The organism is Paenibacillus sp. Y412MC10 (assembly GCF_000024685.1).
Classification (GTDB): Bacteria; Bacillota; Bacilli; order Paenibacillales; family Paenibacillaceae; genus Paenibacillus_AQ; species Paenibacillus_AQ lautus_A.
Genome location: NC_013406.1, coordinates 4,146,860 through 4,262,202, shown reverse-complemented (window position 1 = coordinate 4,262,202; position 115,343 = coordinate 4,146,860). Strand labels below are relative to the sequence as shown.

The 115,343-nt window shown below is 51.8% G+C and carries 98 protein-coding genes, 1 pseudogene and 3 riboswitches (2 of these 102 running past the window's edge); of the genes and pseudogenes, 75 read left to right on the top strand and 24 right to left on the bottom strand.

Annotated elements, in window-relative coordinates:
- A protein-coding gene (locus GYMC10_RS18285; RefSeq protein WP_015735904.1) for a glycoside hydrolase family 88 protein crosses the window boundary here: on the bottom strand, window positions 1–574 show its 5' portion. 620 nt of this gene lie to the left of the window's left edge; only the first 574 of its 1,194 coding nucleotides appear in the window; its start codon is at window positions 572–574; its stop codon lies off the left edge, out of view.
- Between the two features lie 271 nt (window positions 575–845).
- Between GYMC10_RS18285 and GYMC10_RS18280 the strand changes: the two genes are divergently transcribed.
- The 9 genes from GYMC10_RS18280 (at window position 846) to GYMC10_RS18240 (ending at window position 12,998) form a co-directional block, all read left to right on the top strand.
- On the top strand, window positions 846–1,028 hold the full coding sequence (locus GYMC10_RS18280; RefSeq protein WP_015735903.1) for a tautomerase family protein: 183 nt from the start codon (window positions 846–848) through the stop codon (window positions 1,026–1,028).
- Between the two features lie 6 nt (window positions 1,029–1,034).
- Complete coding sequence (locus tag GYMC10_RS18275) at window positions 1,035–1,997, top strand: ABC transporter permease (protein ID WP_015735902.1); 963 nt, start codon at window positions 1,035–1,037, stop codon at window positions 1,995–1,997.
- 18 nt (window positions 1,998–2,015) lie between these two features.
- Window positions 2,016–2,888: a carbohydrate ABC transporter permease gene (locus GYMC10_RS18270; protein WP_015735901.1), complete on the top strand. Its 873-nt coding sequence runs from the start codon at window positions 2,016–2,018 to the stop codon at window positions 2,886–2,888.
- A 125-nt stretch (window positions 2,889–3,013) separates the two neighbouring features.
- Window positions 3,014–4,591: an extracellular solute-binding protein gene (locus GYMC10_RS18265; RefSeq protein ID WP_015735900.1), complete on the top strand. Its 1,578-nt coding sequence runs from the start codon at window positions 3,014–3,016 to the stop codon at window positions 4,589–4,591.
- A gap of 110 nt (window positions 4,592–4,701) precedes the next feature.
- The gene (locus tag GYMC10_RS18260; protein WP_015735899.1) at window positions 4,702–5,751 is read left to right on the top strand and encodes a response regulator; all 1,050 of its coding nucleotides are present in this window, start codon (window positions 4,702–4,704) and stop codon (window positions 5,749–5,751) included.
- Window positions 5,748–7,619, top strand: coding sequence for a sensor histidine kinase (locus GYMC10_RS18255; protein ID WP_015735898.1), 1,872 nt, complete (start codon window positions 5,748–5,750; stop codon window positions 7,617–7,619). Before GYMC10_RS18260 ends, GYMC10_RS18255 begins: the two co-directional genes overlap by 4 nt.
- A gap of 15 nt (window positions 7,620–7,634) precedes the next feature.
- Complete coding sequence (locus tag GYMC10_RS18250) at window positions 7,635–8,402, top strand: SDR family NAD(P)-dependent oxidoreductase (RefSeq protein WP_015735897.1); 768 nt, start codon at window positions 7,635–7,637, stop codon at window positions 8,400–8,402.
- Window positions 8,403–8,410: 8 nt separating this feature from the next.
- Window positions 8,411–10,645 (top strand): heparinase II/III family protein, encoded by a 2,235-nt coding sequence (locus GYMC10_RS18245; RefSeq protein ID WP_015735896.1) that lies wholly within the window; start codon window positions 8,411–8,413, stop codon window positions 10,643–10,645.
- Window positions 10,629–12,998 (top strand): DUF4962 domain-containing protein, encoded by a 2,370-nt coding sequence (locus GYMC10_RS18240; protein ID WP_015735895.1) that lies wholly within the window; start codon window positions 10,629–10,631, stop codon window positions 12,996–12,998. Before GYMC10_RS18245 ends, GYMC10_RS18240 begins: the two co-directional genes overlap by 17 nt.
- 161 nt (window positions 12,999–13,159) lie before the next feature.
- Here GYMC10_RS18240 and GYMC10_RS18235 read toward each other — a convergent pair whose 3' ends face one another.
- Window positions 13,160–14,047, bottom strand: a complete 888-nt coding sequence (locus GYMC10_RS18235) for a helix-turn-helix transcriptional regulator (RefSeq protein WP_015735894.1) — start codon at window positions 14,045–14,047, stop codon at window positions 13,160–13,162.
- A 190-nt stretch (window positions 14,048–14,237) separates the two neighbouring features.
- Here GYMC10_RS18235 and GYMC10_RS18230 point away from each other — a divergent pair, with 190 nt between their 5' ends.
- From GYMC10_RS18230 to GYMC10_RS18165, 14 genes are all read left to right on the top strand, one after another.
- Complete coding sequence (locus GYMC10_RS18230; protein ID WP_015735893.1) at window positions 14,238–15,287, top strand: Gfo/Idh/MocA family protein; 1,050 nt, start codon at window positions 14,238–14,240, stop codon at window positions 15,285–15,287.
- A gap of 263 nt (window positions 15,288–15,550) precedes the next feature.
- Window positions 15,551–17,794, top strand: a complete 2,244-nt coding sequence (locus GYMC10_RS18225; protein WP_015735892.1) for a helix-turn-helix domain-containing protein — start codon at window positions 15,551–15,553, stop codon at window positions 17,792–17,794.
- A 440-nt stretch (window positions 17,795–18,234) separates the two neighbouring features.
- Window positions 18,235–19,860: an extracellular solute-binding protein gene (locus GYMC10_RS18220; RefSeq protein ID WP_015735891.1), complete on the top strand. Its 1,626-nt coding sequence runs from the start codon at window positions 18,235–18,237 to the stop codon at window positions 19,858–19,860.
- Window positions 19,861–19,944: 84 nt separating this feature from the next.
- Window positions 19,945–20,847, top strand: a complete 903-nt coding sequence (locus GYMC10_RS18215; RefSeq protein ID WP_036660881.1) for an ABC transporter permease — start codon at window positions 19,945–19,947, stop codon at window positions 20,845–20,847.
- A gap of 26 nt (window positions 20,848–20,873) precedes the next feature.
- Window positions 20,874–21,749: a carbohydrate ABC transporter permease gene (locus GYMC10_RS18210; protein ID WP_015735889.1), complete on the top strand. Its 876-nt coding sequence runs from the start codon at window positions 20,874–20,876 to the stop codon at window positions 21,747–21,749.
- 25 nt (window positions 21,750–21,774) lie between these two features.
- The gene (locus tag GYMC10_RS18205) at window positions 21,775–23,550 is read left to right on the top strand and encodes a hypothetical protein (RefSeq protein WP_015735888.1); all 1,776 of its coding nucleotides are present in this window, start codon (window positions 21,775–21,777) and stop codon (window positions 23,548–23,550) included.
- Window positions 23,547–25,769 carry a glycoside hydrolase family 105 protein gene (locus tag GYMC10_RS18200; protein ID WP_015735887.1) on the top strand — a complete coding sequence of 741 codons (2,223 nt, stop codon included), beginning with the start codon at window positions 23,547–23,549 and terminating at the stop codon, window positions 25,767–25,769. The genes GYMC10_RS18205 and GYMC10_RS18200 overlap by 4 nt, the downstream gene beginning before the upstream one ends.
- A gap of 127 nt (window positions 25,770–25,896) precedes the next feature.
- Window positions 25,897–27,762 (top strand): 3D-(3,5/4)-trihydroxycyclohexane-1,2-dione acylhydrolase (decyclizing), encoded by a 1,866-nt coding sequence (gene iolD, locus GYMC10_RS18195; RefSeq protein WP_015735886.1) that lies wholly within the window; start codon window positions 25,897–25,899, stop codon window positions 27,760–27,762.
- Between the two features lie 232 nt (window positions 27,763–27,994).
- Entirely contained in the window at window positions 27,995–28,909 is a 915-nt protein-coding gene (gene iolE / locus GYMC10_RS18190; RefSeq protein WP_015735885.1) for a myo-inosose-2 dehydratase, read from the top strand.
- Window positions 28,910–29,162: 253 nt separating this feature from the next.
- A complete protein-coding gene (gene iolC / locus GYMC10_RS18185) occupies window positions 29,163–30,176 on the top strand; it encodes a 5-dehydro-2-deoxygluconokinase (RefSeq protein ID WP_015735884.1) in 1,014 nt (337 codons plus the stop codon).
- A gap of 52 nt (window positions 30,177–30,228) precedes the next feature.
- The gene (locus GYMC10_RS18180; protein ID WP_015735883.1) at window positions 30,229–31,674 is read left to right on the top strand and encodes a CoA-acylating methylmalonate-semialdehyde dehydrogenase; all 1,446 of its coding nucleotides are present in this window, start codon (window positions 30,229–30,231) and stop codon (window positions 31,672–31,674) included.
- Between the two features lie 24 nt (window positions 31,675–31,698).
- A complete protein-coding gene (gene iolG, locus GYMC10_RS18175) occupies window positions 31,699–32,727 on the top strand; it encodes an inositol 2-dehydrogenase (protein WP_015735882.1) in 1,029 nt (342 codons plus the stop codon).
- A gap of 54 nt (window positions 32,728–32,781) precedes the next feature.
- Window positions 32,782–33,582 (top strand): 5-deoxy-glucuronate isomerase, encoded by an 801-nt coding sequence (gene iolB, locus GYMC10_RS18170; protein ID WP_015735881.1) that lies wholly within the window; start codon window positions 32,782–32,784, stop codon window positions 33,580–33,582.
- Window positions 33,583–33,718: 136 nt separating this feature from the next.
- Window positions 33,719–34,729 carry a LacI family DNA-binding transcriptional regulator gene (locus GYMC10_RS18165; protein ID WP_015735880.1) on the top strand — a complete coding sequence of 337 codons (1,011 nt, stop codon included), beginning with the start codon at window positions 33,719–33,721 and terminating at the stop codon, window positions 34,727–34,729.
- 230 nt (window positions 34,730–34,959) lie between these two features.
- On the opposite strand, the gene GYMC10_RS18160 is transcribed toward GYMC10_RS18165, so the two are convergent.
- Entirely contained in the window at window positions 34,960–35,940 is a 981-nt protein-coding gene (locus GYMC10_RS18160) for an NADH:flavin oxidoreductase (RefSeq protein ID WP_015735879.1), read from the bottom strand.
- 169 nt (window positions 35,941–36,109) lie between these two features.
- Between GYMC10_RS18160 and GYMC10_RS18155 the strand changes: the two genes are divergently transcribed.
- Window positions 36,110–36,526 (top strand): Lrp/AsnC family transcriptional regulator, encoded by a 417-nt coding sequence (locus GYMC10_RS18155; protein ID WP_015735878.1) that lies wholly within the window; start codon window positions 36,110–36,112, stop codon window positions 36,524–36,526.
- Between the two features lie 190 nt (window positions 36,527–36,716).
- On the opposite strand, the gene GYMC10_RS18150 is transcribed toward GYMC10_RS18155, so the two are convergent.
- On the bottom strand, window positions 36,717–37,325 hold the full coding sequence (locus GYMC10_RS18150; protein ID WP_015735877.1) for a TetR/AcrR family transcriptional regulator: 609 nt from the start codon (window positions 37,323–37,325) through the stop codon (window positions 36,717–36,719).
- 224 nt (window positions 37,326–37,549) lie between these two features.
- Between GYMC10_RS18150 and GYMC10_RS18145 the strand changes: the two genes are divergently transcribed.
- The 4 genes from GYMC10_RS18145 to GYMC10_RS18130 all read left to right on the top strand — a co-directional run bounded on the left by GYMC10_RS18145 (window position 37,550) and on the right by GYMC10_RS18130 (window position 41,842).
- Window positions 37,550–38,308 carry an SDR family oxidoreductase gene (locus GYMC10_RS18145; protein ID WP_015735876.1) on the top strand — a complete coding sequence of 253 codons (759 nt, stop codon included), beginning with the start codon at window positions 37,550–37,552 and terminating at the stop codon, window positions 38,306–38,308.
- A 189-nt stretch (window positions 38,309–38,497) separates the two neighbouring features.
- Window positions 38,498–40,501: a Na+/H+ antiporter gene (locus tag GYMC10_RS18140; protein WP_015735875.1), complete on the top strand. Its 2,004-nt coding sequence runs from the start codon at window positions 38,498–38,500 to the stop codon at window positions 40,499–40,501.
- A 127-nt stretch (window positions 40,502–40,628) separates the two neighbouring features.
- Window positions 40,629–41,078: an RrF2 family transcriptional regulator gene (locus tag GYMC10_RS18135; RefSeq protein ID WP_015735874.1), complete on the top strand. Its 450-nt coding sequence runs from the start codon at window positions 40,629–40,631 to the stop codon at window positions 41,076–41,078.
- Between the two features lie 122 nt (window positions 41,079–41,200).
- Complete coding sequence (locus GYMC10_RS18130) at window positions 41,201–41,842, top strand: nitroreductase family protein (protein ID WP_015735873.1); 642 nt, start codon at window positions 41,201–41,203, stop codon at window positions 41,840–41,842.
- 108 nt (window positions 41,843–41,950) lie between these two features.
- Here GYMC10_RS18130 and GYMC10_RS18125 read toward each other — a convergent pair whose 3' ends face one another.
- Window positions 41,951–42,589 (bottom strand): TetR/AcrR family transcriptional regulator, encoded by a 639-nt coding sequence (locus tag GYMC10_RS18125; RefSeq protein WP_015735872.1) that lies wholly within the window; start codon window positions 42,587–42,589, stop codon window positions 41,951–41,953.
- A gap of 170 nt (window positions 42,590–42,759) precedes the next feature.
- On the opposite strand from GYMC10_RS18125, the gene GYMC10_RS18120 reads away from it, so the two are divergent.
- From GYMC10_RS18120 to GYMC10_RS18095, 6 genes are all read left to right on the top strand, one after another.
- Complete coding sequence (locus GYMC10_RS18120) at window positions 42,760–44,997, top strand: MMPL family transporter (RefSeq protein WP_015735871.1); 2,238 nt, start codon at window positions 42,760–42,762, stop codon at window positions 44,995–44,997.
- Between the two features lie 137 nt (window positions 44,998–45,134).
- Complete coding sequence (locus GYMC10_RS18115; RefSeq protein ID WP_015735870.1) at window positions 45,135–45,617, top strand: tetratricopeptide repeat protein; 483 nt, start codon at window positions 45,135–45,137, stop codon at window positions 45,615–45,617.
- 213 nt (window positions 45,618–45,830) lie between these two features.
- On the top strand, window positions 45,831–46,079 hold the full coding sequence (locus GYMC10_RS18110; protein ID WP_015735869.1) for a hypothetical protein: 249 nt from the start codon (window positions 45,831–45,833) through the stop codon (window positions 46,077–46,079).
- 231 nt (window positions 46,080–46,310) lie between these two features.
- On the top strand, window positions 46,311–48,098 hold the full coding sequence (locus GYMC10_RS18105; protein WP_015735868.1) for an ABC transporter ATP-binding protein: 1,788 nt from the start codon (window positions 46,311–46,313) through the stop codon (window positions 48,096–48,098).
- On the top strand, window positions 48,095–49,951 hold the full coding sequence (locus GYMC10_RS18100; protein WP_015735867.1) for an ABC transporter ATP-binding protein: 1,857 nt from the start codon (window positions 48,095–48,097) through the stop codon (window positions 49,949–49,951). The genes GYMC10_RS18105 and GYMC10_RS18100 overlap by 4 nt, the downstream gene beginning before the upstream one ends.
- Before the next feature lie 76 nt (window positions 49,952–50,027).
- A complete protein-coding gene (locus tag GYMC10_RS18095; protein WP_015735866.1) occupies window positions 50,028–50,507 on the top strand; it encodes a GNAT family N-acetyltransferase in 480 nt (159 codons plus the stop codon).
- 144 nt (window positions 50,508–50,651) lie between these two features.
- On the opposite strand, the gene GYMC10_RS18090 is transcribed toward GYMC10_RS18095, so the two are convergent.
- Window positions 50,652–51,497, bottom strand: a complete 846-nt coding sequence (locus GYMC10_RS18090) for a hypothetical protein (RefSeq protein WP_015735865.1) — start codon at window positions 51,495–51,497, stop codon at window positions 50,652–50,654.
- 245 nt (window positions 51,498–51,742) lie between these two features.
- Between GYMC10_RS18090 and GYMC10_RS18085 the strand changes: the two genes are divergently transcribed.
- On the top strand, window positions 51,743–52,570 hold the full coding sequence (locus tag GYMC10_RS18085) for a sensor histidine kinase (RefSeq protein ID WP_015735864.1): 828 nt from the start codon (window positions 51,743–51,745) through the stop codon (window positions 52,568–52,570).
- Window positions 52,567–53,226: a response regulator gene (locus GYMC10_RS18080; RefSeq protein ID WP_009593355.1), complete on the top strand. Its 660-nt coding sequence runs from the start codon at window positions 52,567–52,569 to the stop codon at window positions 53,224–53,226. The genes GYMC10_RS18085 and GYMC10_RS18080 overlap by 4 nt, the downstream gene beginning before the upstream one ends.
- Before the next feature lie 75 nt (window positions 53,227–53,301).
- Here the strand turns inward: GYMC10_RS18080 and GYMC10_RS18075 are convergent, their stop codons facing one another.
- The 3 genes from GYMC10_RS18075 to GYMC10_RS18065 form a co-directional block, all read right to left on the bottom strand.
- The gene (locus GYMC10_RS18075) at window positions 53,302–53,649 is read right to left on the bottom strand and encodes a hypothetical protein (RefSeq protein ID WP_015735863.1); all 348 of its coding nucleotides are present in this window, start codon (window positions 53,647–53,649) and stop codon (window positions 53,302–53,304) included.
- A 258-nt stretch (window positions 53,650–53,907) separates the two neighbouring features.
- Entirely contained in the window at window positions 53,908–55,614 is a 1,707-nt protein-coding gene (locus GYMC10_RS18070) for an ABC transporter ATP-binding protein (RefSeq protein ID WP_015735862.1), read from the bottom strand.
- A gap of 62 nt (window positions 55,615–55,676) precedes the next feature.
- On the bottom strand, window positions 55,677–56,033 hold the full coding sequence (locus tag GYMC10_RS18065; protein ID WP_015735861.1) for a hypothetical protein: 357 nt from the start codon (window positions 56,031–56,033) through the stop codon (window positions 55,677–55,679).
- A gap of 221 nt (window positions 56,034–56,254) precedes the next feature.
- On the opposite strand from GYMC10_RS18065, the gene GYMC10_RS18060 reads away from it, so the two are divergent.
- Window positions 56,255–56,734, top strand: a complete 480-nt coding sequence (locus tag GYMC10_RS18060) for a nucleoside deaminase (RefSeq protein ID WP_015735860.1) — start codon at window positions 56,255–56,257, stop codon at window positions 56,732–56,734.
- A gap of 44 nt (window positions 56,735–56,778) precedes the next feature.
- Here the strand turns inward: GYMC10_RS18060 and GYMC10_RS18055 are convergent, their stop codons facing one another.
- Window positions 56,779–57,561, bottom strand: a complete 783-nt coding sequence (locus tag GYMC10_RS18055; RefSeq protein WP_015735859.1) for an arylamine N-acetyltransferase family protein — start codon at window positions 57,559–57,561, stop codon at window positions 56,779–56,781.
- A gap of 125 nt (window positions 57,562–57,686) precedes the next feature.
- On the opposite strand from GYMC10_RS18055, the gene GYMC10_RS18050 reads away from it, so the two are divergent.
- Complete coding sequence (locus GYMC10_RS18050) at window positions 57,687–59,333, top strand: DUF4901 domain-containing protein (RefSeq protein WP_015735858.1); 1,647 nt, start codon at window positions 57,687–57,689, stop codon at window positions 59,331–59,333.
- 369 nt (window positions 59,334–59,702) lie between these two features.
- Here GYMC10_RS18050 and gcvPB read toward each other — a convergent pair whose 3' ends face one another.
- Genes gcvPB through gcvT form a run of 3 tightly spaced genes read right to left on the bottom strand, consistent with a single transcriptional unit; the run spans window position 59,703 to window position 63,615 of the window.
- Window positions 59,703–61,160, bottom strand: coding sequence for an aminomethyl-transferring glycine dehydrogenase subunit GcvPB (gene gcvPB, locus GYMC10_RS18045; protein WP_015735857.1), 1,458 nt, complete (start codon window positions 61,158–61,160; stop codon window positions 59,703–59,705).
- Window positions 61,157–62,506 carry an aminomethyl-transferring glycine dehydrogenase subunit GcvPA gene (gene gcvPA / locus GYMC10_RS18040; RefSeq protein ID WP_015735856.1) on the bottom strand — a complete coding sequence of 450 codons (1,350 nt, stop codon included), beginning with the start codon at window positions 62,504–62,506 and terminating at the stop codon, window positions 61,157–61,159. The genes gcvPB and gcvPA overlap by 4 nt, the downstream gene beginning before the upstream one ends.
- On the bottom strand, window positions 62,503–63,615 hold the full coding sequence (gene gcvT, locus GYMC10_RS18035) for a glycine cleavage system aminomethyltransferase GcvT (protein WP_015735855.1): 1,113 nt from the start codon (window positions 63,613–63,615) through the stop codon (window positions 62,503–62,505). The genes gcvPA and gcvT overlap by 4 nt, the downstream gene beginning before the upstream one ends.
- A gap of 217 nt (window positions 63,616–63,832) precedes the next feature.
- A riboswitch (glycine riboswitch) is annotated at window positions 63,833–63,933 on the bottom strand.
- A 186-nt stretch (window positions 63,934–64,119) separates the two neighbouring features.
- Window positions 64,120–64,240: riboswitch (glycine riboswitch) on the top strand.
- 171 nt (window positions 64,241–64,411) lie between these two features.
- Here gcvT and gcvH point away from each other — a divergent pair.
- Window positions 64,412–64,801 carry a glycine cleavage system protein GcvH gene (gene gcvH, locus GYMC10_RS18030; RefSeq protein WP_015735854.1) on the top strand — a complete coding sequence of 130 codons (390 nt, stop codon included), beginning with the start codon at window positions 64,412–64,414 and terminating at the stop codon, window positions 64,799–64,801.
- A 114-nt stretch (window positions 64,802–64,915) separates the two neighbouring features.
- Here gcvH and GYMC10_RS18025 read toward each other — a convergent pair whose 3' ends face one another.
- Window positions 64,916–65,833: a DMT family transporter gene (locus GYMC10_RS18025; RefSeq protein WP_015735853.1), complete on the bottom strand. Its 918-nt coding sequence runs from the start codon at window positions 65,831–65,833 to the stop codon at window positions 64,916–64,918.
- Window positions 65,834–65,934: 101 nt separating this feature from the next.
- On the opposite strand from GYMC10_RS18025, the gene GYMC10_RS18020 reads away from it, so the two are divergent.
- The 6 genes from GYMC10_RS18020 to GYMC10_RS17995 all read left to right on the top strand — a co-directional run bounded on the left by GYMC10_RS18020 (window position 65,935) and on the right by GYMC10_RS17995 (window position 75,469).
- Window positions 65,935–67,383 carry a PLP-dependent aminotransferase family protein gene (locus GYMC10_RS18020; protein WP_015735852.1) on the top strand — a complete coding sequence of 483 codons (1,449 nt, stop codon included), beginning with the start codon at window positions 65,935–65,937 and terminating at the stop codon, window positions 67,381–67,383.
- Window positions 67,384–67,554: 171 nt separating this feature from the next.
- The gene (locus GYMC10_RS18015; RefSeq protein ID WP_015735851.1) at window positions 67,555–68,742 is read left to right on the top strand and encodes an NAD(P)/FAD-dependent oxidoreductase; all 1,188 of its coding nucleotides are present in this window, start codon (window positions 67,555–67,557) and stop codon (window positions 68,740–68,742) included.
- A gap of 38 nt (window positions 68,743–68,780) precedes the next feature.
- Complete coding sequence (locus GYMC10_RS18010) at window positions 68,781–69,641, top strand: RNA polymerase sigma-70 factor (protein WP_015735850.1); 861 nt, start codon at window positions 68,781–68,783, stop codon at window positions 69,639–69,641.
- 250 nt (window positions 69,642–69,891) lie between these two features.
- Window positions 69,892–71,961 (top strand): catalase, encoded by a 2,070-nt coding sequence (locus tag GYMC10_RS18005; protein ID WP_015735849.1) that lies wholly within the window; start codon window positions 69,892–69,894, stop codon window positions 71,959–71,961.
- A gap of 253 nt (window positions 71,962–72,214) precedes the next feature.
- Window positions 72,215–73,501, top strand: coding sequence for a histidine--tRNA ligase (locus GYMC10_RS18000; RefSeq protein WP_015735848.1), 1,287 nt, complete (start codon window positions 72,215–72,217; stop codon window positions 73,499–73,501).
- A gap of 180 nt (window positions 73,502–73,681) precedes the next feature.
- The gene (locus GYMC10_RS17995; protein WP_015735847.1) at window positions 73,682–75,469 is read left to right on the top strand and encodes an SgrR family transcriptional regulator; all 1,788 of its coding nucleotides are present in this window, start codon (window positions 73,682–73,684) and stop codon (window positions 75,467–75,469) included.
- Between the two features lie 69 nt (window positions 75,470–75,538).
- On the opposite strand, the gene GYMC10_RS17990 is transcribed toward GYMC10_RS17995, so the two are convergent.
- Both GYMC10_RS17990 and GYMC10_RS17985 read right to left on the bottom strand, forming a co-directional pair.
- Window positions 75,539–75,727, bottom strand: a complete 189-nt coding sequence (locus GYMC10_RS17990; protein WP_015735846.1) for a hypothetical protein — start codon at window positions 75,725–75,727, stop codon at window positions 75,539–75,541.
- A 156-nt stretch (window positions 75,728–75,883) separates the two neighbouring features.
- Window positions 75,884–76,807, bottom strand: a complete 924-nt coding sequence (locus GYMC10_RS17985; protein ID WP_015735845.1) for a cation diffusion facilitator family transporter — start codon at window positions 76,805–76,807, stop codon at window positions 75,884–75,886.
- Window positions 76,808–77,059: 252 nt separating this feature from the next.
- Here GYMC10_RS17985 and GYMC10_RS17980 point away from each other — a divergent pair, with 252 nt between their 5' ends.
- Window positions 77,060–78,163 (top strand): threonine aldolase family protein, encoded by a 1,104-nt coding sequence (locus tag GYMC10_RS17980; protein ID WP_015735844.1) that lies wholly within the window; start codon window positions 77,060–77,062, stop codon window positions 78,161–78,163.
- A 42-nt stretch (window positions 78,164–78,205) separates the two neighbouring features.
- Here GYMC10_RS17980 and GYMC10_RS17975 read toward each other — a convergent pair whose 3' ends face one another.
- A complete protein-coding gene (locus GYMC10_RS17975; RefSeq protein ID WP_015735843.1) occupies window positions 78,206–78,619 on the bottom strand; it encodes a hypothetical protein in 414 nt (137 codons plus the stop codon).
- A gap of 248 nt (window positions 78,620–78,867) precedes the next feature.
- Window positions 78,868–80,148 (bottom strand): hypothetical protein, encoded by a 1,281-nt coding sequence (locus tag GYMC10_RS17970; protein ID WP_015735842.1) that lies wholly within the window; start codon window positions 80,146–80,148, stop codon window positions 78,868–78,870.
- 448 nt (window positions 80,149–80,596) lie between these two features.
- Here GYMC10_RS17970 and GYMC10_RS17965 point away from each other — a divergent pair, with 448 nt between their 5' ends.
- The 11 genes from GYMC10_RS17965 to GYMC10_RS31940 all read left to right on the top strand — a co-directional run bounded on the left by GYMC10_RS17965 (window position 80,597) and on the right by GYMC10_RS31940 (window position 90,049).
- The gene (locus tag GYMC10_RS17965) at window positions 80,597–81,337 is read left to right on the top strand and encodes a TetR/AcrR family transcriptional regulator (protein ID WP_015735841.1); all 741 of its coding nucleotides are present in this window, start codon (window positions 80,597–80,599) and stop codon (window positions 81,335–81,337) included.
- A gap of 26 nt (window positions 81,338–81,363) precedes the next feature.
- Window positions 81,364–82,110 (top strand): type I methionyl aminopeptidase, encoded by a 747-nt coding sequence (gene map / locus GYMC10_RS17960; RefSeq protein WP_015735840.1) that lies wholly within the window; start codon window positions 81,364–81,366, stop codon window positions 82,108–82,110.
- 343 nt (window positions 82,111–82,453) lie between these two features.
- Window positions 82,454–82,729, top strand: coding sequence for a CD3324 family protein (locus tag GYMC10_RS17955; protein ID WP_015735839.1), 276 nt, complete (start codon window positions 82,454–82,456; stop codon window positions 82,727–82,729).
- A 161-nt stretch (window positions 82,730–82,890) separates the two neighbouring features.
- Window positions 82,891–83,622: a class I SAM-dependent methyltransferase gene (locus GYMC10_RS17950; protein ID WP_015735838.1), complete on the top strand. Its 732-nt coding sequence runs from the start codon at window positions 82,891–82,893 to the stop codon at window positions 83,620–83,622.
- A gap of 189 nt (window positions 83,623–83,811) precedes the next feature.
- Window positions 83,812–84,324, top strand: a complete 513-nt coding sequence (locus GYMC10_RS17945; protein ID WP_015735837.1) for a GNAT family N-acetyltransferase — start codon at window positions 83,812–83,814, stop codon at window positions 84,322–84,324.
- Between the two features lie 51 nt (window positions 84,325–84,375).
- Window positions 84,376–84,816, top strand: a complete 441-nt coding sequence (locus GYMC10_RS17940) for a hypothetical protein (protein WP_015735836.1) — start codon at window positions 84,376–84,378, stop codon at window positions 84,814–84,816.
- Window positions 84,817–84,900: 84 nt separating this feature from the next.
- Window positions 84,901–85,275 (top strand): VOC family protein, encoded by a 375-nt coding sequence (locus GYMC10_RS17935; protein WP_015735835.1) that lies wholly within the window; start codon window positions 84,901–84,903, stop codon window positions 85,273–85,275.
- Between the two features lie 30 nt (window positions 85,276–85,305).
- Window positions 85,306–85,932: a histidine phosphatase family protein gene (locus GYMC10_RS17930; protein WP_015735834.1), complete on the top strand. Its 627-nt coding sequence runs from the start codon at window positions 85,306–85,308 to the stop codon at window positions 85,930–85,932.
- Window positions 85,933–86,220: 288 nt separating this feature from the next.
- Complete coding sequence (locus tag GYMC10_RS17925; protein ID WP_015735833.1) at window positions 86,221–88,464, top strand: stalk domain-containing protein; 2,244 nt, start codon at window positions 86,221–86,223, stop codon at window positions 88,462–88,464.
- Between the two features lie 356 nt (window positions 88,465–88,820).
- Entirely contained in the window at window positions 88,821–89,474 is a 654-nt protein-coding gene (catA, locus tag GYMC10_RS17920) for a type A chloramphenicol O-acetyltransferase (RefSeq protein WP_015735832.1), read from the top strand.
- Between the two features lie 245 nt (window positions 89,475–89,719).
- Window positions 89,720–90,049: a four-helix bundle copper-binding protein gene (locus GYMC10_RS31940; RefSeq protein ID WP_015735831.1), complete on the top strand. Its 330-nt coding sequence runs from the start codon at window positions 89,720–89,722 to the stop codon at window positions 90,047–90,049.
- A gap of 1,274 nt (window positions 90,050–91,323) precedes the next feature.
- Here the strand turns inward: GYMC10_RS31940 and GYMC10_RS17915 are convergent.
- Window positions 91,324–92,529 carry an MFS transporter gene (locus GYMC10_RS17915; RefSeq protein ID WP_015735829.1) on the bottom strand — a complete coding sequence of 402 codons (1,206 nt, stop codon included), beginning with the start codon at window positions 92,527–92,529 and terminating at the stop codon, window positions 91,324–91,326.
- 150 nt (window positions 92,530–92,679) lie between these two features.
- Between GYMC10_RS17915 and GYMC10_RS17910 the strand changes: the two genes are divergently transcribed.
- The 5 genes from GYMC10_RS17910 (at window position 92,680) to GYMC10_RS17890 (ending at window position 97,127) form a co-directional block, all read left to right on the top strand.
- On the top strand, window positions 92,680–93,900 hold the full coding sequence (locus GYMC10_RS17910; protein ID WP_261979307.1) for an aminotransferase class I/II-fold pyridoxal phosphate-dependent enzyme: 1,221 nt from the start codon (window positions 92,680–92,682) through the stop codon (window positions 93,898–93,900).
- Complete coding sequence (locus GYMC10_RS17905; protein WP_015735827.1) at window positions 93,901–94,344, top strand: hypothetical protein; 444 nt, start codon at window positions 93,901–93,903, stop codon at window positions 94,342–94,344. It begins immediately after the preceding gene.
- Window positions 94,345–94,424: 80 nt separating this feature from the next.
- Window positions 94,425–95,228 carry a DUF6597 domain-containing transcriptional factor gene (locus tag GYMC10_RS17900; protein WP_015735826.1) on the top strand — a complete coding sequence of 268 codons (804 nt, stop codon included), beginning with the start codon at window positions 94,425–94,427 and terminating at the stop codon, window positions 95,226–95,228.
- Between the two features lie 113 nt (window positions 95,229–95,341).
- Entirely contained in the window at window positions 95,342–95,767 is a 426-nt protein-coding gene (locus GYMC10_RS17895; RefSeq protein ID WP_015735825.1) for a VOC family protein, read from the top strand.
- A 32-nt stretch (window positions 95,768–95,799) separates the two neighbouring features.
- Window positions 95,800–95,899: riboswitch (purine riboswitch) on the top strand.
- 64 nt (window positions 95,900–95,963) lie between these two features.
- Window positions 95,964–97,127 carry an MFS transporter gene (locus GYMC10_RS17890; RefSeq protein ID WP_015735824.1) on the top strand — a complete coding sequence of 388 codons (1,164 nt, stop codon included), beginning with the start codon at window positions 95,964–95,966 and terminating at the stop codon, window positions 97,125–97,127.
- A gap of 142 nt (window positions 97,128–97,269) precedes the next feature.
- Here the strand turns inward: GYMC10_RS17890 and GYMC10_RS17885 are convergent, their stop codons facing one another.
- Together GYMC10_RS17885 and GYMC10_RS17880 are read right to left on the bottom strand one after the other, a co-directional pair.
- On the bottom strand, window positions 97,270–98,274 hold the full coding sequence (locus GYMC10_RS17885) for a substrate-binding domain-containing protein (RefSeq protein WP_015735823.1): 1,005 nt from the start codon (window positions 98,272–98,274) through the stop codon (window positions 97,270–97,272).
- A 138-nt stretch (window positions 98,275–98,412) separates the two neighbouring features.
- Window positions 98,413–99,612, bottom strand: coding sequence for an AGE family epimerase/isomerase (locus GYMC10_RS17880; RefSeq protein WP_015735822.1), 1,200 nt, complete (start codon window positions 99,610–99,612; stop codon window positions 98,413–98,415).
- Window positions 99,613–99,886: 274 nt separating this feature from the next.
- Between GYMC10_RS17880 and GYMC10_RS17875 the strand changes: the two are divergent.
- From GYMC10_RS17875 to GYMC10_RS17850, 6 genes and pseudogenes are all read left to right on the top strand, one after another.
- Window positions 99,887–100,866 (top strand): annotated as a pseudogene (locus GYMC10_RS17875) (glycoside hydrolase family 5 protein).
- Between the two features lie 504 nt (window positions 100,867–101,370).
- Window positions 101,371–101,913: a MarR family winged helix-turn-helix transcriptional regulator gene (locus GYMC10_RS17870; RefSeq protein WP_015735821.1), complete on the top strand. Its 543-nt coding sequence runs from the start codon at window positions 101,371–101,373 to the stop codon at window positions 101,911–101,913.
- A gap of 27 nt (window positions 101,914–101,940) precedes the next feature.
- Window positions 101,941–103,395 carry an aryl-sulfate sulfotransferase gene (locus GYMC10_RS17865; protein ID WP_015735820.1) on the top strand — a complete coding sequence of 485 codons (1,455 nt, stop codon included), beginning with the start codon at window positions 101,941–101,943 and terminating at the stop codon, window positions 103,393–103,395.
- On the top strand, window positions 103,388–104,398 hold the full coding sequence (locus GYMC10_RS17860) for an ABC transporter substrate-binding protein (RefSeq protein ID WP_015735819.1): 1,011 nt from the start codon (window positions 103,388–103,390) through the stop codon (window positions 104,396–104,398). Before GYMC10_RS17865 ends, GYMC10_RS17860 begins: the two co-directional genes overlap by 8 nt.
- Window positions 104,399–104,411: 13 nt before the next feature.
- On the top strand, window positions 104,412–105,194 hold the full coding sequence (locus tag GYMC10_RS17855; RefSeq protein ID WP_015735818.1) for an ABC transporter ATP-binding protein: 783 nt from the start codon (window positions 104,412–104,414) through the stop codon (window positions 105,192–105,194).
- Window positions 105,195–105,209: 15 nt separating this feature from the next.
- Window positions 105,210–105,986, top strand: a complete 777-nt coding sequence (locus GYMC10_RS17850) for an ABC transporter permease (protein WP_015735817.1) — start codon at window positions 105,210–105,212, stop codon at window positions 105,984–105,986.
- Between the two features lie 78 nt (window positions 105,987–106,064).
- Here GYMC10_RS17850 and GYMC10_RS17845 read toward each other — a convergent pair whose 3' ends face one another.
- Entirely contained in the window at window positions 106,065–106,622 is a 558-nt protein-coding gene (locus GYMC10_RS17845; RefSeq protein WP_041622013.1) for a helix-turn-helix domain-containing protein, read from the bottom strand.
- A gap of 128 nt (window positions 106,623–106,750) precedes the next feature.
- On the opposite strand from GYMC10_RS17845, the gene GYMC10_RS17840 reads away from it, so the two are divergent.
- On the top strand, window positions 106,751–107,344 hold the full coding sequence (locus GYMC10_RS17840; RefSeq protein WP_015735815.1) for a LysE family transporter: 594 nt from the start codon (window positions 106,751–106,753) through the stop codon (window positions 107,342–107,344).
- A gap of 82 nt (window positions 107,345–107,426) precedes the next feature.
- Here GYMC10_RS17840 and GYMC10_RS17835 read toward each other — a convergent pair whose 3' ends face one another.
- Both GYMC10_RS17835 and GYMC10_RS17830 read right to left on the bottom strand, forming a co-directional pair.
- On the bottom strand, window positions 107,427–108,359 hold the full coding sequence (locus GYMC10_RS17835; protein WP_015735814.1) for an L-lactate dehydrogenase: 933 nt from the start codon (window positions 108,357–108,359) through the stop codon (window positions 107,427–107,429).
- A 257-nt stretch (window positions 108,360–108,616) separates the two neighbouring features.
- Window positions 108,617–109,225 carry a thioredoxin family protein gene (locus GYMC10_RS17830; protein WP_015735813.1) on the bottom strand — a complete coding sequence of 203 codons (609 nt, stop codon included), beginning with the start codon at window positions 109,223–109,225 and terminating at the stop codon, window positions 108,617–108,619.
- 173 nt (window positions 109,226–109,398) lie between these two features.
- On the opposite strand from GYMC10_RS17830, the gene GYMC10_RS17825 reads away from it, so the two are divergent.
- The 6 genes from GYMC10_RS17825 to GYMC10_RS17800 form a co-directional block, all read left to right on the top strand.
- Complete coding sequence (locus tag GYMC10_RS17825; protein ID WP_015735812.1) at window positions 109,399–110,823, top strand: PLP-dependent aminotransferase family protein; 1,425 nt, start codon at window positions 109,399–109,401, stop codon at window positions 110,821–110,823.
- A 108-nt stretch (window positions 110,824–110,931) separates the two neighbouring features.
- Window positions 110,932–111,807, top strand: a complete 876-nt coding sequence (locus GYMC10_RS17820) for an arylamine N-acetyltransferase family protein (RefSeq protein WP_015735811.1) — start codon at window positions 110,932–110,934, stop codon at window positions 111,805–111,807.
- 174 nt (window positions 111,808–111,981) lie between these two features.
- Window positions 111,982–112,311, top strand: coding sequence for a chaperone CsaA (gene csaA, locus GYMC10_RS17815; RefSeq protein ID WP_015735810.1), 330 nt, complete (start codon window positions 111,982–111,984; stop codon window positions 112,309–112,311).
- Between the two features lie 126 nt (window positions 112,312–112,437).
- The gene (locus GYMC10_RS31635) at window positions 112,438–113,811 is read left to right on the top strand and encodes a PD40 domain-containing protein (RefSeq protein WP_015735809.1); all 1,374 of its coding nucleotides are present in this window, start codon (window positions 112,438–112,440) and stop codon (window positions 113,809–113,811) included.
- A gap of 112 nt (window positions 113,812–113,923) precedes the next feature.
- Entirely contained in the window at window positions 113,924–114,841 is a 918-nt protein-coding gene (hprK, locus tag GYMC10_RS17805) for an HPr(Ser) kinase/phosphatase (protein WP_015735808.1), read from the top strand.
- Window positions 114,842–114,902: 61 nt separating this feature from the next.
- Window positions 114,903–115,343, top strand: the 5' portion of a protein-coding gene (locus GYMC10_RS17800; protein ID WP_015735807.1) for a M48 family metallopeptidase. The gene runs 213 nt beyond the window's last position; 441 of the gene's 654 nt are visible here — the first part of the coding sequence; its start codon is at window positions 114,903–114,905; its stop codon lies off the right edge, out of view.

The window sequence follows — 115,343 nt, the reverse complement described above, 5'->3', positions numbered from 1 at the left end:
CCGTATTGGCCTGCTCTCTGGCGATATGAGCGAATCTCGGATCGCCGCTCTCCTCGGAAGCCCAGAACAAGAGGGAGAGATTCATGGTGGAATCGATGATGGACCAGCCTTCGTTTCCGTGGTTCCACGAGGTAGGCTTCACCTGATTCCAAGCGCGAATGAATCTGCCGACGGGGTTATACCTTCCTGCGAGCAGGGTAGCCGCCAACAATCCTCTCCGCCTGGCATCCGGATCGCCGGTCAGTTTATATTTGATGACGGCCGTCGGCAGAAATTGAAAACCTACATCGTGATGAAAGTTACTGTCTCCGATCAGCGCCTCTTCAAGCCGAATATCCCATTCCCAAGCCCATTCCTTATACTGCGGCTGCTTGGTCATATCATACATCATCCATAGCATCCCCGGCCAAAAACCGGAGGTCCACCAATCGATCCGGGTGGAATCATAGATCCCGTTCTTTGTGGCATGGGGAACTTTGCCTTGGAGCTGACCCGTCATACGCGTTACTTTCTTTTCGAGTTTTCCCCATAACGACGCATAGGTCGTTACCTCTTCCTTCACTTGTCCGTTCATCGCTAACCTCCCATAACTGATGGCATCGAGCGGCCCGTGTTTGCATCTGCTTGGCATCTGCTTTGAACCATTGTTCCACAGAACGCTTCGAATTTCTAGACCAGCCGTTTAAAAACTGTTGAAATCACAAGCCGAACTTAAAAAAACACAAGCCGCCGATCCACCTAAAAAAAACACAAAGGAACCGATCTTCCTCCATTGCTGCCCGGTCATGAAAACCTATAGGATAAGGATATTCATCACATCCATTTCCTAAGGAGGCGATCAGCCGATGCCGCAAATTACGATTAAAATGTACGAAGGACGCACGGATGAGCAGAAGAACGAAATCGTTGACGTTTTTACAAAGGAGCTGTCGCGGATCATTGACCGGGAGCCTAAATTTATCAGCATCCGGTTTGACGAAATTCCGATAGATGACAACGCACCGGCCCATTTGAGAAACAAGAGGTGATGACAGATGGCCGAGCCAAACAAAGCAGCGGTAAGCCCGATTCTGGAGGGAAAGCTTGATAAACGGAGAAAGCTGCTCGGATTCATGTGGAAATATAGGGCGCTGTACTTCATATCGCTGCCGGGACTGCTGTTCTTCGCATTGTTCAAATATGTTCCGTTAATGGGCTCCGTGATCGCATTCCAGAACTACAATTTGTTTGCGGGCGTAACGGGAAGTCCCTGGGTGGGCCTTGAGCACTTTGGGCGAATGTTCCAGCACTATGATTTTCTGAAAATTCTGCGCAATACGCTTCTGCTGGGTACTTATGACATTCTGTTTGCTTTTACGGCCCCCATCGTCCTGGCTTTATTGCTGAATGAGGTTCGCCAGGTCGTTTACAAGAAAATTGTCCAGACGATATTCTATGCGCCGCATTTTCTGTCATGGGTTATTGTAAGCGGTATCTTTGTGGGCATCCTGTCTCCATCATCGGGGATCGTGAACGTGGTGCTCGGGTGGTTCGGCATCGAACCGATCTATTTCCTAGGCGAAGATTCCTACATTCGAACGGTATTGGTGGGCTCCGGATTATGGAGAGATGTCGGCTGGGGAACCATCATCTATCTGGCGGCGCTCGCAGGCATCAATCCGGATCTCTACGAAGCCTCCGAAATCGACGGAGCGGGGAGATGGCGCCAAACCCTAAGCATTACCCTGCCGGCGCTGCTTCCCGTGATCACGATCCTGTTCCTGCTCAAGATCGGGGATTTCATGGATTACGGGTTTGAACGCGTATTCGTGTTTCAGAACCCGCTTAACATCCAGTCCAGCGAAATTTTGGACACATATATTTACAAAGCCGGCTTGCAGCAGCTTCAGTACAGTTATGCCACCGCCATCGGGGTGTTCAAGTCCGTTGTCGGCTTGTTCCTGATCGCCATTGCAAACACCATCAGCAAGAAAGCGACCGGCGAGTCGCTGTATTAGAGGGGAGTGACCACCAACGTGAAATATGACAGTGCAGGCAGAAAAATGTTTCTTGTATTCAACTATATCATCCTTACCTTTCTTGCACTCACCATGCTGCTCCCTTTTCTCAATGTCATTGCCCAGTCGTTCAGCAGCCCGGGCGCTATCGATCGCGGAGAAGTGATGTTCTGGCCGGTGGAATTCACCTTTGCATACTACAAGCATGTATTCAATGATGTTTCCATCTGGAGGGCATTCGGGATCAGCGTCTATATTACGATATTCGGAACCTTCATCAATCTGGCAGCAACCGCTTCGCTGGCGTACCCGCTCTCCAGGCCCGAATACGTCGGCAGAAAAACCATCATGATTATCATCCTGTTGACCATGATTTTTACGGCACCACTCATCCCGCAATTCATTCTGATGCGTGAGCTGAATCTCGTCAACACGCTGTGGTCCTTGATGCTGCCATCGGCGATCAGCGCATTCAACCTGTTTGTGCTTCGCACGTTCTTCACCCAAATTCCGGGCGAACTGATCGATTCGTCCCGAATCGACGGATGCAGCGAGGTCCGTACTTTATGGAGCATCGTGCTTCCGTTATCCAAGCCGGCGCTGGCGACGGTAGGGATTTTCTATTCCGTAACGAATTGGAACAAATATATGGATGCCCTTTACTATATCAATGACCGCAGCAAGTATCCGCTCCAGGTAAAATTGAGGGAACTTCTGGTGAACGAGGGCCTGACCGATACGGGCAACATGGCGTTCGAAGCAAGCTCCCAGTCCGTGCAGGGCATTCAGATGGCGGTTATTCTGGTAGCCACGCTGCCCATCATTCTCTTGTATCCGTTTCTGCAGCGCTTCTTCATTCACGGGATGATGATCGGGTCGATCAAAGAATAGCCCTAAAAAAACGACAAACCGAGCCAAAGACATTCCTTGTTCCCGCCCAGACGGCTCTCTATACTGATAATAAGTTTGAAAGCGCTATTATAAGCGACTATATTAGCTTGAAAAGAGGGGTATTCATGAGAAAAAGCTGGACACGTGCGCTTACGTCAGGTCTTGTACTGGCCATGCTCGTCGGCTGTGCGGGCAATAATGGCGGAGGCGGAGGAGCCAACGCCGGGGGCGACGGCCAAGGCGGGAATGAAGCGGGAGCCACGAAATTTTCCATTTCGATGCGGACGCTTAACGTTTCCTACGTTGAGAAGAATCCGGATATCAACAAGGATAAGTACGTGCTGGAGCTAGAGAAAATGACGAATACGGACCTCGATATCCGCCTCATTCCGCATAACGAATATCAGGATAAAATGGTGCAGATGTTCGCAACGAACGACATACCGGATGTGGTGCAGGGCACTGGCGGAATCAGCGGTCCCGAGCTGGCGGGTGCCGTGGAGAACGGAGTCTTTCTTCCGCTCAACGACCTGCTGCAGGAGCACGGACAGGACCTGCTCAAGTTTATCCCCGAGGAAGCCTGGAAGCGGATGACGGATTCCAAGACGGGCAATATCTATGGGATTCCCGAAATCTTGTCCAATCCGTCCAGACGGGCCACATGGATTCGGACCGACCTGCTGGAAAAGGTAGGCAAGGAGATCCCGACAACGGTGGAAGAGACGATGGAGGTTCTGCGCGCGTTCAAGGAAGCCGGGGTGGAGCAGCCTTATGCGGGACGTCAGAATTTCAAATATGCCGATACCTTCTTCGGAGCCTATGACGTGCTGGGTTACCTGAACCAATTCAAGGTGTTCCCGGACGGGCAAGTAAAGCCCACCTTTTTTGACGAAGAAAATATGAAGCAGGCCATTCAGATCTATAAGACGATGCATGAGGAAGGATTGATCAGCAAGGAATTCGCGACCATTGAAAGCGCGGATTTCAAATCCATCGTCACGAGCGGCAAAGCCGGCATGTGGTCTATGAATGCCAACGAGCTTCCGATCTGGGGAACCCAGCTGAAGGAGAATGTGCCGGACGCGAAAGTGGCGCTGATTCCTTCGCCTGTAGGACCTGACGGTAAAGGGGGATATGCCCATTATAATCCGGTCACGCGTTCCTTCTTCATCAACGCGAAGGCGAAGGACAAAGCGGAGGATATCGTGAAGTTCTTCAACTGGATGGTCAGTGAGGACGCGGAATTGTTCTTCAGCTTCGGCATCGAGGGCGAGGATTATCAGGTAACCGACGGAAAGCCGGTCTTCGAGGTGCCGACGGACGCGGCAGGCGCGGATAAGATGCGTTATTTGAACTACTGGCTGTGGCTGGTGCAGGACACAACGTACAACAAACGCGTGTCCGAATTGTCCGATTCCGGCAAAGAGCTGATTGATGCTTTTGATAACATGTTATCGACTGAGGGCCGCCGCGGAATAGAATTCGACCCGAGACTGGAGGCGATGGTGAAATATCCGGAGCTGAATCCGAAATCGGATGAACTGCCTCCGCTGATTCTGGAGCACGTGCTCCGCATGGTATACGGAAGGGAGCCGATCGATAACTACGGCAAGGTGCTCGAGGAGTATCTGTCGAAGGGCGGTAAAGAGATTATTGAGGAAGCCACAAAACGATACAACGAAAAAGAAAACGCTTTCGAATAGGCGGGGCATGTTTTAGTATAGTGTTGAAGAATGACTCCTCTGCTTGTCCAAGCAGAGGAGTATCTTGCTAAAGCTAAACTACTCTCGCTGTTTTGAAAGGGGAATAGGTGATGTACCGCATTCTGGTCGTTGATGATGAACCTATGATAAGGATGGGCTTGGCGAAACTGATCACGCAGACGGATCCGGCCATGATTCAAGCGGAAACGGCCGGAAACGGCATGGAAGCATTGGAAGCGATCCAGACGGCACGACCGGACTTCATATTTACGGATATCAAGATGCCCAAGATGGACGGCCTGGAGTTAAGCAAGCAGTTATATGAAACATACGGCGATATCACGGTCGTTGTCATCTCCGGTTACGGCGATTTCGAATACGCCCAGAAATGCATGTCGTATGGGGTTAAGGAATATCTGCTCAAGCCCGTGACCAAATCGGTGGTACATAACACCATGAACAAATTGATGGCGGATCGAATATCCATGCAGGAGAAGCAGCGGTTCTATTTTCCGCTTTCCAAGCTGGAGGATTGGCTGGAGCAGCTCGAGCTGGCCGTATGGCATTTGCAAATGAACGATATCCAGATGAAGCTGCAGGAAATCGAGGATTATTGCAATGAGCGCCGGTTCGAATCGATCCAGCTTCAGGAGCTGCTGGATGAGCTGTACGCGAAATTGATCAAGCAGTTAAACGGCAGGGACGTATATTCGTTCGAACGCATGACGGGAATATCGGGGCCTGCGCCCGGAGGGAACCATCATTATTTCGAGAGATTTCGTCTGGCCGTGAATCAGACGGTGAAACTCATACGCGAGAAGAGAAAAGGAAATGCGAAGGAGCCTGTAGAGGAAGCGAAAGCCTATATCGAGCGTAACTTGTCCCGCGATCTCTCGCTGGATGAGGTGGCCGACATGCTTGGACTCAACCCGTCGTATTTCAGCCAGCTGTTCAAGCAGATGACGGACGAGACCTTTGTCCATTACCGGATCAAGAAACGAATGGAGAAGGCGAAGAAGCTCCTTGCCATTCCGCATTATAAAATAACGGACATTTCGTTCGAAGTGGGGTATGCGGATCATCCCCATTTTACCAAAACCTTTAAGAAGGTCACCGGTTACACCCCTTCCGAATACCGGGAGATGCTGGGGATCGAATGATGCGGAAGAGCCTGTCCCGTCAAATCTTCCTGTACTTCTTCATCGTCGTGATGTTCTCGCTTACCACGGTCGGCGTCTTCTTCTACATGAAATCATCCGAAGCGATTGACGAGCAGGTCGAGAAGTATATGACCACCGTCATCACGAACGCCGCAAGGCAAACGGATAATCAGCTGAAAATGTTCGAGCGGATCAGCAATACGATTTTGCTGCAGGATTCGGTGAAACGATTTTTGGATATGGACCCCAGCGACAGTTACGAGCATTACCGGTTCACCCATCTCATCCGAAAGGATGTCTTTCAGAAGATTTTCATTCAATACCCCACGCAGACCCATATGATGTATATTCTGGGGTTCCATGGCCGTTCGATTTTCGATCAGAACCAGAATTTCTCCGCCATGTCGATCGATCCGTCGGACCGACTTCGTGAATTGACGGAGAAGACGCCGGGGAACGGGGAGATCGTCATCTTGAAGACCAGCCTGCTGGAACAGGATCGCGACAACGTCATTACGGTTGCCCGCAAAATCCGTGGAATGAATTCCTACGACGTTAAAGGCGTGCTTGCAGTAGAATTCAATGAAGATCAGCTGTCGGGTTTATGGAATGGCGTCGACCTGGGGGAACAGGGTTTCTTTTTCATCCTGGATCGTGAAGGCGAGGTCGTTTATGCCCCAGAGCACGTGGATATGGAGGGAATCACGACCACGGACCTGCCGAAGCGCATTATCGCCAAGGGCGATCATCGCTTCATTGAACCGGTATTAGGCGAGAAAGCGATGATCATCTCGCGCCAGTCCGAATATTCGGGCTGGAGCCTCGTCATTATGATGCCGCTGGATGAGCTCCGGGCGCCGATTTCGGGCATCCGCTCCACCACCATTATCGTAGGCTTTGTCACCTTGTTCATTGCGCTCGTTCTGGCATACAGATTCGGGAAATCGATCGTGAATCCGATCCGCAATTTGAAGAACGGGATGAGGCAGACGGAGAAGGGGAACTGGACGCACATCACCGACGTGAAACCGCGCGAGGATGAAATCGGGGGATTGATCCACAGCTACAATCTCATGGTCAGCCGGTTGTCCGACATGATCGAGCAGGTATACGACACGGAGCTCCACAACCAAAAGACGCAGCTGGAGCTGCAGGACATCCAGCTGGAGCGCCAGCGTGCCGAGTTTCAGGCGCTTCAATTGCAGATCAATCCGCATTTTTTGTACAACACGCTGGAAACGATCAACTGTTACGCGATCGTTCAGGATTCGGACGAAATTTCGGACATGGTGGAGGCCATGGCTTTCATGCTTCGATATTCCATTCAGACCAATCTGGAGGAAATCACGATTGCCAACGAGCTGAACCATGTGCGGCATTACATGATGATCTTGAAGCATCGGATCGGGCGCGATTTTGAGATCGAGGTGGCAACGCCGCCCGAGCTCCTGTTGGAGAAGATGGTCAGGCTCTCCCTGCAGCCGATTGTGGAGAATATATTCCAGCATGCCTTTCCGGAAGGAATCGAGGCGTGGCATTACATTCGGATTGATACGAGAGTCGACGGAGACAATTTGCTGGTCATTGTCGAGGACAACGGGGCAGGCATTGCGGACCATAAGCTTCATAAACTGCGCAAAAGGCTCGAGGAAAACCGCCTGGTCGATGATGAAGAGGGGAAACGCGCCAGGCGCAGAGGCGGCATCGGCATCGTGAACGTCCATCGCCGAATTCAGATGGTTTACGGCGAAGCGTACGGGATAACGGTTCATAGTTCGCCGAGTCAAGGCACAAGCATCGTCATGACGATGCCGCGAATGGAAAGAAAATGTGAGCAAGAAAACAGGCTGAAACAGCTGCAAACCTAATCAGGAGGGATCAACATGCAAATAAATCTATCGGGTAACGTCGCTTTAGTCACAGGATCTAGCGGAGGAATCGGTCGGGCGGTTGCCATCATGCTGGCGAGAAGCGGAGCCAAGGTAGCGCTGAATTATCTGAACAGCAAGGAGGCTGCCGAAGAGGCCGTTGCCGAGATCCGGGATTTTGGCGGCGAAGCCCATGCTTTTCGCGCAGACGTTGCGCAAGCAGAACAGGCGGAGGCGCTTGTGGCGGAAGTGGAAAAGGCGTTTGGCGGACCGGTAACGATTCTGGTTAACAATGCGGGGCATTTGGTCCAACGGCTGGCAAATGCGGAAATGACCGAGGAGCTCTACGCCAAGATCATGGACGTCAATATGAAAAGCACGGTATTCGTGAGCAAAGCGGTCATTTCGGGGATGAAAGCGGCCGGTCAAGGCCGCATCGTGAACATGACCTCCGTTGCGGCGCACAACGGCGGCGGACCGGGTGCTAGCATTTATGCAGCAAGCAAGGCTGCCGTCCTGAGCTTTACCAAAGGCTTGGCGAAGGAGCTTGCTTCAAGCGGAATCAATGTGAATGCCGTATCCCCCGGCTTTATCGGGCAAACGGCGTTTCACGCGACCTTTACCCCGGATGATGCGCGCAAAGCTACCATTCAGGGCATTCCGCTTGGACGAGAAGGCACGCCGGACGATGTCGCCGGCTCCGTGTTGTTTCTCGTCTCGGGGCTGTCTTCTTATATAACAGGTGAGACGATCGAAATCAACGGCGGCATGTTCATGCGATGAGGGATTGGATGAAGGTGAAGGCGAAGCTGAACTCGTATGCGTGGGGCGTGCAAACGATCGATATCCTGAAGGCCGAGCTGGACCAAGTAATTGACCGGAAGCTGGATGTTCCCCTCGAGCCCGGCGGCTGGTGGCACCAATTCGTTTGTCCCGAACATCACACGGAGCTGTTGTTTGATCCTCTGGAAGCCGACGGCGGCACCTTTCGCTGTCCGTATGGCTGCGAATGGAAAGGAGAACCGTATCGGGGAGCATGGCTGGTATTCAAGCATCAGGCCATGGCCCGATATGCTCTGCAATCCGCCGCCGTCTATGCGGGCACGGGGGAGAAGGTTTACGCCGATCTTGGAAAAAGGCTGATCGTTCGATATGCGGAGCAATTTCCGCTGTATCCTGTCCACCCGGATGCGCAGCCATGGATGCTGAAAGGGAGAGCATTCCATCAGGCTTTAACCGAAGCCATCTGGGCAACGACGCTTCTTCGTGGATATCTGCTTCTGCGGGATGAGGGCGTATGGTTTGATGAGGCGGATCTTCGGAAGATTGACCGGTTCCTGCACATGCTGGAGAGCAGCATGACGGAATATCATCATATTTTGTCCCGGGAACGCGGAAATCCTGAGAACAACTATACCGCTTGGCTGATCGCCGCTTTGTTCTGTATCTATGCGGTGCAAGGCGAAACGAAGAAGCTGAAGCAGCTGGTTGAGCAGGAAGGCGGGCTGCGCCATCATCTCACCATTGCCGTCAAGCCCGATCAGCTTGAATTTGAAGGCAGCATTTACTATCACGTATTCGTGCTCCGTGCTTACCTGATTGCTGCGGAAATGGGGAGCAGGGTTGGTGAAGAGCTTTTTTCCCTGAGAGGGGAGCAAGGCCAATGCATGCAGGGAATGTTATCGGTCCTGGTTCGATTATCAGACCCAAACGGCTTCTTGCCTTCACTTCACGATGGTCCTTATCGCAGGGCCCCATTCGCGCGAGAAATTGCGGAAGTTGCGGAGATCGGCTTATCCGTATTTGGGGATAAGAGCTATCGACGATTGCTTGGCCATGCATATCGGGAACTGAATGGAGAAGCCGGCAGAATCGGCATGCTGGAGGCACTGCTGTACGGCACGGGATCATGGGATGGCCGAAACGGTATGGCGGCTCCCGGCATAAGGAACTCGCCTATGTTGAAATCGGGCGAGATATGGGAAACGGGGGATATTATCGAAGTACAGGTCACCCGTGAGGTCCCAAGACCGGGAGACGCTATGCAAGCAGATCGTGATCTGACAGCTCATGAAGCGGGGGGGATCGCAGGCGGTAACTTAAATCATGCCGACGGCGAATCGCGTAATTCCGTTTTTCTTCCTCACAGCGGGTTCGCCCTGTTAAGGACGAACGATCCCCAAGGCCTTCAAGCGCTGATTGATTTTGGCCCCCATGGCGGTTCGCATGGTCACTTTGATAAATTGAATCTGATGATTCATGCCGGGGATCAGCCTCTTTCGCCAGATCGTGGAACTGTACCTTATGGATCGGTTCTGAAAAAGGAATGGTACCCCCATACTGCCTGCCACAACACCGTCTCCGTAGGCGGCCGCTCGCAGAATCCGGCCGAAGGCAAATGCATGCGGTATGAATCCGCTCCAAACCGTTCCTATATTTGGGTTCGGGCCGATGAAGCCTACGATCATGGCATTCTGGACCGGCATTTGATCATGGCGGAAGATTGGCTGCTGGATTGGTTCGAAGTGGAATTGGATGAACCGGCCGCCGTGGATTGGTGGTTTCATTACGTCGGCATAGGGCTGCTTCGCCAAGCTTCGGATGAGGTTCAGTACAGCGGGTCGGCGGAACCGGGAAACGAGGACGGACGCGCATACGTAAAAGAGCGCTCCTCTAATGTATGGTCCAGAGACGGTATGCAGGTTGACCTTCATATCGCTAACGAGTCAGGAGCGCTTGCGGTAGCATCCTTTGCCACCTTTGAAGGAACGGTATGCTCACGAGTGGAATCACCTGGGCTAGCTGACGATCCCAGCCGTCCCATGGAAGGAATCCGGCTTCACCGATTGGATTCGAAAGCCCGCTTCATCGTCGTTTATCGTGCCGGAAATGAGCCGATATCCTTGCGATGGACGCATGCTGCGGACGGGGATTGGCTCCATCTGTCGGATGGGAGGACGACAAGAAGCTTTACAATGACCAACAACGGGTTGAAGGAGAGGGTGCTCGATGAAAACCTTGTTTGAACCGAAAAGCGGATTATTGTCCGTGCCGTATCAACCGAACGAAGGGAGTAAGCTTCTCGAGAATCCTCCCCGTTTCACCTGGATGCCGGGACAGCTTGAGGACGACCGTTATATGCTGCAGATCTCGACTTCACCCTCGTATGAAACGGGGGCCACGACGACGATATCGCCGATTCCCTATAACTTATACACTCCGGATCGACCGCTGGAGCCGGGTACTTATTATTGGCGCTATGCCTTGCTGACCGGTGAGCAAGTGGAGGATACCGCGGACTTGGAGCATAACCGTTCTTCTTGGAGTCAATCCCGAATGTTTCATGTCCCGGAGGGGCTGCCCGAGACTCCCCTGCCTGGCAGAGCGGAAAGGTACGAACGCACACATACCGGTCATCCGCGGTTATGGTTGGACGAAAAGGGGATTGAGGCGTTCCGGGAAGGTCTCCGCAAGGATGAAGATTACTGCGGCTGGCAGGCCTTTTACGAGAGATCGGTCCTTCCATGGGTGAATAAGCCGCTAATCCCGGAACCGGAGCGTTATCCGGGCAACAAGCGCGTCGCGAAGCTGTGGCGACAAATGTACATGGATTGCCAGGAAACGCTCTATGCCATCCGGCATTTAAGCGTGGCAGGAGTTATATTGCAGGATGATGCTTTGATAGCCAAAGCGAAAACGTGGCTGCTCCACGCGGCCCGTTGGGATACGGAGGGAACAACGTCCCGCGATTACAACGATGAAGCCGCTTTCCGCATGGTCGGGGCGCTTGCCTGGGGGTACGACTGGCTTCACGATTACCTCGGCGCTGAGGAGATTGATCTCGTCAGGGGCGCCTTGCTGCGCCGTACCGAGCAGGTGGCCTTCCATGTGATGGAGCGCTCGAAGATCCATCATGTCCCTTACGACAGCCATGCGGTTCGTTCGTTATCCTCGGCTCTGGTCCCAGCCTGCATCGCCTTGCTTCATGAAGAAGCGAGCGCGCGGACATGGCTGGATTACACGCTGGAATACTACGCCTGCCTCTACTCCCCATGGGGCGGAGAGGACGGGGGCTGGGCAGAAGGGCCGCTCTATTGGACAACCGGCATGGCATTCGTGATCGATGCGCTCAATCTCATCCGCAATTACGTAGCGATCGATTTTTATAAACGTCCGTTTTTCGGGCGCACCGGCGATTTTCCGCTATATTGCAGCAGTCCGGATACGATTCGGGCCAGCTTCGGCGACCAGTCCTACCTTGGAGAACCTGTCAGCCTGAAGACGGCCTTCAATATTCGCCAGTTTGCAGGCATTACGGGAAACGGGCTGTATCAATGGTATTTCGAACAAGTGGCCAAATCCGATACGGATGCCGACTCCAAATTTTATAATTACGGCTGGTGGGATTTCCGGTTTGACGATATGCTGTATCGGCATGACTTTCCTCAGGTGGAAGCCGTTCCTCCATCGGATACCGTTCCCTTTGCCTTATCGGACGCTTCGGAACCCAATGAAGGGGCCATTCAATCCGTCAAATGGTTCCGCGATATTGACTGGGTGGCGATGCATCACCGGATGGATGATCCGGATGAACACATCATGCTGCTTGCGAAGAGCAGCCGATACGGCTCGATGAGCCACAGTCACGGTGACCAGAACGGCTTCCTGCTGCACGCATACGGCGAGCCGCTGGCTATCGAGAGCGGGTACTATATCGCCTTCGGCAGCACGATGCATATGAACTGGCGTAGGCAGACACATTCGACGAACAATATTCTTATCGATGGCCATGGTCAGTATGCGGGAAAAGACAAGGTTCTCTGCATCGAGGCCAGCGGCAGGGTGGAGCAAGTCGATGCTGCAGCAGGCTTCGGGTACGCCCGCATGAATGCAACACAGGCCTATCGGGCGAATGTCCCCTACCTGGAGCGATATGTGCGCGAAATCTATTTCTTCGACGAATCTTATGTTGTGATCGTGGATACGGTGGACCTTGCCAAGCCAGCCAGTATCGAGTGGCTGTTCCATACCTTGAACCGGATGAAGCTGTCGGGGCAGACCTTCCGAGTGATGGGCAGCAAAGCGGAGATGGAGGGGCGATTCGTGTACTGCTCCTCAGGCGATCTATCGCTGAATCAGCATAATCAATTCACCGGCGTCGATCCCGAAGAGATCGAAGGGCTGGATAACCAGTGGCATCTGCATGCGGAGACGAAGTCAGCTTCAAGCCATCGCATCGCGACTCTCCTGGTGCCGATGAAAGTGGATGAGAGTAAATACGTCTCGTATTTTCTGGACGATCAGGACCATGGGGTTCATATCTATTTCACGAACGAGGACGGGAACACCAGGAAAGTGGAGGTGCCCAAGGCGTATTAAGTGGGGCTTCGCCGATACGATAACGAATGCCAAAAGACTCAACATACAGCAGCCTTTGCTGGAGTTGAGTCTTTTAATATTTAGGAAGCATGGTGCCAATTTATCATCGTACAGGGAGCAGCTTGAAATAACAGCTAAGCAATCAGGATCAACTCGCAGCTTTATATCATTCTTGCCTGGGAAGGCGTCATGCCCTTGTACTGTTTATACAGCTTGGTAAAATAATTCGGGTTGCTGCAGCCGACGATGCCGGCAATTTCCGTGATGGTCAACGTCCGTTCGCGAAGCAGCCGTTCCGCTTCATTCATCCGGGTCAGGTTGACGTAATCCACGAAGGTGCGGCCCGTTAAACGCTTGAACATTTTGCAAAAATGAAACGGATTCAAACCGACTTCCGCAGCGGCGGCCTCCACCGGCAATTTCTCGCCGATGTTGTTCTCGATATGCTGTATCAGCTTTTTATAACGCTCCCGATTCGCAAAATAAGGCTCGTGCGTTTTCTCCGCGAGCTGTACAGGCATGAATGTGCGCGCCAGCAGAACGAACAGGGTGTACAGCTTCGACTTGGCAATAAGCTCATAAGCCGGTCGGCGGACGGCAAGCTCTTCAATGACTTCATCCAGCAGCGGATAGCAATCTGCGCCAGCCGGGTCACTCTCCGCAGGCTTGACGGGAAAACGCAGCCGGCCTTCCATATATGGAGCGACATAACGCGAGTGAACAGGATCATGAAGAGAATCGTTAAACAGGGATGCATTCACCACGACGCAATCAAACCGCACATCGCCATCCTCGAGGGCATAACCCACATGCAGACTGCCGCCCGGGATGATGATGAACTCTCCAGCCTTAACGTCATATGGGGTGGTATCAATATGGAAGACGGCGCGCCCTTGGCGCATGCATAGGATCTCAAAATGCTCATGCCAGTGGAGATAGAGGATGCAATCCTTCGTTTTGGCACCGGGACAGAGGTTATGAAATACCTGTACGGGATACGCCTTATCGCCAAGCCTGGTATTCTCATGAAGCTCTCTAGGATAGGACATACGAATTCACCTCGAACCGCAAGATAAGAGTGGTATTGCACAAGGTTGTATAGAGATATTGTTGTGTATCGCCATTATAATGAAGTTGCTTCATCTACATTAAGCCAATATCGGAATGATTACAACCACTAGGCAATGAATTGAAAGCGGTTAATCAAACGATGACGTATTCAGGGGGAGTAATGGAAATATGACCACGGCGTTTAAAGTTGTTATCGCGGGATGCGGGAGCATGGCGAATACTTGGGCGGATTATGCAAAAGGGCGGGAGGACGTTGAAATCGTGGGTCTCGTGGACATTCAGGAGACTTTCGCGAAGGCATTTGCCGATCGGCACGGTCTTTCCTGTCCGACGTATGACAATATTAACGATGCACTTGCTTCAAGCGGTGCGAATATCGTATTCGATGTGACCATTCCCGCCAGCCACTATGGGATTAGCACGGCTGCGCTGAAGCACGGGTGTCATGTATTCAGCGAAAAACCGTTAGCAGAATCGATGACGGAATGTCTGGATATCGTGAAGCTGGCAGAGTCTGCAGGCAGAACCCATGCCGTCATGCAAAACCGCCGATTTGATCCGCGAATACGGGCATTTAAAGCTTTGATCGATAGCGGAGCGATCGGAAAGCCTGGATTCATAGGGGCGGATTTCTTTCTTGGCGCGCATTTCGGCGGATTTCGGGACCTGATGGACAGTCCCCTGCTGCTTGATATGGCCATTCACACCTTCGATCAGGCCCGCATGATCAGCGGAGCCGATCCGGTATCCGTATATTGTCAGGAGTTCAACCCGCCCGGTTCCTGGTACGCCGGCAATGCGATGGCGATATGCATCTATGAAATGTCGGACGGCTCCGTGTTCAATTACCGCGGGTCCTGGTGTGCCGAAGGCGCTCAAACCTCCTGGGAAGCCGCCTGGCGCGTCACGGGAGAGAGGGGAACGGCAATCTGGGACGGACATGACGAGATCTATGCGGAGGTCGTGGCGGAAGGGGATCAATCGGGAAGCTTCATTCGGAAGTATGAGCGGATCGAAGGCACGCTGCCTGCCATGGCGAAGACCGGACATCATGGCTGCCTGGAAAATATGTTTCACGCACTGGAAGCCGGCATCAAGCCGGAAACGGACTGCAGCGACAACGTATACAGCATGGCGATGGTGCTGGCTGCATTGGAAAGCGCCAAGACCGGACGGAAAATCATGATCTCGGAGTTCATGAACGGAATGGGCGTTTAATCTTGGCTGAGGAGTACTCGAAACGTATCCTGCCTCTGAGTTCGAATAGCTTTGCAGTTACGGGCGGGTCGTGAACATAAGCATAGAAGAAGTCGCGATCATCGCGGCTTTTTTTATTGTAACAATGGATGTCCTCGTTTTAATGCTTTATAAGCGTCCTACTTTCGAAGACAGCCCTCTTTCAGGGAGGGACACGGACATGCTACAATATAGCACAAGCATAAGTAAAACGCTTAACCTGGAAGAGAAAGGAATGACTCTTTTTGCAGCAAAACTGGTACCGCAAGCTGCTTCTCTCCTATTTTCCCATATTCCTCATCACGATTACGATCCTGGTGTTTCTTTCATTCATCATGTTTAATGAGGCCTCGCGCGAAGAGGCAGCCAAGGCGAACGGAATTTCCACGCGTTTTATTATGGAAGATCTGGATCGTTCCATCAACGCGATCGAGATGAACGTGCTGAACGAAGTGGAGACGAGTGCCCTATACTCAAGCTATCTGTTCAGCAACCCGTCATCCGACCAAAATTTGATGTACTCGCTTGTCAAACGTCTCCGCGGGTTACAATCGGGCAGCGACCTGATCGAATCGGTCTATTTATACCGTCATTCGGATCAGTCGGTGTTGACCACCAGCGGCCAAAGCCCGCTCTCGACTTTTCCGGACCGTTCTTATATCGAGTTTGCCGTGAAAGAGCACGACTACCGGGGGTGGTCCGCCGTTCGATCCATGACGGGACTCGGGGAGAACGAACCAAAGCAGGTCATCTCCATGTATAAAAATTTGCCGCTTCCCTTCGGAAGCCAAGGGCTGCTCGTCATTAACGTAAGCATGTACCGGGTGGAGCAGATGATCAATCCGATGATAAATGACAGCGTTTCCTTTTTGAATATTTTGGACTCCAGCGGAGATCTCATATTTGAAGCATCCCAAATCGGAGAGGATAAGCGGGCCAAAGAAGGCAAGGTGCTGACGACGCTGCAATCGGATCAGCTGGGATGGACTTTTGAAAGCGGTCTCCGGGTCGGGCAGCTCTATGCCTGGGTGTCGGTCGTGTCCTACATCTGGATCGTGATCGGCTTCGTAACCGTGGTGCTTGCCGTTATTTATATCGTCTATGTTACCAGGCGGAATTATCAGCCGATCAAAGCCATGATGAACCGCATCGAGTCCATTCAGCTCAACATGCCCCAGGCCGCCAAGGATGAGCTTTCCATGATCGATAGTGCGCTTGAAAGCCTGATCAGCCGGTCCATGGACTATGACAAAAAGCGGCACGAGAATCTCCAGCTTCAGCGCAGCCAGCTGTTCATGGATCTGATCAGCGGGCAGAAGCCGGAAGAGGAACTGTTATCCCGGATGGCAGAGCTGACGCCGATGAAGCTGTTGGAACAGCCCGCGGGTTACGTCATCCTGCTCGGTGAAATCAATGATTACAGCGGTTTTCAGGATGTTCATACCGTCCGCGACCAGAACGTGCTGAAGTTTGCCTTGATGAACGTGTTTCAGGAGCTTGCACGCAATGCCGGCTTCAACAGCTGGATTGAATGGATCGCCGGCAGCCGCGTAGGCATTCTGATCGCGCTTACGGAGGTGAAGGAGGAGACGCGTGCTTCCCTGATCCGCGCAGCTGAGGAATGTCGGAGCTGGGTCGAGGAAAAGCTTCGTTTGTCGGTGAGGTTCGGGCTGGGCAGCACGGTTGCCGGGCTGCATGAAATAGGCGCTTCGCACCAATCAGCCTCCGAGGCGCTCGGCCACAGGCTGGCGATGGGCGATCATGCCGTGCTGGTCGGCGACGAGCTGCCCCGGGGAGATTTAAGCCGCCTGCTTCCTTACCTGAATGAAATTTCGGAGCTGGTCAAGGACTTTCGATTAAATAATGAAGGCTGGAGAACCCGTCTGAAGGACATGTTTGTTTCATTCAAGGCAGAGCGTCTGAAGGACGATACGATCCGTTCTCTGGTCAACAGCATGCTTCAGCTGCTGGCCCGGGAGGTCGGTGTGTTATCCGACGAGCTGAGGAACCAGCTGTCGGAGGGCAGGGAGCATGTACTGGCCGGAGCCGCAACCTTAGAGGAGCTGCAGAGCAGGATCACCGATCAGTTGACGGAAATTTACCGCACCTATGTTGCGCTTAGCGAAACCAAGAGCTACCGTGCCATGATCAGCGAGATGAAGCACTATATAGAAGAGCATTTTGACGATCCGAATTTGTCCCTGAAACATCTGAGCGACCGTTTTCAGATTTCCGGAAAATATGCAAGCTATCTGTTTAAGATGGAATACGATATGAAATTCGTGGATTTCCTCGTACAGCTGCGCATGAAGCGGGCGGAGGAGCTTCTGGCGCAGACCGACCTCTCGATACAGGAAATTGCGGAGAAGATCGGATACGCCAACTCCATTACCTTCGGGCGGGTGTTCAAACGGACGTCGGGTGTGACGCCGGGCGACTACCGCAAGCTGCAAATGAAGCCTGCGCCGGGGACGGAGCTCGGATCCTAGAAAGCGCTTCGATAACGAAAACGGTTTATGATTATAGTTTATCCAGAAACGGGTGCAGAAGTTTCCGGCCGGAAGCAGCACCCGTTTCGTATTTTCTAGAGAATGTCGGTATGCGTACCGAATGCAACGGGTTATGTTAAAGGATTCTGCAAACGGAAGAAACACCGGATATATCAAGCATTAAAGTCATGATTAGAAAACGGTTTAGATAACGAAAATTGTCATTTCTCTACGTTGAAACCTTGTAACGAAGCTGGTTCTCACGTTTGGAATTTGGTTTATTGTCATCCGTTTGCCCTTGAGGCATACTGAGAACACCCGAGAGGTTAAGCGCTTACATTACGTGGACCGAAGCAATTCGGATGAATCCGCAGCTTTCTATCATGAATAAGATCGGCGCAAATCGGCAGGGACATAATCCAAATAGAAAAGGGGATGTAATGATGGCAGCAAGCAAGAAAACATGGGGCAAGCTCGCAAAGCTCACGCTCGTCATGCTGTTGGTCGGAACAGTTGTATTATCCGGGTGTTCCTCAGGCTCTGGCAGCAGCAACAATGCTTCGGGCGGGGATTCCGGCTCCAATGACGGCAAGCAGATTACGCTGAAGGTCGAAATTTTTGACCGAGGCAATACACCGAAGCCTTATACCATCACCGACAGTTATCTTACCCGATATATCCAGGACAACTTTGGAAACCCTAACAACATTAAGATGGAATTTGTACCGGTCCCCCGTTCCGAGGAGATCAAGAAGCTGAACGTTCTCATGGCCAGCGGCGGCAATGTGCCGGATATCGTATTTACGTATGACACGCCGACCTTCAACCGCTACGCAGAGCAGGGTGGATTGACGGAACTGACGGATTTGATCAACGAGCACGGTCCGAATCTGAAGGAATTCCTCGATGAGGACGCGATGAGTTACGGCCAGTACATGGGCAAGCAGTTCGCCGTTCCCGGCAAACGGGCCTTCCTTGGCAAGTATTCTTCCTTTATCCGCGCCGATTGGCTGGAAAAGCTCGGCATGGATGCGCCTCAAACGACCGATGAGCTGTACGCGGTCTTGAAAGCTTTTAAAGAAAAGGATCCGGGCGAAACCGGCGGGAAGGTCATTCCCTTCGGCATGACGATCGAACCGGCTCAGTACGATCCGCTGATCTGGTCCTTTATTCAGCCGACTACGGAAGAACAGAAGTACACGCTGCTGCAAAAGCTTGGAGCCAACGACTATCCGACGCTGCTTCCGGGCTTTAAGGATGCGCTGCAATTTTTCAACAAGCTTTACAACGAAGGGCTGATCAGCCGCGACTTCAGCTTGGACGAAGACAAGAAGCAGTTGACCCAGGACGTGACCAACGGTCTTACAGGCTTCCTGACGGAGGATTATCCGAACATGTACTACGCGGACGGCACCTATGACACGCTGCTCAAAAACCAGCCGGACGCCAAGCTTATGCCGATTGATCCATTTACCAACTCCGAAGGCAAGCATGCGAAGCCGGAATACGCTCCAAACGGCATGTACATCATGATTCCGAAAACAAGCCAACATGCTGTAGAAGCGATCAAATACTTGAATTGGATGGCTGACCCGGATAATCTGCTGGCGCTGCAAAACGGCGTGGAAGGCGAGAACTACATAATGGTGGACGGCATTCCCGTCATGAAGACCGACGCTCCTCAAGAGGTGATTGACCGGCTTTACAACAGCGGCGACATTGCCATTATCGCCAACGGTAATTTTGTAGGCGACGAAACGCAGAACCGGGAGAAACTGACAACCAACTTCCCGGAAAAGTTCCAGGATCTGCATCGCAAGGCCGTGGAAATCTCGGCAACGGATACGTTTAAGCCGGTCAATTTCGACCGTCCGATCGAGGCTGAGGCGAAATACGGCACGAACCTGCAGGCCAAATACGAAGAGATGATCGTGAAGACGGCCATGGCGAAACCGGAAGATTTCGAGAAAACATTTGAAGCGACCATGAAGGATTACATGGTCAGCGGCGGCCAGGCGATTCTTGATGAGCGGACCAAAGTTTATCAGGAAATGCAACCCAAGTAAACCAGCGGGAAAAAGGAAAGGACGGCTTCTTCAAGAGGCCGTTCCTTCGCTCCCGGCGTCATGAGCAAGGAGAGGATGATACAGATGAGAGGAACCGTTTACCTGCGCCGGTACTGGCAATTATACGCACTGCTTGTTCTGCCTTTGGTCTATTTCATTATTTTCAAATACGGCCCGATGTGGGGCGTACAGATCGCCTTTAAGGACTTCAACTTCTTCCAAGGAATCACCGGAAGTGAATGGATTGGACTGGATGCCTTCCGCGAAGTTTTCCAGACCCAGGATTTTTATAAAACCCTCCGCAATACGCTGATGCTCAACCTGCTGGACCTTGTGGTATCATTTCCGGCGCCCTTGATTCTCGCCATCATGCTTCATGAACTTAGAATCCAGTGGTTTAAACGTTTGTCCCAAACGATATTGTATATTCCCCATTTCATTTCATGGGTTATCATAGGCGGCATCGTATACCAGGTGTTCGGCACGCAATCCGGCATGATCAACAACATGCTGATGGCGCTCGGTTTTGAATCGGTACCTTTTCTAACCGAAAAAAACACGTGGCTCATTACGTACCTCGCGACGGGGGTGTGGCAGAGCGCCGGCTGGGGAACCATCCTCTATCTGGCTGCCTTGACCGGCATCAACAAGGAACTGTTTGAAGCGGCAGAAGTGGACGGAGCGGGCAGGTTCAAGCGCATCTGGCATATCACGTTGCCGGGCCTGAAAACGACGATTGTGACGCTCCTCATCATCAACCTCGGCAATATGATCTCGATCGGCTTTGACCGTCCGTTTGTCATCGGCAATAAAGCGGTCATGGATTATTCCGACGTACTGAGTACCTATGTGTACCGGACGGGTCTGGAATCCGGGCAGTATACCCTGGCTACTGTGGTCGGCCTGTTCCAGGCTGTCGTCGGGCTGGTCTTTATCCTCGGCGCCAACTATGCATCCAAAAAACTGACGGACGAGTCCATCATTTAACGTTTTTGCAGAAAGGAGATTCACTCATGAGCGAGCGTGTGTCGAACCGTGTATTTGATTCCGTAAACATGATCCTGCTGGCGGTTTTCGTACTTCTCTGTCTGGCCCCTTTTTTCCATATTATCGCGATTTCCTTCAGCTCCAACCGGGCGGTCACGTCCGGCGAGGTGACGTTGTTTCCGGTGGAGTTCAGCCTTCAGGCTTATCAATCCGTATTCTCGGATTCCAGCATGATCCGTTCTCTCGGCTTTACGATTATGCTGACGCTGCTGACGACGGTGCTGTGCATGGCCATGACGATGATTGCCGCTTACCCGTTGACAAAAAAGAAGCTGAAGGGCCGCAAAGTGTTTATGTTTATCATCATCGTGACCATGTTCTTCAGCGGGGGCATTATCCCGGAGTACATTCTTGTGAAGGACCTGAACCTGCTGAATACGATCTGGGCGCTTGTCCTTCCGGGGCTGATCAGTCCGTTTTATCTGATTATCCTGATCTCCTTCTTCAACGGAATTCCGGAAAGTCTGGAGGAAGCGGCCGAGATCGACGGTACGAGCCAAATCGGAACGATGCTTCGAATCATTCTGCCGCTGTCTTTGCCGGTCATAGCGACGCTGAGCCTGTTCTACGCGGTCGGGCGCTGGAACGGATTCCAGGACACGCTGCTCTATATTACGAAGGAAGAGCTGTATCCGCTGCAGCTGAAGCTGTATCAGCTGGTACAGAACAATATGATCACGGATTTGACCCGCAACGAGGGACCGGCAGCCGGTGTCAGAGCAACCACGGAAAGCCTGAAAGCGGCAAGCGTCGTATTTGCCACGGTGCCGATTCTTGTTGTGTACCCATGGCTGCAGCGTTACTTCGTCAGCGGCGTGATGCTGGGTGCCGTGAAGGGCTAAGGATGATGGATATTAGGGGGATCGTATGATGGTGAACAGGGTTTTTGAAGTCAATGACAGCTGGGTGCGGGAGGGGATGGACCGCCAGATCTTAGAGGAAACGCATCGCTGGCACGGCGGGGTCCGCACCATGGAGAACGGTTTGCCATCGCCCAACCATAACACAGGGACGCCGACCGCCATGGCGATATGGGCAGCAGCACTCTGCAATCCGGCATCCGCATATTACCGCGATAAGGAGCTGGCACATAGGTTTGCGCTTTCGGCCCGTTATATGCTTGCGGCTCAGCACGGCGACGGTACGATTTCGCCCGGCTGGACGAATTTCCATTCCCCGCCGGATACCGCCTTCGTGGTGGTTGGATATGCGCAAGCCGCACAGCTGATTCTGGCTGACGGTTGGGCAGAGCTGAAGGGAGCGGCTGCGGATATGCTGCTGTTTCTGGAACGCACCTTGCCTGCGCTGATTACCGGAGGCTGCCATACGCCGAACCACCGGTGGGTGATTTGCGCGGCACTAGGCTTCTTGAATGAGCTTTTTGATTCGCCGGATGCTTTGAACAGGACGAAGGAGTGGCTCGCCGAAGGCATGGACGCCACCTTGGACGGAGAATGGACCGAGCGCAGCAACGGGATCTACAACGTCGTCAGCGACGTCATGCTGATTCACGCGGCCAGGCTGCTGAAGCGTCCGGAGCTGCTGGTACCGGTACGGGCCAATCTGAAGATGATGACTTATTTGGTCCACCCGGACGGGGAAATCGTCACGGAATATTCCGGACGGCAGGATTATGGTCACAGTTTTGATATGTCGGGGTACTTCCTGCCGTCTCTGATGATGGCTTCCCTGGACCGCAATCCGGTATTTCAAGGGATGGCGGAACAGTCGCTGTCTCTGCTGAAACATCCCGGCGGAGCACCGACCAACGCAGCCGTTCGGCTGCTCTTGGATCCGGGGCTCATGCACGAGGGTGCAGAGACAACGCCCATGCCGGAGCATTACCGCGTCGTACTGAACGGCGAATTTCCAAGAGAGCGCTACTTGTCCGGATTTGCCGGTGCCGGCCATCACGGCGTTATCCGATACAGCCGGATGCACACGGATTTTGGCGCTCCGGTTGCGCGAATCCGTGAGGGCCGCACCAGCGTGACCGTGAGCACGGAGATGTCTTCCTTCTTTTCTCTGCGTCATGGAGCGGCTCGCCTTCTCGGCGTGCAGTTCGCTTCCTATTTCGACCCCGGCTTTGTCAAGATGAGCCGGCTGACGACGCTGGAGCAGGGATACCGGTTATCCGGCGAACAGGAAAAAGGCTATAACGGGCCGGTGCCGGAAGCAGCTCTGCCTCAAAGCGCAAAGGAAGGCGTCAGCCCTTGGTATCTGCTGCCGCATCAATCTCGTCCGCAGACGCATGTCCAGCGGCACAAGGTGGAGGTGGAAGTGGTGGAAGCGAGCGACGGCTGGAAGCTGGTCATTTCCTCGACAGAGCCGGAGGAGGTCGTGTCGCAAATCTCGCTGATTTTTCCGGCGGCCGGCAGCCTAAGCGGCGGAGCGCTTGCTCCAGCAGAAGGGGATGTCCAATTCTGGATGGAAGGGAATATTCGTTACGAGATGGACGGCGATTGGTTGGAAATCAGCGGGGGCGGATTGCAGCACACGGCGACTGGCATTCGGGAAGCAGCTTATCCGCCCGGCTTCCGAACGCTGCTCCTGAATGTGGTGACCCCCTTCGTGAAGGAGATTCATATCAAGCTTTCGCCAGCGGCAGGGCTTGATCGAACGGAAAGGGGAGAATCGTCATGACGAGCTATATCGAAGCCCGGGAAAGCATCCGGTATTGGATGGGCGACGATGATGCCATGATACTGAAGACGATCGCAGGACGCTATATGGGGGCAAATCCGGAAACTCCGTTCGCGCTGCGGCCGTTCGCCGAAACGGGCATTCTACAGACCGAGGAAGGATATTATGACTTCAACTTCGGCGACCGGTTCCGGGAAGCGAAGCAAGGGGAGGCCGCCTACGCCCTTGGTCTGGTGTGGTGCGACGATGAACGTTCGCTGGATGCCGCGATCATGCCGTTTAGCCCGATGCGCTTCTATCTGAACGAGCGGCTGATGTACCGTTCGGGTGCCGAGGACGAGATGAAGCCGGATGCAAACATCGTCATTCCGCTGGTGCTGAGCCCGGGCTGGAATTCATTGTTGATCGAGGTCCGGAGGACCGAAGCCGGATTCGGCTGCCGCTTCGGAGCGGTGGAGGGCAAGGTCCGCATTCTGCAGGTGCTGTCTCCTTTTGCAGAGCGGGAGGACACCGCCGGTTGGGCATATGCCGGACCGCTGGCTGCCGGCACGCTCGGCGAAAGCGGCGTCTTTCCGAACGCTCACGGGACCGAAGAAGAGACCGGCATGGATTGGCTTCCGCGCACAGCCTGGAGTGAGGGGGAAGCGGATAAACCGAACTTCGAGAGGATATTCGGCCTGCCGGAGGCACCGGCTGTCGGGTATGCATGGAGCCGGCTTAAGGTGCCTGCCGGCGTTGACCATGTTGAGTTCAAGGGCAGCGCCCTGGGCAGGACGGAGATCTGGATCGGCGATGATTCCGTCATGGACATTGAGGGGGGCGTCTTCGGTTGCAAGCTTCCCGCTTCGGCCTGCCGAGGGGATCTGTTGGTACGAAGCCACGGCGGGCCGTCGGGATGGGGGGTTGAGCTTCATGCCTATACTTCGCAGGGAGAGCTGGAGTTTGTGCTTCCCGTCCCGGTACAAGGCGCGCCGTCTCCGTGGATGTATGCCGGGCCGCTGGCCGCAGTGGAGGAGCAAACGCCGGAAGAGGTGTGCTCGGTCAAGAGACTGTTTCCGCGTGCGGACGGCCGCGGTTTGACCGGCTGGTCCCTGGATGCGCCGGGTTACCGGGTCAGGCCATTCTATGAGAACGCCATGCTGAGCAACAAATGGACCTCCGGGTCCGCCACCAATTTCGGGCGCTGGGACTATCCGCTCGGTGTCACGATGTATGGACTTCTTCAAGCATCGCGAGCGCTGGGGCGGCCCGATATCGCGGAATATGCCCGGGCGCATATCGACATCTGTACCCAATGGTACGAATACGCCGTCTGGGACCGGGATACCTACGGTTTTCCGTCCGTGAACCATCAGCTGGTGCTGATCAAGATGCTGGATAACTGTGGTTCGTTCGGCTCGGCGATGCTGGAAGACAATAAGGTAAGCGGCAATCCGGAAGTTGTAAAAGTCGCGGAGGACATTGCGGATTTTATGATGAACCGCCTGGAACGCCGGGAGGACGGCGCTTTCTATCGTCTGTGCGTTTCGGAGTATTCCGCAGATTCGATGTGGGCGGATGATCTGTACATGAGCACACCGTTCTTGTCACGCTACGCCGGGATGACAGGCGATTCCTCCTATCTGGACGAAGCGGCCAGGCAGTTTTTGAGGTACCGGGAGTATCTGTTCATGCCGGAGGAAGGCGTGATGAGCCACGTATTCGATTTCAAATACGGGAAAGCGACCCGAATTCCTTGGGGGCGTGGAAACGGATGGAGCCTGTTCTCCTTATCGGAACTGCTGGAACGTTTGCCGGAGGATCATAAGGACCGGCCTGCGCTGCTTGAGTTTTTCCGTAAATTGTGCGCCGGAATTGCTTCTTATCAGGGGGAGTCGGGACTCTGGAAGCAGGTTATTACCGATTCGGAAGCTTACGAGGAAGCTTCCTGCTCGGCCATGTTCGCCTATGCCTTTGCCAGAGGCGTCCGGTTCGGTTGGCTGGAGGAACCGGCACCTTTTACCGATGCAGCCATTCGAGCATGGCAGGGGTTGACCGAGAAGGCCATCGACCGTCACGGCAGCGTGCACGGCGTGTGCAGCGGATCCCGTTATTCATTCACCGGGGATTATTATAAGCATGATCTGCTCACGGTGGTCAATGACAACCACGGGATCGGGATCATGATGCTGGCGTGCGCGGAGATCATGAAATTGAAAGGCATGCTGAACGGCAAGTAAGGCATACACTTTCATTAAAGCGCTTAACCGTTAACTGGTTAGGCGTTTCGGTACGATGAGTTAAGCGCTTAATTCGTAAATAGCTTTCTTCACAGGATATATTGACGATGAAAAGGAGATGAACCGGTTGACAACGACTCGATTAACGATGGCACAGGCGCTGCTGAAGTTTTTGGATGCACAGTATGTTTCCGTCGATGGGGTGGAGACGAAGTTTGTGCGCGGGGTAATGGGAATCTTCGGACACGGCAACGTGACCGGCCTTGGCGAGGCTTTGGAACGAAGCGCCGGGGATCTGGTTTATATGCAGGGCAAAAACGAACAGGGCATGGTGCACGCAGCGACGGCGTACGCCAAGCAAAAGAACCGGCGGCAAATCTGGGCCTGCACTTCCTCCATCGGACCCGGCGCGCTGAATATGGTCACCGCAGCGGCAACGGCAACCGTGAACCGTATTCCGGTTCTGCTGCTGCCTGGGGACAACTTTGCCTGCCGCCAGCCTGATCCGGTACTTCAGCAGATCGAAGCCTCGTCGGACTACACCGTATCGGCCGCCGATGCATTCAAGCCGGTGAGCCGGTACTGGGACCGGATCTCCCGGCCGGAGCAGCTGATCGCGGCGGCCCGGCAGGCGATCCGCGTCTTGACGGATCCGGCGGAGACGGGAGCGGTCACGCTGGCGCTGCCGCAGGACGTGCAGGCTGAGGCTTACGATTACCCCGATTCGCTGTTCGAGAAAACCGTGCACGCCATCGACCGCCGACCGCCTGCGGCACAAGGACTGATGCGGGCGGCGGCGCAGATTGCAGCAAGCAAGCGGCCGCTCATCATCGCCGGAGGCGGCGTGCACTACAGCGAGGCTGCCGGGGATTTGGCTGCCTTTGCGGAAGCCTTCGGCATCCCGGTCGCTGAAACGCAGGCCGGTAAAAGCGCGCTTCCCTGGAATCACCCCCTGAACCTGGGGGCGATGGGCGTAACCGGCTCGCTGGCGGCGAACCGCGCAGCGGCAAAGGCCGATCTGATTATCGGCATCGGCACCCGCTATTCGGACTTTACGACGTCCTCCAAATGGGCGTTTCAACGGGAGGACGTATCGTTCCTGAACCTGAACGTCAACAGCGCGGACGGAGCCAAGCTCGGCGGCGAAGCGCTGATCGCCGATGCGAAGGAAGGGCTGCAGGCACTGAAGGAGATCCTGTCTCAAAAAGGCTATCAAGCCGGGTACGAAAAAGGCGAGCTTGCTGAGCTGAAAGCCGAGTGGGACAGCGAGGTAGACCGTCTGTACGCTGCGGAGCATCCCGACGGCTTGTCGCAGACGAGGGCGCTCGGCGTCATCAACGAGGTCATCTCCCCGTCATCGGTCATCGTCTGTGCGGCTGGCAGTCTTCCGGGAGATCTGCACCGGTTATGGAGACCGGCCGAACCGAAAACGTACCACATGGAATATGGTTTCTCCTGCATGGGATATGAGGTAAGCGGCGCCTTGGGCGTGGCCCTGGCGGAACCGGACCGCGAGGTCTATGCGCTGGTGGGGGACGGCAGTTATTTGATGATGCACTCGGAGCTGGTCACCAGCTTGCAGGAAGGCCGCAAGATAACGATACTGCTGTTCGACAACCACGGCTTCCAATGCATTCACAATTTGCAGCGGAGCAACGGCAGCGACGGCTTCGGCAACGAGTTCCGCCGCCGCGAGGAAGGCACGGGACGACTCACCGGCGATTATCTTCCGATTGATTTTGCCGCCCACGCACGCGCGCTAGGGGCTAAAGCCTACAAGGGCCGCACGCCGGCAGAACTGCATGCAGCGCTGCTTCAGGCACGGAAAGAAACGGTGACAACGCTGATCGAAATTCCGGTCGTTCCGGGAACGAACACCGACGGTTATGAGTCCTGGTGGCGCGTGGAGGTGCCGGAGGTATCTTCCTCTAACAAGGTAACCGATGCGCAGCGCCAGATGGCGGCTCGAAGCAAGGAAGCCAGGCCCTACTAAGCGGCTACGCTGAAAGGCCTTTAACTTTATAGCCTAAGGATGTGGTTGATGACCGTCATCCAACGCGAAACATCTGCGCCGGAGAAAGCAAGCGCGGTGCGGACAAGAAAGGCTGTCAAGGTAGCCCGATAGACGGAAGGCCATGAAGGTGTTCGGGGCAAGAAAGCCGTCGGCTAAGGGCACTTGAGCAAGGAAGCATGCCCCTACCTCACAAAGCAAAGGAGTGCTGAAAATGAGCAACAGGCTTTTTAAGCTTGGGATCCATCCCATCAACTGGGTCGGCGAGGATGTAAAAGAGCATGGAGACGACACGGCGTTTGAGACGATTGTGGACGATATTGCGGCTTTGGGGCTGAAAGGCACGGAGATGGGGCGTAAATTCCCGAAGGATCCTGCGGTTCTGAAGCGGGAGCTGGATGCCCGCGGTATCCAGCTGGTTTCCCAGTGGAAATCGGTGCTGTTCTCCGATCCCGATTACCGGAAGCAGGAGCTGGAGGACTACCGCCGGCATGCGGAGTTTCTGGCGGGGTTCGGCAGCAAAGTCATCAGCACGGCGGAGGTAGGCGGCTCGCTGCATTTCGATCCCCGCCGGACGCCGAATGAGAGCATCGTGCTCCGGTTGGATGACGCCGGATGGGAAAGCCTGGCGGAAGGGCTGAACCAGGCAGGGGAGATTGCGGCGAGTTACGGCATGAAGCTGGCTTATCATCATCATGGCGGTACGGTTGTGGAGCAGCCTTACGAGGTCGACCGGCTGATGGCCATGACCGACGCTTCGCTGGTGTCTCTCCTGTACGATACCGGTCATGCCTATTACGGGGGAAACGACCCGCTGGAGCTGCTCCGCAAGCATTATGACCGGATCGCCTATATCCACCTGAAGGATATCCGGCCTGATGTGCTGGAACTGGCGAGACTGGACAACTGCGATTTCGTAAGCTGCATCCGCAGGGGCGTGTTTACGGTTCCCGGCGATGGATGCATCGATTTCGCGCCGATAATCGGAGAGCTCGTTGAACGCGGCTATGACGGCTGGGCGATGCTGGAGGGTGAGCAGGATCCGGTGCTGCATCCGGCCAAGAAGTACGCTCAACGGGCGATTGAATACTTGGACAGCTTGGACGAACTGAAGAAGATACAGGGTTGAAGTCCACCTCTCGAGGGTCGAGCTTGGCTCAAGGCGACATGACTCCCGTTTGGGGAGGAATCGTAACTTACTCATCCCTCCCCAGTAACGAACTCAAATGTGCGCGGCTTGAGCGGGGAGTATTTACCGTTTGGAAGTTTTTAACTGAAAGTATTACGAGCTGTAAGCGATACGGTCCATAGAAGAGCGGAGCCATGGAGTCAGAATCATATGGTTGCTCGGCCAGGGCCGATCCGAACGAGGAGGTTTATCCATGAGTGAAATCACGTTCAATAACGAAAAACCGATGGATTTCGTGGCCGTGGGCAGACTGTGCATCGACCTGAACGCCAATGAGATTAACCGGCCGATGGAAGAGACGAGCACGTTTACCAAATATGTGGGCGGATCCCCCGCCAATATCTGTATCGGGATGGCCCGCCTGGGCTTGAATACAGGCTTCATCGGCAAGGTGGCGGACGATCAGATGGGGCGTTTTATTACCAAATATCTGGAGGATAACGGGATTGCGACGAACGGCGTCTCCACCGACCACACGGGGGCCGTAACGGGTCTGGCTTTTACCGAGATCAAGAGCCCGAGTGACTGCAGCATTCTGATGTATCGGGACAACGCCGCGGACTTGCTGCTGGAGACGGGGGAAGTGAGCGAGGAGCTGATCGCATCCGCCAAAATGGTACTCATCTCCGGGACCGCGCTCGCGGCCAGCCCCTCCCGGGAAGCCGTGTTTCTGGCTCTGGACTATGCCAAGCGCCACGGCGCCTTGATCGCGTTCGACCTCGATTACCGTCCGTACACATGGAAATCCCCGCAGGAGACGGCAACCTATTACAATTTAGCTGCGGAAAAATGCGACATTGTCCTCGGCACGCGCGAAGAGTTCGATATGATGGAGCAGTTCGGCGGGAACCCGGAACGAAGCGACCGCGTCACGGCTGCCAAGTGGTTTGATTACAGGGCCAAAATCGTCATTATCAAGCACGGCAAGGAGGGGTCCATCGCTTATACCCCCGGCGGTGCCAGCCATACGGCCCAAAGCTTTCCGGCGAAGGTCATCAAGACGTTCGGAGCGGGGGATTCGTATGCCGCCGGCCTCCTGTACGGCCTGATGCAGGGCTGGGCCATCGAACGCTGCATGGAGTTCGGAAGTGCTGCAGCGAGCATCGTCATCTCCAGCCACAGCTGCTCCGATGCGATGCCGACAAGCGCCGCCGTTCTCGATTATATCGAGCGCTGCAAGCGAGGCGAAATTACCGCCAATTCTTGAAGGAGCATTCATTATTTTATTCTGACTGATTCATCGAAAGGAGCCAACGCGTATGACGCAAATCCTGAACAATTATATCGGCGGAGAATTCGTGCCATCCCGATCGGAACGCAGCGATCCGGTCTACAACCCGGCGACGGAAGAAATCCTTGCTTACGTTCCGCTTTCCACCAAGGAGGATGTGGACCAGGCGGTGCAGGCCGCCGCCAAAGCCGGACGCGACTGGGCCAAGACCGCCGTGCCGCGACGCGCGCGGATTCTGTTCAAGTATCAGCAGCTGCTCGTGGAGCACTGGGAGGAGCTGGCACGCCTGATTACGGCGGAGAACGGCAAAAGCTATGCCGAAGCCTACGGCGAAGTCCAGCGCGGCATCGAATGCGTCGAGTTTGCCGCAGGCGCGCCGACGCTGATGATGGGCAAACAGCTTCCGGACATCGCCACCCATTTGGAATCCGGCATGTACCGGTATCCGGTCGGCGTTGTGGCCGGCATCACGCCGTTCAATTTTCCGATGATGGTGCCATGCTGGATGTTTCCGCTCGCCATCGCTTGCGGCAACGCGTTCGTGCTGAAGCCTTCGGAACGTACGCCGCTCCTGGCTCAGCGCCTGGCAGAGCTGTTCTCGGAAGCGGGCCTGCCGGACGGCGTCCTGAACCTCGTTCACGGCGCCCATGATGTAGTCAACGCTTTGCTGGAGCATCCCGGCATCGCCGCCGTGTCCTTCGTCGGCTCCCAACCGGTGGCGGAGCATGTGTACAAAACCGCTTCTTCCCATGGCAAGCGCGTGCAGGCCTTGGCCGGAGCAAAAAACCACAGCATCGTGATGCCGACAGCCGATTTGGACGCCGCCGTCACCCAGATCGTAAGCGCTGCCTTTGGCTCTGCAGGTGAGCGCTGCATGGCCTGCTCCGTGGTGGTGGCCGTAGGGGACGTAGCCGAACCGCTGATCGCGAAGCTGAAGCAGGCGGCCGATGAAATCTCCATCGGCAACGGAGCGGACGAAGGCGTCTTCCTGGGGCCGGTGATCCGACAAGCCCACAAGGAGCGCACGCTCTTTTATATCGAAGCGGGCGAGCGGGAAGGAGCGAAGCTGATTCGTGACGGCCGCGCGGACGAGGCTGTGAACGGGGCCGGATATTTTGTCGGACCGACGATTTTTGATGAAGTGACAAGCGAGATGAAGATTTGGAAGGACGAAATTTTCGCTCCGGTACTGTCCATCATGCGGGCGGAAACGCTGGATGCGGCCATCGACATATCGAACCGCTCCGATTTCGCCAACGGGGCTTGTTTGTTCACGCAGGACGGCAGCGATGTGCGCCAGTTCCGCGAACATATCGATGCCGGCATGCTGGGCGTAAACCTCGGCGTTCCTGCGCCGATGGCTTTCTTTCCGTTCTCCGGCTGGAAAAACTCCTTCTATGGAGACCTGCATGCCAACGGCACGGACGGCGTGGAATTCTATACCCGCAAAAAAATGGTGACGGCGCGCTGGTAGCCAAGAAGCAGAGGAGACGTTCATATGAAAACCATTCACATCGGAATCATCGGTGCCGGACGAATCGGCAAAATCCATGCGGATAACCTGCTGCGCATCCCCGGCGCGAAAATTTCAGCCATCAGCGACCTGTTCGCCGGCGATGAGCTGCGTGCCTGGGCGGCGTCGCGGGCCATCCCCGTCGTCACAAACAACAGCATCGAAATCTTGGAACGCCCGGATATCGATGCCGTGTTGATCTGCTCCTCGACGGAAACGCATGTCCCGCTCATTAAGCAGGCCGCCGCAAACGGCAAGCATATTTTCTGCGAGAAGCCGGTCAGTCTTAGCGTGGACCAGACCCGCGAAGCGCTGGCGGCCGTGAAAGCTGCAGGCGTTAGCCTGCAGATCGGCTTCAACCGCAGGTTCGACCACAACTTCAGACGCGTTCGGGAGATTGTATCTGAGGGTAGAATCGGGGAGCCGCATCTGATCAAAATCACCTCGCGCGATCCGAACCCCCCGCATCCGGATTATATTAAAGGTTCCGGCGGCCTGTTTATAGATATGGCGATCCATGATTTTGACATCGCCCGTTACCTATCGGGCAGCGAGGTGGTCGAGGTGTTCGCCCAAGGCGCGGTGCTGGTGGACCCCGCCATCGGCGAGCAAGGCGACATTGACACAGCCGTGACGACGCTTCGGTTTGAAAGCGGCGCGCTCGGCGTCATCGACAACAGCCGCAAAGCCGTCTACGGGTATGATCAGCGGGTGGAGGTATTCGGCTCCGGCGGCAGCGTGACCGCCGACAACGATTATCCAAGCACCACGGTGGTCAGCGGCCCGGAAGGCGTCACCCGTGACAAGCCGTTGTATTTCTTTCTGGAACGGTACACGGAAGCGTACATGAACGAGGCGAAGCAGTTTATCGAAAGCCTTCAGAACGGCACGCCAGTGCCGGTTAGCGGTCACGACGGACTGCAGGCGGAGCTGATTGCGCTGGCGGCTAAACGCTCGCTGGAACAGGGCCGTCCGGTGAAGCTGGCCGAGCTGACCGCCGGTATACTTCAGTAGGCTAATGCCGTCATGATTTGCAGATCTGATCCACGATAAAGGAGGAGAAACACCATGCCGAATTTAATAGTACCCGCAACGACTCCGGACCGGGACGGATGCGTGCTGTCGATTACGCCGCAGACGGCAGGATGGGAGTATGTAGGCTTCCAGGTTTTCCGTTTGAGTGAAGGCCAGACGCTGAGCCGAACCACGGGAGATCAGGAGGCGGCCCTTGTCCTGCTGTCCGGGCGGGCCGACGTGAAGGCCGGGGGAGAAAGCTGGGACAACATTGGCAAACGCATGAGCGTGTTCGAAAAGACGCCCCCCTACACCGTTTATGTGCCTTCGCAACAGCAGTATGAGGTCAAGGCTCTTACTGAAATAGAGCTGGCGGTGTGCCTTGCCCCGGGGCAAGGGAATCATCGGGCACGTCTGATTGAGCCGCAGGATGTAGGCGTCGAGAACCGGGGCAGCGGCAGCATGTCGCGTCTGGTGCACAATATTTTGCCGGAGCAAATGCCGGCCGACAGTTTGCTGGTGGTCGAGGTGTTTACGGACGAAGGCAACTGGTCCAGTTATCCGCCCCACAAGCATGACCGCGACGAGCTGCCGGAGGAGTCGCTGCTGGAGGAAACCTACTATTTCCGGATTGAGCCGGTGCAAGGGTTTGCCGTGCAGCGGGTCTACACGGATGACCGGTCGCTGAACGAAACGATGGCGGTCAAAGACGGCGAGGCCGTGATGGTGCCTGAAGGCTACCATCCGGTTTCCGCCCCTCCGGGTTATGACGTGTATTACCTGAACGTCATGGCAGGTCCGAAGCGAATATGGAAGTTCCGCAACGACCCGGATCATGACTGGCTGATGAGATAAAGTCAGATAAGATCCAGGCAAGGGTTCTTGATTGAATGTCTGCTGGCGGCATTAACGAGAAATCGGCCTTGCGCTAAAAGAGAGGAAGGCGCATAATAAATTGAAATTCCAAAATTAAACAAATGGAGCACAAGGGATGATAAGAGCGACTATTTATGACGTTGCGCGCGAAGCCGGCGTCTCTATTGCCACCGTTTCTCATGTCATCAACGGCAAGGGCAAGATCAGCCGCGAACGGCGTGAGGAAATTCTGGATATCATGAAGCGCCTGAACTATCGGCCGAACGCGATTGCTTCCGCCCTCGCCGGCAAAAGAACATTTACTCTTGGATTGCTCGTTCCCGATATCTCCAACCCGTTTTTTGCCGAGATGGCTCGCTCCGTCGAGGATCAAGGACATCAGCTCGGTTACAGCGTGATCATCTGCAGCACGGACAACCAAGAAGAGAAAGTAAAGCGCTACGTTAATCTGTTGAGGCAGAAGCAAGTGGATGGCGTGATTATCGGGACGGGTATATCCCATGGCGAGCTGCTTAAGCCGCTTCAAGAGCATTCGCTGGCGATAGTGCTTATTGCCCGGGATAATCCTGCGCTTGATGCCAGCAGCGTCCGGGTACATGACCTGGAGGGAGGACGGCTGGCTGCGGAGCATCTGCTACAATTGGGTCATCGCAGACTCGCAGTGCTTGCTGAGAATGAATGGGTGACAAGCAGCAGCGAGCGGGTAAGGGGATTTGTTGAAGCTGCCGCTTCACACGGTTTGGAGCTGTCCCCCGGCTGTATTGCAGCCTGTGACCATAAGATCGAGGCTGGTTACCGGCGAGCTAAAGCCATGCTGGAGCTAGCGGTAAGACCCACGGCACTGTTCTGCTGCAACGACCTGCTGGCGGTCGGTGCCCTTCGGGCGGCCCGCGAACTCGGACTGCGCGTACCGGAGGAATGTTCGGTCGTCAGCTTTGACGATACGATTCTGGCCAGCGTAACCGATCCGCCGCTGACCGTTATTGCCCAGCCGATCGAGCAGATGGGCCGCATGGCGGTTGATCTTGTCGTAAGGGGGCTGTCCGGCAAGGGTGATCCTGCCCGTCGAATCGTGCTCCCCCCGGAGCTGATCGTCCGCCAATCGACGACCCTGCCGCCGGCTTAAGATGTTTCGATCCTGACGGTACTCTAAACCTCCTGTCCATTTGCTACAGCAATGGGGGCGTTTGATCACGGTTTATTGAGAAGGATCGGCAAATTGGTTCAGATGCAAAATTGATCGGCTTCAAGAATAGGCCGTCTCCGAGGGGAGTTCCAAGCTCCCTGCGGAGACGGCCTTTGGCTTTTCTATTGAATTGCGCAAGTTAACGACTATATTGCTTGAGTTCGCAGTCATTAAGCTAAGGTCAGCATTTTTTTACCGAAATTTGCATCTTCCAGCAATGGGCGGCCGATGGCTACCATATCTGCCATCCCATCTGCTAGAATGAAATTGGCGAACGCCTGGGTGCGTATATTGCCGACCGCGATTACTGGAATGTTTACATATTGTTTGATCACCGCCGCATAAGGTGTTTGGTAGCCTTCCGGCGTGGCTAAAGGTGCAGCAGGAACGAGACCGCCCGAAGATACATGCACGGCATCCAGTTCGGACTGAAGGTACGTCAAGGCGAGCGCAACCTCTGCCGGCGTCAGGCCGCCATCGGCAAAGTCGGATGCAGAAACCCGCAATTGTACCGGATAGTCGTTTCCTACTTCGGTACGGATGGCCGCCAGAACTTCCTGGATGAAGCGGACTCTGTTTTCAAGGCTCCCACCATATGCGTCCGTTCGCCGATTCGATAGCGGAGAGAGGAATTGGTGGAGGAGATGACCGTGGGCGGCATGAAGCTCGATTCCATCAAAGCCGGCCTGGAGGCTTCGGCGGGCAGCCATCCGGAACTGGTCGATGACCGCGTTAATGTCCGCTTGGGACATCGTTTCGGGAAGTCCATATTGATCATCGTAGGCAATCGCACTAGGAGCCAGACTTTTTTCGGTGACGGTAGGCCATGCTTTTCTGCCGGCGTGGGTCAATTGGATGAAGATCGGTGTTCCTTTCGCATGGACCGCATCGACAATTTTGCGTAGGGAAGCTGCATGCAGTTCGGTATATATTCCAATATCGTCCGGGAACAATCGGCCGTTTGCCGACACGACGGTAGATTCGATAATGATCATACTGACATGTTCCGCCCGTTCACTGTAAAATTTCACATGATAATCAGTTGCATGAGAATCCGGCGTTCCTTGATTTTGCTGCATAGGAGCCATGATCATTCGGTTCTTCAATTGTAAGGTTCCGATTCGTATGGTATCGTGCAGGCTGATCGTCATTGTATTTACCTCCTAGAATGTGGCTTGTTAACCTAGTTCCATTGTATAAATCAGAGCCGTATAGTTACAGATGATAATCAAGGAATTCCTACCGTAATACTTTGAAATCATAGCTGTTTCGTACATTCGACTTGGAAATTGAAGTTGGGAATGCAGGGAGTGTGTAATCATGGATCAAATTGATCTTCAAATCTTGGAGCTGTTAAAGCATAATGCAAGAATCTCCTTCTCCGAATTGGGGAGGAAGGTCAACATGACGCAGCCTGCGGTATCCGAGCGTGTGAAGCGTTTGGAAGAGAAAGGCGTAATTACAGAGTATCGTACGGTTCTTTCAGCTGAAAAAATGGGGAAGGGCGTAACGGCCTTCATCCTGATCCAGGCCAGTCATTGCGGCCGTCTGACGACATTCGCCAAACAATCGCAGGAGGTCGTCGAGATATACCAAGTCAGCGGCCAATACAATTTTCTGATGAAAATCGAAACAGGTTCGATGAAGTCTCTCGAAACCTTTATCTATCAGTGCAGCGAGTATGGGCATACAACGACGATGACGGTCCTATCCATGCCTTTAGACCAACAAGAATAAGAATCCGGTTGTAAGAAAAGCGGGTTCATGATCGATTAACCGCGAGGAACCTGTGAAGGAAAGGCGAAAGCTCCGTATTTTAAATGGCGTTCTATGGCAGATCGACGTTGAAAAACCATGAATCCTTTCACTTGCTTAAGAAAGGGCTCATGGTTTTTCTACTTACTTATCAAGCTTATCCTCGCCGATTTCATGTAGGGTCCGTCCGCTTGATCTGCGTCCTAACACTGCGTGGCCTCCAGTTGATCATGAGAATCAGCTGATCCCTCATATAGGGGACGGAATAGTGGAAATTGTTCTCGATCCAGTGGAATACCAGGCCGATTAAGGCGTTCATATTATAAATGATGAGAAGTTCATGGTTGAGCTCTTCGCCCGGATAGTCCAAATCCTCCAAGGCGATTTGCTTTAAGGCGGTGAACATTTTATCCCGGACCAGCGGCAGCACATCGCTTTTGAACAGGGACGTGTACACGCCGGCATTTTGATGGATATGGTCGAATATTTTGACCGCGTTGGCGGGCAGCTCATCGATATGAAAAACGTCGACATCCCCGTATGGAGCTCTAAATGAAGCGATCAGCTCCTCCATGAGCGGAGTCAGGATATCATCCAGCAGAGCCTCTTTGTTGTCATAGTGGGTATAGAAGGTACCTCGATTATAGTTGGCCGATTCGACGATTTCCGTGATGGAAATGCTGGAGAAGCTTTTTTGGGAGAGCAGCGACAGCAGCGATTGCTTTAAAGCCTCTTTGCTGCGGACGATGCGCCGGTCGCTCCTTTTTCTGTTCGTTTGCATAGGCAAGAGTCCTTTCGGTGAAAATATAACGAATTTAATTATTTCAAATATAAACAGATCCCCGCATTTTGTTCGTTAACGCACACTTTTGCGTTTTTTAATGATTGTGACCTATATCATACTTTGATTATACTAGATTTGACATATGTCTGGTATTGAACAGCTGTTGATATATTGTGCCTGATATTAAATTTGATCAATGACGAATAATGGGGGTATGAAGCATGAGATTATCTGGTAAAGTTGCGATTGTAACCGGGGCTGCTTCTGGAATGGGAAAAGCGACGGCAGAATTGTTTGCTGCCGAAGGCGCAAAAGTCGTGGTGTCCGATCTTCGGCTTGAGGCGGCGCAAGGCGTCGTGGACGGAATCGCAGCGAATGGCGGCACGGCCTTGGCTGTGGCCGCGAATGTTGCCAAGGAAGAAGAAGTGCAGCAGTTGGTTGACGCAACTGTTAACGAATACGGAACGCTTGATATCTTGATCAACAATGCCGGCATCATGGACAATTTCGTACCGGCTGCGGACGTGACGGACGAGCTGTGGGACCGCGTATTCGCCATCAACGCAACGGGGCCGATGAGAACCATTCGTAAAGCATTGCCGATCTTCTTGGAGAAGAAAAGCGGAGTCATTGTGAACATTGCTTCTGCCGGAGGACTGATGGGGTCCAGGGCAGGCGCTTCGTATACGGCGGCCAAACATGCCGTGGTCGGCTTGACCAAAAATGTCGGCTTCCAGTATGCGACGCAGGGCATCCGCTGTAACGCGGTTGCTCCGGGCGGCGTCAGCACCAATATCGGCACCACCATCAACGCGCCGAATTCGTTCGGCATGGAACGAGCCATGGCCGGCATGAACCTGAACCCGCGAGCGGGCGAACCGGAAGAGATCGCGAAGGTGGTATTGTTCCTCGCTTCGGATGAAGCCAGCTTTGTCAACGGCACCGTCGTTACAGCCGATGCCGGCTGGACTGCTTATTAATACGAAACGGCAGGCTTAATAGGCTTCCTAAAGGACACTCTTTAGGGGGCCTTTTTATGATCCAGGCAAAAGGCTGAAACTTTACCGCTTCATTAATAAACCATCGGTATTCTACATAACCTAAACCCGTCTATTGAAAGGCAGTGAATGTTACATAGATGAATCCCCTCAGAAAGGAGCGAATGCAGGGTGGAAATATTTTTAATGGTCCTTATTTTTCTGGTTTTGATCGGGATATCCAATATGATCCATCGTTTTCTGCCGTTCATTCCGGTCCCGCTGATCCAGATCGCCCTCGGAATCGGGGTGGCCTATGTCCAAGGTTTTCATCATGTGCCGCTGAATCCCGAATTGTTCATGGTTCTGTTCATTGCGCCGCTCTTGTTCAATGATGGAAAGCTGACCCCGCGCGACGAGTTATGGAAGCTGAGATCATACATCCTGCTGCTGGCGCTGGGTCTCGTATTTGCTACGGTCTTCATCGCGGGGCCTTTCATTCATTGGCTCATTCCGGCAATCCCGTTATCGGCGGCCTTCGCCCTGGCAGCGATACTGTCGCCTACGGACGCGGTAGCGGTAGGTTCCTTGTCGGGAAGAGTGAAGCTGCCGGGTAAAATCATGCATTTGCTTGAAGGCGAAGCGCTGATGAATGATGCATCCGGTTTGGTTGCATTCAACTTTGCGATTGCAGCAACAGTGACGGGTTATTTCTCCCTGACGAAGGCTATCGGAAGTTTTTTGGTTATCGCGGTCGGAGGAATCGTCATCGGTGCATTGCTGGGTTTTCTTGTGATCTGGTTCAGAATGCTGCTGCGCCGGCTCGGTATGGAGGACGTCACTCTTCATATGCTGATCATCATCCTGACGCCGTTCATCATTTACCTCATAGCCGAGGAGTTTCATGTATCCGGGATTCTGGCCGTCGTTGCCGCGGGCGTCACCCACGCAGTAGAGAGGGACCGCATGCGCTCGGCGTCCATCAAGCTCAGAGTGGTATCGGACAGCACCTGGTCCGTCATTCTCTTTACGCTAAACGGATTAGTGTTCATTCTGCTGGGGCATGAAATTCCGGGCGTCGTGAATCAAATATGGAGCGACCCTGCCTATAATAACGGACAAGTCGTCGGTTACATATTACTGATAACGGCTGTGCTGATATTGCTGCGATTCGCATGGGTATGGGTATCAACGAACCGTCAGTTCAAATCTTCCCTGCTGACGGCCCTCTCGGGCGTTAGGGGAGCATTGACGCTGGCAGCGGCCTTCTCCATTCCGCTGACTCTGGCGGACAACCGTCCTTTTCCGGAGCGAAGCTTGATGCTGTTTATCTGTGCGGGCGTCATTCTCTTAACTCTGGTGATCGCGAGTGTCCTGCTCCCGCTGTTAACCCGGGAGAAACATGCCGATTCGGCGACGATGATCGATCATGGAAAAGAAGCACGGATTCAAATGCTGCAGGCGGGTCTTCGCACCGTACGGGAAGAAATGACCGACGAGAACAAGGAAGAGGCGGTCCAGCTCATCTATGCGTATACCAAGCGGCTTCAGCAATCTCATATCACGGATAAGAGCGACATGAAGCAGTTCTGGGAAGCCACGATCGCAGTTAGAAAAATCGGCCTGGCGGCGGAGCGAAGCGTTGCCGAAGCATGGCTTAAGGAACATAAAGCCTCAACGCGAGCAGCCGAGCTGTTCCTATCCTCGCTTGACAGAGTCGAGATGCTGCTTGCCAGCCGATACAAAATCAAGCTGTTGATGAGAACATTATGGCAGAATTTGAAGCGATTGCTGACAAACAACGAGCCCAAAGAAGTGCCGATGTCTCCGGATCATCCGGATTGGAACCAGTATAAGGCGTTGAAGCTCGAGGCCATTCGTGCGGCAATCGGCGAGATTCAAGCGGTGAAGCCGGCGGAGAAGAAGGAAATCTTGCAAGCGGTGATCGCGGATTATCGTGCAATGGAGCATTTTCTCCAGAACGATCGCGTTTGGAGCCGAAGAAAACAGAAGCTGAGCAGTGAACGCATGGAACTGGAGCTTAAAGCGATTCAATCCGAGCGTAACGAGATTCAGAGCATGTTCGAGCAAGGCGATATCGACCGGACGCAGGCAAGCCAGCTTAGAATGGACGTGAATTACCGGGAGGCGAATTTGTTTGAGTCGCAAGCGCTGGTCGAGGACGAGGGCCATTAAGCAGTGGCCCTTATGTTCTTGAAGGAGTGTCAGGTTTACGTTACAATAATGAAAAGCTGGATGGAACATCTGCTACTGCAGGTGAGTATCCATTCAAGGCTTTTTATTCTTAAAAGGGGGTAGGAACATGAGCGTAAACAAAGAAGCGGCCTCCAAAAAATCGACAATGGCCTGCCCATCCACCTATAAAACCTTCAGTATTGCCGTGCAAGCGCTTGTGACCCTTGAGCGTCACTCCGGGAAGTGTTCTAGCGGCGATATCGCATCGTATCTCCACTCGGAGTCGACGTTGATTCGGCGCGTGCTGAAAACACTTGCCCAAGCCGATCTGATTGAATCGCGTGAAGGAAGGGATGGAGGATACCGTCTGCGGAAGAACGCCCGCGATATTTCGCTGGCTGAAGTATACTCGATTCTTCAGGTTCACAGCTCGATTAGCGACAGCATGCTGGACGCCGCAGCAGGGCATTGTTTTGCCGAGGAAATCAAGGAGTCCTTTGCCGGCATCTTGTCCGAGATTGAGGAGAGTACCTTGAAAATACTGGAGTCGCGCACGATTGCGGACATCGCTCAATGAACCCTTCTAAATTGGGTTGACAAAGAATTTAGGTGTGCTTTATACTGTGCATTAAACAACACAGTTAAGCCGCGATATAAACTGTGCAGAATATTGCACAATATAAATTTGGAGGGATAACCATGTCTACAACAACGACAACAAAACCCGATTTTCAAACGGTGATTCAGGAACGCCACTCGGTTCGTCAATACGACCCATCGGTGAAGATTCCAAGAGAAGAGATGGAAGCGATCTTGAAGGATGCTACACTGGCGCCTTCTTCAAGCAACCTGCAGCCATGGCGTTTTCTTGTGATCGATGATGCGGACCTCTTGAAGAAGCTGCATCCGATTGCCAACAATCAGGAGCATGTTCTTCAAGCCTCAGCCGTCATTGCCGTACTGGGCGATCTGAAATGGTATGAGAAGGGCGAGAAGATTTATTCCATGTCTGAAGAAGCCGGTTATATGACCGAAGAGGTGAAGCAGCGCTTCATTCATACGGCCGAAAATATGTATGCGAACCTGGATCCGTCCATAAAGGAAAGCATCGTGGACGTGGATGCCGGACTGATCTCCATGCAACTGATGCTGAGCGCTCGCGCCAGAGGATACGATACCGTTCCGATGGGCGGATATAACAAGGTTCGGTTTGTGGAGGAGTTCCATATTCCTTCCCATTACCGCAGCGTGATGCTGATCGCCATCGGGAAAGCAGCCGCTCCAGGCCGGCCGACGGTAAGATTGCCGCTGGAAGACGTTGCGTTCTGGAATGAAATCTAAACAGGCACCAAAAAGAACGGAGGTCATCAACGGACCTCCGTTCTTTTTGGTTGTAATCGTTGAAACTCTTCTCGCCAAGAAATTTGCCCGGTCATACTGAGCTTGGAATTACACATCGATATTTTCATTGGCAGGCCTTACAGCTCCATGCAGGAATAAATCAACGATGTCCACTGCCATATCACGGGCGCTGGCATAACCGCTTCGGGTATCTTCACGATTGCCCAGCATCAGCATGGCCGAGAAAGCCTGTGCCATCAGCAAGGCGTTCCCTTCCCGAAGTTCGCCGGATTGCATGGCTTGATGAATCTGTTCGGCAAGGACTTCATGAATCCGCTGTTCCGCCTCACGGATAGCGGCCATTTGCTCCTTAGACAAGAAAGGCTCCGCTTCCCGCATCATGGTCTCCATTTCCGCATGAGGCTTGGCAATCTTCGCTTCGGCTACCCGGATCAATCCAGACTCTAGGGTATCGGCTTCCTGCAAAAAGCGATGTGTAGAAGCATAAGCTTTATCTAGAATCGTGGTTACCGCTATTTTAAACAGCTCGGGTTTACTTGTGAAATGATAATAGATGGAAGCCTTGGTCACTTGGCAAACCTTCGCGATCTGCTGCAACGATACGGACTCGTAGCCATTCTCCATGAACATCTTGGAGGCGGTCCAGAGGATCGTTTCCTGGATGGGAATCTGATCGGCAGCTGCTTTGGGACGTCCGGGATTTCGGGGGTTACGTATTTTTGTCATGATGACCTCCTGTGTATAGTGTAAGACATGAGGGGCGCATTTTCAAAATAAATATTGAAAATTAACCTACCGGTATATATAATTAATTTGCAAAGTTGAAATATCAAGGTTTACGAAGGAAGAATCATGATGAAGTATAAAGACTACGTAGGAATGGAGAGGATCTGCATATGCACGGATCAGGACCGAATTACGGAAAATGGGTGGCGGGAAAGCGAAGCAAATGGGTCACGCTCTGTGTATGGATACTCATCGCGCTGGCGTTGAATTTGCTATGGCCGGCTGTTGGAGATAAAGAGGATAACAATGCCGCCAATCTGAAGGAGGATGTTCCGTCCGTCGTAGCGGAAGCGATGGCCGACAAGGAATTTCCGAGCAATGGCGGCGTGCCGGCTCTCGTCGTATGGCATAAAGAAAACGGATTAAACGAAGAGGATCTGACCAAGCTGCAGGAATTGACGGCAAGCCTTGAGTCCGATCCGCTCCCGTATCAGACGTTCGTTGTTCCTTTCCATCAGCTGCCTCCGCAAGCCTTAAGCGCCCAGTTATCAGTAGATCGGAGTACGCTGGTTATGCCTGTATTTTTTGAAGAAGATCAGGAGACGGACCAGCTTAAGGAAGGAACGGCCGAGCTGGAGAAGCGGTCGGAACAATTGCTGGGCAGCAATCCGTTTCAGGCTGCCGTCCAGAGCGGAGATGGAATCAGCGCTCGCGTAACGGGACCGGTGGGAATATCTATTGATGCAACCGGATTGTTTGAGGATGCCGACGTATCGCTCATGATTGCAACCGTGCTTCTTGTTCTGATATTGCTGCTGTTGATTTACCGTTCGCCGATTCTGGCCCTCATTCCTTTGGTTGCGGTCGGCTTTGCGTATTTGGTAACAAGCCCGATTCTCGGGTTCATGGCGGATCAAGGCTGGATCACGGTGGATTCCCAGTCCATCGCCATTATGACCGTGCTGCTCTTTGGAGCCGGAACGGATTATTGCTTGTTCCTGATCTCGAGATTCCGCCAGCTGTTATGGCACGAGCCCGATAAACGCAAGGCCTTGTTTCAGGCGATTACCAGCTCATCAGGCGCTATTGCGATGAGCGGCTTCACGGTTGTATTGTCTCTGTTCGCGCTGCTGCTGGCTCAGTACGGGGCATATCAACGTTTTGCCGTGCCTTTCAGTTTGTCGATTCTCATCATGTTTATAGCCAGTCTGACATTGGTGCCCGCATTGTTGGCTATTTTCGGCAGAGGTTCGTTCTATCCTTTCATTCCGAGAACCCCGGAGATGCAAGCGGAACGCGCCCGGAAAAAAGGAAAGCCGGTTCCTGCCCCTCACAAGGAGAAGGAGAGCCGGATCGGCCGCTTGGTGACAACGAAGCCTTGGACCGTCGTTTTGGCAGCATTGGTATTACTGGGTGGACTCGCAACGTTCTCGTCCCAAATCAAGTTCACTTACGATCTCTTATCCTCTTTCCCTGAGGATGTACCTTCGCGTGAAGGATTCGCCGTCATCGGCGAGCAGTTCTCGGAAGGAGAGCTTGCGCCGGTTCGCGTGATGGTGGACAGCGGGGGGCAAGCTTTGGATCTCGAGGAGCGGCTGAAAATGCTGGATTACGTGGATCGCGTATCCGATCCGCAGAATGGGGCCGAGAATAACGATATCATCGGTTATGAAATCGAGCTGTCCATGAATCCTTACTCCATGGAAGCAATGCAGCACATTCCGGATCTTCGGGAGATCGCGGAGGCTTCACTGGAGAAGGCAGGTGTCGGCAATCCGGCCGAAGCCGTGTGGATCTCCGGTCAAACCGCTACCCAGTACGACACCGAGATCGCTGGCGAGCATGATGCCAAATTGATCATCCCCGTCGTTATCGGTTTGATTACGCTGCTCTTATTGGTGTATTTGAGATCCGTTGTAGCTACCGTTTATCTGATTGCAACCGTCATTTTGTCTTACTTCTCGGCCCTCGGGCTTGGCTGGATCATCATTCATTACGGCCTGGGAGCCGAAGCCATTCAGGGAGCGATTCCGTTGTATTCGTTCGTGTTCCTGGTTGCGTTAGGCGAGGATTACAACATCTTCATGATCTCGAGCATATGGCAAAAGCGGAAGCAAATGCCGCTGAAGCAAGCGATCAAAGAAGGCGTTGGAGAGACCAGCTCGGTGATCACCTCAGCCGGATTGATCCTGGCAGGAACCTTTGCCGTACTTGCCACGCTTCCGATTCAAGTGTTGGTACAGTTTGGGATCATCACGGCCATCGGGGTTATGCTGGATACGTTCATCGTGAGACCTTTCCTGGTACCCGCGATCACGACGCTGTTGGGCAAGTGGGCGTTCTGGCCGGGCAAAGCCCATATGGCGGCTGAGGAAAAGCCAGCTTTGAACCTTGAGAACAAAGCATAAACATTAGCAGCTTGTGACACCCGCCTCATCTTTAGGTTATTTAAAAGATGAGGCGGGTGTTGCATTTTGACCAGTGCGGATGGCGTCTGGTAAGATAAGGTAGAAAACGCGGATAAAACTCCAGAGGGATGTGCCCCATGACAACGATACAACAAGCCATTGAACTTCGCGCCGAAGGCAAACCGGAGGAAGCGAAAACAATTCTCCTTGAGCTGCTGCCCCAATCCCCGGATGATCCGGATATCCATTATCAGCTGGCCTGGGTGCATGATATGATGGGCCTTGAGAGCGAAGCGGTTCCTTATTACGAGAAGGCGATCTCTTTAGGGCTGAAGGATCCCGAACGGTGCGGCGCCTTGCTTGGACTTGGAAGCACATATCGTACATTGGGGATGTACGGCAAATCCAAGGATATATTCGAGCAGGGACTGCGGGAATACCCCGGGGCGCGGGAGTTCAGGGTGTTCTACGCGATGACCTTGTACAATTTGCGACAGTATGACAAGGCGATGGAACTGCTGCTTAGAGAAATAAGCGAAACCAGTAATGACGAGGGGACCAGGAGCTATCAGCGAGCCATTGCTTTTTATTCTGATAAGCTTGATCAGGTTTGGAAATAAACGTTATCGGCATCACTTTATTATTCTTGTTAGACGAACGATTCGTTCGAGTCTATGAAAAAACAATGTTATGCATCCAGCTTAAAGACGGACTATCTTGAAATTGATCCTATCGTCACTTGCTTAACTGGATTTTAGATTGCTTTCATCTCTCACTAAGGTTCGGAGTTTATACTAAGTATGTCACTACAAGTGATGGAAGGAGCAACGCAAATGAACAAGAAAAACAAAATGAGTATGTGGTCGATCGGATTGGGAAGTGCTTTTTTGATGATGATGTTAGCCAACCATGATAACGTTCATGATGGTCAAGCCCGAACCGGTATCGCTTCGAATGGAGTCAGATCCAACGTAGCCATTCAAACTGTCGACAAGAACGCAGCCGTAACAACCATGCCTGAGAAGCAGGAAATAACCCCTGAAATGATCAATCAATTCTTGAAAATAGTTGCAGAGACATAAGAAATCTTGATACCTATACGTAATCTGTTAGAAGACCAGCTCCCATGCCGAGGGGCTGGTCTTCTTGGCGTGATCCAGAAGCTAGGGCTCAGGTTTTTCTTGGTGCTGGTGCGTCCCATAACGATTCCTAGTAATTTATTTTAAAAACGGGAACCCACGTTCTTGTCATATCTTACCATGGAGCTTATTATTATCAATAGGGTTAACCGAAGCGGAGGGATTATAAACGAAATGCAAAGCGATCACACGTTAAACAGCAAGCGAAGGACCACGGGGATTGGGATGTATCGGGAGATGCTCGTCAGGTACGTATTCCCGCATAAGAAGCTTCTGGCAGCCCTGACGGTGCTGCTGTTATTTTCCATTGGACTCCAATTGATCAATCCGCAGATCATCCGGTATTTCATCGATACGGCTCAAGGAGAGGGAAGCCTGACCTCCCTTTATTATGCGGCAGGATTTTTTATTCTCTTTTCATTGCTTCAACAAGGCGTTTCCATAGCGGCTGCTTATTATAGCGAGAACCTGGGCTGGACGACCACCAACAAGCTTCGTGCCGAGTTGGCGGAGCACTGCCTGTCGCTGGATATGAGCTTTCACAAAACCCAAACCTCCGGATCTCTAATTGAACGGGTGGATGGCGATGTGAATGCGCTCGCCAATTTCTTCTCCAGTTTCATTATCCATCTGTTCGGCAATCTGATCCTCATGATCGGGATCCTTGCTTTGCTGTATCGGGAGAACTTCTGGATCGGCCTTGTCATGACGGTGTTTGTGGTCGGCAGCATTTACGTCATTCAACATATCCGGCGATTTGCGATACCGGTCTGGAAGCGGTGGCGCGAGCTGAATGCGGATTTCTACGGATTCATCGGCGAACACCTCGAAGGAACCGAAGATACGCGTGCCAACGGGGCGGCCGGATATGTCATGAATCGATTTTATGAGATGGCCAGGCGGATGCTGCCGGTTCGCGTTCGTGCGTTCATCGGATTTTTCTTGATGTGGAGCACCACGATATTGGTGTTTGCGCTTGGCAATGCAGCGGCTTTTATCGTGTGCGCCATACTGTGGAAGAACGGACAGGGCGGCTTGACGATCGGCTCCATCTATCTCGTGTTTTATTATACGGAGCTGCTGGCCAAGCCTATTGAAAAGATTCGTACCCAATTGGAGGATTTGCAAAAAGCGGATGCCAGCTTGATGCGGGTCCGCGATCTTCTTGCAACCGAGCCCCGGATCAAAGACGGCCCTGGCGCGCCGCTTCCGACAGGCCCATTGTCGGTGGAATTCCGGAACCTTAACTTCGCTTACGAAGAGGGCGGGCAGGCTACGCTTGAAAATCTGCAGCTGCGCCTTGAGCCGGGCCAGACTCTTGGGCTGCTCGGCCGTACAGGCAGCGGCAAAACGACGATCGCCCGCCTGCTGCTACGCTTCTATGATCCACAGGAGGGAAGCATCGAGCTGGCGGGAACCGATATTCGGGACTGCAAGCTCCATGAACTAAGGCGGAAGGTCGCCATGGTCACGCAGAATATTGAGATTCTTGAGGGAACCGTCCGTGATAATCTGACCTTGTTTGACGAAGGCATAGCCGATACCCGCATTATATCCGTGTTAGAAGAGCTTGGACTAGGGGATTGGTATGGCTCGCTTCCCGAAGGGCTGGATACCAATCTGGCTTCTGGAGGCGGAAGCCTGTCTGCGGGCGAGGCCCAGCTGCTGGCGTTTGCACGCGTATTTTTGACGGATCCGGGTCTTGTCATTCTTGATGAGGCTTCCTCCCGGCTTGATCCGTTAACGGAATACCGGATCGAAGCAGCCATTTCGCGTCTGCTGCAGGAGAAGACCTGCATTATAATTGCCCATCGTCTGGCTACGGTTCAGCGCGCCGACCGGATTCTCATACTGGAGAACGGAAGAATGCTCGAAAGCGGCCGCAGGGAAGAGCTGGCCTTAGATCCGCAATCGCGGTTCAGCCGCATGCTTGCCGTTGGAATGGAGGAGGTGCTGGCATGAAAACTAGGCATTTTTTCTGGCGGTTGATTATGTACCGCCCGGGGCTGTACCTCATCAACCTGTTCGCGTGGTCCCTTATCCATATGGCACCGCTGGTTCCCGGACTGTTAACCAAGGCCTTCTTCGACCATTTGGAAGGCACTTATTCTTTTCCTTACGGCGTTTGGGCGATTGCGGTGCTGTTTATCGGCGCTGCCTTGGCACGGATTGCGCTGATCTTCGGCGGCTTTATGACAGACGTGCATTTCCGCTTCCGCATCAGCACCTTGCTCCGCCGCAATATGCTGTCGCATGTCATGAAGGAGCCCGGCGCGCGAGCAATCCCTTGCTCGCCCGGAGAAGCCATCAGCAATTTCCGGGATGACGTGGATCAGGCTGAAGAAGCGACGAGCTGGTCAGTAGATACATTAGGGCTTGTCGGTTTCGTCATTGTCGCCAGCTGGATTCTCATATCCATCGATCTGCAGCTAACGATTCTCGTGTTCGTTCCTTTGATTCTGGTGGTGACCGCAGCCCAGATCGCAACCGCGCGCATCCAGAAATACAGGGCGGCAAGCCGGGAATCGACCGCCAAGGTAACCGGGGCGATTAGCGAAATGTTTGCCAACGTGCAGGCCATCCAGGTCGCAGGGGCGGAGAAACGCGTGGTGGGGCGGTTCGTAAGTCTGAGCGAGAAACGGCGCCAATCCATGGTGAAGGATAAACTTCTGACGGAAACCTTGTCCTCCGTATTCACGAACTCCGTTAACCTCGGTACCGGGCTGATCCTCGTGCTCGCAAGCCTGAAGATGCGAAACGGCGATTTTACCGTCGGGGATTTGTCCCTCTTTGTATATTATTTAACATTTGTTACCCAGCTTATATCGAACGTCGGCAATTTCATGACGTATTACAAGCAGATGGGCGTCAGCTTTCAGCGCATCAAATCCATGCTGCAAGGAGCACCGGCTTCTCTGCTTACCGCAGCCCATTACATTGGTATCGGCAAGGTTAAGAGCAAGCGAACCCATGAAGAGAAATCCGGTCATCATGCCGCAGGATATGGGCAAGCGCATGGGGCATCCAATCACGCTGCCGGCGCTCCGATCGAAGACGGGATGGAAACGGCATATATCGAGGCACCTCCGCTCTCGCTGCTGGAAGCGCAAGGGTTGTCGTACCAGTATCCCGAAACCGGACGGGGCATTTCGAATATCAATCTGAGACTCGCGCGCGGTACCTTTACGGTCGTAACCGGGATGATAGGCAGCGGAAAAACGACGCTGGTTCGCACATTGCTGGGCTTGCTGCCAGCCGAAAAGGGTGAAATCCGATGGAACGGCGAAAGGGTAACGGAGCCGGCTGATTTCTTCATACCGCCGCAAAGTGCTTATACTGCACAGATCCCAAGGCTGTACAGCGACAAACTGCGAAACAACATTCTGTTGGGTATATCCGAGCAGCCGGGCAGTCTGGAACGCGCGCTTCATGCGGCCGTAATGGAAGAAGATATCAAACATCTGCAAAATGGGCTGGAGACGATGGTGGGTCCGCGCGGAGTCAAGCTGTCCGGCGGTCAAGCACAGCGGACAGCCGCGGCAAGAATGTTGGTACGGGATGCGGAACTCTACGTATTCGACGATTTATCCAGCGCATTGGATGTTGAGACGGAGCGCAAGTTATGGGAGAGGCTGTTCAGCGAGCGCGGAGGTGCGACTTGTCTTGTGGTATCGCATCGGAAAGCCGCGCTTAACCATGCTGACCATATCATCGTGTTGAACGGCGGTGAGATTGAGGCCGAGGGCACGGCGGAGCAACTGCTGGCTTCCAGCGAAAGCTTCCGACAGCTATGGTACGGCGAAGAAACAGGATAATGGGGCGGGAACAAATGTTCAACCCGAAGAAGACTTGATTAAATCAACGCCACCTTAGACAGAGGAGTGAGGGCCTATGCCAATCGCAGAACAAATTCAGCTTGTTGTCCGCACGGCAGAACATCTGCCCGTCTTGAAAGAATTCGAGCTACCGGAGGACCAAGTCCAATTCACCTCTCATCCGAAAGAAGTTATAAACCTAGGGGAAGGTCAGTTCCCCATCGTCATTTTAGCTGATGGTCATCCTGTAGGTTTCTTTATCCTGCACGCTACGGAGCGCGTCAAGGAGTATACAAGTCATTCTCATGCGATGCTGCTGACCGCTTTATCCATTGATCATCGACAGCAGCGTAAAGGTTACGCCAAACGAGGAATGCTTGCGCTGCCAGCATTTATTGGGAGAGAATTTCCTTCCTGCAATGAGGTGGTGTTGGTCGTGAATCATAAGAATGTTCCGGCTCAGCAGCTGTATGCAAGTGTTGGTTTCAAAGATACAGGCAGAAGAAGAATGGGGCCGATCGGAGAGCAATGGGTGATGAATCTAACCATTATCTGATATAGCAGCACCTTTTTTTGCTGAAAAAGTGAAAAACATGCTGCAATCTTCGATCAACATTCGAACAGGTGCTTATGTTCATTCTACGATCGGATCATCATAATGAAGCAATGCCGCAAAGATCCTATGTCTTTGCGGCATTGCTTATTTAACCTGATTTATGCTTCGCCAGGTCGCTTCCAATTGCGAAGCGATATATTCGAGAATCGGTTTGCTGTAGAAATATCCGCTGTGCGACAACGGATTCCAGCTTGTCAGCCAGTTACCCACGTTAACGGATATGTCTTGGCGTACCGTGCGGTCATACTCTTCGTTAATGCTTTTGAGGGGGTAAGCAAGGATATCGTCCTTATCATAGAAATTGACCCATTCACCCAGTAGATGTTCATAATAGAGCTTCAGCTGAGCTGAAGGAACCACGATCGGCTTGTCAAAGTCACGATAACGCATGCTCCACAGCGGCAAAGTGGTTCCGAGCGTATAGAACAAGGTCAGAAGTTCTCCGCGCTCCAGCGGTGCTTCGGGATTAACGACCAGACGATGCCCGCGGGAGGAAAATTGCAGATCGTAGAAAAAATTGCTGGCGATCACGGACCCCAAGCTATGGGAGATCACGCATAACGGAGCATGGGGGCCGGCTGACAGGGCAAGGCGGTGCAGTGCCTCGCTGATCGTCCGATGAATGGCCTCGTAGTTCTGATCTTCGGATTCCACGGGCTGATAAGCCACGGCATCCGCCAGATTGTTGATTACGTACTGCCGGAGGTGCTGATAACGTAAACGGTAAGGTTTAATGCTGCTGCCGATTAATTCATCCTCACGTGCCGCAAAAACATCGGCCCAATGCACGGCCTCCATGGCCAACTGCTCATGCGGGATGCCCGAGGTCCGGGAAAAGGTGTCTCTCAAGTTTTTCATGAATTTATCCGCATAACTTTTCTTTTGTGTTCCCAATCCGTGTACAATGATCACTGCAATTTTTTGCGTCATCCAACTGCAGCCCCCTTCATCGGAAATGGAATGAATGGATATCTTTTACTCTTTATAAGCGATTAGCACTTGAATTGTAAATAGGTTATTACAGCACGAGAGAATCCGGCGATTATTCGTAGCTCTATTGAGTCATTCCGCTCATGAACGATTTTGGTTACAATGAAGGGATAACCAATGGTAACATGGTAGGAAGAAAGGCGGGTTCATTACATTACTTTTTATATTGAAATAGGAGGCAGGGTATGTCTTATAAACAAATGAAATGGTTGATACTCATCATTCCAACCTTGACGATTGGCATATGGGAATATGTTCGCCATGAGTTCCTGCTGCCTTATATATCGATGGATCTTGGCAATCTGCTGGCACCTGTCATCGTTTTTTTGGTTTCCATACTGTTTCTTACCCAGTTATTTTCGTTGATTGAACGGAATCAAGAGGAGTTGAACCGATCGAGGGCATTGCAAGCAGCCATGCATGAACGGGAGAAGATCGGCCGGGAGCTCCATGACGGAATCGCCCAATCCTTGTTCCTGCTGAACGCACAGATCGACCGAATCGAGAAGTCAGGCCGTACGGGAGACATTCCGTATCAGGAAATCAAGGAAAGCGTTCATCGTACCAACACCTACGTAAGAGAGGCTATTGCGAATCTCCGCTACCCGGCAGATCCGCAAGCCATTCCGTGGATGCACAGCATGAGCAGCCTGATCGAGGAAATCAAGCAGGAGACGGACCTGCATTTCGACATCAAGTGGGGAATTCCGGACGCCATGCTGTCAGCCAAAGAAAAGGTGGAGCTGCTGGCTTCGATCAGGGAATCCTTATTGAATATCCATAAGCACGCCGAGGCAAAACACGTCAAGATTACCGCGAATACAACGGATTCGGGCTGGCATTGCACTGTCACCGACGATGGAAAAGGCTTTGATCTGGACAAGCCGCTCGGCAGCAACCGATATGGAATCAAAATCATGAAGGATCGGGCCGAGGCCATGGGCTGGAAGTTCCAGATGGAAAGGCAGCACGACCAGACGATTATCAACATCCGGAAGGAGAGCACGGCATGAACAATCAACCTTTTCGCGTGTTAATCATCGATGACAGCGATCTGGCAAGAGAAGGAATTCGCACCATTTTGAGCAGCGATCCGACCTTTGAGGTCGTGGCCGAAGGGCAAAGCGGTGAGGATGCGCTGGAACTGACCGAAATATGGATGCCCGATATCATCCTGATGGATATTCAGATGCCCGGCATGGGCGGCTTGGAAGCGACCAAGCGGGTGAAGGACAAATTCCCTTACGTTAAGATCGTTATGGTCACGGTATCCGACGACATCGCCCATTTGTTCGATGCCCTGAAGCGTGGAGCCCAGGGGTATTTGTTAAAGAACTTGAATCCCGAATCATGGCACGAGTACCTGAAAGCCATTGCGGTGGACGAAGCACCGGTGAGCAGGGAACTCGCGTTCCGCATCCTGAAAGAATTTTCGCAATACGACAAGCCGGACCCGAGCAAAAGTCCCTTAACGGCGCGGGAAAAGGAAATTCTGGGACTCGTCGCCGAGGGATTGTCCAACCGCGATATTTCGAGCGACCTTTGCATTTCCGAAAATACGGTCAAGAACCATTTGAAGAACATTCTGCAAAAGCTGCATTTGGAAAATCGGGTACAGTTGACCCGCTATGCCTTCGAACAAGGCTGGATGGGGAAGAGACAGCGATAACCATGGTACCGATGTCCGAAGGATGTTGGCGAAGAATGAATTTAGGCAAAACAGGCATCCGTGCGCCAGAGGCGCTCATTTCTGCTTCACCAGAAATATCCCGAGCGCAATAATGCCGATTCCCGCCCAGTTTTTCCAGGTGGGAACCTCCTTCAGGAACAAGTAAGCCACGCCCAACGATATCAGGATCTCCAGACATTTGGAGAAGATCAACGTGTACCCCAGCTGATCGGTGGCTTTGTAACCAAAGCGGATCCCGTACCCGATGCACATATTGGCAATGACAAAGAGCGGAAGCATCCATAACTGAAACTGCAGGGTAGGCCAGAACAGATGCTGGATATGCTTGGTTTGGTACGAGAAGACCAAATTGATGATTGACAGTCCGCCGAAGAGCAAACCGACACTGTAGATATAAAACATATAGCCCTCCTGTAACGATGGTCTTTGTAGTACGCCATTAATGTTTCCCTGCGACAACTTTCTTATCCATGGACAATTTGCAAGGATCCTCTCAACACTTTTCTGATTGCTCAAAATCAGCAGGATGCTTCTTATAGGTGCGCGGCAAAAAAAAGGATGACTCCCTTTCGCTGGGAGTCATCCTTTACAGTATTAATGCGGGATGTTCATTTCTTGCAGGCGAATCTTCATCCACAACCAAACCATTCATCGGCTTCATTAGTGAACTTGGTGAAGCCTGCTGTACGCACCGCCGGAGTGAATCAATTCCTGATGCGTGCCTTGCTCGGCAATGCCTTCCGAATTGACGACGATAATTCGGTCCGCGCTCTGAATGGTGGTCAGTCGGTGAGCGATCACTAGCGTTGTTCTGCCGACGGACAGCTCAGCCAGGGACTTTTGGATTTGCGCTTCCGTCTCCGTGTCCAGTGCCGAGGTGGCTTCATCCAGAATCAAGATCGGCGGATTCTTCAGGAACATTCTCGCAATGGACAGACGCTGCTTCTGGCCGCCGGACAGCTTAACCCCGCGTTCCCCGATGACCGTCTCCATGCCGTCCGGCAGGCTTCGGATCAGTTCATCCAGCGAAGCGCGCCGTGCGGCTTCCCAGATTTGATGGTCGGTTGCATTCAAGTCGCCGTAGGCGATATTGTCCCGGATCGTGCCGGAGAACAGGAACACATCCTGCTGCACGATACCGATATGCTTGCGCAGGTTTTGCAATTTGATGTTCCGGATGTCGATCCCGTCCACCGTGATCGAGCCCTGATCCACGTCATAGAAACGGGGGAGTAGGCTGCAGATCGTGGTCTTTCCGGCACCGGACGGCCCGACGAATGCAACCGTTTCTCCGGCACGTATCGTCAGGTGAATGTTATTCAGTATCGTTCGGGAAGGCTCGTACCCGAAGGTTACGCCTTCGAAGCGGATATCTCCCCGTACCGATGAAAGGGATACGGCATCAGGCACATCGGCGATCTCCGGCTCGGTATCCATGATTTCCAGGTAGCGTTTAAAGCCGGCAATGCCTTTGGGATAACTCTCAATGACCGCGTTGATCTTCTCGATCGGACGGAAGAAAATGTTGGAGAGCAGCAGGAAAGCCATGAATTCGCCCATCTCGATTTTGCCTTGAATGAAGAACCAAGCGCCGCAGATCATCACGAATACCGTGATCAAACGCATCAGCATATAGCTGACGGACGTGCTTTTTGCCATCGTTTTATAAGCCAGCAGCTTGGTGGCGCGGAACTGCTTGTTCTCTTCCTGAAACAGCTTATTCTCATGCTCTTCGTTCGCAAACGATTGAACCACGCGGATGCCGCCGACATTGTCTTCGATGCGGGCATTGAAATTGCCCACGTTTCGGAACAATTGACGATAAGTCGTGGTCATTCTGCCGCCGAACTTAATGATCAGCCATGCCATCAGCGGCACGATGATAAAGGTCAGCAGCGCAAGCTCCAGGTTGATGTAGGCCATCAAGGAGAAGGAACCGAGCAGCGTCATGACGGCGATGAACACGTCTTCCGGGCCATGGTGGGCCACTTCGCCGACGTCGTTAAGATCGTTCGTAATACGGCCCATCAGGTGGCCGGTTTTGTTGTTATCAAAGAAGCGGAAGGACAACTTCTGAATGTGGGAGAACATTTTCTCCCGCATGTCCGTCTCGATGTTGATGCCGAGCATATGTCCCCAGTACGTCACGATATACTGAAGCGCGGTATTCAGCGCATAGATGGACAGGAGGACGATGCAGGCAATCAGGATAAGCGGCCAATCCTGGCTGGGCAGCAGCTCGTCGATGAATTTGCTGACGGCAAGCGGGAAAGCAAGCTCCAGCAGTCCCGCAATGACGGCGCACGTAAAATCCAGTACAAACAGTCCCTTATAGGGCCGATAGTATGAAAAAAACTTTCTAATCAAAAATCATCACGCTCCAAGTCCTACCTCTGTCATGGTTATTGGTTTATCAATGGCCTGGGCCATTATTGTTGGCCGTCCTGAGACTGCCTCGTATCATACAATTCAAAAGCCTGAATGTACTCCTGAATGATCTGGTCCACCGCTTTCAGCTCTCCGCTGACCACGTCCCGAATGGCTTGCAGGTCCGGATCATGGACCTGTTTCTTCAGGGTCTCCCGTTTCACAACCAGGTTGTCCAGAAAAGAGAGCGCACGTCCCCGGCGGAACGTTTGCGCCATCTTCCCGCCTTCCCTGCGGCCATGCCCTTCCTCGCGCCGTCTTCCGTGCCGTCCGCCGTGCCGGTGACTGTCCCGGTCGCTGTCCCGGTCGCGATGCTCCGACCGACTCTGGCCCGGCGTATTTGGTTCCTCTTGTCGCATGTAACCAACCTCCTTCAACATCAATTGTATACGTTTGTATACCATTACTCGTGATTGTATACGTTTGTATACAGTTCGTCAATCCATTTTAGCGAAAAGATTGGAAAATGAAGGAGATCGTAAGAAGATATGCTATGATGAGAGTTAGCCGCCCGGTTGATCAGGATGGTTTGATTACGCACACCGGGATCGGGATGAACATGGGAAGGGAGCTGTACATAATGAGCGATCATAATCATGAGTACTGGATGCATCAGGCGATTGCAGAAGCCCATCGAAACGTTCAACATGTGGAAGGAGGTCCGTTTGGGGCGATTGTGGTTAAGGATGGTCAAGTGATCGGCAGGGGCCGTAATTTGGTTACTGCGCTGAACGACCCTACCGCTCATGCCGAGGTGCAAGCCATACGGGAAGCCTGCCTGCATTTAGAGGATTTTCAATTGAAAGGTTGCACGATCTATACCAGCTGCGAACCCTGTCCGATGTGCCTGGGGGCTATCTACTGGTCAAGGCCCGATGCCGTTTATTATGCAAGCACGAAGCAGGATGCGGCCGAGATCGGGTTTGATGATCATTTCATATACGATGAAATCGCCATGCCGATGGATCAGCGTTCCATCCCCATGAAGCAGGTTCGGACAGCGGATTATTTGCTGCCATTCCAAGCGTGGAGCTCTGCGGAGCGAAAAATTGAATATTAATCGTAAAAACCGGGCTCCCTGCTAGGGGGAAGCCCGGTTTATTGTTATTTATCGATAGGGATACCGAAATAAGTAAGAAGCGCTTCGGCATATTCCTGTGGATTTCCCGGTTTAAAGGTGTGGACGCCGCCGGACTTGTAGATTCTGAACTCGTCGTCATCCACGGTGTTTCTGCCTTCAGCGGTACGTATGGATACCCGGGCCGTTTTATTAAACGGCGAATCGGGGGCATGCTCGCACCAGAAGGAGGTGGTGATGAAATCTTTCGGTAAGTTAGGTTCTTCCGTAAAAGAGAAGACCGGATCCCAGGCATCTTTTTTCCACTCCTCGAGCATCCAGCCATAAGCCTCGGTCTGAACCAGCCGGTAGGTTTCGTTCCCCTGGGTTTGTTCCAGGCCATCTACCAGCTCCAAGGGGTGGCGAGGTCCGGCGCCTCCCACTCCGACGTCGGCAATATATCGCTGGTCTTCGATATCCACCTGCAGGATATGGTGCCGCCGCTTAGCAGGCGTATCGTTCTCATCCCGCCAGAAGCGACCGAAGTAATGAGTGACCTTAAAGCCCAGTTCCTGCAGCAGCCAGCCAAACAACGCATTGAGCTCGAAGCAGTAGCCGCCGCGATGGCGGGTGACGATTTTATCGTAGAGATGGGGAATATCCAGGGACAGCGGAATTCGGTCAAGGATATCGAGATTTTCATAGGGGACGGTATGCACATGCTGCTCCTGCAGTCTGGCGAGCATATAAGCGCTGTTCACAATCGGGCCCGTATATCCTATACGATGAAGATACTGGTTAACATCCAGGCCATGTGTTGGGTTACTCATTCGATCACCGCATCTTTCGTAAATTGTCAGCTTGGTAGAAGTAAGCCGTATATAATTATATACTTTATATCATAAAATAGAGCTTTCTAATAGAGACGGAGAAGGAGAAGGAGGCGAAGCGGGATATGACCATGGATATCCAGGCGCTCCGGTCAGCTGCAGGAACGATCACCCTCATTCCTGAGCATTATGAACTAGTTATGGAGGATAACACCCCTAAGGGGTTCGATGAAAAAGAGAGAACGTTTATTTGGGAGGACCCTCATTCCGAGAACAGCCGAATTGAGGTTTCATTAAGCCTGGAGACCGATCAGCTGATGAGGCTTCAAATCGATCAAGAGCGTGATGACACGATACGGGGAAGCGCGATAGAGGCAGGACGCACCACGGAGCAGGCAGCGGACATAGCTAAAGCGTTCATGATCCGGCATCATCCGAATTATGCAGCGCTTACCTGGATTCGATCAGAGATTAAACGAAACTATGTTGAGATTGAGTTTAGGGCCGAGGTCGGCGGATTGCCGCTGCCGAGCTCCGGTTGTGAGATCCGGCTTGACGCCGATTTCAATATCGTGCTTTACAAGGCGGAAGAATTCCCGGGAATGGAGCTGCCGGTTTGGCCGGACAGGCTCGTTAGTGCGGAGGCTGCGAAGCAAAGGATCCTTCAGGATATGGAGATGCAGCCCATCCTAACCACATTGTATCCCTCTATATATGACATGGAGGGGGGAGAGGATCAGCATCGGCTGGTGTATGAACCGATTCAGGGGCGTCGTAAAATCGATGCCGTTACGGGTGAACCCTTACATAACCTGCAGCATGATTTGCTGCCGCCGACTGTATCAATCACGCCTGCGGATCCCGGTAATTTAGATAACGTCTATACCGTTGAGCCTGTTCTCCCATCAAGGACCGGAACCGAACATTCAAGCTCAGATGAAGATTCAGAATTAATTCCATTCTGGGAGGCCCAGCTGGGCATTGATACGGAGCGGTATGTTCTGGATCGGCCAAGGGGAGACGATCAAAACCTGATATTATTGTACTTTGATAAAAGCGATATGAACGAGGATGAAGCGGATCAATCGGCGACCGATCCGTTATCGGTGGACCGATATTTTGAACGGCGGTGGGGAAATACGCTTCGCAATCTTCAGGCAGCTTACATGATACATATCGATAAGGCCACAGGCAGCTTAGAGGCGTATCAGTATAAACCGGAAAGCTCCGACGGAGAGGCGGTGCTCACTCGCGAGCAATGCTGGGAACGAGCAGAGCTGTTCTTGCAGAGATTTTTTCCGTCATACGCCAAGTATTTGCGGTTGGAAGTGAAATGGGATTGGGAAGACGGGGTAACGGACAGTGAACAAGAGGGAGATGAGGGCGAAGCAGAGAAGCGAGATCGGGAATTCTTCCACTTGCCGCTGTATATGGATCAATACCGGGTACGGCTGGAGCGTGTAAATATTTGCGTAAGCACGATGACGGGAGAAGTGCTTCTGTACCGTAGTGTGTCTCATGAGAAAATCCGTGAGCTTGAGGCTTGCGGGTTTAAGGCCGCGGTTTCTGCGGCTTCGGCGCTCGCACGATATGCGGAACAGCTGGATGTGTCGCTCAGGTGGTATATGGATGGTGATGACGGCACGGCCCACTACCGGTTAATCTATGATCCCGTGCACAAGAGACGAGCAAAAGCAGGAGTAACCGTTTCAGAGTATCTTTTGGAATTTATAGATGCCGTGAGCGGAGAACTGATATGGTCCAAATTGTGAGCTATTGAGCGATGCTGAATCGTTGGCATGGGTAGTACCAGGAATGACCGTAGGTTTATTGAGATAGATGCAAAGGCCTAGCCCAAGTCCCTAGGGTGCCAGAGCATCATATGAGGGCAAGTGGGGGCTGCTGCTGTATCTGAGATCCCACGGATGCATGAAATTTATGTTATGCAATTTAAAAAGGGTGTCCCTATAGCCGCTTGTACGGCGAGGGACACCCTTTCTTAAGAGATAAGAGAGCATGAATTTCAGAGACGTACCACATCTACATCTTTAGCTTGCAAGAAAACAGCCGCTGTATGCGGTCTGGCTTCTCAGAAAGCATGTCGATAGCTGTTAAGCTATTATAACGGATCAACTCCTGCGCTATCCGCAGGTGCAGTTTAATACCGGTTTGCGCGCGGCCGTCGTTTCGTCCAGGCGCTTCACAACCGTGGTGTAAGGGGCGTTAATGACAACGTCCGGCGTAGACTCGGCTTCTTTTGCGATCTGGATCATCGTGTCAATGAAACCATCTAGCGTTTCTTTGCTCTCCGTTTCGGTCGGCTCGATCATGATGCATTCCTCCACGTTGAGCGGGAAATAGATGGTTGGCGGATGATAGCCGAAATCGAGCAGCCGCTTGGCAACGTCCAGGGTTCGCACACCGTACTCCTTCAGCTTTCTGCCGGACAGCACGAATTCGTGCTTGCATAAGCCCGGGTAGGCTACTTCGTAATAAGGAGCCAGACGATGCATCATGTAGTTGGCATTCAGCACGGCGAGCTCGGACACGCGGCGAAGTCCTTCCGGTCCATAGGTGCGAATATATGCATAGGCACGAACCAGAATGCCGAAGTTGCCATAGAACGCCTTCACGCGGCCGATCGACTGGGGACGGTCGTAATCCCAGTAGAAGGTGCCGTCTTCGCGCTTGGACACGATCGGTTTCGGCAGGAACGGGATCAGCAGGCTTTTCACGCCGACAGGGCCTGCGCCGGGACCGCCTCCGCCATGGGGTGTGCTCATCGTTTTGTGCAGGTTGAGATGGACCACGTCAAAGCCCATGTCGCCTGGTCGGGTAATTCCCATGATGGCGTTGGAATTGGCTCCGTCATAGTACAGCAGACCGCCGGCGTCGTGCACGATTTCCGCAATTTCCACGATCTGCTCCTCGAACAGGCCAAGCGTGCTCGGGTTCGTCAGCATAAGGGCCGCCGTATCCTCACCAACGACGGCGCGGAGGGCATCCAGATCCACCATGCCCCGTTCATTGGATTTGATCGTGATCGTGTCGTAACCGGCTACTGTTGCGCTGGCCGGGTTCGTGCCGTGAGAGGAGTCGGGTACGATGACCTTGGTGCGTTTCTCGCCGCGGCTCTCATGGTAGGCGCGAATCAGCATCAGCCCCGTCCATTCGCCATGGGCACCCGCAGCAGGCTGCAGCGTTACTTGATCCATGCCGGTCAATGCGGCCAAGTCGTTCTGAAGGGTATACAGCAGCTCCAGTGCGCCCTGAATGCTTTCCTCAGGCTGGTACGGATGAATCTTGGCAAAACCGGCAAAACGGGCAACATCCTCGTTGATTTTCGGGTTGTATTTCATCGTGCATGAGCCGAGCGGATAGAACCCGTTATCGATGCCGAAATTCCGTCGCGACAGCTCGGTATAATGACGGATGACATCCACCTCATAAACCTCCGGCAGTTCGGCCGGTTTGCTGCGCAGCAGGCTCTCCGGTATGAATGAAGCGGCGTCGGTTTCCGGTACGTCGCATTCGGGCAGGGAATAGGCGACGCGGCCGGGCTTGCTGAGTTCAAATATCAAGGCTTTTTCCGGTTTCATACAATCGCCTCCAATTCACCAATAAACTGGTCGATTTCTTCCTTCGTCCGCCGTTCGGTCACGGCGATCAGCATGCATCCATGAAGCTCAGGGTACGAAGAGCCAAGATCGTAACCGCCGATATAACCGGCCTCCAGCAGCTTCGAGTTGACCTCCTTCACGTTCGTTCCCTCCGGCAGCTTCACTACGAATTCATTGAAGAACGGAGAGCTGAATGGGAGGGATAGGGAGCCCTTGGCGACAAGGTCGGCAGCGTAATGGGATTTGCGCACATTCAGAAGCGCTGCCTCCTGCATGCCGGCTTTACCCAGCGTAGACATATAAACGGAGGCACACAGCGCGAGCAGCGCTTGGTTCGAGCAGATGTTCGACGTTGCTTTTTCCCGGCGAATATGTTGTTCCCGTGCCTGCAGCGTCAGCACAAAGCCGCGCTTTCCGTCCTTATCGACGGTTTGGCCCACGATCCGGCCGGGAATACGGCGCATCAGCGGTTCGGATACCGCGAAGAATCCGCAGGTCGGCCCGCCGAGAGAGGCGGGAATGCCGAGCGGCTGGGCATCGCCGACAACGATGTCGGCCCCAAGCACGCCAGGGGATTCGAGCAGCCCGAGCGACAGCGGGTTTACGCTCAGCACGAGCAATGCTTTTTGATCATGAACCAAGGGCTCGATCGATCTCACGTCCTCAATGCAGCCGAAGAAGTTCGGCGATTGCAGAAGCACGGCTGCCGTGTCATCCGTAACGGCAGCGGCGAGCGCATCCGGGTCGGTAACGCCGTTAACGATGCCGACTTCAACGACTTCCAGATCGAGGCCGTGAGCCGAAGTCAGAACGATCTCCCGGGCTTCCGGGTGAACGGCTCGGGAAATAACGATTTTCTTTCGTTTGGTTGCCCCGCTGGCAAGCGCCGCTGCCTCAGCCAGTGCCGTTGAACCGTCATACATGCTGGCATTGGCTACTTTCATGCCGGTCAATTCGCAGATATAAGATTGAAATTCAAAGATCGCTTGCAGCTCGCCTTGGCTGATCTCCGGTTGGTAGGGCGTGTACGCCGTGTAAAATTCGGAGCGGGAAATCACATGATTGAGGACGACGGGTATGTGGTGGTCATACAATCCGGCTCCGAGAAAGCTGGTATACCGGTCGAAATCGGCATTGCGGTCCGCCAAGCGGCGCATATGCTTCAGCAGCTCTGGCTCGCCCAGCCGTTTCGACATCGGGAGGACGCCGTTGTATCGGACGGATTTAGGGATATCGGCAAACAGGTCTTCGATGGTCTCCGCTCCGACGGCGGCAAGCATGTCGGCCTGATCTTGATCTGTCATAGGCAAGTAACGATGCTTCATGATAAGGCAGCTCCTCTTTTATAGAATGGTGTCTTAACCACTTTGGCTTTTAATTTCTTACCGCGAATCTCGACCCATACCTCGGAATCCAAGCTTGCATAAGGGGTTTCGATCAAGGCCAATCCGAGATTTCGCTTGAGCGAGGGAGATTGAGTACCGCTGGTCACTTCACCGATCGGTTCACCATTACCGTTCAATACAGGGTAATGGGACCGCGGGATACCGCGATCAATAAGCTCAATGCCAACCAGCTTACGCGGCACACCGTCTTGTTTCTGCTGTTGAAGCGCTTCCCGTCCGATGAAATCGCCGCTGTCCAGCTTCACGAAATAACCGAGGCTGGCTTCAAGCGGTGAGATCGTGCTCGAAAGCTCCTGTCCGTACAATGGCAGTTTTGCCTCGAAGCGGAGCGTATCGCGCGCACCAAGTCCGGCCGGAATGAGTCCATGGTCTTTCCCCGCGGTTAACAGGCCTCTCCAGATATCCGGCGCATCCGCGGCGGAGCAATAAATTTCAAAGCCGTCTTCACCGGTATAACCGGTCCGTGAGAGCAAGGCGGCATGGCCGCATACTTGCGCGTTCTGAATAAAATGGAAGGAGGGGATATCGCCGAGCATCTCCGAGGTTGCCTTCGACAAGATGTTCTCGGCGGCAGGTCCTTGGAGTGCAATCAGTGCCGTCTCCGCGGATACGTTCCGGATGGCGACATCACCTGTGACGTGTTCATGAAGCCACTGAAGATCCTTATCGATGTTGGATGCGTTCACAACCAGCATGAATCGATCCGACGACAGTTTATAGACTAGCAGGTCATCGACCGTACCGCCCTTGTCATTACACATTAGCGTATACTGGGCCTGACCGACCGTAATTCGGGTAACGTCATTCGTGGTCATGTTCTGGATGAAAGCTTCGGCGTCTTGTCCGCTGATCATAAATTCACCCATGTGGGAGACGTCGAACAGGCCGGCGTGCTTGCGTACGGCTTCATGTTCTTGCACGATGCCGGAAAATTGCACGGGCAATTCCCAGCCGCCGAAATCGATGCAGCGAGTAGAAGGAAAATCGGAATAAAGCGGGTAAAGCGGTGTACGTTGTAATGAACTCATCTCTTCACCTCTTTAATTGGCATGGTCAATCGGGGAAACACCAAAAAAGGACAGACAGAAGGATAACAAGCCGTGCCCAAAAAGCCCGCTCGTTGCGTAATCCTTCTGCTCTGTCCTTTGTACCTGAGAGTTACCCCACATGTCATGTTAGTGTTGTGTCAAGCGTGTGTGAGTTTCCCCGTGGGTGATTCCTTATTCAGAATTCTCTCCAGAGGTGCGTCCGGTAAAGGTCCTTTTGCCTGAGAGATTCACCGTGATCCGGCTTACTCCTTCGGCGCTACCTGTCAGTCTGTCGGTAATCTCTCCCAATACCATCATCCGCGTGAAACATATTGAGTTGTCATCTTCCTACGTTCTTGTGATTATTATAAACGTGCCTCTCCATAAAGTGTCAACCTTTATTTCATCAAAAATTTGTTCATGTTTAAAATTTTTGTTAGAAATCTTGACATCGACTCGTCCCTGTTTTATTCTGTGGGAGAATAAGCCAACCGAATATGCGAATGACGATGGATGGGAGAGACCGCTAACGAGTTGGGGATAACCCGAGCGGCACCGAAGGAGCAAACCGTTATGCCTGCCGGGCTGACGAGTAATCTCTCAGGTAAACGAACCGCCATCCGACGCAGCTCTGGAGAGTGCGCAAGCCACCCAAGGGGAAAGATCGAACCGTTAAGAGGCGGCCGATCACAAACTCTCAGGTACCGAGGACAGAGAGAAGGCGAAAGCCTTTTTTCGCGTCCTTTTTTTCATTCACCTTAATTTCATTTTTTTAAGAAAAGAGGAGTATTCGAAAATGAGCGAAATCAGAGAGAATTTGGTGTACAGCGACGATCATGAATGGGCATTGAGGGTTGATGGGAATGTGGTGCGCGTCGGTATTTCCGATCATGCGCAGTGCCAGCTGGGCGATATCGTATTCGTAGAGCTTCCCGAGACGGGCGCTGCGGTTGCCGCAGGCGATAGCATCGGCACCATTGAGTCGGTCAAAACCGTTTCGGAGCTGTATTCCCCTGTTTCCGGAACCATTACGAAAGTGAATACCTCCTTGGAAGACCAGCCTGAGCTTGTGAACGGAGAGCCGTATGAGGGCGGATGGATTATGGAGGTAGAGGTGGAAGGCGATCTGGACGAAGCGCTAGGCAAACTGCTGACCGCGGATGCTTATCGTGCCAAAGTGGATTAGGAATCGTAACATAACAATAGGATCACATAGCATAAAACGGCTGCGACACGTAACGAGAATTACGGGTCGCAGCCGTTTCCGTTTGTCCATTCATTCGGGGAACCATGCCACGCTTTATCCTGAGCTTGATGCCATGCGGCGCGACATGAAACGTGTCCGGAGCTCAGGCAGATTCACGATCAGAATCCCGCCGATAATGAACAAACTGCCTAGGACCGAATAAAGTGAAATCGTTTCGCCGTACAGAAATGCACCGAGTCCCAGCGCGATGATCGGCGACACGAAGAGCCAGGTGGACGGGAAAAAGGCATTCGTCGCTTTTAGCAGCCAGGCATACAGGCTATGGCCCAGCATCGAGCCGACGATTGTCAAATATAAGACGGATCCTATGGCCGGCATCGTTGTCAGCCCAGTCCATTGCCCGCGTTCACTGAACAAGGATAGAAGCAATAAAGCCAAGCCCCCATGCATCATCTGCACCGCATTGATCGTAATCGGCGAGATATCCGGCATGTCAAAGGACAGTTTGCGGGTAGCAAGCGAGCCCACGCTATAACCGATTTCGCCTATAAGGATGACCATGCAGCTCAGAATCCAGATGAGGTCGCTCCCGATCGCCAGCTTGGGCATGATGAGCACGCACACGCCCGCAAATCCGACCGCGCAGCCCCAGTAATCGCTGCGCCGGGCTTTCTTCCGCATGACAACGGATTGAATCATCAGGATCATCATGGGGCCCGTAGCCGACAGCATGGCGGCAATGCCAGAAGCTACATGCTGCTCGGCCCAATACAGCGTCGCAAACGTCAGAAACGTGCTGGTCATCCCGATCAGAAGGAATTCCTTGCGCAAGAGCAGGCTCGGTTTTGCCTTGCGCTGCAATATCATCCACAGGAAGATGAAGGCGCCCGCCAGAAGAAATCGAAGCCCCGCCGAGAGAAATGGCGGCAGCCCAGCCTCCACGCCGATTTTGATCGCGAGAAACGTGGTGCTGAAAATGGCGCACATTAATAAGTAGTTAAAAATAATCATGCTGCATCCTCCTTTTTCTATACTATAATAGGTAGTTAATAGAACAGATTCGGGTCTGTTAGAACAGATTCGCCTGCAAATAGATCAGGGGGAAAGTACGGATGAAGCTTTCGATGATGGATGAAAAGGCAGGAAAAGGAACATTGCAGCAGCTGGTTTACGATACCGTTACGAAGGGCATTGCAACAGGGGAGTGGAAGGAGTCTGACAAGCTGCCGTCGGTTAGGGTTATGGCGGAGCGTTTGAAGGTTCATCGATTAACGGTGTTGAAGGCTTATCAACAGCTGTTAGAGGATGGCATCGTGGAAGTGAAATATAAATCAGGGTATTTTGTGGCGGGTAAGGCAGAAGACGTTTCGGCGGAACCCCTTGCATTCAGCCCGCCTTGGGAATATCAGGCCAGATCGCTGTACGTCAATCGCAGCCGCTTGTCCGACATTCACAGGCATCAGGTCGATTACCAGATGTCGGAAGCGCTGATCGATCCTGCGCTGCTGCCGAATGCATTCTTGTCCAACCACGTCAAACAAGTGTTTGACATGTATCCGAAGGTATTAAGCACTTATTCTTCGGTGTCCGGAGATTTGGAACTGCGCGAGGAAATGGCCCGGTATTTCATGGAGAAGCAGGGCATAGCGGTTCATCCGGAAGAACTGCTGATTACGACGGGATCCCAGCAAGCGATTGATCTGATTTCGCGTTCGCTCGTCAAAAGCGGAGATGCTGTATTGATCGAACGGCCGACATACAGCCCGGCGATTGATGTTTTTGTTCAGCAAAATGTCAATCTGCTCCCCATCGAGATTACGCCGCAAGGATACGACCTGGAACATATCGAATATATGATGCGGACGGAGAAGCCGAAGCTGTTCTACATGAACCCGACGTTTCAAAACCCGACAGGATATACGGTACCGGCAACGCAGCGCAAGGCGCTGGTTGAACTAGCCGAACGATATGAATGCATTCTGGTGGAGGATGAGGTTTATCATGACATTTATTTTGGAGATCCGCCGCCGCTGCCCTTTTTTTATTACGATACCGAGGGTTACGTCATTCATATTCGAAGCTTCAGCAAATACGTTGCCCCTGGCCTGCGGATATCGGTCCTGGCCGCACGTCCGGAGCTGATGAAGGTAATCGTACCGGTTAAGGCGCTTTCGGACAACGGTACGCCCTTGTTGACGCAAAAGATCTTTCAGCATTATTTCTTCTCCAGCAGGCTGCAGGAGCATGTGGCCAAGCTTCGGATTGCGCTGGAGCTTCGAAAAGCGAGGATGGAGAACCTGCTGGCGGCTACGGATTGGAGCTGGAGCAGCCCGGGAGGCGGCTTGAATCTATGGATACGGCTGCCGGAAACGATCAACGTGGATGCGTTATTGCAGCAATGCTTGGCGGAATCGGTAGCGTTTGTTCCTGGACGGATATGCGATCCGCTGGATCGGATGGAATCGTGGATCAGGCTCAGTTACTCTTATATCAGCGAAGTTCAGCTGGATGAGGGAATACGTCGCCTCGTTGAGATATCGGACCGTGTGAAGGAGGATTAGCGCAACATATTGGCTTGATTTTAAGGATGAATCGGACATCAAAGAGAGTTTTTATGGGGCTTGCTGATGAAGAGCAGTCAGTTCCCTTAAAAAAGTTGGCAGTCATGTCACAAAAACAGCCCCCTTCTCGTGTTATGTGCAAATCGCATAAACCAAAGGAGATGGGTTGTATTGATAAAGGATTTCACATGCGTTGTCGTAGGGGGAGGCTTTGCCGGCATACATGCCCTCAAAGCCATTCATAAAGGCTGCCAGAAAGGGCTGAACGGAAGAAAGCTGCGATTGTTCCTTATCGATCAAGGTTCCGCCCATGTGCGGAAAGTGCTTTTATTCCGCCCTGCCGTAAGTGGGGAAAGCATAACCGTCCCGTGGGAACAGGTCATGCCGGAAGGCACCCGCTTCATACAGGGCAGGGTGACTAACATTGACAAGGAGAGCAAGCTGCTGAACTTGGAAGACGGCAGAGGGCAGGAGCATAGGATGGAGTATGATGTCCTTGTGATGGCGATTGGAAGCGTCGTGCGCCAGGCAGCACCGGAACAAGGCGGCATATCGCTGACAGGCATGGAAGCGGCGGAACGTATCCGGGAACGCTGGCAGTCCAATCTTAGGCTGGCAGCAGCAGAAACGGATGCTCAAGAGAAGCAGCGGCTGATGAGCATTGCCGTAGCCGGTGCAGGCATTACCGGAATTGAGACGTCGGCCGAGCTGATTCATGCGATGCGGGCTGAGGCGGGTAAGCTCCGTTTAGACCCGGAACATATTCGGGTGCACCTGTTCAATGCTCAGGATCGCTTGTTCCTCGAAGGGCCTGCCAAAGTAGGGAAACGGCTTGAACGATATCTAACCGAGCTTGGCATAGTCCTTCATCAGGGGAGAAGAGCGCTTAAGGAGGAACAGGGGCAGCTTCATTTTCTTGAAGGAGCTTCCATCCCTGTCGGCCTTACGGTGTGGACGCTTGGTCTGGCTCCGAACCCCGCGCTGCTAGGCCTGGGGCTGCCCGTGACGGCGGACGGGCAGATCGTTGTCGATGAAAGCTACCGTGTCAAGGATGCGCCGGGAGTATACGGCATCGGCGATTGCGCGCATGTGGTCGATCCCGTAAGCGGTGCCGCAGACCGGATGACATGCAAGGAAGCGATTCCGCAAGCGGCGCGGCTTGGCGGCATCGTGCAGGCGGATGTAACCGGAACCCCAGCCGCCAAGCACAGGAGCGTAAATGAAGGGTATACGGTTGGATTGGGACCCGGACACGGCCTGGTGTGGTCACGTGCCTGGGGAATGGATCTGATGATCACAGGAAAGCTGGCTTACAAGGTCAAAACGTTCATGTGGAATTATTCCAGCATGGTTCGTTAGATAAGGGACAATCCAGCTTGAAAGGATGAAAAGACGGTATGTTAGAGCTGTATGAACAGTATAAGGGTGTTCTGTTTCATCTGGCGTATCAAATGACCGGAACGGTTACGGATGCAGAGGATGCGGTACAGGATGTGTTCGTGAAGGTCCAAAGCCTTCCCATCAAACAAATACGGGAGCCCAAAGCCTATTTGTGCAAAATGGTGACGAATCGCTGTCTCGACGAGATCAAGTCAGCCAGAAATCGGAGAGAGCAGTATTTCGGTCCTTGGCTTCCCGAGCCGATTCCGGAATCCTACAGCGAGACCTATGAGACCATCGAGAACCAAGAGCTGCTCTCTTATGCCATGTTGGTTCTGCTCGAACGGCTGTCTCCTTCGGAGCGGGCCGTATTCGTCCTGCGGGAAGCGCTGGGATTCGATTACCCGGAAATCGCCGGGCTGATCGATAAAACCGAGGCCAACTGCCGCAAGCTTATGAGCAGGGCAAGAGGAAAAATGGGGATCACGGAGGAGGACCTGATTGGCGTAGGGTCCGTCGAGGAGGAATGGGTAAAGCGATTCTTCACGGCCCTGTCCGAGGGAAACGCCGAACATGTCCTGTCCCTGCTGGCGGACGATGCCGTCCTTCTGGCCGACGGCGGCGGTAAAGTGATCGCGGCGGCAAGGCCGGTCGAAACCCGGGAGCGGGTTGCCCGTTTTCTTAGCGGCATTCTGCGCCAAGCACTGCTGGAGGATGGTGTTGCGCCGGAGATCGAGGTCAGGGAATTGAACCATCAAACCGGGGTTGTTTTCCGGCAAGCCGGGAACGTAACGGGCGTCGTTTTCTTCAATATCCGGAATGGATTGCTGCAGGATATCTATATCGTGAGAAATCCGGATAAACTGACAGGGATTTAAGCCATTACAGTTTTACATTGCGGCCGACCTCTGAAGAGGGAGGCTGCTTTTTTTATTGACAAGGGAAAGACGTTGAATGTCCCGGCGCTAAGCCTGCAGCTCGATTGCATGAGCTTTTTATGAAGGTCGCATGAAACTGGATTCGTATTCCATATTGCAGGGTAATTAGATGACGGGTTCGCAAGCGGACCTGTTACCAAGGGAAACACTCGTCAGAGACACATCTACTACATACCAGGAGGTTCCGATCATGGACAATTCAAATTCCAATTCGAATGTCAACAACAGCAACAACAAGACGAGCAAGGACCAACAGCTGGAACAATTTACGGTAGACAATGACGGTAAGAGCTTGACCACGAACCAGGGGCTTACGGTCTCTGAGGACGAGCATTCGCTTAAGGCTGGCGAACGCGGTCCGACGTTAATGGAGGACTTCCATTTCAGAGAGAAAATGACGCATTTCGACCATGAGCGAATTCCTGAGCGCATTGTGCATGCCCGCGGTTTTGGAGCCCATGGTTATTTTCAGTTATATGAATCGATGAAAGATTATACCAAAGCCAAATTCCTGCAGGATCCTTCCGTCGTGACGCCCGTATTTGTCCGGTTCTCGACGGTGGCGGGCTCCAGGGGCTCAGCCGACACCGTGCGGGACGTGCGCGGTTTCGCAACTAAATTTTATACGGAAGAGGGCAACTATGATCTGGTTGGCAACAACATGCCTGTATTCTTCGTACAGGATGCGATGAAGTTTCCCGATTTCGTTCACGCGGTAAAGCCCGAGCCCCATAACGAGATTCCGCAGGCGCAGTCCGCTCACGATACGTTCTGGGATTTTGTAGCTAACAACACGGAAAGCGCGCACATGGTGATGTGGGCGATGTCGGACCGTTCGCTTCCGCGAAGCTTCCGAATGATGGAGGGCTTTGGCGTGCATACCTTCCGTTTCGTGAACGAGGAAGGAAAGGCGCATTTTGTGAAATTCCACTGGAAGCCCGTGCTGGGCACTCATTCTCTCGTGTGGGACGAAACGCAGAAGCTGGCAGGAAAGGATCCCGACTTTAACCGCCGCGACCTATGGGATGCCATCGACACGGGGAACTATCCGGAATTCGAATTTGGCGTTCAAATGATCGGGGAGGACGAGGAATTCAATTTTGATTTTGATATCCTCGATCCGACGAAGATATGGCCGGAAGAGATCATTCCGGTCAGAATCATAGGAAGAATGACGCTTAATCGCAATACGGATAATTTCTTTGCGGAGACGGAACAGATTGCATTCCATCCAGGTCATGTCGTGCCCGGCATCGATTTTACCAATGATCCGCTGCTGCAGGGACGTCTGTTCTCCTATACCGATACGCAGCTGTCCCGTCTGGGCGGGCCGAATTTCCATGAAATTCCGATTAATCGTCCGATTGCACCGGTTCATAACAACCAACGGGACGGGATGCACCGCATGACCATCAATAAGGGGCCGGTCAGCTATCATAAGAACGGCATTGCGGGCAACACGCCGAAGCCCGTTCCAGCCGAACGAGGCGGCTACGAGCATTATACCGAGAAGGTGGAGGGTCGCAAGGTGCAAGCCCGAAGCGACAGCTTCAAGGATCACTTCAGCCAGGCGGCTTTGTTCTGGAACAGCATGTCCGAGGTGGAGAAGCAGCATATCGTATCCGCATTCCAGTTCGAGCTTGGCAAAGTGCAGCGGAAGGAGATCCGCCAGCAGATCGTCGACCTGTTTGCGAATGTGGACAGCGAACTCGCGACAAGAATTTCGGAAGGGTTAGGAACCATTCCTCCCCAAACCAGGGGCTCCGCTTCCAAAGACTCCTCTCCGGCTCTCAGCATGATGAACACCGCGAAGCTCCCGTTAACGCGCAAGGTGGCTGTGCTTGCAGGCAATGGATTTACGGACGAGCTTCCGTTCGTGCTTGCGCAGCTTCAGCAAGCCGGCATCATCACCGAAGTGGTTAGCCCGAAGCTTGGCGTCATTGCAGGCAAATCCGGCGGAGAACTGGAAGTGAAACATTCGCTCCTGGGGGCGGATTCCGTGTTATTCGACGCGGTGCTTGTCGCGGGCGGGGCGCTAAGCGTGTCAGAGCTCCTGACGGAGCAGAAGGTGCTGGACTTCATCAAGGAAGCTTATCAGCATTTCAAACCGATCGCGGCCATCGCCGAAGGAATGAATCTGCTTCCGGCGGCGAGCGGTGAAGGGATCGTGGTCGCTCAAGAGAATGAGGATTCGAAGCTGTTCGGCCAAGCCTTCATTGATGCGATTGCGGCCCATCGCCATTGGTCCCGAACCATCTAAGAGGAATTGCCCTTGAATATATAGATCAGCTGCGCTATAATTCCCCTTAATCAATGGCTTAAAGTGAAGGGGATTATGACATGAACAGCATCAAATCGAATCAACTTCATCATCACAAGCAGCGTTAGCACGCCTGTAAATCTACAGGGCGGGCTAACGCTGTTCGCGTTGGCCTCCCTGCCGCATACCAAGCGCGCGGGACCATGAGGTCCGGCGCGTTTTTTATTTTCTCGGGACGAAAGGATGAGCAGCGATGCAGAACGTAAAAGGGACATATGATTATTTTGGACAGGAACAGGCTGTAAGGAGAAAGGTGCTATCGACGCTTCGCGAAGTGTTTGAATGTTACGATTACGCGGAGATGGAGTCAACCATCCTGAATGAATTGGAACTGCTGTCTTCCAAGTACGCTGGAGGAGAAGAAATACTTAAGGAGATGTATCAGCTGACGGATCAGGGAGCGCGACAGCTGGGGCTGCGCTACGACCTGACGATACCGTTCGCCAAGGTGATCGCGCTGAACCCAGGCATCAGCCAGCCATTCAAGCGATATGAGATGGGGAAGGTATTTCGGGACGGCCCTGTCAAAAGGGGCAGATTGCGGGAGTTTCTGCAGTGCGACGTCGATGTGGTGGGGGTTGCGGGTCCGGAAGCGGAAGCGGAGCTGATGCAGCTCGCAGTCGAGGTGTTCCGAAGACTTGAAATTCCGATCGTCCTCAGGTGGAACAATCGTGGCTTTCTGGGTGAACTCCTGGGAGGTATGGGCGTACCGGCCGACCTAAGTTCATCCGTCATGTTGACACTGGATAAGCTGGACAAGATCGGGAGGGAAGGGGTTCGGAAAGAGCTCGCGGATAAGGTGATTGATCCGGAAATTTGCCGCCGCGTCCTGAGCTTCGTAGATCTCAAGGAACCGACGTTTGAGCAGATTACCAGAACATACAACCTGGAGCCGGGGCGGGGCGCGCGCGAAGTTCAAATCCTGCAAAGCCTGCTGCAGCGTGTCGGTTTGCAGGACATCTGCGTATTTGATCCGTTTCTTTCCCGGGGTTTGTCGTTTTACACGGGAACCGTTTACGAAATTTACGACGCGTCCCATGCTTTTCGTTCAAGTCTGGGCGGCGGCGGCAGATATGACGCGATCATCGGGCAGCTTGTTGGACGGGAAGATATGGCATATCCGACGGTAGGGCTTTCGTTCGGCATGGAATCCATCATGGAGATGCTTCGGGACCGGGTGGTTGAAACGAACAGGCCACACGTTGTGGTTATCCCGATAGGAGATGCTGTCCCGGAAGGATTGATGGCTGCTGCGGCACTTCGGAATCGCGGGATTCGTACCCGATTGGCTACCCTGCGGCGCAAATTGAAAAAGACCTTAGCCTCCGTTTCGGCCGAAGGCATCCCTTATGCCATTCTGATCGGCGAAGATGAAGCGGCGGCTGGCGTGCTTCGATTGAAGAACATGTCCGACGGCATCGAGCTTACATTAAAATTGAACGAAGCGGAGGAGTTCATAAGCCGGAACTTGATGGCTTGATATGAAACGAAGGGCTTCTGTTATGTAATAAGGATGTGCGGTTTAAGGCTAACGGTTTAGGGCGAATAGAGCCGTTCTTTTTTGAATATAATGGATTTCTACCGAAAAGGTACTCGCGCTCGAAACGATCTCCAAGTAGAATAAACGTATTGGATTTTACCAAGGGGGGAGCGGATCGCAATGCTGTACGAACAATTTTTCATGCTGCATCGGAAGCTTGCTGTTAACGCTCCAGTCCATACCGCAACGGAAGTGACGCTTGAGCAGATTGCCGACACGCTTTATTGCACGACGCGCAACGCGAAGCTCGTTTTGCGCAAGCTCGAAGAGAAGGGCTGGATTCTATGGAAAGCCGGACGCGGGCGAGGAAACCGGTCCAAGCTGACCTTTCAAGCGGATCAAGCAGAACTGCTTCAGGAAGCGGCACAACAGCTCGCGGAAAAAGGGGAATACAAGCAAGCCTTTGAGCTGCTTCGTACCTACGGACAAGGCATTCGGACCAACGACTCCTACGTGGAGTGGATGAATGGGCATTTTGGCTTTTGCAAGGAGATGAAGGAAGGGGAGGAAGAAGCCAGGGATTCGCTGCGGCTGCCGGTTTATCGGCTGATCGAAACCTTGGACCCCGCCGAGTGCTATTACAGTTTTCAAGCTCATATGATCCAGCAAATATTCGATCGATTGGTGGTATACGATAAAGCAAAGGATCAATACATGCCTGTGATTGCGCATCATTGGGAGAGCAGCGAGGATGGAACGAGCTGGACGTTTCATCTTCGTAAAGGGATTCTGTTCCATGACGGCAAGGAATTAACGGCCGAGGACGTAAAATTCACGGTGGAGCGCTTGGGTCAGGATCGACGGAATGCTTGGATCGTGCGTGAACTGCACAGCGTAGAGGCGGTGTCGCCCCGCGAGGTCCGTTTTATCCTGAATAAGCCGAATCGGATTTTCATCCGGTTTCTCAGTTCCATATGCATGTCCATCGTGCCTAAACATCTGCTGATTCACGATGAAGAACAGTTCTGGAGGCTTCCTGTCGGAACGGGGCCCTTTCAGGTGGTTGAATGGGCCGAGGAAAGGCTGACCATTCACGCGAATGCCCACTATTATCAAGGGCGGCCGCATTTGGACAGCATCCAAATCATTATGATGCCGGAAGATGCCGAGCATTGCAACGTCAGTTGGGAGCGGCTGCTGCAGGATTCGGAGCAATTCGGTCATGGCGGCGACCATCATGCTGTGGATATCATAGAATCCTCCGAAGGCTGCACGACTTTGATTACATGGAATATGAAAAAAGAGGGGCCGTTTCAATCCGTCGAATTTCGCCGCGCATTCAATCTGATCCTGAACCGTTCGGAGATGATCCGGGAGCTGGGCGACAATCGTCTTTATCCGGCCAGAGGGTTCATTATGGATGAACAAGCGCCTTACCGCAAAGACCGTTATGATCCCGAGTTCGCCAAGTCGCTGCTGAGACAGTCGGGTTACGACGGTTCCCCCGTCATCATGGCAACGCTGGCCAATCATATCAAGGATGCCGAATGGATCCAGAATCAGTGTGCTTCCGTTGGGATTTCATTGATGATCCGGGAGATACGTATGGATACCATGCTGCATCCCGACGTGGTGAATAGTATGGACTGCATATTGCACGGCCTAGTTCTTCCGGGCGAAGAAGTATGCATCATCGAGAATTACGAGCAGGAGGGCAGCATTGTCAAAGAGTTCATGGATCCGTCCCTGCAGGATTGGGTAAAAGAATGCATCGATGACGCGCTTGCCAGCGAACAGTGCGAGGAGCGGTTGAGCATTTTATCGAACATCGAGGAGAGGCTGCGGGAGGAAGCGCATGTATCATTCCTGATTCATACAAGATTCTTCGCAAGTTTGCATCCTTCTTACAAGGGAGTTGTCATTAATAATCTGGGATGGCTGGATTTTAAGCAGATCTGGCGGGCGTGATTCCCGTAAAAAAGAGCAAGCGCGTACAACCGCGCTTGCTCTTTTGGCTTATAAGGATTTTGAATGGGTTTATCGTGATCTCCGCTTTCGAAAGAACCCGTAAAGCTTATCGATAAGTCGACGATTCCTCGCATTTAACTCCGATTCACCAACGCCGATCTCATCATGAATAATGAATCTTCCTTGACGATCCAGTTCGTCCCAATGTGCTTGCCGATATTCATTTAGCTTCTCCAGCGTATATATATCGTTATTCATGGCAACCTCCCTATCAGACATTCAGGATTTCGTGGTAACTTACGTAGAATGTCTTGATAGTCTCATTATGGAGGTCAACCGAGCTTGTAAAAAGTGTAAACCTCGGCAGCCGAATTTCCCCTTTTCATGAACGGAAAGACTGCCGCAGGAACCAGATCACACTTTATTTTCTTTATGAGCGATGGCGCTGTTCTCAATCTGGATGGTTGAATGCTCGATGTGGAATCGACTATCCAGAAGATCAATCGCTTGTTGAAGGATCTCATAACCAGTCACGTCATCCTTTACGACAAGATGGCAGCTCAAGGAGTCGAAATTGGACGTAATCGTCCAAATATGGAGATCATGGATGCCCGTGACTCCCGGAATGGACAGCAGGGATTTCGTTACTTCATCAGGGTTAATCGCTGCAGGTGCACCCTCCATGAGGATATGAACGGTATTCTGTATAATTCTCCAGGCGCTTTTCAGGATCAAGATCGAAACCAGAATGGAAATCATAGGATCTGCAATATACCATCCAAATGCAATCATGAGAATCCCGGCGACAATAGCACCTACGGAGCCAAGCGCATCGCCGATGACATGAAGGTAGGCGCTTCGCAGGTTCACATTGTTCTTCACATCGCCCATCCGCATCAAGAACCAGGCACTCAGAAGATTAGCCAACAAGCCGATGGATGCAATGAGCATCATGCTGCCGCTGGCAACGGCCGGCGGGTCATCAAAGCGTTGAATCGCCTCCCAGACGATAAAGCCGGCGATTACAAACAGGGCGACGCCATTTAATAGTGCTGCCAGTATTTCGAAACGGTAAAAGCCGTAGGTCTTGTTCGGCGATGAGGGCCTTGCTGCAAACCATAAAGCGACCAGACTGAGCAGCAAAGCGCTGGCATCGCTTAGCATATGGCCGGAATCGGATAACAGGGCCAGACTGTTGGTAAGCAAACCTCCCACAAATTCTAGAATCATAATGCCGAGCGTGATGATCAGGGCGATGGCAAGACCTTTCTTATTCCCTGAGCGGGCGTGATCATGGTGACTGTGGTCATGACCGTGCTGGTGGTTGTGATGATGCATAATCGAAAACTCCCTTCAGATAAACCCTAAGAATGTTGAACGAATGATTCAAAAAGCTGAATAAATTTTAATATGAACATATGCTCATATACAATGTTATTTCAGACCTCCCCTATTGTCAAGTTTTTCCGAAAAGTTAGGTCATCAAAATTATTTTTCACTTGCTCATTTATCTAGTATGCTAAAAGGGTGGTTCATTCAATGTAAAGAGATTAGGCTTAAAATCAATGAAACAAGGGGAGTTATTGCGACATGGGAGAACAACGAAAATCGCTTGGCGAGTCTTACGGCGAAACAGCATACCCATTGATTGGCCATAGCCGCAGGAATGTTGAAGTGCTGCTCGAGGCATTTCGCAGCGCGGATGGGTCGCAGATGGGGGATACATACGGAAAGGGCGCCATCATCGAAGAGTTTCAGACGCGAATGGCAGAGGTTCTGGGGAAGGAATCGGCGGTATTCTTTCCCAGCGGAACGATGGCGCAGCAGATTGCTTTGCGGATCTGGTGCGATGATGCGGATCTGAAGCGAGTGGCGTATCACCCGCTTTGCCATTTGGAGATTCATGAGGAGGACGGGCTTAAAGAGCTGCATCATATCGAACCGATTCTGCTTGGCGATCAGGAGCGTTTGATTACGCTTGAGGACGTGCAGCGTTTGGATCGTGACATTGCATGTCTGCTTCTGGAATTGCCGCAGCGTGAAATCGGAGGGCAGCTGCCTGATTACGCGGAGTTGGAGGCCATTTCGGCCTATTGCCGTACTCAAGGCATCAAGCTGCATCTGGACGGGGCAAGATTGTTCGAGATTACACCGTATTATCAGAAAACGGCTGCAGAAATCTGTGCTCTATTTGACAGCGTGTATGTATCTTTCTATAAAGGCATCGGCGGGATTGCCGGCGCCGTTCTGGCCGGCGGGACCGATTTCACGGCAAAGTCCAAAGTGTGGAAGAGAAGGCATGGCGGCGATCTGGTCAGTCTTTACCCGTATATTATCAGCTCGGATTATTATTATGCGGAAAGAATAGGCAGCATGGGCCGGTATTACGAAGAAGCCAAAGAGCTCGCAGCGATGTTCGGCCAGTGCCGAGGCGTGAAGACGAAGCCTGCCGTGCCCGTATCGAATATGTTCCATGTGTACTTTGAAATGGATAAGGAACAGCTGGAACCGATCCTGATTGATGTGTACCGTGCGACGGGCGTCGGATTGGTCGCTTATCTGAACGAGGCAGGGGAAGATCAGTGTTATTCGGAGGTCAACATCGGGGAACGGTACGGCAAGACGCCAAAAGAGAGCATTCACGAAGCCTTCCGAATGTTGAACGAAAAATTGCAGGAAGCTGCAGGCATATAACAACAAAAAGGACCTGATTCAGGTCCTTTCTACGTGTCGCATTCAGCTTATCAGCCCCATATAGACCAGTTCCGATGGATTGGCCGGATGCTGAGCGAGGCCGATGGTATCACCGGCTCTCGGAATTTGCAGTTTCGATACGAGCGTTTCCAGCGTTTTGGTATATTGCTTTCCTCCGTTCTCTGTGACATCCAGTTCAAGGATGACGACCGGATCAAAATTGATCAGCTTTCCGGTATCCCGTACGGATCGTACGTGGGCGGTCGCCGTTAACGAAAGGGCGCCGGTCGCTGCCATCTGTGCCTGTTTCGCTTGCTCCAGACTTTGATTGATGGCGTGTCGATGTTCTTTCGGCACTAAGCCCTTCATCATCATACCCGTCAAACCTTTGTTCATCATTTGATCTGCTTTCTCCAGCGCATCCTGCGGACTTTTCTTTTTGCTAAACCATCCCATAATCGAGCACCTCGCTTAGAAGAATTATTTATAATTCAATGTTAGCCTCGGGGAGCTGTGGCGACAATGGTTTGGCAAGGAAACAAAACTTCGGGCAATATGATGGAATGAACTTGATCGTTTCGGAGAAACTTTTGCGGTATTCATAGGGTTCAATCAGGTTGATTCGGTTGCAAAGCAAATGAACGGTAAGTCATGACGAAAGTTTTGCGAATGAAGGTGGTCGTTTCGACCTTCTAACGCATGAATTATTTGTTTCGAAGCAGGTAGACCAGCTTTTTATAATAAACGGTGGACTCCTTGTATTTCCTTGATTCCTCCGATACGGCCGCCAATGCTTCATATAAAGATTCTAGTCGCATGGTGAGCTGAGCGGATTCGTAATACGGCAGGCATTTCAGGGCATACTCCATAAATTCTTCATGGTGTCCATGAGCCAAAGCGAGCTGGCATTGATAAAAAAATGCGGACATCTCTTGATCCGTTGTCAGCTCTAACGATTTGAGCTCTTGTATGTACTGGGTTAATAGCCCCCATTGTTTTTGAGCCGCAGCCGACTCGCAGCGGTAAATCAATAGGATCGGACGGAATTGCTCCCGTACCTCCGCCGATTCCCGTTCGAGAAGTTCCGCAAAACGCCGGATTTCTTCCTCCGCTTTTTCATGCTCTCCCTGCATCGTCAGCATGATGATCCGGTTGTTCATGATGGTGGATAACATATTCCCCTGGTTTACCGCATACACCAGATTGGCTTCCGCCATCGAGAGGGTGACCAGCGCTTCCTGATACAATCCCATCGAGTAACAATAACCGCTGTAAGCGATGTACAGATCGGTCAAGCGGTGAAATAGCCGTTCTTCATAAACGCGTCGCATCGTTCCATCAAACACCTGCTTGGCCTGGTCGTATAACTTCAAAAAAATGCTGGCCTCCATCTTGAAGTTTTGCGTAGTCAGCCATAAATCGGTCCCTTCCTGCACATATTCGCTTAACCGGTTCGCGTGGCTTAAAGCCTCATGATAACGGTTTTTGGACCGGTAGAATTGGATTTTGTAGAAAAGCATCGCTTTCTTCGCAGGCAGCGGGAGCTCGGCATCATCGGGGCGCCCATACTTCTCGAGGTAAAAATTCAGGTAGTTCTGGTGCAGGTAATCATGGGATACCGCATCATTCACTTGTTGGTAATAGATGGCTTTCATCAAAGCTACGGTGAGCTCCACCGTTAAACAGTCATGGCGATCCGGTAGATCGTGGATACGCTCTTCTGATAGAAGCGAAGCCGTTTGGGAAAGCTCTTCAAAAATGCGATTTGCGGTCTCCAGCGTATCCTGATCGGTGTTTCCTGCCTCCACCAAGTAGGAAGGAGACACTTGAAGGCGCTGAGCCAGATGCCCGGCAAGATCTTCGGGCAATGGATATCGTTCGGCAAGGATGTTCGCAAAGTGGGCGGTCGTCACGAATCCTTCAACCAGCTCTTTGCGGGATATTCCTTTCTTCTTGCACAAGTAATCAATGCGTTCTTTTAACACGGTACAGGCTCCTTAATCACGGAATTGTTGGGAAGAGTATACCATGCTCGGCGTCCGCCGGCCGGAATGAACGTTTAAAAGAGGAGAAAGGTCCTAGTATTATGATTCTGAAATAAAACGTGCTTTGGCCCTAGCCTGGGGATTAACAGAATTTATGGCCTGTAACGATCAATCGGTGCTTGACCGGAAGAGTGTATGCGAGTGCGTAAAAGCGGGTTAAAGTCGAATGGTTGTAAGTGACACTAGTGAGTATTAGTGCTGATTAAGCGCCATAGAACCGATAGCGCAGCAATGTTCCAAACAGGTCGCCCGTTTAAGGCTAACCCGTGATCAAGCACCGACGGCTAGGCTGAGGCGCAAATCCTCCAGCTAAACCCTTGTTATTCGCAAGCCGATGTTTTATATTGACATAAGAGTAGGTCAAAAATAAAAGAGGTGAACGGACGAGATGACTCCACGCACGAAGGAACAAAACGAAGAAATCCGGCTGCGGCGTCTGGCGCAAATCCGTAAAGCCGCTGCCGATGTGTTTTTGAATAAAGGGCCTTTACTGGAAATCCGCGATGTGGCTGCGCAGGCGGAACTCGGCTATGGAACGGTATACCATTATTACAGCAATAAGGGCGATTTGCTCCACGATCTCCTGTGGGACGCATTGGAGCGGACCGGGGAATGGCTGGAGGTCCCGCTGAACGCCCCTCCGAAGGTCTTGTGCGCATCGGCTTCGGGAGAGGCGCCTGCGGGCTGGCCTTTGGCTACGGCGGCTGACATCGGTAACTCGGCTGCCGCGGATTCCCGCAGCACAAGCCTCGAAACGGCCGCTGGCGCAGAGCTAAGCCCCGTCGCCGCCGCCGGCGTCCGGCTGCTGCAGCTTTGGGCGGAGGATCACGCCCTATTCCTGCTGCATAAGCTGGCCGGTGAGGGCTTTGCCGCGCTGCCTGAAGCGCGCTCGGCCCCGCTCACGGCCGCCTTTCGCCGGGAGGTGCTCGCGCCGATTGCCGCGCTGCTGGAAAGCGAGCGTGCGGCGAACGAGGCAGCCGCTGCCGTAGCAAACGCGGCGGAGCCGCCGTATCGGCTGCAGCGCGCGGAAATGCTGCTGGCCGCCTTGGTCGGCTGCGCCTCGCTCTCGCTTCGACGAGGAATGCTGCACGAGGAGGCCAGGGATATCGTGCGGTTTTTAAAACTATAGAGCTGATAAGGAGCGAATAAACATAGATGATTATTTTAAAATCACCTAGGGAAATCGAAGAGATGAAGCCGGCGAGCCAAATCGTTGCGGACTGCTACCGCGAGGTGGCCAAACTGATCGAGCCCGGGATCACCACCCGGGAGATCAATGACTTTGTTGCCAGACACATCACCAAGCTGGGCGGCAAGCAGTTTACGAAAGGGTATAACGGTTTCCCCGCCGAAACCTGCACATCGGTCAACGATGTGGTAGCCCACGGCATTCCTTCGAACCGGGCGCTGATGGATGGCGACCTGCTGAAGCTTGACATCGTCGTGGAATACGGCGGATGGTTCGGCGATTCGTGCTGGTGCTATCCGGTGGGCAATATCCGGCCGGAGGCGCAAAACATAATGAAGGTGGCAAAGGAATGCCTGGATCTGGGGATCGCCCGGGCACTCCCCGGGGGCCGGCTTGGCGATATAACGTCGGCGATTCAACAACATGCGGAAGCGAACGGGTTCTCGGTCGTACGCGATCTGCTGGCGCACGGGATCGGACGGAGTCTGCACGAGGAGCCGAACTTCGAGCATGTCGGCGTAGCCGGCAAAGGCATTCGGTTAAAGGAAGGCATGGTGTTTACGATTGAACCGATGATCAACGAAGGTACGTTCCGTATCACGATCGACGACGATCAGTGGACGGCGAGAACGGCCGACGGCAAGCTGTCGGCGCAATATGAGCATACGATCGCTATCACGAAGGATGGACCGCTGATTTTAACGGCCCAGTAAGCTTTTTTTACATTCGTTTGTCTACTAGGTTGCTGGGTAGGTGTGGGATCGGGAGAACTCGTCATATCGTTATTTGAACCTGACACAAGGGAAATCGAATTTGTTACAATAGAGGGAAGCGAATGAACTTTGTATCATCCAATCGGGCGAGGTGAAAATGATGATGGCTCACGTTAGGAGCACGACCGTTCACGTGGTTAAATCAGGCTCCGGGCAAAGCTGCACGGAAATAACGGGCAGAGAAATTGTTCGGAGCCTACTTCCAACATGAATTAGCCGCTGTTATATTTGTGCAGGCTTTGCTCACTATTTACACGATTCCATGTAGATAGGGGCAAGGAGTATGAAATACGAAAAAGCACAACATATTTTGCCGGAACACGTAATCAAAACCATTCAGCAGTATATTGATGGAAGTTATATTTATATTCCCAGAAAGTCGGAGAACCGCAAGGGCTGGGGAGAACAAACCGGAGCCAAGCGAGATCTGGACGAGCGGAATCGGAACATTTTCAAGTGTCATATGAAGGGTGATTCCATTCGTACCTTGTCTGAACGTTATTATTTAACGGAGCAATCGATACGAAGAATTATTCGGGCCGAACGAAGGAAAAGTTAGAATGCAGCGATATTTGAAGGATCGGTGGCGATCTTCAGATATCGCTTTTTTATGGGTGTTTGATCCTGTTTAAGGCAGAAACAAACATAAACTTGAGAACCACGCATGAAGAAAGTAAGTTTAGAAGAGATATTCTAGGCGAAGGAAGTGCTATAACGGTGATGACGCAAAACATTTATGATGATGAAGGATTCTTTCAGGGTTACAGCCAATTAAGTCGTTCCGTTCATGGCTTGGACGGCGCTCCCGAGTGGGAAACGCTGCGATCGATGCTGCCGGATCTGAGCGGTGCCAGCGTTCTTGATTTAGGCTGCGGGTTCGGCTGGTTCAGCCGATGGGCGAGGGAGCATGGCGGCGCCGAAAAAGTGATTGGGGTTGACGTGTCCGAGAATATGCTGGCACGGGGGAAGGCCGAAACGCAGGACTCCAACATTAGCTATATCAAAGCGGATCTGGAGACTTTGGAGCTGGATTCTGAAACGTATGATCTGGTGTATTGCTCGCTCGCTTTTCATTATATTGAAAACTTGCAGGGCCTCTTAAAGGAAGTGCACCGTTCACTTAAGCCCGGGGGAAGCCTGGTATGCTCCGTCGAGCATCCGATATACACGGCTTCAAGCCGTCCCGAATGGATTCAGCATCCTAGCGGGCATCAAACTTGGCCGGTTGATCATTACCAGCAAGAAGGACCGCGTACAACGAATTGGCTTGCAGAAGGCGTAATTAAGCAGCACCGGACGATGGGCACCTATCTCAATATGTTGATCGGGCTTGGCTTTACCATAACTCATGTTGAGGACTGGGGTCCTTCTGAGGCACAATTGGCGGCACATCCCGAATGGGAGGAAGAAGGTCACCGTCCGATGTTTATGCTGATGTCGGCCAGAAAGTAGCAGAGACCGAGTTTTTTGCTTATCAACAGGTTATTTGTGGTAAAAATCGGGCAGCGGCCGGGACATTCGTCTTGGCCGTTTTGATTTCATGCATCAATTGCTGCGGAATGATTTACCAAGTTAAGGAAAAGCATTAAAATAGAGGTTGACGGTACTCACCATACCAATACATAACAGCGAGGTAACCCTATGGACATTACATTGAAAGTTTTGGATAACGCAGACCTTAAACGTATTTGGAAAGAAACATTTGAACAGCAAAAGATACAAAGATCGGATGAGTATTATGATCGTTGTGAATTTGAAAACCAAATCGGCATACGCATCACGTTGTTGGCTTTTGTACAGGGTGAGCTGGCCGGCGTATCGCATTTGAAATATGAGTCGGCTTATCCGTATTTTCGGGATCAGAACATTCCGGAAATCAATGATCTGAACGTGTTTCCCGAGTATCGGAGAAACGGGATCGCCAATCGGATCATAGAAGAATTCGAGATCATCGTGAGCAAGAAACTGCCGCGTATCGGCATCGGGGTGGGATTATACAGAGACTATGGAGCGGCTCAAAGAATATATGTACGGCGCGGTTATATTCCGGACGGCAACGGGATCATGTACAACAACGAACCTGTGGTGCCGGGCGACATTGTATGCGCGGATGATGATCTGAACTTGTATTTGATTAAAGAGCTGATTTCATAAAGCGGCCTGCCGCATATCGGTTACAGTTGAATGCGTGCAAGGAGAGTGGATATGAACTTCATCATTCGATTAAATATGGCGGCTGCTTTGTATGCGCTGTTCCCTTTTGCCGGGATTGAACTGATGGTCAACGTGTACCGGATTGGCAGATTGACAGGGTGGGACCTGGATCACGTGAATGCGCTGACCTTAGTCTATTGCGTTGCTGGATTCATTCTGTCGGGTTGGGGGGTTCCGAAGCTGGTCCGATATTGGTTAAACGGTCGCAAAGCAAGTTTTTTTGCTCTAATTTTATGGATTCCCTATTTCATGATGCTGGTATACATTACGGCTGCATGGTTCCCGATCACGAATCCGGCCGACAAACCCACCCCTGTAACAGGACTCATTGCCATAGCGGGATTGGCGCTTTACCCATTCTACTTAGCGGTTCTTCATCTGTTTGGCATTGCGTCAATTTCTGGGGATCCGGGAGAAGATCCGATCACATGAGCGATCCGGGATATACGGGAAATGAAGGATTAGCAGTAGAGTCGTCATGAAGAGGGCTAGAACAGGAGATAAGGAGACAGAACCATGAGTACAGGGTTTTCCCATTGCTTGCAAATCTTTCCGACATCTGATATCAAGAGGACAAGTCAGTTTTATGAGGAAATCGGGTTCCGTGCCGTGAACTATCTTGATGCAGACGAACCGCATGTGTGCCTATACAGGGACTCCATTGAAATCGTATTAACGATGACAGACGTGGAGGTCGTGCCGAATCGAATCCGTTACGGTTACGGGTACGATGCCTATTTTGTTGCGGATGGACAACAAGAGATCGAGCAGGAGCTCATGGAATTGAACGTGAAGATTGTCAGACCGTTAACCATAACGGATTATAACAATCATGAGCTTGTGTTTGAGGATGTGGACGGGCGCTGGATCGCCGTTGGCAACAAACAATAAACGCTGAAGGATGTAAGTGAGGGACTGCATATGGTTGAAATTCTAGTCGTCAGACATGGACAGTCGGAAGCGGATATTCTAAATCGATGTGAAGGATGGGCAGATTATGCTTTAACAGACCTCGGTCAACAGCAAGCACGGCTGCTGGCGGATTGGATTCATCGTGTTTATGCGTTGGATGCGATTTTTTCCAGCACGCTTCAGCGGGCCAAGCAGACCGCTATCATGATCGCCGAAACGACAAAAGTTCCCGTCACCTATGATCCTGATTTGATGGAGCAAAATAATGGGGTTATCGCGGGGATGCTGAGAGAAGAGGCTTTGATAAAGTACCCTCTGCCCCTGGGCGGAAGGAAACGGCATGATGCTATTGATGGTGGGGAATCTGAAGTACAGCTCAGAGCAAGGGCCGAGCAATTCATGTCCAAGCTGTTTACTACCTTCGATAACGAACGTGAGTTGAAAAGCGTCTGCATTGTTTCTCACGGCGGGATGATCTCGATGTTATTTCGGAGCTTCTTGAATCTTCCTTATCATACCGACATTCATATTCCGACAGGTGATACGGGTCTTCATCTGTGGAAATATGACCCGGCAAGCGGGAGAAAGGTTATTGCGGTTACGAATTTGCAGGAGCATCTGAACGTCGAACAATGAGCTCGGTGATTACAATGTCTATATTGTATATTCCAAAATGGTGATGAATCGGAACCTGAGGAAGGTTAGTGGATTGATGATATCTAGGAGCATCTATATGAATTCTGTCGTGTGACCTATTAGTCCCGTTACAGCTTTGATGCTGTTTCGGGATTTTTTATAGGTTTTTAACAAAGTTCTACATCATCTTAAATATTATTCGCAGTTCAGAGAAACTTTTTTACCAAAATTTACGTCTAATAGTATGACCTCATTAAAATATCAAAAAGGATTAGAAGGAGTTATGTAATGAAACTGAAGAAACGATCATTGCTAACCGTATTGGCTGTTGCCCAACTGGCCGCAGCTTATCCGGCGAGCGCGGATGCCAATGCCGCAGACCCAACGCAACCGTCAGTCACCCAAGAAGTGTATGAGCAAAATTCAGCGGCAACGAAATCACTGAAATCCGGGGGTACAGACGCTACAGGCGCTGTTCAAGAGACATCCGATACGACAGAGACAGAAGGAACTCAAGCGCCGGATGAAGCAGGAACCAACGAAACAGGTACAACCGAAACAGGAACGACCGAAGTGCCGGGGACGGAAACCGGTGAAGTGCAAGAACCGGGAACGACTACGGAAGGGCAGAACAACCAGAATAACACGCCATCCGTGACGGGCAAGGAACTTATTCTTTATTTTAATAGCACGAAGATGGTCCAAGACGGCGTTACCTACAATGCACCGCAGCCGATGCAAGTCAAGAAGGGAGTATCCTATGTTCCCATTCGTGCCCTTGTGGATCGTGTAGGCTTCAAGGTCACTTACGATAAGAAGACCAAAGAAACGATTATTACCAAAGGAAGCAATGAGCTCCGCTTCAAAACGGACAGCAGCAAGTATACCGTCAACGGCGTGACCAAAACGATGAAAGGCACCTCTTACCAAACCAAGAGCACCTTTATGGTTCCGCTGACAGCCATCACGCAAGCGCTGGACATTCAATATAAAGTGGACAATGTTGGCAAGCGTGTTATCATGAGTCTGGAAAGCAAGCCGGTTGCGAAGTTTACGGTAGGCCCTAAAGAGATCTTTGCAGGGAAGACTACAGTTACCTATACACCTCAGGTTGAGAATGTGCAAGGTGAAATCATCGACGAACGTTGGGAAGGCAAGCAAGATATATTTGATGCGCCAGGTCAATACATAGTCACTTACTCGGTTCAAGATTCGACGGGAGCTTGGAGTGAACCATACAGCCAAACGATTACGGTCGTTCAGCCGAACCTTCCGCCTGTAGCCATGTTCGAAACCGATAAGATGGAGTATAAAATGGGTGAGCTGATCACCTATACGGATCAAAGCTACGACGACCAGGACAAGAACGAGGACCTGACGTACAAGTGGGAGAACAAAGAGTATGCCTTCTTCTCGCCTGGCGTGTACACCATCAAGTTGACCGTCACCGATAAGAAGGGACTTAGCTCCTCTTACGAGACGACTATCAACGTAACGAACGAGACGTTGTATGAGCAAGACGATTTCAATATGCTCTTCATTCCGGAAGGAGAGAAATTCTCGTTCCTCGGCAACGTCACTTCGCGTCCGAAAATCAATTATGATTTTTACGACGAGCCGAGCACGCTGATCCGCAGCAACAGCCCTGAAACCGTAAACAGCGAGGGCATCGTGTATCAAGAGACAGCGGTAGGCGACATGCGCTTCATGATTCACCACGTGAACAATCTGAACAAAAATGTGAAGATGTACGTGATTGCAACTAACAAGAACACTACCCCGGTAACGCTCAGACAAGATTACCTGGGATTTGCAGGTCCATCGCCGATTGCGACGGCAGCTGGCAAAAAGTCCGTGCTGAACTATTTCCAATCCATGCAAGACGGTTCGAAGCGAACTTCCGTAACGCTTGCACCTGGCGAACAGAAGCTGGTCATGACGGAGCTGAGCGAGATACGAATGAAGCAGGGGCATGTCATTTCCCTGTACTCGGATATGTATAGCGACCTTCCGATCCAGTTTGACGTCGTGATGATTGACGAAAAATCCGATCCATTAAAGGTGCTGAGCACGCTGCCGATCCTGGATCGCGATGGCGTTCATAACCGTGGAACCTATCCGGATTCGACGCGGATCATTCGTTATTCCGAGCTGGTGGGGGCAGAATCCCAGCGTCTCGTTCTTGGAGACAACCAGGATGACCCTAACCTGCAAGGCATGGATCCTATGGTCGGAGATATTACGCACAATACCGGCAACTTCGGCGTCCTGTATAAAATCACGCTGGATCGCGTAGCACCGAATACTCTGATCTCGTTTAACCCGCGGGGCGGCAAGTACTCGGGTTATGCCATGATGAATGGAACGATCGTACCGATTTATTCCTTGGGCCAGGTATCCCCAGGAGAGCAAGCGGTTCTCTACCGTACGGGCGATTACGAGCAAAAGGTTGAAATCATGCTGACGGCTGCGCCGGGAAGCAATTTGCCGGTAAACCTGCTGTTTACCCAATTGCCGGAAGTGATTCATTAAGATTGGAAGGATAAAGGCTTTGCTGCTTGAGCATCTGCTTGAGGAGTGAAGCCTTTTCTTTTGATCGTATCCCGTCGACGAGACGCGCTGAGTTGAGTTCAAAGGTACATAAGCAGGCGGGAGCATGGATTGTCATTCTCTATTTTTTAAGAGCGTGATGATTTATAATAGGGACACAACGCAATATGAGCGTTCAACACGGCCTTTTTCTCTGATGCGTGAAAGTCGTACGGGATTTTAAATGTAATCGTTGAGCTTGCTGACTGATATATAAAACTTTGGAGTGATGGCTTGTGGTTAAAGCGGTGGATGTACCCTCCTGAAATAGAACGATTTTATTTTAGGAGGGCAAAAAAATGAATTTCCATACCATTGATATTGAGCGGTGGAACAGACTGCCGTATTTCGAGCATTACACAAACGTAAATCAATGCACCTACAGCATGACTCTAGACACGGATATCACGCTGTTGCTTCAAGCGCTTAAGATTCGGGGGTATAAGCTTTACCCGGCTTTTATTTACATGGTGACCCGGGTTGTCAATGAACGCGCAGAATTCAAAACCTCGTATAGCCCAGAGGGGCAGCTGGGGTACTGGGATTCCATGACGCCAAGTTATACTTTTTTTCACAAGGATGATCATACCTTCTCCTGTTTATGGACTGAATTTGTGAACGATTTTGATCGATTCCATGATCTATATGAGCAGGACATGGAACGTTATCGGGATGTCAAAGGGATCTTCGTTAAGGAGAATCCACCACCCAATACGTTTCCCATATCCATGATTCCCTGGGCAAGATTTAGCGGGTTCAATCTGAATATTGCCAATGATAAAGAATATTTGCTGCCGATCATCACGGGCGGCAAATACGCCGAGCAGGGAGGGCGTATGCTGCTGCCGGTTTCAATGCAGGTGCACCATGCGGTGTGTGATGGTTACCATGCCAGCATGTTCTTTCAAGCTTTGCAAAAAATGGCGGATTCCTGTGAGGACTGGCTAAAATAATGGGATGTTCGATGAATGCTCAACTCGAAGTATATTAACGGGAAATGGTGCATTCATGGCATCATGAAAAAGGAGAGACGGCTGCTGCGCAGTCGTCTTTTTTTATCTAATTTAATCACACCTTTAAGCTCGACAACTCGATGCTCCAAAAAATCCTCATTGAATCTTCACAAGTTTTGGTTAATGACATACAACCTTGGTACAAGGTAATCCTATAATCGCTAACACCGAAAGGAGAATGTTGTATGTCACACGAATCATTTCAAAAATGCATCGAGGAATGCTTGCGCTGTATGGTGGCTTGTAACCATTGTTACACCGCATGTTTGGAGGAGCAGGATGTTGCGATGATGAAGGAATGCATACGATTGGATCGACAGTGCGCGGATATTTGTAATTTTGCGGCTCAGGCCATGTCCACGAACAGCATGTATGCCAGAGAAATATGCAGGATCTGTGCCGATGTTTGTGAAGCTTGCGGAAACGAGTGCAAGAAGCATGATGCTAAGCACTGTCAGGAATGTGCGGAAGCCTGCTTCAGATGTGCGAAGGCATGCCGGGAGATGGCGGCTTAAGCAGGGGATCGAACGAGCAGATGGACGATTCGGAGGCTCGCTATATGCTGGAATGGTCCTGAAATTGGATACATGTAGACTAAGTGGGCAGATGTAGAATGAGGGGGCACCGCTGCCTGCTGGAGTGAGACTGTTATGGTGATTGTGAGGACAGCTAATGGGGAGTTGGTAATACGACGCAACCCTATATTGGTGAAATCAGCCGAATAGGGAGATTGTGTGGACAGAGGATCCGCTATTTGCTGGTATCGGTACGATATTGGACACATGCTTATAGAAGAGGCTCAGCTACTTGCTGGAAATTGCCCCAAATGGAGTCGATGAGGACAGAGGATCCGTTATTACGCCGAAATGGAGTCCATCAGGGCAGAGGATACGCTATTTCGCCGAAATGGGCCTATTATGGTGATCAAGCGGACACAGGATCTGTTATTGAACCATAATCACGGACGAATCCACGCTAAATCCGACAATAGCGGATCTCTTGTCCGCATAATGCCATGAAATAGGTAAAAGCAAAGGAATAGCGGAACCAGTGTCCTCTAATATCACAAATCCAAGGAGTTAACAATGCTGGATCTATGGTGTTGGTATCCTAATGGATGAGTCGGTAATACGTCGCTGAAATCAGCCGAATAGGGAGACGATGAGGACAGAGGATCCGCTATTTCGCCGAAATGGGCCTAATATGGTGATCAAGCGGACACAAGATCCGTTATTGCACCATAATCACGGACGAATCCACGCTAAATCCGACAATAGCGGATCTCAAGTCCGCATAATGCCATGAAATAGGTAAAAACAAAGGAATAGCGGAACCAGTGTCCGTTAACCTCACATATCGAAGTAGAGGAATCTCTATCTGCTAGAATGGGCCTGTAATTGGACACATGTACACAAAAGAAGGCTCTGCTACATGCTGGAAAATGCCCCAAATGGAGCTCATGAGGACAGAGGATCCGTTATTACGCCGAAATGGAAGCCGAATAAGGAGATTGTGAGGACAGCGGATTCGCTATTAGCAGGAATCGGCATGATATTGGACTCATGCCGATTCCTGCTGAACTGAATAACAGCATAACAAAAAGCTTACGCCGTTACATAACGGGTAAGCTTTTTGAATTCCAAATAGGCTTTGGATTTGGTTGACCATCGAATGAATACGAGTTTACTGTGCCGCTTTAGTGATAAGGTATCTGTTATAGCGAGAATGACCGATTTCCGCCGTACAAAAAAATCCCTCTCATCTGATCATGAGAAGGATTAAAATAGTTCTATGAAGCTTTAACCGATGTCAGGAGCGTTAACTCCGATTGCTCTTGGTCGAGCTGATGGCAGCGGGAAGTTATGGCAAAAGCTCCGATAGCGAATGCAACTGCGGCCCACGGCAGGTAGGCCAGGCCAATGCTGTCCACGACCAGGCTGCCCAGAAGGGAGCCGAGCGCAATTCCCATGTTGGATGCAACCGGCATGAGCGTGGAAGCGAAGTCCTTGGAGCCGGGCGAAGATTCATCTGCCAAGTCAATCAGGTATAACTGAACGGCGGTACTGAGCGCAAAGGAGAAGCAGGCGACCAGCATCAAGGATGCCAATGCCATCCACGGGAGCGATAGGGTTAGAGCCAAAGCCGTCATAATCATCGCCTGGATGGTGAAAATCACTTTCAATTTTACCCGGGAATTGCCTTGCGCTACCTTGGCGCCAAGCCAGTTGCTTAAAATCGTGAAAGCGCCGTAAGCTAGCAGGACGGTGCTGATCCATTGCTGCGGTATCCCCAGCACGTTCTCTAACAGCGGCGTGATGTACGTGTATACAATAAATACGGAGCCTACGCCGAAAACCGGAATGAAGAATGCAAGACGAATCCGTTGATTTGTGAACAAGGCAAATTGCTGCTTCATGGAGCTTACGCTAATCGTATTGCTCTTGGGCATAACGGCCAACATGAACGCAAGCGGGATGATCCCCACAAGTGAAGTAACGATAAAAGCGGTTTGCCATCCAGCCATTTGGCCGATCTGCGTCCCGACGGGAACGCCCAGGACATTCGCTATGGAAAAACCTCCAATGATCCAGGCAACCGCGCCAGCCCTGCGGGAAGCGCTCATATGCTCGCTGGTTGCGGCAATGGCCAGCGACAAGGTCAATCCGCACAGAATGGCGGTGATGATGCGAATGAACAGCATGACAGGATACGTGGTGGCGAAGATGGTCAAGTAATTAAACACCAACACCGCAATGTACGCTGACAGGATGGTAACATGCCGTGGAATGCGTCCGAGCAGCGTCACTGCAAAAGGCGTTCCGAGCGCATAAGCGATAGCAAAGCAGGATACGAGGACACCTGCAGCCGCAAGCGAAATGCTGAGAGTTGCGCTAATGTCCTTCAATAATCCAACAATGACATATTCGGTGGTACCCAGCACAAAGGCTGCAAACGTAAACGCGATAATAAAAATGGTTTCTCTCAATCTGGTCATGGTTGTCTCTTCTCCTGGTTTCTCTTTTTGTATGGTTCGATCTTACGTTATGAAAGGCTTTTCAAGTCAAGCCCCAGATCTTAATTCCAAGAGAAGCTCAGCCGGCATCATGCTATAATATAGGAAAAAAAAGTGGAGTGGGTGAATACCATGCCGAATCAAACTTCAAAGCGATCATGGCGTGCAGACAAATTATCACAGATCGGTTCTTCGATATTTGCCGAGGTCAGCGAATGGAAACAAGAAGCTGCCCAGGCGGGAAGACATATCATCGATTTGAGTATCGGCAGTCCTGACCGTGGTCCTTCTGAGGATATACGCGAGATCCTGAGCCAAGAAGCGCTAAAAGAAGATAACTATACATATCCGGGCACCAGAGGAACCATGGAATTCCGAGAGCAGTCGGCAGCATGGATGAAGCACCGCTTCGGCGTGAACGTCGATCCCGATACGGAAATACTGGCCTTAATGGGCTCTCAGGACGGATTATCGCATCTGGCTCAAGCCATATGCAATCCGGGGGATATGGCTATTGTGCCGAATCCGGGATATCCGATTTATGCCGGAGCCCTTGCGATCGCAGGGGTAACGCCTTGGTATTTGCCACTGAAAGAAGAGCGGCGGTTCGTGCCCGATCTGGACAGCATACCGGAGGAGATTTGGGCGAAAGCGACCTTCATCCTGCTGAATTTTCCGGGGAATCCGATTGCGGTTCAGGCCGATCTTGCTTTTTTTGAAAAGTTGGTCGGTTTGGCGAAAAAATGGGACGTGCTCATCGTCCATGACCTGGCCTATTCCGAAATGGGCTTTGACGGTTATCGTCCGATAAGCGTACTGCAGGCTCCAGGCGCCATCGACATCGCGGTGGAGTTTCATTCCTTCTCCAAAAGCTTTAATATGGCAGGCTGTCGCATCGGTTTTCTTGCCGGTCATGTGGAAGCTGTCGGCGCGCTGCGGGAATACAAAAGCAACATCGATTTCGGCGTGTTCAAGCCGGTTCAGACAGCGGCGGTCCATGCATTGCGTCAAGCCATGGCTGCTTCCAACGAGGAACGAGGTGTTGCTTCGCTGTATGAACAGCGCCGTGATGTCCTCGCAGCTTCCTTGGCCGAAGCGGGGTGGGACGTCCCTAAACCGCAGGCCACGATGTTTCTATGGGCGCGGCTGCCTGTAGCTTTTCGCGAGGAAGCATGGAGTTCGCGGCGGTTCGCCCGCGAATTGCTGTTGAATACAGGCGTGGCGGTTATACCAGGAGATGCTTTTGGCTCTGAAGGTGAAGGCTACTTGCGAATCGCGCTGGTCCAGGAAGAGGAAGCGCTGCGCGAGGCGGCGGTGCGCATAGGGAAATATATTGGAGGTGTTTCGCCGTAAATGAAATGGCTTGGAGTCGGCTTCGCCATGTTTCTGACGCTGGCGCTGTTCCCTCAGAGTGCGGGCGAACTCGTTCATCACCAGGCATCGTACATAGAGGAAGTTGAGGGTGCTGACAGCAACACGCCTTTTACGGTGCAATATATAAATTTGGATAAGTACCAAAGCGTCAATGCGTACGAAAACACGTTTACCACCATGCCGGAGCAGGGCAGCAAATTAACCGTTAAGGTTCATAACAAGAACAGCACGGGCCACGTGATGCTGAAGGTCTACCGGGGAACGGAGGAATTCGGATACGCGGATGTCAAAGCCGGCACGGAGGGAACCCGGACATTCGCCATGCATGACGGGCGTGGAGTAACGGGGGATTGGAAGGTTTATATTACGTCGCGAAACGGTCAAATTATGAACCTGCAGATTCAAGCAGGACAGCATGATTGATAGACGCTAAGACTACATTTTTCCATTCAAGTTGTTTGCTAATTCAAGCATAATTAAGGGTGAGCACTTTGCGGAATTTTATGCCTGTACAAGCACCGGCCATAGAGATTCAATCTCCTGCTTCAGATTATGCCTATACGGAGTATAGGCCGTGCCAGCCATTGATGCCATATGTAGCCTGTTATTGGAGCTTGGAATACCGAGTCACGTCCATTCAAGCTCCGCTCCATCGCATCCTTCCCGACGGTTGCGTGGATATCATATTTAATATGAAGGCACGGACCGCCTCGGCCACCGGCTTCGTTACGGGTCTGATGTCCCGTTATGAAGCGGCGATACTCACGCAGGAGCAGTCTCTGTTCGGTATTCGCTTCTATGCGGAAACCGTTCGTCCGTTCATCCAATTTCCCGCTTCCGAATTTCGGGAGGGTCCCGTCCTCTTGGATGAAGCGTGGGGGGCAGAAGTGAATCACTTGAACGAAGAAATGGTGACAGCTCTTGATTCCGCCCGACGTATCGAGCTGATCGAGACGTTTTTATTCAACGCGTTAAGACGGAGTAACATACGTTCTGAGCCGCTGGTGGAGCAAGGCATGCAGCATTTATACGCCTCCAAGGGGAGAATAACGATTCATGCCCTGGCCGAAAAAATGAATTACAGCGAGAGAAACATAAGAAGAACGTTTCAGAAGGAATTGGGCATGAAGCCGAAGGAAATGACGGACATCATACGATTCCAGAATTTGCTGCAGGAGATGCGCCGTTCCAAGCCTAATCGGTTTCCTGATATCGCTGCCCAATACGGATATTATGATCAGCCTCATTTTATTAACACCTTCAAACGCTTATACGGCATGTCGCCGAAGCAGGCTTTTCAACCATAAATTTTGCATGCATGGCGGCGGCAAGGTTTGTCCGTTTTTTACAATCTTTCATTCGGGTGTTGAACGACAATGGGGTAGAAGTATCAATGATGATGTACAGGAGGTAACGTAAAATGAGAGCAAGCATATCCGTACTTACGATTGGCGTTGATGACCTGGAACGGTCCCTGAAGTTTTATCGTGACGGACTCGGGCTCCCGACCGAAGGAATCATTGGCACTGAATTTGAGCATGGGGCTGTAGCATTTTTTGACTTGCAAGCCGGTGTGAAGCTGGCGATATGGAATCGCAGGGATCTGTCGGTTGAAGCGAATGTTCCCTTATCGTCCCCAAGCTCTTCGGAATTCACGATCGGCCACAACGTCGGCAGCAAGGAAGAAGTGGATGAGGTGATGGAGCAAGCCAGTAGAGCGGGAGCGACCGTAACCGTGCCGGCACAAGACACCTTCTGGGGAGGCTATTCCGGTCATTTTCTCGATCCGGACGGGCATTTGTGGGAGATTTGCTGGAATCCTGCATGGGAGGTTGATCTTTCGTAACGGATGTGATAAATTAATCAACGATTGTTGTGCAACTGAATATTTTATTTGAATGTATAACCTCATTAATATGGTCTGAGGGTCTCTACCAGGAACCGGAAAATCCTGACTACAGAAAATGTTTACTCATTTTTTGTAATCAGGATTTTTTTGTTGATTATAAACATGACATCGAAGAAAGGGGATTTCATTCCAGATGAATCTGAAAGTATTAATCCTAGCGATATCGACGATATCCGTCGGGCTGGTTGAACTTATTGTTGGCGGGATACTGCCGCTCATTGCGGACGACTTGCATATTTCGCTCGGTACGGCGGGTCAGCTGATTACCGTGTTCGCCCTGGTCTATGCGATAGCGGGACCGGTGCTTCTTGCGCTGACGGCAAGAGTGGAGCGCAAACGGCTTTATCTGATTTCCTTGTTTATTTTCTTTATTGGTAACTTGCTGGCTTATGTAAGCCCGAACTTTACGCTGCTCATGGCAGCCAGAATCTTAACCGCGATGAGTACGGCGTTGATTATCGTGTTATCTTTGACGATTACCGCCAAGGTGGTTGAGCCTGCACATCGCGCTAAAGCCTTGGGCGTTATCTATATGGGGATTAGTTCGTCATTGGTACTAGGCGTGCCGCTCGGCATCCTGATCAGCGAGGCTTTCGGATGGCGGGTGTTGTTCCTGGGTATCGGCTTCCTGTCGATCGGTTCCATGATTTTGATCTATATGTTCCTGGACCGGATCAAGCCTGAAAATGTTACGCCGTTATCCGTTCAGATCAAGGCGCTGGGCAAGATGAAAATCGCCGGTGCGCATCTGGCCACCTTGTTCATGCTTGCAGGGCATTACACCATATATGCGTACTTCACGCCGTTTCTTGAATCGGAGCTTGGTCTGAGCCCTTATTGGATCAGCATCTGTTACTTCCTGTTCGGACTATCCGCCGTCGGCGGCGGGGCGTTCGGCGGCGCGCTTGCGGATCGGATCGGATCGCATAAGAGCATCGTGATCATCATTACGTCATTCATGCTGGTATTGTTCGTGCTTCCATTATCCACATTTTCGATTGGCGTGTTTTTAATCGTGATGATGATATGGGGGGCATTGAGCTGGAGCCTGGCTCCTCCTCTGCAGAATTATCTGATTCAAGTGGATCCGGGTTCGTCCGATATCCAGCAAAGTTTTAACAATTCCGCGCTGCAAATCGGTATCGCATTGGGCTCTGCCATTGGGGGGCTCGTGTTAGAGCAGGGAGGCACCGTAGCCAGCACGGCCTGGGTCGGCGGGGGGATCGTCATCGTGTCCCTGGTTTGTGCCGTTTATTCTTTGACGAGACCTGCGCTAACGTGGAAGACAAGCAAATAAATAGCCGAAAATTTTTCGCGAATTTAAAAGACAGCCGCATCCATGCAGCTGTCTTTTCTTTTGCAATCGTTTTGTACATCGTGCGCACTGCTCCCTGTGCGCACGATGCGTGGTTCGGGGCATGTTTGATGGTGGGAGGGGTTTACATCTTGGCGACGGAGGAACGATAGATGATCTTGCCCTTCACCACAATTCTGCCGAATATGGTATCAGGGGTGCTGATTTTGCTTAAGATGGACTGGATCGACGTTTGAGCCAGCTGCTTCATATTGACTTCAACCGTCGTCAGGTGCGGCACGGTCAGCGTGGCGTAGATATCGTTGTCAAAACCAACGACGGAGCAGTCATCGGGAATGCGGTAACCCATGCCTTGCAATTTCTGCACAACCAAATAGGCGACCTGATCGCAATTACATACGAAAGCTGTTGGCAATTCATCCGGAATCTCGATGTCGAGATAATTGCCGTACTCATTCCGATCGTTGATTACCCAGTCCTGCCGAAGAGCGATATGATGCTCCAGCAGCGATTTATAGTAACCCAGGAACCGATCCTGAATGCTGCTTGTGGCATGCAAACTGCCCACATAGGCAATGTTGCGATGTCCTTGCCGGATCAGGTAATTGGTAAGTTCATAGGCACCGTAAAAATTATCCGAAACCACCGCGTCAATATCCGAATGGTCATCGTAGAAGTCCAGAAACAGAATCGGCGGTTCGATGGCGTGCATGATCTCGATGTAAGGCTTACTGATCTGTCCCAGCAGAATGAATCCGTCCACTTTGCGATCATAATAGATGCGCGGCAGCTGCAAGGTCTGTTCATCCGAGCTGCTTAAAATATGAAGTATGCCGTAATACCCGTAGTCTTCCAATCCCTTGGAGATTTCTTGATAGACGCGCAGATAGAACGATTGGTCGGGTCCGGTAAAACGTTCGGGAATGATAACGCCGATGTTGTAAGTCAGCCCTTCGCGCATGGACCTGGCAACGGTGTTCACCCGATAGCCCATTTCGCTGGCGATGGCTTTGATTCTTGCCTTTAACTCGTCGCTTACGCCTTCCTTGTCGTTCAGGGCTTTCGAGACGGTCACCGTGCTGACGCCAACTTGCTCCGCGATGTCCTTCATCGTTATGTTTTTGTTCATCGCGTTTGTCTCCTTTTATCTACAGTCGAAGTAGACCATCTGTCCGAGTATGTATGCAATCATTCCATGATCCAAGTACAGTATACCTGCTCGTCTGAGACAAATAAAGGCGAAGGCGCATTTCTGATTGTTATTCTGTTAGAGCTTGCTGCTTACATGTTCGATTCGATTTAAGATTTCCAAGCAAAATCGACTGTTATGATACGGACATTTCCATGGTCCGGCCATCTCGTGCTGATCCGGCCGTCCGTTCTCATTGACGGACCAAAACCATTCGCTGCCCGGGCGGGAATCGATAATATTTTTTTTCGTATAATTCCACATTCTGAAGACTTGTTCAAGAAGTTGAATATCTCCCGTACGCTGATAGGCATTGAAAAAACCGACCATAGCCTCAGCCTGGACCCACCAGATTCTGGAGGTATCCAGATGTGAGCCTTCTTGCTCATTCATGAGCGAACCATCCTGCTGCACGGCCCGTTCAGATACGGCATTCGCCAAGTCCAGAACCATGCGCTTATAATCCGGATTCGTGCTTCCGATGACATCAAGCGCCTCATCCATCAACCAGCTGGCCTCGATATCATGGCCAAATGAAGTGACATCCACGAGCGGGTTCCAATCCTTGTCAAAAAACACCCCTAAACGTCTCCGATCAGCATCGAAAATGTGATGGTACAGAATGGACAGCAGGTTATGAAGCGATTCTCGGACCACCGCCTCGGGCCAAGCCCGATAAAGCGTGGAGTAAGCTTCCAGGACGTGAATATGCGTATTCATCGTGATATGCGCGACCACGCCGTTGCCGCTAAGCATTTCGTTGGGCTGCTCGTTCCACTCCCGGTCGAACTCTTCCTTGTAGGCCTGCCGTTTCGCATCATACCCCTTACTCTCGATCAGACGGTACAGCTCTTTGGCCAGATCCAATGCCTCTTGGTTCCCGGAAGCGCGGTGGTATTCGCTTAATGCATATACGCCGAACGCTTGATTGTAGATATGTTTCCTCGTATCTGTCGGGACTCCCTTGTAATCTACCATCCAATACAGTCCGCCATATTGGCGATCAATGAGGTGGCGCGCGAGAAATTGAAAGGCATGCCTGGCATACTTTGCGTAGATTTCGTGCCCCGTCGTCCGATAGGCTGCGCTAAAGCTCCATAAAATTCTTGAACAGGCAATCCCGCCTTTGGCTGCTTGTTCATCGATCTTTAAATCGGCGTTCACTTGGCCGTAAAACCCGCCGTTGGTTTCGTCCTTCAATCCTCCCCAAAAAGGCAGGATATGCTCCAGCCATTCTTTTCGGATTTCAGAACCCAGGGTATGTAAAGTCATTGTCATATAAAGCCTCCGTTATTAAGTTATCGTTAACCTTAGAAAATATTTTAAGAAAGAGCATCGTTCGATGTCAACGAAATCTTTTGCACGCAACATTATTATAAACATGCATACACCATTGACAGGTGAAGGCTAGGCATATAAAATTCGAATTATTACTTAAACGATTACCTAAATATTATCGGCCTTTAAGAACACTCTAAACACTTCGGTTTTGATTCATCATCTAGTGTCGAGGCTAGAAATCAAATGATATGAATCCAGAAGGAGGAAGATGATGTTGATATGGATGCAGGGATGGAAGTCTATTCTAGTCGCGATCTTGGCGTTTGTGTCAGTAGGCGGTGGACTTCCCAGACCAGAAGCAGCCCCAGGATTTTATGTAAACGGTACCAAGTTGTATGATTCAACGGGCAAAGCCTTTGTGATGAGGGGTGTAAATCATCCCCACACCTGGTACAAGAATGATCTGAACGCGGCTGTTCCGGCTATCGCGCAAACGGGAGCCAATACCGTACGAGTCGTCTTGTCGAACGGGTCGCAATGGATCAAGGATGACCTGAACGCCGTCAACAGTATCATCTCGCTGGTGTCGCAGCATCAAATGATAGCCGTTCTGGAGGTGCATGATGCGACAGGCAAAGATGAGTATGCTTCCCTTGAACGGCCGTCGACTATTGGATCAGCATCAAAGGGGCATTGATCGGAAAAGAAGACCGCGTCATCGTCAATATTGCCAATGAATGGTATGGAAATTGGAACAGCAGCGGATGGGCCGATGGTTATAAGCAGGCCATTCCCAAATTAAGAAACGCGGGCATTAAGAATACGTTGATCGTTGATGCAGCCGGATGGGGGCAATACCCGCAATCCATCGTGGATGAGGGAGCCGCGGTATTTGCTTCCGATCAACTGAAGAATACGGTATTCTCCATCCATATGTATGAGTATGCCGGTAAGGATGCCGCTACGGTGAAAACGAATATGGACGATGTTTTAAACAAAGGATTGCCTTTAATCATTGGGGAGTTCGGCGGCTATCATCAAGGCGCAGATGTCGATGAGATTGCTATTATGAAGTACGGACAGCAGAAGGAAGTGGGCTGGCTGGCTTGGTCCTGGTACGGAAACAGCCCGGAGCTGAACGATCTGGATCTGGCTGCAGGGCCAAGCGGAAACCTGACCGGCTGGGGAAACACGGTGGTTCATGGAACTGACGGGATTCAGCAAACCTCCAAGAAAGCGAGCATTTATTAAAATCGGGTTAAGGTAGATGAGATTGCATGTTAACAGCAAGCTCAAACATATGGATGCATGCAGGCTGTCGAGGAACCGTCTCGACGGCTTTTTTCTATAGGATTTTCTGAATCGACATGCAGCCTATTCTTGCATCCTCTTCGAGACCTATCGACAAAGAAGAGGAACAACCTTTATGCAATATCAATATGCTTGGCTTTGGAGAAACCTGCATCTAGTGCGGGGTTTTGTTTTGATGGTTTAAATATATATTTAATTCCTACTTGACAGGTGGTATTAATTGGTTTAATCTAGCCACAAGCAAATTCATTCAGTCCTCATTAAATGATCATTCATTATCTTAGTATTGAACGATATATCAGCCGATTGGTCTACCAAAGGCTCCTGTTTACTCGATTTCGTTATTTTAACGGAAGGGGAAATGGGAGCCTTTCTGTATTTTCCGGACATCGTTACGGATTATGGCTTGGAGTCTGAGGCTATCGTTCCACAGGAAGGAGCGGCATGGAAGAAGCGGATTGGGCATTAATGGAAGAGGCGGATTGGCATTTTCGCAAAATGGTGCGGAGATTTGTCAAGGAGCGTGACAAAATCTCGATAGAAGGCGTATCGCTGCCAGGTTTGTTGATCCTGAACACCATATTGCGGGATGGGGAGCAGAAGCTTGGGGAGCTTGCGGAACAGCTCGATTTTACGTCCGGAGCGGTAACGGCCTTGTGCGATAAACTTGAGGCTTGCGGGTTCGCGGTGAGAAGACGGAGCGAGAGCGATCGGAGATCGATTGTGCTGGACATCACGGATGCTGGAAGAGAAATGGTGAAGCGTAACGAATACATAGGCGGGCGTTCGATCGAACGAATATTCGGAATATTCTCGCATGAGGAGCTGCGGGATCTGATCCATTATTTTGAACGGTTGAACGATCATCTGGAGGGCTTCTCGGATTTCGTGCTTCGGCCGCCCCGCCCATCTTTCGATACGCCGGCAGCAATTGATCAAAGCAATCCAGGCTCACTGAAACGCTCGAACAAATTCATTTCTTACTAAAATTCATATCAGAAAGGAAGTTGAACGATGGGACATCCAACGATTTATCCAACGGGTACAACCGTATTTCAGCCGGGGAAGGCGTGGAGCGGCTACACGATTTATCAAGCCGCGGATACCGGCGCCCTCCTGATTGACATGAACGGCAGGGAGGTTCACTTATGGAAAGGGCTTCGGGGATTTCCGAACAAGCTCTTTCCCGGAGGTTATGTGCTTGGGAGCACCTCAGAGCGCGATCCGAAATACGGGTTTCAGGATGAAACCAATCTGGTACAGGTCGACTGGGAAGGCAATATCGTCTGGAAATTCGATCGTTATGAATACATAGAGGATCCGGGTCATCCGGCACAATGGATGGCTCGCCAGCATCATGATTACCAGCGTGAGGGCAATCCCGTCGGTTATTATATACCCGGGCAGGATCCGAAGGTAGATTCCGGCAATACGCTTATTCTTGCTCACAAAAATGTGAAGCGTCCCGAAATTTCCGACATCGAACTGTTGGACGATACGATCATCGAAGTGGATTGGGAAGGCAATGTCATTTGGGAATGGGCGGTTAGCGATCACTTTGATGAACTCGGTTTTGATGAGGACGCGAAGCTAGCGTTATCCCGTGATCCGAATACCCGCGGCTTCGGAGCCCATGCCGGCGATTGGATGCATATTAACTCGGTATCTGTGCTTGGTCCTAACCGGTTTTATGATGCGGGGGACGAACGCTTCCATCCCGATAATATCATCTGGGATGCACGGGAAACGAACATTATTGCCATCATCGATAAAAAAACCGGGAACATTGTCTGGAAGCTTGGCCCCGACTATTCCACGGAGGAAACGAAGCATATTGGCTGGATTATCGGCCAGCATCATGCTCACCTCATACCGAAGGGACTACCGGGCGAAGGCAATATTCTGATCTTCGACAACGGCGGCTGGGGCGGATACGGAAAGCCGAATCCGGAAGCGGCAGATGGCTTGAAAATAGCGCGGCGCGACCATTCGCGAATTCTGGAAATCAATCCCGTAACCTTAGAGATTGAATGGCAGTATACGCCCACGGAGGCCGGCTTTCAGGCTCCGCTGGACTCTTACCGCTTCTACAGTCCGTATATCAGCTCAGCACAGCGTCTGCCCAACGGCAACACCTTGATTACCGAAGGAGCCGACGGCCGAATATTCGAGGTGACAAGAGAATTTGAACTGGTATGGGAATATATATCGCCTTATAAAAATATCCGCAACTCCAATATGGTCTACCGCGCATACCGGGTTCCTTATGAATGGGTGCCACAGCTTGAATTGCCCATAGAGACCGAGATTGCTCCGCTTGATGTGGCAGATTACCGCCTGCCAGGTGCCGCACCGAGAGGTGCCGTTACGACCGTGGAAGTAGAAGGCACGATCTCCTATGGGGAGGGGGCGTTATGCGTGGCCAGGACCGATGAAATAACGCAGAAAGAAAGGGATCGCGATGCGTAGACCTTATTTGAAACGATGGCATGCTTGGTTTCTGATATCGACGCTGGCAATGAGTTTGCTTAGCGGATGCGGTAAGGCCAGCGGTGACAGTCAAGAGAGTAAATTTCAATTGAAAATCGCCGATATTTCCACGAATGCGGTGTTTCGTATAGCTAAGAGCAAGGGGATCTTCGACAAACACGGGATTGATGCCGAGCTGGTGAACTTCGCAACGCCGGCCGAAGGCGTGAACTCCTTGTTTATTAAGCAGGTGGATGTTGCATTTGGTGCAGACTTCCCACTCCTGAATGCTGTTAGCAAAGGCGATTACTCTATATTCGCCTCAACCGGAACAGCCACGGATTTGAGCGCAAGCGAATGGAAACTGTTCGTCCGTAAAGAGATCGCCAGCGCTGCCGATCTCAAGGGCAAGAAATTGAGTTTCTCCAGAGGCACATTCATTCCCTATCTGTGGGATGTTTATCTCGCCGATAACGGGGTTGCATTGTCGGATGTGGAGCTGATCGGGCAAGGAGGCTTCGACGAGGCCTACGTGGCGCTGAAAAAAGGCGAAATTGACGCCGCATGGGTATATGGAGCAGTGCTGAACGAAAAGTTCGGTGCCCTTGCCGAAGCCAGAGAGCTATCGGATATGTCGAAGACGCCGGTAAGGCTTGGCACCGGTTTGATCGCTTCAAATGAATTAATCAACAGCAACAAGGAAGGATTCGTAGCGTTTCTGAAAGCGCTGGATGAAGCGTCGGCTTATGCCCAAGCCCATCCGGAGGAAACAGCGGATATGATGTACGAAGAAGTCAAGCAGCCGAAGGAAGCGACCTTAAAGGATCTGCCGAAGAATCCATGGAGCATTGGATTTACGGACAAAGCCTATGCGGGATTGCGGGGACAGAAGGAATACATGGTCGCTAACGGTATCATCGAGAAGGATTTCGAGCTGAATGATAAATTGAATCTGGATTTGGTAAGAACAGCCTTCCCGGATCGAGTCATTGATTTGAAGTAAGGAGATGATGAAAATGAGAGCAGCGTCAAGGCAGAATGAAATCCATATTGAGCAGCTGAATAAAAGTTACACGCAGGCATCAGCATCGGCAGGCGGTTTACATTATATTATCCAGGACGTCAACCTGGCGGTTAAAGGCGGGGAGTTCTTCGTCCTGCTGGGACCGAGCGGGTGCGGGAAGTCGACGCTGCTCAGTCTGATCGCCGGCTTCGTCTCCAAGACATCAGGTCAAGTAAGGGTAGGGGAAAAGGAAGTGGAGCGCCCCGGCCAGGATCGTGCCGTCGTATTTCAGCAAGCCGACTCATCCTTGTTTCCGTGGTTGACGGTTAGGGAGAATGTGGAGTTCGGCCTCCGCATGAAACGGATGCCAGCTGAGAAGAGAAGGGAGATATCCGGCGAATTTATTGAGCTTGTGGGCCTTGCGGGACATGAAAGCAAATATCCGCGCGAACTGTCTGGCGGCATGAAACAACGGGTACAACTGGCACGGGTGTTGTCCAATGATCCCTCGATCCTGCTCATGGATGAACCGTTCGGCGCATTGGACGCGATGACAAGACGCACGATGCAAAGGGAATTGGTCCGCATATGGCAGGATACGGACAAAACCGTCATCTTCGTGACGCACGATATTCAGGAGGCACTTCTGCTGGGAGGACGCATCGGCATTATGTCTGCAGGACCTTCCTCGAGAATAACGGATATCTATGAGGTGCCGCTTGCATACCCGAGAGATTTGTCAGACCCGGCCTTCCATGCCCTGCACAACCAAATCCAATCGCATTTTGACGAGTAGTGAGGAGGCGTTCCCGTGAGCAATCATCTTAAAAAATGGTCCCTGCATATCCTGTTATGGATGGTAGGACTTGGCGTCTGGCATCTGCTGTCCCTTGCGTATGGCCCGGAAATTCTGCCCGGTCCCGTCTATACGGCAAAGGGCGGATACGAATTGTTGACGGACGGCACCTTGATTCAATATATCGGAATCAGTTCGTACCGCGTGCTGCTTGGCTGGACGTTTGGCAGTCTGCTGGCGATCCCGGTCGGAATCATGATTGGGAAGGTCGGACCAATCCGTGTTTTCGCCGAGCCTTTCCTCAATTTCATTCGGTTCATTCCTCCGATTGCGTTCATAACCTTGTTTCTGGTCTGGTTCGGCATCGGGGAGACATCGAAGATCATGCTTATTCTGTATGCAACCTTCTTCATCGTGGTCTTGAATACGCTGACGGGCGTTCTATCCGTTGAGGAGGATAAGATCCGCTCCGCCCGCAGCATGGGGGCGTCCGAATGGCAGATTGTGCTGCATGTCGTCATTCCTGCAACCGTCCCTTTCATGTTCACCGGCATTCGGCTTGCCATGGGAACCTCGTTCATGGCGATTATCGGGGCCGAGATGATTGCATCCAATGAAGGCGTTGGTTATCTTATATGGAATTCACGATTGTTCTTCCGTACAGATTGGATATTTGTCGGCTTGATCTGCCTGGGGTTAATGGGGTTCCTGACAGACCGGGCCGTGGGGCTGCTCGGCCGCAAGCTGCTGTCCCGGTATGGGGTGGTCAGCGCAAATTCGCTGCGTCGGTAAAACGTTAATAATACAACAGTTTCAAAACAGCAACGGCACCCTTCATGAAAAGGGTGCCGTTGCTGCTTAGCATCGACATCATGATCCGGAATAATGGATCACCATGCTTAACCGGTTCAGGGAATTACCCGAATTGTGATAGACATGTGGTTTGTCTGCCTTGAAGCGGATGGATTCACCTTGCTTTACCGTATATTCCTCATGATCGACACGAATGGTGACCTCACCATCGAAAACGGTAATAAACTCTTCCGTACCCTCGATATGGGCCTCTGCACTTAAATAACCGCCATGTTCCATTTCTAATGAATACATCTCGAAGCGCCGCCCGTCTTCATACGGGAAATACGGATAAATGCGAATGCGGCCGTTATCCTCAACCAGTGCCTGCACCTCTTCCCGTGATACTACGACGGTACCGGAATGCGGCTCATTGATCAACGACGAAAAAGAAAGCTTTAATCCGTTGGCAATCTTCCAGACGGTGGTTATGGAGGGGCTCGATTCCCCGCGTTCAATCTGACCCAGCATCGTCTTGCTGATGCCGGTCATTTCCGCGACTTTATCCAAACTCAGCTTTCTCTGCTCCCTGAGTATCTTTAAATTGTTCGCCAATATCAAATTGATGGGCTTCAAATGTTGGTTCACCTCTATACTGTACATATTGTACGTTATAACATACATACTGTATAATGATAACGCACGGTCGCTATAACGACCGATTACAATCACTATAACATACAAACAAGAAAGGAGTTAAGAGCTTGTTTATCCTTCCGCTGTTGACCTATGCCATTGTAGCTTCATTTACGCCCGGTCCCAACAACATTATTTCGATGACCAACGCACGAAGTTACGGTTTTCGAGCAACGATGCGCTTTATCGGCGGGGTTGCAGCCGGGTGTTTGATCATTATGCTGCTGTCCAGCTACTTCAACTTGGCAATGTATCAATACATCCCGAAGATTCGATCGGTTATGAATATGATCGGTTTCCTGTATATGATTTATCTTGCCGTAAAAATCATGCGAAGCAGGCCGCAGGGGGATGCAGATGATAAGCCAGGCGGATTTAACAGCTTTACGTTCGGATTCATATTTCAATTCATGAATCCGAAGGTCATTTTATACGGGATTACGGCCGTATCGACCTTCGTGATGCCAATCGCAGCAACCCATGTGCAGCTGTTATTATTCTCGATACTGCTCACCATCGTTGGCATTTGCGCCAATATGACCTGGGCGCTATGCGGTTCGCTGTTCCAGAACCTGTTGTCCCGATATGAACGTACGTTCAATGTATTGATGGGACTGCTTCTGATATACAGCGCATTCTCAATTTATGCAGCGAATGGATAGCAAGCGGGCCTCGTCGTGCACGGATGCCATGCTAAATAAAACAAGGCTTTCCGGAACGTTCATCCGGAAAGCCTTGTTTGGGTTATTCGAAGATTTTGGAAATCTGTTCTTTCAGTTTGTTAGCGGAAGCATGGAATTGGGTCAATTCCTCGTCGTTAAACTCAAGGCTGAGAATTTCCCGCACGCCGGTGCGGTCAACCACGCAAGGCACCCCTAGATATACGTCGGACACGCCATGGTAGTCTGTAAGCAGCGTGGACACATTGAGAACGGAACCCTCGTTTTGCAAAATGGAGACGATGATCCGGTCAAGCGCCAATGCGATAGCATAGGAAGTGGAGCCTTTGGCGTTGATGATTTCATATGCGGCGTTCTTGGTACGATCAAAGATATCTTCTCTTTCATCGTCCGTCAGATCGATCCCGATACCGGCAATGTTGGCGATGCTCCAGAGCGGCAGCTCGGAATCGCCGTGTTCGCCGACGATATGGGCGTGAATGCTGCGCGGATTGATGCCTTTGTTTTGCCCGATCAAATAACGGAAGCGGGCGCTGTCGAGCAGGGTACCGGAACCGATTACCCGATTAACCGGGAAGCCGCTCTTTTTCAATGTGACGTAAGACAGAATATCAACCGGATTCGTAGCCACGAGAATGATGCCGTGATCGTTGTATTTCACGATATTTTGAATAATATCGTCAAATATGGCCGTATTCCGCTTCAATAAATCAATTCGCGTCTCGCCCGGTCTTTGGTTGGAGCCTGCGGCAATGACAATGATGTCTGCATCCTTGCAATCGCTGTAATCTCCAGCCCAAAGTTTCACCCCGCCGGCAAAAGGGAGGCCGTGGTTCATATCCAAGGCTTCGCCAAGAGCCTTGTCATGGTTGGCATCGATCAATACCAGTTCAGATACTCTTTCCCGCAAGAATAAGGTGTACGCAGTCGTTGCTCCTACAGCGCCTGTACCGATGATCACGACGCGGGACGGGCGCTGAGCTTCATTTTTTGTCATCCATGTTTCTCTCCCTTGCACTCAGTTAATGAAGTCCTATACATGGAAAGCTTCTAATTACTTACCCTAATAAGCCGTTGTATACACAACAACTCCATTAGGCGCTTTCGATAGTAATGATAACATATTCAGGAAGATTTAAGCAGTGGAAGTGTGAGTTAAGTTACGTTCATGCTCACTTTAGAAGGTTTTGATCGCACGTTACCTTGTATATGTCCTAGATGTCGAAGTCGAACCGCAGTCAGTGCGATTCCATTTCATGCGAATGAAGTAAACCGCTCCTTTAGCTCCTGAAGCATGACCTTCCGGTAATCGTTCCCGTCATGGTAGAGTTCACCGATCCTTGTGTAGACCTGATCCAATTGTTCCTGATATGAATCGGCTTGTTTATCAGCGTGTTTTCTTTTGAACTCGTCCATGACGTTTTGGATGTATGCCGGTCGTGCGCCCCATTGTCCAAGAACCGCGCCGGTTGCCGCATTAAGGAAGAGAGCGATCGGTTGAGCGCGGCCACCGCCCGTAAGAAAGAGATCCATCGTTTCCAGATGCTCTTCCATGATGAGCACTTCGGTCGGTATGCGGCTGTATTCCATTACCCGGAACAAGACGGGAACATTCCAGATCACATCCGGACACCAATCCGTACAGAGGATAAGGCAGTGCAGTTGGCCACGCTCGTTACGTTCAGCGAAGAACCGTTGAATTTCTGGGTCGTCCCATTGAAAGCGGTCATAGACTTGCCTAAACTGTTCCTTGGTATTGGGGATGCTGCTCAGTTTCATTTCCCGGCGCTTCATGCCCTCCATAAATTGACGGGGGGATATGCCTTGCCCTATTTTGTGCCGAAGATGGATAGGCGTTGTCATTGGCTCATTCGTCCTTTCGTACTGAACAGGTAGTTTTAGTGTACATTCAGCCTATAGCTAGCTTAGAATATATTTGACCACATAGAAATGGTCACTTTGGAGCTGTTTATGCAAGTCAGATTGAATGGAATGTGGGTCGTGAATTTATATTAAAAAGCCTGAGGTGGTCCATTATGTTTGATATCCTTTTACCCGAGCAAAGCGAGTTTCCGTTATACCAGCAATTATACCTTCAACTTCGTGAGGGTATCCGAAACGGCGCTATTCCCGACGGACAACGATTGCCATCCGTGCGATCCCTCCAGCTTCAGCTTAATATAAGCAAGACGCCGATCGAGACGGCTTATCAGATGCTGACGGCAGAAGGGTATGTGATCAGCAAACCGAGGTCGGGGCTATACGTCATGAATCCCTACAAGGAATTCTCATACTCCCAACAGCATCAACAGCCGCCCTCCATGACCACGATGCCAGTTATTCGTTCCCATGCGCATACCAATCCCAATGTCATCGATTTCAATCCAACCCGATTAGATCAAGCTGCCTTCCCTGTACGAATTTGGAATAAAATGCTCAAGGAAGCGCTGGACCACCATTTATGCGAGATCGGAGGGTATGGGGATCCACAAGGCGAATACGCCCTTCGGCGCGTGGTTTCCGAATATCTGCGGAATTCCAGAGGGGTCAATTCAACGCCGGATCAAATAGTTATCGGTGCCGGAACGGCATATAGCATAGGTCTCCTCTCCAGGATGCTGAAAGGGATGAAGCATGTTGCCGTTGAGGAACCGGGTTACAGCCTGGTACGGGATCAATTTCAGCTGAATGGCTGCGAGATTCTTCCGATATCGCTTGGCGATAAGGGGATCTCGCTTGACCGATTGGAGCAAAGTCATGCAGAGCTCGTGTACGTAACGCCTTCTCACCAGTTCCCGACAGGAAGCATTATGCCGTATCCGGAGCGGGAACGATTGCTGGAGTGGGCGAATGCTAAACATGCATACATCATCGAGGATGATTACGACGGCGAGTTTCGCTACCAGGGCAAGCCGATTGCTTCGCTGCAAGGATTGGACGATAAAGGACGGGTGATTTACGCCGGCACCTTCTCGAAAGTGCTCACCCCCGCACTGCGAATGAACTATCTGGTTCTTCCACAGGCACTGCAGCATCAGTTGACCCAAATGCAGCAGGAGGTGTTTTTTGCTCCATCGCGTGTGGAGCAGTGGGCGATGACCGCTTTTTTCGAACAGGGGCATTGGTTTCGCCATATTCGCAAAGTTCGTAACCTGTACAAGAAAAGACATCATCGGTTAATCGAGCTAATCGAGGCTCATCTTGGCAAGTATGTTGAAATTACCGGTCAGAATGCCGGGCTTCACCTTCAACTGCTCGTCAAAAAAGAAGCTACCTCGGAGGAATTGATTCAGGAGGCTGCGAAAGCCGGCGTGAAAGTATACGACTTGCGGAAGACGTGGATAAATCAGCGTCAAGACGCTGGACAGTACCCGAGGATCTACTTGGGATTTGCCAGCTTGAATGCGTCCGAAATGGAAACGGGCATTCGGCTGCTGCAAAAAGCCTGGAACATGAACTAACCACTCGGGAACCCTCCTGTCTTTTATAACACCAACAAACTGACCATTCCATGCAGGTCAATTTGTTGGTTATGATAAGCTAAAACAGGAGAAGGAGAGCAGGTATTTATGATCACGCATAGCGAGGTAAAGGCGTATTTGAACCGATTAGGCATATCCGAAATCAAGGCTCCGACAAAGGAATATTTATTCGAGCTGCATCAAGCGCACGTGGCAAGAATTCCTTGGCAGACCCTGGATATTTTTGCCGGGAAACCGACTCCCTTGGATATCCAAAATTCGGTACAACTGCTGATCCATCAACGAAGCGGTTATTGTTTTCATTTGAATGGAGCTTTTACCGCTCTTCTTCGAGCCTTGGGGTATGCGGTTAGTTGGCATAAGGCCGGCGTACAACCGTTAGGACAAGAGCCACGGATTAACGGCTTCCATCTTGGGTTAACGGTCAGCCTCATGAACGAAGATCTTGGGGAAGAAGAGTCTTGGCTTGTCGACGTCGGTCTCGGGGATATGCCATGGGAGCCGATCCCATTGAAATTCGGGAAATATGAACAGGGGCCGTTCACGTATGTGCTTGAGCCGTCCGCCATAACGGATCAGGGCTGGCGGTTGATTCATGATCCCCAATATTCCTATGTAGGGGTAGATTATGCGCCTGAGGTTGTAAGCAGCTTGGAATTATTTAAAACAAATCATGATTTTTACAGCCGATCGCCGGAATCCACATGGATGGATCTATTGGTTGTCAGGCAGCGGCACGATGTGGGCATGAACGAGCTCAAAGGCTGCATTTGGAGAAAATGGAACGGCAGCATGCTGGACACCGTAGAGGTCTCGTCGAAATCGGAGTGGTTCGAGATCCTGGCGGACGTATTTTACGAGCCGCTCGTCATCTACTCCACTTTAGAACGGGATCAGATTTGGGCAAAGGTGTGCAAGCAGCATCAGAATTGGCTGAGGCTTGTGGAAGATCAACGATCTTAGAGGGGCCAGTCCGGCATCTCGTGTGACACCTAAGCTGATCTCCTTCGTCAAAGAACGTTCTAAACCAATCTGTCTCTTGAATGCCTGCAACCCCAGGTGGTAAGATGGTACTTAAATTTCATGTCGCGAAGCACATGAACATGTTCCATAACCTACCTGTAAGGAGTTAAATGCATGGCAACCATCGATGATTTTACCAAGCTGGATATTCGCGTCGGGACGGTCGTGGAAGCAGAGCCCTTCCCGGAAGCGCGCGTTCCCGCCATTAAAATGAAGATTGATTTCGGCCCGCTCGGGATCAAGCGTACAAGTGCACAGATTACGAAACGGTATGACGCGGATAGCGTTGTAGGAAACCAAGTCGTGGCCATCGTCAATTTCCCGCCTAGACGCATTGCCGGCTATCAATCTGAGGTGCTTGTGCTCGGCGGCGTACCGGAGCAGGGGGACGTGGTGCTTCTGAAGCCGGATTTCGATCTGCCGAATGGAACGCCCATCGCTTAAGCTTATTCCATTTACCGACCCAGGCTTCGGTTTTATGGTGAAGCTCTGCTCATAATTGCGTTCCGGGACGGTCGCCTAACCGTTCTTCTTTGAATATATCTGAAGTATCAGATGATTCAAGAGAGGATGTTGGCCTTGCAAACTGTTTCTCATGGTATCGTTCCAGAGTGGATTGCCTACACATCGAACCGCGGCGGATCGTTCGACATATGGCTGTACCGCCCTCAGGACGGTTTTGATTTTCAACTTACTCAAGGGCTCGGCGCGGAATTTTCGGTTCCCTATTGGTCGCCCGACCGGAGGAGTATCGCATTCATCGGTATCGGCCATGTGGTCCATGTGCTGGATACCGTATCGTTCACTGTAGCCAGAATTGATCAGATCGAACCGTACACGCTGCTGGACTGGTCTCCCGATAGCCGGTCTTTGGCGTATGTCAAGAATGATCGGATCGTCATTTATGATACGGCCTCTCATCGTAGCTATTCCATCCCGGAGACCGGAGCAACGGACGCCCAGTGGTTCCCTTCGGGCATGGAGCTTCTATTTGCGTCTCCTGATTCTGGCGGGGTTACGCAGCTCTACCGCATTCGGACCGATGGCACGGAACGGAGACAAATCACACATCTAACGGACGGTCCGCTCCACGACGTTCGGATTTCCCCGGATGGAACCTTCGCGTTGTATACATCCCCTGGAGCAAGCATCTCCATGATTTCGACGGTGGATTTGGCAAACGGCACCATCTATGCATTGGAAGGCGGCCCACTCGCGAAAAACTATTTTCCCGTGTGGTCTCCTGATTCTAAAAGCATCGCTTACAGCGCAACAGCCTACAGCGAGCCAAATTACTATTCGCTCATCCAGATTGACAGCCGTACCGGTCAGGATCAAAGGACGGTTGCAGTTTCCAACTGTTTCGCCACACCCGTCGATTGGTCGCCGGACGGTGCCCAAATCGCCTATTTGTCCGGGTGCACTGCTGAAGAATTCGCTAGTCAGCTTTGGATCGTCGATATCAGGGAACAGATACCGATGCACGTCGTTAGCGGAGGCAGGATTACTGCCTTGCAGTGGTCCCCAGGTGGCAGGAAGGTTCCGAAAAGCATGTTCACAAGCCTTGTATACCGGGTGTCCTTCCCGTATCCCGCAAATTGGCGGCCGGTCAGTGAAGAGCGATACGAGGGCTTCGACGGTTTCTTCCAGGTATCCGCGATTTCGTCTGGCGACCGGATTGCCGATGTATGCAGCTCCGAAGCTTTTCATCCATTAATGCCTTACGGTTCTTCTCCAAGGATTGTCCCTGCTATGATACAAAATCAAGAAGCGTGCTTCATTTATCCGTCAGCTGACCAGCCAACGGAGATGAATAACCAAGCAGCCCTTATTGTGAGATATCCGAGCCCTGTCCAAATTGGGGATATGTTCTACGCTTATTTCATCTTGTGGGCAGACGTTAACCATATCGGTCAAATCGGCGCGAGGCTGTCGTTCATCTAGCGTTTGAGCAATGAGTTGCAGGAAAGTACCCCTCGGCCGTTGAATATATCCGAATGCTGCAATAATGATCAGGCCTTTTCAGGAACACTTATAGCCGCAGGAGGAGAACAACATGAAGTCGATCACCGTTCAAAGTCTTACGGAGTTATTTCATTTGGAAGTGCTTGCAGGCGCCAATCGCATGGATCGAATGATTACCCGTGCGCAGACGCACAGACCGGGTCTGGAGTTTGTCGGGTATTTCGATTTTTTCCCGATGGAGCGAGTGCAGGTGCTCGGCCGTAAAGAGATTAATTATTTATTGACGCTTAGCATAGAAGAACGCAAACTGCATATCGGGAATATCGTCAAATATCACCCGCCGTGCTTTATTGTCACCTCAGGACAGCAGGAGATCCCTTATCTGACTCTATTCTGCAATCAGGAAGGAATCCCGTTATTGCGGACAACCGAGACGACAACGGAGTTTATTGCCAAGTTGAACAGTTATTTGGTGAAGACGCTGGCTCCGGAGATATCGATCCATGCGGTATGCGTGAATGTATCCGGCATTGGAATCCTGCTCCGGGGCAAATCCGGCATTGGCAAAAGCGAAACGGCCCACACCCTTATCCGGCGGGGCCACCGGTTTGTGGCGGACGATATCGTGGTGCTAAAAAAGCTAGGCCCTTCGACTCTTCTTGGAACGCATAATGAGACAACCCGAGAGTTTCTCGCGCTGCGAAGCATCGGGTTGATCAATGTGGTGCGTCAATACGGGCGCACGGCTTTTCAAGATGAGACACGAATCGTGCTCGACATTGAATTGGTGCCTTGGCGTGAAAATTCCCTAAACAACGAGCTGGAGGCCGTGCCTCAATTTACGGAATATCTAGGCATCCAAATTCCTCATATCGAGGTTCAGCTACAGCCGGGGCGCGACGTAGCAAGTCTGATCGAGGCGGCGGCCAACAATTGGTATCTTAAACAACTCGGCTACAGTGCGGCCGAAGACTTTATGAAACGAATCGAAAACGAGATGCAATCGTGAGGCTTAAACGACTTTCCGCCATCTGATAATAAAAAACTTACGGAAACGATGTTGGTGATAGATGAAAATCCAAGTAGGAGAACTACAAATCGAATGTCATGTAGAATATGGCCCACGCAAAAAGCTTTCGATCCATGTCCACCCATCGGGTCTGATCACGGTGAAGGCACCGAATCGTACAAGCGATGAGACGGTGATCAACGCCGTAAGGCGGCATGGGAGCAAAATCGTGAAGCAATTGCATGCGATCGAGGCAGCCCGAACGGCTCCGAAGGTCAAGGCATACGAGGATGAAGGCAAATTCCTTCATCTTGGGCAGTATTATTCGCTGCATGAGTTAATCGAAACGGACGGGCGAACGGAAGAGGAGCTTCAACGGGATCTGAAGAAATTTTACTTCGTAAGCTGCAAGAAGGTGATCGCGGAACGAATCCGAATTTATCAGAAGCAGCTGAAAGTCACGCCGAGATCCTTCATCATCGAGGAGTCCAAAACGAAATGG

Coding starts and splice junctions, on each gene's coding strand:
- GYMC10_RS18280 (WP_015735903.1), top strand. CDS start 846: ATGCCGCAAATTACGATTAAAATGTACGAAGGACGCACGGATGAGCAG.
- GYMC10_RS18275 (WP_015735902.1), top strand. CDS start 1,035: ATGGCCGAGCCAAACAAAGCAGCGGTAAGCCCGATTCTGGAGGGAAAG.
- GYMC10_RS18265 (WP_015735900.1), top strand. CDS start 3,014: ATGAGAAAAAGCTGGACACGTGCGCTTACGTCAGGTCTTGTACTGGCC.
- GYMC10_RS18260 (WP_015735899.1), top strand. CDS start 4,702: ATGTACCGCATTCTGGTCGTTGATGATGAACCTATGATAAGGATGGGC.
- GYMC10_RS18255 (WP_015735898.1), top strand. CDS start 5,748: ATGATGCGGAAGAGCCTGTCCCGTCAAATCTTCCTGTACTTCTTCATC.
- GYMC10_RS18250 (WP_015735897.1), top strand. CDS start 7,635: ATGCAAATAAATCTATCGGGTAACGTCGCTTTAGTCACAGGATCTAGC.
- GYMC10_RS18245 (WP_015735896.1), top strand. CDS start 8,411: ATGAAGGTGAAGGCGAAGCTGAACTCGTATGCGTGGGGCGTGCAAACG.
- GYMC10_RS18240 (WP_015735895.1), top strand. CDS start 10,629: ATGAAAACCTTGTTTGAACCGAAAAGCGGATTATTGTCCGTGCCGTAT.
- GYMC10_RS18235 (WP_015735894.1), bottom strand. CDS start 14,047: ATGTCCTATCCTAGAGAGCTTCATGAGAATACCAGGCTTGGCGATAAG.
- GYMC10_RS18230 (WP_015735893.1), top strand. CDS start 14,238: ATGACCACGGCGTTTAAAGTTGTTATCGCGGGATGCGGGAGCATGGCG.
- GYMC10_RS18220 (WP_015735891.1), top strand. CDS start 18,235: ATGATGGCAGCAAGCAAGAAAACATGGGGCAAGCTCGCAAAGCTCACG.
- GYMC10_RS18215 (WP_036660881.1), top strand. CDS start 19,945: ATGAGAGGAACCGTTTACCTGCGCCGGTACTGGCAATTATACGCACTG.
- GYMC10_RS18210 (WP_015735889.1), top strand. CDS start 20,874: ATGAGCGAGCGTGTGTCGAACCGTGTATTTGATTCCGTAAACATGATC.
- GYMC10_RS18205 (WP_015735888.1), top strand. CDS start 21,775: ATGATGGTGAACAGGGTTTTTGAAGTCAATGACAGCTGGGTGCGGGAG.
- GYMC10_RS18200 (WP_015735887.1), top strand. CDS start 23,547: ATGACGAGCTATATCGAAGCCCGGGAAAGCATCCGGTATTGGATGGGC.
- iolE (WP_015735885.1), top strand. CDS start 27,995: ATGAGCAACAGGCTTTTTAAGCTTGGGATCCATCCCATCAACTGGGTC.
- iolC (WP_015735884.1), top strand. CDS start 29,163: ATGAGTGAAATCACGTTCAATAACGAAAAACCGATGGATTTCGTGGCC.
- GYMC10_RS18180 (WP_015735883.1), top strand. CDS start 30,229: ATGACGCAAATCCTGAACAATTATATCGGCGGAGAATTCGTGCCATCC.
- iolG (WP_015735882.1), top strand. CDS start 31,699: ATGAAAACCATTCACATCGGAATCATCGGTGCCGGACGAATCGGCAAA.
- iolB (WP_015735881.1), top strand. CDS start 32,782: ATGCCGAATTTAATAGTACCCGCAACGACTCCGGACCGGGACGGATGC.
- GYMC10_RS18165 (WP_015735880.1), top strand. CDS start 33,719: ATGATAAGAGCGACTATTTATGACGTTGCGCGCGAAGCCGGCGTCTCT.
- GYMC10_RS18160 (WP_015735879.1), bottom strand. CDS start 35,940: ATGACGATCAGCCTGCACGATACCATACGAATCGGAACCTTACAATTG.
- GYMC10_RS18155 (WP_015735878.1), top strand. CDS start 36,110: ATGGATCAAATTGATCTTCAAATCTTGGAGCTGTTAAAGCATAATGCA.
- GYMC10_RS18150 (WP_015735877.1), bottom strand. CDS start 37,325: ATGCAAACGAACAGAAAAAGGAGCGACCGGCGCATCGTCCGCAGCAAA.
- GYMC10_RS18145 (WP_015735876.1), top strand. CDS start 37,550: ATGAGATTATCTGGTAAAGTTGCGATTGTAACCGGGGCTGCTTCTGGA.
- GYMC10_RS18135 (WP_015735874.1), top strand. CDS start 40,629: ATGAGCGTAAACAAAGAAGCGGCCTCCAAAAAATCGACAATGGCCTGC.
- GYMC10_RS18130 (WP_015735873.1), top strand. CDS start 41,201: ATGTCTACAACAACGACAACAAAACCCGATTTTCAAACGGTGATTCAG.
- GYMC10_RS18125 (WP_015735872.1), bottom strand. CDS start 42,589: ATGACAAAAATACGTAACCCCCGAAATCCCGGACGTCCCAAAGCAGCT.
- GYMC10_RS18120 (WP_015735871.1), top strand. CDS start 42,760: ATGCACGGATCAGGACCGAATTACGGAAAATGGGTGGCGGGAAAGCGA.
- GYMC10_RS18115 (WP_015735870.1), top strand. CDS start 45,135: ATGACAACGATACAACAAGCCATTGAACTTCGCGCCGAAGGCAAACCG.
- GYMC10_RS18110 (WP_015735869.1), top strand. CDS start 45,831: ATGAACAAGAAAAACAAAATGAGTATGTGGTCGATCGGATTGGGAAGT.
- GYMC10_RS18105 (WP_015735868.1), top strand. CDS start 46,311: ATGCAAAGCGATCACACGTTAAACAGCAAGCGAAGGACCACGGGGATT.
- GYMC10_RS18100 (WP_015735867.1), top strand. CDS start 48,095: ATGAAAACTAGGCATTTTTTCTGGCGGTTGATTATGTACCGCCCGGGG.
- GYMC10_RS18095 (WP_015735866.1), top strand. CDS start 50,028: ATGCCAATCGCAGAACAAATTCAGCTTGTTGTCCGCACGGCAGAACAT.
- GYMC10_RS18090 (WP_015735865.1), bottom strand. CDS start 51,497: ATGACGCAAAAAATTGCAGTGATCATTGTACACGGATTGGGAACACAA.
- GYMC10_RS18085 (WP_015735864.1), top strand. CDS start 51,743: ATGTCTTATAAACAAATGAAATGGTTGATACTCATCATTCCAACCTTG.
- GYMC10_RS18080 (WP_009593355.1), top strand. CDS start 52,567: ATGAACAATCAACCTTTTCGCGTGTTAATCATCGATGACAGCGATCTG.
- GYMC10_RS18075 (WP_015735863.1), bottom strand. CDS start 53,649: ATGTTTTATATCTACAGTGTCGGTTTGCTCTTCGGCGGACTGTCAATC.
- GYMC10_RS18065 (WP_015735861.1), bottom strand. CDS start 56,033: ATGCGACAAGAGGAACCAAATACGCCGGGCCAGAGTCGGTCGGAGCAT.
- GYMC10_RS18060 (WP_015735860.1), top strand. CDS start 56,255: ATGAGCGATCATAATCATGAGTACTGGATGCATCAGGCGATTGCAGAA.
- GYMC10_RS18055 (WP_015735859.1), bottom strand. CDS start 57,561: ATGAGTAACCCAACACATGGCCTGGATGTTAACCAGTATCTTCATCGT.
- GYMC10_RS18050 (WP_015735858.1), top strand. CDS start 57,687: ATGACCATGGATATCCAGGCGCTCCGGTCAGCTGCAGGAACGATCACC.
- gcvPB (WP_015735857.1), bottom strand. CDS start 61,160: ATGAAACCGGAAAAAGCCTTGATATTTGAACTCAGCAAGCCCGGCCGC.
- gcvPA (WP_015735856.1), bottom strand. CDS start 62,506: ATGAAGCATCGTTACTTGCCTATGACAGATCAAGATCAGGCCGACATG.
- gcvT (WP_015735855.1), bottom strand. CDS start 63,615: ATGAGTTCATTACAACGTACACCGCTTTACCCGCTTTATTCCGATTTT.
- gcvH (WP_015735854.1), top strand. CDS start 64,412: ATGAGCGAAATCAGAGAGAATTTGGTGTACAGCGACGATCATGAATGG.
- GYMC10_RS18025 (WP_015735853.1), bottom strand. CDS start 65,833: ATGATTATTTTTAACTACTTATTAATGTGCGCCATTTTCAGCACCACG.
- GYMC10_RS18020 (WP_015735852.1), top strand. CDS start 65,935: ATGAAGCTTTCGATGATGGATGAAAAGGCAGGAAAAGGAACATTGCAG.
- GYMC10_RS18010 (WP_015735850.1), top strand. CDS start 68,781: ATGTTAGAGCTGTATGAACAGTATAAGGGTGTTCTGTTTCATCTGGCG.
- GYMC10_RS18005 (WP_015735849.1), top strand. CDS start 69,892: ATGGACAATTCAAATTCCAATTCGAATGTCAACAACAGCAACAACAAG.
- GYMC10_RS18000 (WP_015735848.1), top strand. CDS start 72,215: ATGCAGAACGTAAAAGGGACATATGATTATTTTGGACAGGAACAGGCT.
- GYMC10_RS17995 (WP_015735847.1), top strand. CDS start 73,682: ATGCTGTACGAACAATTTTTCATGCTGCATCGGAAGCTTGCTGTTAAC.
- GYMC10_RS17990 (WP_015735846.1), bottom strand. CDS start 75,727: ATGAATAACGATATATATACGCTGGAGAAGCTAAATGAATATCGGCAA.
- GYMC10_RS17985 (WP_015735845.1), bottom strand. CDS start 76,807: ATGCATCATCACAACCACCAGCACGGTCATGACCACAGTCACCATGAT.
- GYMC10_RS17980 (WP_015735844.1), top strand. CDS start 77,060: ATGGGAGAACAACGAAAATCGCTTGGCGAGTCTTACGGCGAAACAGCA.
- GYMC10_RS17975 (WP_015735843.1), bottom strand. CDS start 78,619: ATGGGATGGTTTAGCAAAAAGAAAAGTCCGCAGGATGCGCTGGAGAAA.
- GYMC10_RS17965 (WP_015735841.1), top strand. CDS start 80,597: ATGACTCCACGCACGAAGGAACAAAACGAAGAAATCCGGCTGCGGCGT.
- map (WP_015735840.1), top strand. CDS start 81,364: ATGATTATTTTAAAATCACCTAGGGAAATCGAAGAGATGAAGCCGGCG.
- GYMC10_RS17955 (WP_015735839.1), top strand. CDS start 82,454: ATGAAATACGAAAAAGCACAACATATTTTGCCGGAACACGTAATCAAA.
- GYMC10_RS17950 (WP_015735838.1), top strand. CDS start 82,891: ATGACGCAAAACATTTATGATGATGAAGGATTCTTTCAGGGTTACAGC.
- GYMC10_RS17945 (WP_015735837.1), top strand. CDS start 83,812: ATGGACATTACATTGAAAGTTTTGGATAACGCAGACCTTAAACGTATT.
- GYMC10_RS17940 (WP_015735836.1), top strand. CDS start 84,376: ATGAACTTCATCATTCGATTAAATATGGCGGCTGCTTTGTATGCGCTG.
- GYMC10_RS17935 (WP_015735835.1), top strand. CDS start 84,901: ATGAGTACAGGGTTTTCCCATTGCTTGCAAATCTTTCCGACATCTGAT.
- GYMC10_RS17930 (WP_015735834.1), top strand. CDS start 85,306: ATGGTTGAAATTCTAGTCGTCAGACATGGACAGTCGGAAGCGGATATT.
- GYMC10_RS17925 (WP_015735833.1), top strand. CDS start 86,221: ATGAAACTGAAGAAACGATCATTGCTAACCGTATTGGCTGTTGCCCAA.
- catA (WP_015735832.1), top strand. CDS start 88,821: ATGAATTTCCATACCATTGATATTGAGCGGTGGAACAGACTGCCGTAT.
- GYMC10_RS31940 (WP_015735831.1), top strand. CDS start 89,720: ATGTCACACGAATCATTTCAAAAATGCATCGAGGAATGCTTGCGCTGT.
- GYMC10_RS17915 (WP_015735829.1), bottom strand. CDS start 92,529: ATGACCAGATTGAGAGAAACCATTTTTATTATCGCGTTTACGTTTGCA.
- GYMC10_RS17910 (WP_261979307.1), top strand. CDS start 92,680: ATGCCGAATCAAACTTCAAAGCGATCATGGCGTGCAGACAAATTATCA.
- GYMC10_RS17905 (WP_015735827.1), top strand. CDS start 93,901: ATGAAATGGCTTGGAGTCGGCTTCGCCATGTTTCTGACGCTGGCGCTG.
- GYMC10_RS17900 (WP_015735826.1), top strand. CDS start 94,425: ATGCCTGTACAAGCACCGGCCATAGAGATTCAATCTCCTGCTTCAGAT.
- GYMC10_RS17895 (WP_015735825.1), top strand. CDS start 95,342: ATGAGAGCAAGCATATCCGTACTTACGATTGGCGTTGATGACCTGGAA.
- GYMC10_RS17890 (WP_015735824.1), top strand. CDS start 95,964: ATGAATCTGAAAGTATTAATCCTAGCGATATCGACGATATCCGTCGGG.
- GYMC10_RS17885 (WP_015735823.1), bottom strand. CDS start 98,274: ATGAACAAAAACATAACGATGAAGGACATCGCGGAGCAAGTTGGCGTC.
- GYMC10_RS17880 (WP_015735822.1), bottom strand. CDS start 99,612: ATGACAATGACTTTACATACCCTGGGTTCTGAAATCCGAAAAGAATGG.
- GYMC10_RS17870 (WP_015735821.1), top strand. CDS start 101,371: ATGGAAGAAGCGGATTGGGCATTAATGGAAGAGGCGGATTGGCATTTT.
- GYMC10_RS17865 (WP_015735820.1), top strand. CDS start 101,941: ATGGGACATCCAACGATTTATCCAACGGGTACAACCGTATTTCAGCCG.
- GYMC10_RS17860 (WP_015735819.1), top strand. CDS start 103,388: ATGCGTAGACCTTATTTGAAACGATGGCATGCTTGGTTTCTGATATCG.
- GYMC10_RS17855 (WP_015735818.1), top strand. CDS start 104,412: ATGAGAGCAGCGTCAAGGCAGAATGAAATCCATATTGAGCAGCTGAAT.
- GYMC10_RS17835 (WP_015735814.1), bottom strand. CDS start 108,359: ATGACAAAAAATGAAGCTCAGCGCCCGTCCCGCGTCGTGATCATCGGT.
- GYMC10_RS17830 (WP_015735813.1), bottom strand. CDS start 109,225: ATGACAACGCCTATCCATCTTCGGCACAAAATAGGGCAAGGCATATCC.
- GYMC10_RS17825 (WP_015735812.1), top strand. CDS start 109,399: ATGTTTGATATCCTTTTACCCGAGCAAAGCGAGTTTCCGTTATACCAG.
- GYMC10_RS17820 (WP_015735811.1), top strand. CDS start 110,932: ATGATCACGCATAGCGAGGTAAAGGCGTATTTGAACCGATTAGGCATA.
- csaA (WP_015735810.1), top strand. CDS start 111,982: ATGGCAACCATCGATGATTTTACCAAGCTGGATATTCGCGTCGGGACG.
- GYMC10_RS31635 (WP_015735809.1), top strand. CDS start 112,438: ATGTTGGCCTTGCAAACTGTTTCTCATGGTATCGTTCCAGAGTGGATT.
- hprK (WP_015735808.1), top strand. CDS start 113,924: ATGAAGTCGATCACCGTTCAAAGTCTTACGGAGTTATTTCATTTGGAA.